The 112779-nt window shown below is 63.8% G+C and carries 108 protein-coding genes, 1 tRNA gene and 2 pseudogenes (2 of these 111 only partly in view); 61 read left to right on the top strand and 50 right to left on the bottom strand.

From position 1 onward, the window contains the following. On the bottom strand, positions 1 to 2377 hold the 5' portion of the coding sequence (locus tag AB4Y97_RS01550) for an AMP-binding protein (RefSeq protein ID WP_441997230.1). It extends 509 nt beyond the left edge of the window; the window shows 2377 of its 2886 coding nt (coding positions 1–2377); it begins with the start codon at positions 2375 to 2377; its stop codon lies off the left edge, out of view. A 244-nt stretch (positions 2378 to 2621) separates the two neighbouring features. On the opposite strand from AB4Y97_RS01550, the gene AB4Y97_RS01555 reads away from it, so the two are divergent. The 4 genes from AB4Y97_RS01555 to AB4Y97_RS01570 all read left to right on the top strand — a co-directional run bounded on the left by AB4Y97_RS01555 (position 2622) and on the right by AB4Y97_RS01570 (position 7527). Beyond that, positions 2622 to 2894, top strand: coding sequence for a metal/formaldehyde-sensitive transcriptional repressor (locus tag AB4Y97_RS01555; RefSeq protein ID WP_441997231.1), 273 nt, complete (start codon positions 2622 to 2624; stop codon positions 2892 to 2894). An 85-nt stretch (positions 2895 to 2979) separates the two neighbouring features. Beyond that, positions 2980 to 3972 carry a CDF family Co(II)/Ni(II) efflux transporter DmeF gene (gene dmeF / locus AB4Y97_RS01560; protein ID WP_441997232.1) on the top strand — a complete coding sequence of 331 codons (993 nt, stop codon included), beginning with the start codon at positions 2980 to 2982 and terminating at the stop codon, positions 3970 to 3972. Positions 3973 to 4179: 207 nt separating this feature from the next. Next, entirely contained in the window at positions 4180 to 6240 is a 2061-nt protein-coding gene (locus AB4Y97_RS01565; RefSeq protein ID WP_441997404.1) for a catalase, read from the top strand. Between the two features lie 213 nt (positions 6241 to 6453). Further along, entirely contained in the window at positions 6454 to 7527 is a 1074-nt protein-coding gene (locus tag AB4Y97_RS01570; RefSeq protein ID WP_441997233.1) for an LLM class flavin-dependent oxidoreductase, read from the top strand. A gap of 38 nt (positions 7528 to 7565) precedes the next feature. On the opposite strand, the gene AB4Y97_RS01575 is transcribed toward AB4Y97_RS01570, so the two are convergent. After that, positions 7566 to 8966 (bottom strand): PQQ-dependent sugar dehydrogenase, encoded by a 1401-nt coding sequence (locus AB4Y97_RS01575; protein WP_441997234.1) that lies wholly within the window; start codon positions 8964 to 8966, stop codon positions 7566 to 7568. 206 nt (positions 8967 to 9172) lie between these two features. Between AB4Y97_RS01575 and AB4Y97_RS01580 the strand changes: the two genes are divergently transcribed. The 5 genes from AB4Y97_RS01580 to AB4Y97_RS01600 all read left to right on the top strand — a co-directional run bounded on the left by AB4Y97_RS01580 (position 9173) and on the right by AB4Y97_RS01600 (position 14712). Next, positions 9173 to 10594 (top strand): NAD-dependent succinate-semialdehyde dehydrogenase, encoded by a 1422-nt coding sequence (locus AB4Y97_RS01580; RefSeq protein ID WP_441997235.1) that lies wholly within the window; start codon positions 9173 to 9175, stop codon positions 10592 to 10594. Positions 10595 to 10965: 371 nt separating this feature from the next. After that, positions 10966 to 11613 carry a TetR/AcrR family transcriptional regulator gene (locus AB4Y97_RS01585; RefSeq protein ID WP_441997236.1) on the top strand — a complete coding sequence of 216 codons (648 nt, stop codon included), beginning with the start codon at positions 10966 to 10968 and terminating at the stop codon, positions 11611 to 11613. Beyond that, complete coding sequence (locus tag AB4Y97_RS01590) at positions 11610 to 12596, top strand: HlyD family secretion protein (protein ID WP_441997237.1); 987 nt, start codon at positions 11610 to 11612, stop codon at positions 12594 to 12596. Before AB4Y97_RS01585 ends, AB4Y97_RS01590 begins: the two co-directional genes overlap by 4 nt. Continuing rightward, positions 12593 to 13546, top strand: a complete 954-nt coding sequence (locus AB4Y97_RS01595) for an ABC transporter ATP-binding protein (protein WP_441997238.1) — start codon at positions 12593 to 12595, stop codon at positions 13544 to 13546. The genes AB4Y97_RS01590 and AB4Y97_RS01595 overlap by 4 nt, the downstream gene beginning before the upstream one ends. Continuing rightward, a complete protein-coding gene (locus AB4Y97_RS01600; protein ID WP_441997239.1) occupies positions 13543 to 14712 on the top strand; it encodes an ABC transporter permease in 1170 nt (389 codons plus the stop codon). Before AB4Y97_RS01595 ends, AB4Y97_RS01600 begins: the two co-directional genes overlap by 4 nt. Before the next feature lie 6 nt (positions 14713 to 14718). Here AB4Y97_RS01600 and AB4Y97_RS01605 read toward each other — a convergent pair whose 3' ends face one another. Then, positions 14719 to 16230, bottom strand: coding sequence for an MDR family MFS transporter (locus tag AB4Y97_RS01605; protein ID WP_441997240.1), 1512 nt, complete (start codon positions 16228 to 16230; stop codon positions 14719 to 14721). A 344-nt stretch (positions 16231 to 16574) separates the two neighbouring features. Here AB4Y97_RS01605 and AB4Y97_RS01610 point away from each other — a divergent pair, with 344 nt between their 5' ends. Further along, positions 16575 to 17783, top strand: coding sequence for a winged helix-turn-helix domain-containing protein (locus tag AB4Y97_RS01610; protein ID WP_441997241.1), 1209 nt, complete (start codon positions 16575 to 16577; stop codon positions 17781 to 17783). Between the two features lie 262 nt (positions 17784 to 18045). Here AB4Y97_RS01610 and AB4Y97_RS01615 read toward each other — a convergent pair whose 3' ends face one another. Further along, the gene (locus tag AB4Y97_RS01615; protein WP_441997405.1) at positions 18046 to 18468 is read right to left on the bottom strand and encodes an OsmC family protein; all 423 of its coding nucleotides are present in this window, start codon (positions 18466 to 18468) and stop codon (positions 18046 to 18048) included. 268 nt (positions 18469 to 18736) lie between these two features. On the opposite strand from AB4Y97_RS01615, the gene AB4Y97_RS01620 reads away from it, so the two are divergent. Continuing rightward, positions 18737 to 19372 (top strand): DUF1345 domain-containing protein, encoded by a 636-nt coding sequence (locus tag AB4Y97_RS01620; protein ID WP_441997242.1) that lies wholly within the window; start codon positions 18737 to 18739, stop codon positions 19370 to 19372. Between the two features lie 60 nt (positions 19373 to 19432). Here the strand turns inward: AB4Y97_RS01620 and AB4Y97_RS01625 are convergent, their stop codons facing one another. Then, the gene (locus AB4Y97_RS01625) at positions 19433 to 19978 is read right to left on the bottom strand and encodes a regulatory protein RecX (protein WP_441997243.1); all 546 of its coding nucleotides are present in this window, start codon (positions 19976 to 19978) and stop codon (positions 19433 to 19435) included. Further along, complete coding sequence (locus AB4Y97_RS01630; RefSeq protein ID WP_441997406.1) at positions 19975 to 20712, bottom strand: phosphatase PAP2 family protein; 738 nt, start codon at positions 20710 to 20712, stop codon at positions 19975 to 19977. The genes AB4Y97_RS01625 and AB4Y97_RS01630 overlap by 4 nt, the downstream gene beginning before the upstream one ends. A gap of 287 nt (positions 20713 to 20999) precedes the next feature. On the opposite strand from AB4Y97_RS01630, the gene AB4Y97_RS01635 reads away from it, so the two are divergent. Then, on the top strand, positions 21000 to 22112 hold the full coding sequence (locus AB4Y97_RS01635; RefSeq protein ID WP_441997244.1) for a UdgX family uracil-DNA binding protein: 1113 nt from the start codon (positions 21000 to 21002) through the stop codon (positions 22110 to 22112). Here the strand turns inward: AB4Y97_RS01635 and AB4Y97_RS01640 are convergent. Beyond that, positions 22078 to 23385 (bottom strand): cation:proton antiporter, encoded by a 1308-nt coding sequence (locus AB4Y97_RS01640; protein ID WP_441997245.1) that lies wholly within the window; start codon positions 23383 to 23385, stop codon positions 22078 to 22080. The genes AB4Y97_RS01635 and AB4Y97_RS01640 overlap by 35 nt on opposite strands. A gap of 119 nt (positions 23386 to 23504) precedes the next feature. Between AB4Y97_RS01640 and AB4Y97_RS01645 the strand changes: the two genes are divergently transcribed. Continuing rightward, entirely contained in the window at positions 23505 to 25625 is a 2121-nt protein-coding gene (locus tag AB4Y97_RS01645; RefSeq protein ID WP_441997246.1) for a transglycosylase domain-containing protein, read from the top strand. A 111-nt stretch (positions 25626 to 25736) separates the two neighbouring features. Beyond that, positions 25737 to 26882 carry a hypothetical protein gene (locus AB4Y97_RS01650; RefSeq protein ID WP_441997247.1) on the top strand — a complete coding sequence of 382 codons (1146 nt, stop codon included), beginning with the start codon at positions 25737 to 25739 and terminating at the stop codon, positions 26880 to 26882. A gap of 81 nt (positions 26883 to 26963) precedes the next feature. On the opposite strand, the gene AB4Y97_RS01655 is transcribed toward AB4Y97_RS01650, so the two are convergent. The 4 genes from AB4Y97_RS01655 to AB4Y97_RS01670 all read right to left on the bottom strand — a co-directional run bounded on the left by AB4Y97_RS01655 (position 26964) and on the right by AB4Y97_RS01670 (position 30993). Next, positions 26964 to 27416, bottom strand: coding sequence for a GNAT family N-acetyltransferase (locus tag AB4Y97_RS01655; protein ID WP_441997248.1), 453 nt, complete (start codon positions 27414 to 27416; stop codon positions 26964 to 26966). A gap of 119 nt (positions 27417 to 27535) precedes the next feature. Then, positions 27536 to 28723, bottom strand: a complete 1188-nt coding sequence (locus AB4Y97_RS01660) for a multidrug effflux MFS transporter (RefSeq protein WP_441997249.1) — start codon at positions 28721 to 28723, stop codon at positions 27536 to 27538. A 187-nt stretch (positions 28724 to 28910) separates the two neighbouring features. Further along, positions 28911 to 29654 (bottom strand): M48 family metallopeptidase, encoded by a 744-nt coding sequence (locus AB4Y97_RS01665; RefSeq protein ID WP_441997250.1) that lies wholly within the window; start codon positions 29652 to 29654, stop codon positions 28911 to 28913. A gap of 76 nt (positions 29655 to 29730) precedes the next feature. Next, on the bottom strand, positions 29731 to 30993 hold the full coding sequence (locus AB4Y97_RS01670) for a polyhydroxyalkanoate depolymerase (protein WP_441997251.1): 1263 nt from the start codon (positions 30991 to 30993) through the stop codon (positions 29731 to 29733). Between the two features lie 232 nt (positions 30994 to 31225). Here AB4Y97_RS01670 and AB4Y97_RS01675 point away from each other — a divergent pair, with 232 nt between their 5' ends. Continuing rightward, positions 31226 to 32584 (top strand): ActS/PrrB/RegB family redox-sensitive histidine kinase, encoded by a 1359-nt coding sequence (locus tag AB4Y97_RS01675; protein WP_441997252.1) that lies wholly within the window; start codon positions 31226 to 31228, stop codon positions 32582 to 32584. 81 nt (positions 32585 to 32665) lie between these two features. After that, positions 32666 to 33223, top strand: coding sequence for an ActR/PrrA/RegA family redox response regulator transcription factor (locus AB4Y97_RS01680; RefSeq protein ID WP_441997253.1), 558 nt, complete (start codon positions 32666 to 32668; stop codon positions 33221 to 33223). A 218-nt stretch (positions 33224 to 33441) separates the two neighbouring features. Here AB4Y97_RS01680 and AB4Y97_RS01685 read toward each other — a convergent pair whose 3' ends face one another. The 3 genes from AB4Y97_RS01685 to AB4Y97_RS01695 all read right to left on the bottom strand — a co-directional run bounded on the left by AB4Y97_RS01685 (position 33442) and on the right by AB4Y97_RS01695 (position 36116). Continuing rightward, a complete protein-coding gene (locus AB4Y97_RS01685; RefSeq protein ID WP_441997254.1) occupies positions 33442 to 34842 on the bottom strand; it encodes a calcium-binding protein in 1401 nt (466 codons plus the stop codon). 150 nt (positions 34843 to 34992) lie between these two features. Beyond that, positions 34993 to 35490, bottom strand: a complete 498-nt coding sequence (locus tag AB4Y97_RS01690; protein ID WP_441997255.1) for an MmcB family DNA repair protein — start codon at positions 35488 to 35490, stop codon at positions 34993 to 34995. 71 nt (positions 35491 to 35561) lie between these two features. Continuing rightward, a complete protein-coding gene (locus AB4Y97_RS01695) occupies positions 35562 to 36116 on the bottom strand; it encodes a hypothetical protein (protein ID WP_441997256.1) in 555 nt (184 codons plus the stop codon). Between the two features lie 299 nt (positions 36117 to 36415). Here AB4Y97_RS01695 and AB4Y97_RS01700 point away from each other — a divergent pair, with 299 nt between their 5' ends. From AB4Y97_RS01700 to AB4Y97_RS01720, 5 genes are all read left to right on the top strand, one after another. Continuing rightward, the gene (locus tag AB4Y97_RS01700; RefSeq protein ID WP_441997257.1) at positions 36416 to 38941 is read left to right on the top strand and encodes an ABC transporter ATP-binding protein; all 2526 of its coding nucleotides are present in this window, start codon (positions 36416 to 36418) and stop codon (positions 38939 to 38941) included. Between the two features lie 85 nt (positions 38942 to 39026). Beyond that, positions 39027 to 39932: an MBL fold metallo-hydrolase gene (locus AB4Y97_RS01705; RefSeq protein ID WP_441997258.1), complete on the top strand. Its 906-nt coding sequence runs from the start codon at positions 39027 to 39029 to the stop codon at positions 39930 to 39932. Between the two features lie 20 nt (positions 39933 to 39952). Next, positions 39953 to 40960: an NAD-dependent epimerase/dehydratase family protein gene (locus tag AB4Y97_RS01710; RefSeq protein WP_441997259.1), complete on the top strand. Its 1008-nt coding sequence runs from the start codon at positions 39953 to 39955 to the stop codon at positions 40958 to 40960. A gap of 1 nt (position 40961) precedes the next feature. After that, positions 40962 to 41963: a glycosyl transferase gene (locus tag AB4Y97_RS01715; protein ID WP_441997260.1), complete on the top strand. Its 1002-nt coding sequence runs from the start codon at positions 40962 to 40964 to the stop codon at positions 41961 to 41963. Beyond that, complete coding sequence (locus AB4Y97_RS01720) at positions 41960 to 42895, top strand: NAD-dependent epimerase/dehydratase family protein (protein ID WP_441997261.1); 936 nt, start codon at positions 41960 to 41962, stop codon at positions 42893 to 42895. The genes AB4Y97_RS01715 and AB4Y97_RS01720 overlap by 4 nt, the downstream gene beginning before the upstream one ends. Here AB4Y97_RS01720 and AB4Y97_RS01725 read toward each other — a convergent pair. From AB4Y97_RS01725 to AB4Y97_RS01735, 3 genes are all read right to left on the bottom strand, one after another. Then, on the bottom strand, positions 42834 to 44795 hold the full coding sequence (locus tag AB4Y97_RS01725; RefSeq protein ID WP_441997262.1) for an SDR family NAD(P)-dependent oxidoreductase: 1962 nt from the start codon (positions 44793 to 44795) through the stop codon (positions 42834 to 42836). The genes AB4Y97_RS01720 and AB4Y97_RS01725 overlap by 62 nt on opposite strands. 92 nt (positions 44796 to 44887) lie before the next feature. Then, positions 44888 to 45670 (bottom strand): ABC transporter ATP-binding protein, encoded by a 783-nt coding sequence (locus tag AB4Y97_RS01730; protein ID WP_441997263.1) that lies wholly within the window; start codon positions 45668 to 45670, stop codon positions 44888 to 44890. Continuing rightward, positions 45667 to 46671, bottom strand: coding sequence for a FecCD family ABC transporter permease (locus AB4Y97_RS01735; protein WP_441997407.1), 1005 nt, complete (start codon positions 46669 to 46671; stop codon positions 45667 to 45669). The genes AB4Y97_RS01730 and AB4Y97_RS01735 overlap by 4 nt, the downstream gene beginning before the upstream one ends. 372 nt (positions 46672 to 47043) lie before the next feature. Here AB4Y97_RS01735 and AB4Y97_RS01740 point away from each other — a divergent pair, with 372 nt between their 5' ends. The 3 genes from AB4Y97_RS01740 (at position 47044) to AB4Y97_RS01750 (ending at position 50212) form a co-directional block, all read left to right on the top strand. Then, entirely contained in the window at positions 47044 to 48198 is a 1155-nt protein-coding gene (locus tag AB4Y97_RS01740) for an aminotransferase (protein WP_441997264.1), read from the top strand. 109 nt (positions 48199 to 48307) lie between these two features. Then, complete coding sequence (locus tag AB4Y97_RS01745; protein WP_441997265.1) at positions 48308 to 49393, top strand: polyamine ABC transporter substrate-binding protein; 1086 nt, start codon at positions 48308 to 48310, stop codon at positions 49391 to 49393. A gap of 27 nt (positions 49394 to 49420) precedes the next feature. Further along, complete coding sequence (locus tag AB4Y97_RS01750; RefSeq protein WP_441997266.1) at positions 49421 to 50212, top strand: SIMPL domain-containing protein; 792 nt, start codon at positions 49421 to 49423, stop codon at positions 50210 to 50212. A gap of 218 nt (positions 50213 to 50430) precedes the next feature. Here the strand turns inward: AB4Y97_RS01750 and ptsN are convergent, their stop codons facing one another. From ptsN to AB4Y97_RS01785, 7 genes are all read right to left on the bottom strand, one after another. Then, positions 50431 to 50889 carry a PTS IIA-like nitrogen regulatory protein PtsN gene (gene ptsN, locus AB4Y97_RS01755; RefSeq protein WP_441997267.1) on the bottom strand — a complete coding sequence of 153 codons (459 nt, stop codon included), beginning with the start codon at positions 50887 to 50889 and terminating at the stop codon, positions 50431 to 50433. An 81-nt stretch (positions 50890 to 50970) separates the two neighbouring features. Beyond that, positions 50971 to 51543, bottom strand: coding sequence for a ribosome hibernation-promoting factor, HPF/YfiA family (gene hpf / locus AB4Y97_RS01760; RefSeq protein WP_441997268.1), 573 nt, complete (start codon positions 51541 to 51543; stop codon positions 50971 to 50973). Between the two features lie 106 nt (positions 51544 to 51649). Beyond that, positions 51650 to 53080 (bottom strand): RNA polymerase factor sigma-54, encoded by a 1431-nt coding sequence (rpoN, locus tag AB4Y97_RS01765; RefSeq protein ID WP_441997269.1) that lies wholly within the window; start codon positions 53078 to 53080, stop codon positions 51650 to 51652. A 243-nt stretch (positions 53081 to 53323) separates the two neighbouring features. After that, positions 53324 to 54181: an LPS export ABC transporter ATP-binding protein gene (lptB, locus tag AB4Y97_RS01770; RefSeq protein WP_441997270.1), complete on the bottom strand. Its 858-nt coding sequence runs from the start codon at positions 54179 to 54181 to the stop codon at positions 53324 to 53326. A gap of 36 nt (positions 54182 to 54217) precedes the next feature. After that, positions 54218 to 54868, bottom strand: a complete 651-nt coding sequence (locus AB4Y97_RS01775; RefSeq protein ID WP_441997271.1) for an LptA/OstA family protein — start codon at positions 54866 to 54868, stop codon at positions 54218 to 54220. After that, complete coding sequence (lptC, locus tag AB4Y97_RS01780) at positions 54865 to 55590, bottom strand: LPS export ABC transporter periplasmic protein LptC (protein WP_441997272.1); 726 nt, start codon at positions 55588 to 55590, stop codon at positions 54865 to 54867. Before lptC ends, AB4Y97_RS01775 begins: the two co-directional genes overlap by 4 nt. Before the next feature lie 125 nt (positions 55591 to 55715). Further along, entirely contained in the window at positions 55716 to 56330 is a 615-nt protein-coding gene (locus tag AB4Y97_RS01785; RefSeq protein WP_441997273.1) for a ribonuclease D, read from the bottom strand. Between the two features lie 251 nt (positions 56331 to 56581). On the opposite strand from AB4Y97_RS01785, the gene AB4Y97_RS01790 reads away from it, so the two are divergent. Then, positions 56582 to 56917, top strand: coding sequence for a hypothetical protein (locus tag AB4Y97_RS01790; RefSeq protein ID WP_441997274.1), 336 nt, complete (start codon positions 56582 to 56584; stop codon positions 56915 to 56917). A gap of 254 nt (positions 56918 to 57171) precedes the next feature. On the opposite strand, the gene AB4Y97_RS01795 is transcribed toward AB4Y97_RS01790, so the two are convergent. Next, complete coding sequence (locus tag AB4Y97_RS01795; RefSeq protein WP_441997275.1) at positions 57172 to 58065, bottom strand: LysR family transcriptional regulator; 894 nt, start codon at positions 58063 to 58065, stop codon at positions 57172 to 57174. A gap of 136 nt (positions 58066 to 58201) precedes the next feature. Between AB4Y97_RS01795 and AB4Y97_RS01800 the strand changes: the two genes are divergently transcribed. The 4 genes from AB4Y97_RS01800 (at position 58202) to AB4Y97_RS01815 (ending at position 61711) form a co-directional block, all read left to right on the top strand. After that, positions 58202 to 58600, top strand: a complete 399-nt coding sequence (locus AB4Y97_RS01800; RefSeq protein ID WP_441997276.1) for a (R)-mandelonitrile lyase — start codon at positions 58202 to 58204, stop codon at positions 58598 to 58600. 21 nt (positions 58601 to 58621) lie between these two features. Further along, entirely contained in the window at positions 58622 to 59611 is a 990-nt protein-coding gene (locus AB4Y97_RS01805) for an aldo/keto reductase (protein ID WP_441997277.1), read from the top strand. A gap of 126 nt (positions 59612 to 59737) precedes the next feature. Further along, positions 59738 to 60847 (top strand): NAD(P)-dependent alcohol dehydrogenase, encoded by a 1110-nt coding sequence (locus AB4Y97_RS01810; RefSeq protein WP_441997278.1) that lies wholly within the window; start codon positions 59738 to 59740, stop codon positions 60845 to 60847. A 126-nt stretch (positions 60848 to 60973) separates the two neighbouring features. Then, a complete protein-coding gene (locus AB4Y97_RS01815) occupies positions 60974 to 61711 on the top strand; it encodes an SDR family oxidoreductase (protein ID WP_441997279.1) in 738 nt (245 codons plus the stop codon). Between the two features lie 193 nt (positions 61712 to 61904). On the opposite strand, the pseudogene AB4Y97_RS01820 reads toward AB4Y97_RS01815, so the two are convergent. Continuing rightward, a pseudogene (locus AB4Y97_RS01820) lies at positions 61905 to 62435 on the bottom strand (alkylhydroperoxidase domain protein); the annotation flags it as partial. Positions 62436 to 62795: 360 nt separating this feature from the next. Further along, entirely contained in the window at positions 62796 to 62930 is a 135-nt protein-coding gene (locus AB4Y97_RS01825) for a hypothetical protein (protein ID WP_441997280.1), read from the bottom strand. A gap of 592 nt (positions 62931 to 63522) precedes the next feature. On the opposite strand from AB4Y97_RS01825, the gene AB4Y97_RS01830 reads away from it, so the two are divergent. Next, a complete protein-coding gene (locus AB4Y97_RS01830) occupies positions 63523 to 63660 on the top strand; it encodes a hypothetical protein (RefSeq protein ID WP_441997281.1) in 138 nt (45 codons plus the stop codon). A 295-nt stretch (positions 63661 to 63955) separates the two neighbouring features. On the opposite strand, the gene AB4Y97_RS01835 is transcribed toward AB4Y97_RS01830, so the two are convergent. The 17 genes from AB4Y97_RS01835 to AB4Y97_RS01915 form a co-directional block, all read right to left on the bottom strand. Next, positions 63956 to 64537 (bottom strand): c-type cytochrome, encoded by a 582-nt coding sequence (locus AB4Y97_RS01835; RefSeq protein WP_441997282.1) that lies wholly within the window; start codon positions 64535 to 64537, stop codon positions 63956 to 63958. Beyond that, positions 64518 to 65432: a cytochrome c oxidase assembly protein gene (locus AB4Y97_RS01840; RefSeq protein WP_441997283.1), complete on the bottom strand. Its 915-nt coding sequence runs from the start codon at positions 65430 to 65432 to the stop codon at positions 64518 to 64520. Before AB4Y97_RS01840 ends, AB4Y97_RS01835 begins: the two co-directional genes overlap by 20 nt. Beyond that, a complete protein-coding gene (locus AB4Y97_RS01845; protein ID WP_441997284.1) occupies positions 65429 to 65779 on the bottom strand; it encodes a hypothetical protein in 351 nt (116 codons plus the stop codon). The genes AB4Y97_RS01840 and AB4Y97_RS01845 overlap by 4 nt, the downstream gene beginning before the upstream one ends. Positions 65780 to 65783: 4 nt before the next feature. Then, positions 65784 to 66425, bottom strand: a complete 642-nt coding sequence (locus tag AB4Y97_RS01850; RefSeq protein ID WP_441997285.1) for a cytochrome c oxidase subunit 3 — start codon at positions 66423 to 66425, stop codon at positions 65784 to 65786. Then, positions 66422 to 68308, bottom strand: coding sequence for a cytochrome c oxidase subunit I (ctaD, locus tag AB4Y97_RS01855; RefSeq protein WP_441997408.1), 1887 nt, complete (start codon positions 68306 to 68308; stop codon positions 66422 to 66424). The genes AB4Y97_RS01850 and ctaD overlap by 4 nt, the downstream gene beginning before the upstream one ends. A gap of 122 nt (positions 68309 to 68430) precedes the next feature. Then, complete coding sequence (gene coxB, locus AB4Y97_RS01860) at positions 68431 to 69432, bottom strand: cytochrome c oxidase subunit II (protein ID WP_441997286.1); 1002 nt, start codon at positions 69430 to 69432, stop codon at positions 68431 to 68433. A 7-nt stretch (positions 69433 to 69439) separates the two neighbouring features. Then, positions 69440 to 70000 (bottom strand): c-type cytochrome, encoded by a 561-nt coding sequence (locus AB4Y97_RS01865; RefSeq protein WP_441997287.1) that lies wholly within the window; start codon positions 69998 to 70000, stop codon positions 69440 to 69442. After that, a complete protein-coding gene (locus AB4Y97_RS01870) occupies positions 69997 to 70821 on the bottom strand; it encodes a substrate-binding domain-containing protein (RefSeq protein WP_441997288.1) in 825 nt (274 codons plus the stop codon). Before AB4Y97_RS01870 ends, AB4Y97_RS01865 begins: the two co-directional genes overlap by 4 nt. Beyond that, positions 70802 to 72607 carry a methanol/ethanol family PQQ-dependent dehydrogenase gene (locus AB4Y97_RS01875; RefSeq protein WP_441997289.1) on the bottom strand — a complete coding sequence of 602 codons (1806 nt, stop codon included), beginning with the start codon at positions 72605 to 72607 and terminating at the stop codon, positions 70802 to 70804. Before AB4Y97_RS01875 ends, AB4Y97_RS01870 begins: the two co-directional genes overlap by 20 nt. Before the next feature lie 127 nt (positions 72608 to 72734). Further along, positions 72735 to 72902 (bottom strand): hypothetical protein, encoded by a 168-nt coding sequence (locus AB4Y97_RS01880; RefSeq protein WP_441997290.1) that lies wholly within the window; start codon positions 72900 to 72902, stop codon positions 72735 to 72737. Positions 72903 to 72944: 42 nt separating this feature from the next. Next, a complete protein-coding gene (locus AB4Y97_RS01885; RefSeq protein WP_441997291.1) occupies positions 72945 to 73748 on the bottom strand; it encodes an ABC transporter permease in 804 nt (267 codons plus the stop codon). Further along, on the bottom strand, positions 73745 to 74461 hold the full coding sequence (locus AB4Y97_RS01890; RefSeq protein ID WP_441997292.1) for an ABC transporter ATP-binding protein: 717 nt from the start codon (positions 74459 to 74461) through the stop codon (positions 73745 to 73747). Before AB4Y97_RS01890 ends, AB4Y97_RS01885 begins: the two co-directional genes overlap by 4 nt. Next, positions 74458 to 75420, bottom strand: a complete 963-nt coding sequence (locus AB4Y97_RS01895) for a PQQ-dependent catabolism-associated beta-propeller protein (protein ID WP_441997293.1) — start codon at positions 75418 to 75420, stop codon at positions 74458 to 74460. Before AB4Y97_RS01895 ends, AB4Y97_RS01890 begins: the two co-directional genes overlap by 4 nt. Beyond that, positions 75408 to 76580 (bottom strand): ABC transporter substrate-binding protein, encoded by a 1173-nt coding sequence (locus AB4Y97_RS01900; RefSeq protein WP_441997294.1) that lies wholly within the window; start codon positions 76578 to 76580, stop codon positions 75408 to 75410. The genes AB4Y97_RS01895 and AB4Y97_RS01900 overlap by 13 nt, the downstream gene beginning before the upstream one ends. After that, a complete protein-coding gene (locus AB4Y97_RS01905; RefSeq protein ID WP_441997295.1) occupies positions 76577 to 77224 on the bottom strand; it encodes an ABC transporter ATP-binding protein in 648 nt (215 codons plus the stop codon). The genes AB4Y97_RS01900 and AB4Y97_RS01905 overlap by 4 nt, the downstream gene beginning before the upstream one ends. Continuing rightward, a complete protein-coding gene (locus tag AB4Y97_RS01910) occupies positions 77221 to 77982 on the bottom strand; it encodes an ABC transporter permease (protein WP_441997296.1) in 762 nt (253 codons plus the stop codon). Before AB4Y97_RS01910 ends, AB4Y97_RS01905 begins: the two co-directional genes overlap by 4 nt. Positions 77983 to 77990: 8 nt before the next feature. Beyond that, entirely contained in the window at positions 77991 to 78965 is a 975-nt protein-coding gene (locus tag AB4Y97_RS01915; RefSeq protein ID WP_441997297.1) for an ABC transporter substrate-binding protein, read from the bottom strand. Positions 78966 to 79373: 408 nt separating this feature from the next. On the opposite strand from AB4Y97_RS01915, the gene AB4Y97_RS01920 reads away from it, so the two are divergent. Further along, positions 79374 to 80663 carry an HNH endonuclease family protein gene (locus AB4Y97_RS01920; RefSeq protein WP_441997298.1) on the top strand — a complete coding sequence of 430 codons (1290 nt, stop codon included), beginning with the start codon at positions 79374 to 79376 and terminating at the stop codon, positions 80661 to 80663. Positions 80664 to 80853: 190 nt separating this feature from the next. After that, positions 80854 to 81090 (top strand): annotated as a pseudogene (locus AB4Y97_RS01925) (DUF5131 family protein); the annotation flags it as partial. 125 nt (positions 81091 to 81215) lie between these two features. On the opposite strand, the gene AB4Y97_RS01930 reads toward AB4Y97_RS01925, so the two are convergent. Both AB4Y97_RS01930 and AB4Y97_RS01935 read right to left on the bottom strand, forming a co-directional pair. After that, complete coding sequence (locus tag AB4Y97_RS01930; protein WP_441997299.1) at positions 81216 to 82769, bottom strand: DUF6538 domain-containing protein; 1554 nt, start codon at positions 82767 to 82769, stop codon at positions 81216 to 81218. A gap of 86 nt (positions 82770 to 82855) precedes the next feature. Beyond that, a tRNA-Leu gene (locus AB4Y97_RS01935) sits at positions 82856 to 82940 on the bottom strand. 313 nt (positions 82941 to 83253) lie between these two features. Between AB4Y97_RS01935 and AB4Y97_RS01940 the strand changes: the two genes are divergently transcribed. After that, entirely contained in the window at positions 83254 to 84339 is a 1086-nt protein-coding gene (locus AB4Y97_RS01940; RefSeq protein WP_441997300.1) for a complex I NDUFA9 subunit family protein, read from the top strand. Positions 84340 to 84490: 151 nt separating this feature from the next. On the opposite strand, the gene AB4Y97_RS01945 is transcribed toward AB4Y97_RS01940, so the two are convergent. Then, positions 84491 to 85195: a sulfate transporter family protein gene (locus tag AB4Y97_RS01945; RefSeq protein WP_441997301.1), complete on the bottom strand. Its 705-nt coding sequence runs from the start codon at positions 85193 to 85195 to the stop codon at positions 84491 to 84493. Positions 85196 to 85317: 122 nt separating this feature from the next. Here AB4Y97_RS01945 and AB4Y97_RS01950 point away from each other — a divergent pair, with 122 nt between their 5' ends. Together AB4Y97_RS01950 and AB4Y97_RS01955 are read left to right on the top strand one after the other, a co-directional pair. Then, positions 85318 to 86592, top strand: coding sequence for a flavin monoamine oxidase family protein (locus tag AB4Y97_RS01950; protein ID WP_441997302.1), 1275 nt, complete (start codon positions 85318 to 85320; stop codon positions 86590 to 86592). Between the two features lie 138 nt (positions 86593 to 86730). After that, entirely contained in the window at positions 86731 to 87792 is a 1062-nt protein-coding gene (locus AB4Y97_RS01955) for an HAD family hydrolase (protein ID WP_441997303.1), read from the top strand. Between the two features lie 127 nt (positions 87793 to 87919). Here the strand turns inward: AB4Y97_RS01955 and AB4Y97_RS01960 are convergent, their stop codons facing one another. Further along, entirely contained in the window at positions 87920 to 88912 is a 993-nt protein-coding gene (locus tag AB4Y97_RS01960; protein ID WP_441997304.1) for a 2-hydroxyacid dehydrogenase, read from the bottom strand. A 167-nt stretch (positions 88913 to 89079) separates the two neighbouring features. On the opposite strand from AB4Y97_RS01960, the gene AB4Y97_RS01965 reads away from it, so the two are divergent. Both AB4Y97_RS01965 and AB4Y97_RS01970 read left to right on the top strand, forming a co-directional pair. Continuing rightward, positions 89080 to 89625 (top strand): SH3 domain-containing protein, encoded by a 546-nt coding sequence (locus AB4Y97_RS01965; RefSeq protein ID WP_441997305.1) that lies wholly within the window; start codon positions 89080 to 89082, stop codon positions 89623 to 89625. A gap of 57 nt (positions 89626 to 89682) precedes the next feature. After that, complete coding sequence (locus AB4Y97_RS01970) at positions 89683 to 89832, top strand: DUF3096 domain-containing protein (RefSeq protein ID WP_441997306.1); 150 nt, start codon at positions 89683 to 89685, stop codon at positions 89830 to 89832. A gap of 147 nt (positions 89833 to 89979) precedes the next feature. Here the strand turns inward: AB4Y97_RS01970 and AB4Y97_RS01975 are convergent, their stop codons facing one another. Continuing rightward, a complete protein-coding gene (locus AB4Y97_RS01975) occupies positions 89980 to 90858 on the bottom strand; it encodes an EamA family transporter (RefSeq protein ID WP_441997307.1) in 879 nt (292 codons plus the stop codon). Between the two features lie 46 nt (positions 90859 to 90904). After that, positions 90905 to 91375, bottom strand: coding sequence for a Fur family transcriptional regulator Irr (gene irr / locus AB4Y97_RS01980; protein ID WP_441997308.1), 471 nt, complete (start codon positions 91373 to 91375; stop codon positions 90905 to 90907). A gap of 235 nt (positions 91376 to 91610) precedes the next feature. Here irr and fabA point away from each other — a divergent pair, with 235 nt between their 5' ends. The 24 genes from fabA to rimP all read left to right on the top strand — a co-directional run. Then, on the top strand, positions 91611 to 92135 hold the full coding sequence (fabA, locus tag AB4Y97_RS01985) for a 3-hydroxyacyl-[acyl-carrier-protein] dehydratase FabA (RefSeq protein ID WP_441997309.1): 525 nt from the start codon (positions 91611 to 91613) through the stop codon (positions 92133 to 92135). Between the two features lie 92 nt (positions 92136 to 92227). Then, positions 92228 to 93451: a beta-ketoacyl-ACP synthase I gene (gene fabB, locus AB4Y97_RS01990; RefSeq protein ID WP_441997310.1), complete on the top strand. Its 1224-nt coding sequence runs from the start codon at positions 92228 to 92230 to the stop codon at positions 93449 to 93451. A gap of 159 nt (positions 93452 to 93610) precedes the next feature. After that, a complete protein-coding gene (gene fabI, locus AB4Y97_RS01995; protein ID WP_441997311.1) occupies positions 93611 to 94441 on the top strand; it encodes an enoyl-ACP reductase FabI in 831 nt (276 codons plus the stop codon). 36 nt (positions 94442 to 94477) lie between these two features. Continuing rightward, positions 94478 to 95098: a LysE family translocator gene (locus tag AB4Y97_RS02000; protein ID WP_441997312.1), complete on the top strand. Its 621-nt coding sequence runs from the start codon at positions 94478 to 94480 to the stop codon at positions 95096 to 95098. Positions 95099 to 95422: 324 nt separating this feature from the next. Then, positions 95423 to 96049, top strand: a complete 627-nt coding sequence (locus tag AB4Y97_RS02005) for a thioredoxin domain-containing protein (RefSeq protein ID WP_441997313.1) — start codon at positions 95423 to 95425, stop codon at positions 96047 to 96049. 100 nt (positions 96050 to 96149) lie between these two features. Further along, positions 96150 to 97673 (top strand): murein biosynthesis integral membrane protein MurJ, encoded by a 1524-nt coding sequence (gene murJ, locus AB4Y97_RS02010; RefSeq protein WP_441997314.1) that lies wholly within the window; start codon positions 96150 to 96152, stop codon positions 97671 to 97673. Between the two features lie 67 nt (positions 97674 to 97740). Beyond that, complete coding sequence (trpS, locus tag AB4Y97_RS02015) at positions 97741 to 98781, top strand: tryptophan--tRNA ligase (protein WP_441997315.1); 1041 nt, start codon at positions 97741 to 97743, stop codon at positions 98779 to 98781. Between the two features lie 289 nt (positions 98782 to 99070). After that, positions 99071 to 99568, top strand: coding sequence for a universal stress protein (locus AB4Y97_RS02020; protein ID WP_441997316.1), 498 nt, complete (start codon positions 99071 to 99073; stop codon positions 99566 to 99568). Between the two features lie 241 nt (positions 99569 to 99809). Continuing rightward, positions 99810 to 100370 (top strand): NifU family protein, encoded by a 561-nt coding sequence (locus AB4Y97_RS02025; protein ID WP_441997317.1) that lies wholly within the window; start codon positions 99810 to 99812, stop codon positions 100368 to 100370. 67 nt (positions 100371 to 100437) lie between these two features. After that, on the top strand, positions 100438 to 101028 hold the full coding sequence (locus AB4Y97_RS02030; RefSeq protein ID WP_441997318.1) for a malonic semialdehyde reductase: 591 nt from the start codon (positions 100438 to 100440) through the stop codon (positions 101026 to 101028). A 180-nt stretch (positions 101029 to 101208) separates the two neighbouring features. Beyond that, on the top strand, positions 101209 to 101589 hold the full coding sequence (locus AB4Y97_RS02035; protein ID WP_441997319.1) for a hypothetical protein: 381 nt from the start codon (positions 101209 to 101211) through the stop codon (positions 101587 to 101589). Positions 101590 to 101733: 144 nt separating this feature from the next. After that, positions 101734 to 102417 carry a tRNA (adenosine(37)-N6)-threonylcarbamoyltransferase complex dimerization subunit type 1 TsaB gene (tsaB, locus tag AB4Y97_RS02040; RefSeq protein ID WP_441997409.1) on the top strand — a complete coding sequence of 228 codons (684 nt, stop codon included), beginning with the start codon at positions 101734 to 101736 and terminating at the stop codon, positions 102415 to 102417. Then, entirely contained in the window at positions 102414 to 102899 is a 486-nt protein-coding gene (locus AB4Y97_RS02045; RefSeq protein WP_441997320.1) for a GNAT family N-acetyltransferase, read from the top strand. The genes tsaB and AB4Y97_RS02045 overlap by 4 nt, the downstream gene beginning before the upstream one ends. A 148-nt stretch (positions 102900 to 103047) precedes the next feature. Further along, on the top strand, positions 103048 to 103503 hold the full coding sequence (locus AB4Y97_RS02050; RefSeq protein WP_441997321.1) for a Fur family transcriptional regulator: 456 nt from the start codon (positions 103048 to 103050) through the stop codon (positions 103501 to 103503). Beyond that, positions 103500 to 104267 (top strand): lysophospholipid acyltransferase family protein, encoded by a 768-nt coding sequence (locus tag AB4Y97_RS02055; protein WP_441997322.1) that lies wholly within the window; start codon positions 103500 to 103502, stop codon positions 104265 to 104267. Before AB4Y97_RS02050 ends, AB4Y97_RS02055 begins: the two co-directional genes overlap by 4 nt. Positions 104268 to 104395: 128 nt before the next feature. Then, complete coding sequence (miaB, locus tag AB4Y97_RS02060) at positions 104396 to 105754, top strand: tRNA (N6-isopentenyl adenosine(37)-C2)-methylthiotransferase MiaB (protein WP_441997323.1); 1359 nt, start codon at positions 104396 to 104398, stop codon at positions 105752 to 105754. A 69-nt stretch (positions 105755 to 105823) separates the two neighbouring features. Beyond that, entirely contained in the window at positions 105824 to 106894 is a 1071-nt protein-coding gene (locus tag AB4Y97_RS02065; protein ID WP_441997324.1) for a PhoH family protein, read from the top strand. A 2-nt stretch (positions 106895 to 106896) separates the two neighbouring features. Then, positions 106897 to 107367, top strand: a complete 471-nt coding sequence (ybeY, locus tag AB4Y97_RS02070; protein ID WP_441997410.1) for an rRNA maturation RNase YbeY — start codon at positions 106897 to 106899, stop codon at positions 107365 to 107367. A 32-nt stretch (positions 107368 to 107399) separates the two neighbouring features. Continuing rightward, positions 107400 to 108428, top strand: coding sequence for a hemolysin family protein (locus AB4Y97_RS02075; RefSeq protein WP_441997325.1), 1029 nt, complete (start codon positions 107400 to 107402; stop codon positions 108426 to 108428). Then, positions 108425 to 110029 (top strand): apolipoprotein N-acyltransferase, encoded by a 1605-nt coding sequence (gene lnt / locus AB4Y97_RS02080; RefSeq protein WP_441997326.1) that lies wholly within the window; start codon positions 108425 to 108427, stop codon positions 110027 to 110029. The genes AB4Y97_RS02075 and lnt overlap by 4 nt, the downstream gene beginning before the upstream one ends. 49 nt (positions 110030 to 110078) lie before the next feature. Continuing rightward, positions 110079 to 110480 (top strand): helix-turn-helix domain-containing protein, encoded by a 402-nt coding sequence (locus AB4Y97_RS02085; RefSeq protein ID WP_441997327.1) that lies wholly within the window; start codon positions 110079 to 110081, stop codon positions 110478 to 110480. Between the two features lie 115 nt (positions 110481 to 110595). After that, complete coding sequence (gene metK / locus AB4Y97_RS02090) at positions 110596 to 111774, top strand: methionine adenosyltransferase (protein WP_441997328.1); 1179 nt, start codon at positions 110596 to 110598, stop codon at positions 111772 to 111774. 5 nt (positions 111775 to 111779) lie between these two features. After that, positions 111780 to 112469, top strand: coding sequence for a tRNA (guanine(46)-N(7))-methyltransferase TrmB (gene trmB, locus AB4Y97_RS02095; protein ID WP_441997329.1), 690 nt, complete (start codon positions 111780 to 111782; stop codon positions 112467 to 112469). A gap of 178 nt (positions 112470 to 112647) precedes the next feature. Continuing rightward, positions 112648 to 112779: the 5' end (the start) of a ribosome maturation factor RimP gene (gene rimP / locus AB4Y97_RS02100; protein WP_441997330.1), read on the top strand. It continues 513 nt past the right edge of the window; the window shows 132 of its 645 coding nt (coding positions 1–132); its start codon is at positions 112648 to 112650; the stop codon falls past the right edge of the window.

The following is a 112779-nucleotide window of genomic DNA, read 5'->3' on the forward strand; positions in this document are numbered from 1 at the left end:
TCGCATGGTTGGCGATGAGGATGGCCGGCCCATCGGGGATGGGGGCCAGTGTCTCGACCGAAACCGGGGTTCCGGTCAATCGGAAGAAAAGGCGGGCGCCGGCGCCGAGCGCAGCATATCGCCAGGAAAGGCGCGGGAGCAGAACAACCGCCGGCCATATGACCAGGGCCGTGACGGCCAGCAGGATCCACCACCACGCCCCATAGGCCCAACCGCCGAGCCTCCGCCGGGTGCGGCGCAGCCGCGGCGAGACGCTGGCGAGGACCAGCCGGGTCAACTGCCAGAATATGCCATAGGCTCCGCTGCGCATCCCGCCGGTTTCGTAGACCGCGCGCGCTGCCGAGCGCCGGAGCTTCCCGCTCGAGGTCTTGGGAACCGTATGCGGCGGCGTGAGCACCACATCGTCGGGAGGAAGATCGAGGATGGTTTGCGAGGCGTCGATGATGATGCGGCGCAGACGATCAAGCGCGGGCGGATCGGTCAGCCGGGTTTCGGCCATCACGATGAGGCGCTCGGTGCCGGTATGCGGGTCGGGGCTGGCGAAGACCGCGACGCATCCCCTGCGCACACCGTCGAGCCCGCCGATGAAATCCTCAAGCTCATGCGGATAGATGTTTCTCCCGGCACGCTTGATCATGTCCTTGATGCGGCCCGTGATGAAGATATCGCCGCCCGCGATATAGGCGCGGTCGCCGCTTTCGAGCCATTCTCCGTCGAAGAGCGCGCGCGTCTTGTCGGGATTATGGAAATACCTCGACGTCGCGGATGGGCCCTTGAACTGGAGGCGCCCTTCCTGCCGTTCGGGAAGTTCGCGCCCGGCCTCGTCGACGATACGGATCTGGTGCCCGGGCAATGGCTGCCCGCAGGCGACGAGTTCGAGGGCCGCCGCATCCCCGGGCGCGGCCGGGCGTGCCGCGCCGTCGTTCGTGAGGGCCCGGCGGCCGATTCTGTCCACGATAGGGGGCCGCCCCATCGGGGGAAACGCGAGCCCGACGGAGCTTTCGGCGAGACCGTAGACCGGCACCATCGCCTCGGCCCGCAGGCCGTATGGAGAGAACCGCTCCCGGAAGCGCCGGATCGTCTCCGGGCTCACGGGCTCGGCACCATTCATGACGGCCCTGAGAGACCCGAGATCCAGATGATCGAGCGCATCGCCGGTAGCTATCTTGAGGCACAACTCATACGCGAAGTTGGGAGCTGCCGTGATCGTCGCCCGGTGCCTGTGTATCGTCCAGAGCCAGCACATGGGATCGGCCAAAAACGAAAGCGGCGGCATGATGACCGCAAGCGCTCCATAATAGAGACAGCCGAGCCAGCAGCCGATCAGCCCCATATCGTGATAGAGAGGAAGCCAGCTGACCAGCACGTCGGCCGAGGAGGCGTTCAGGCCGGTCCCGACGGCTCGGATATTGGCCAGGAGATTTGCATGGGAAAGCACGACGCCTTTCGGGTCGCCCGTGCTCCCGGACGTGTACTGGATGAGTGCCGTCGTCTCGGCCGTTGCCGGTACCGGGGCCTTGAGAGGCTCCGTCCTGCCAAGGTCGCCGGCCGAGACGATGTGGCCGAGACTCGAGACGAGCCCATAAAGCAGCGCTGCGGCGAGGCGGATTTCCTCGTTCGTGATCAGAACGGATGCTTCCGCATTGCGAAGTATCCCCGCTTGCCTCCGCAAGTGCTCTTCCAGCGTCGCTCGCCGGAAGGGTGGATAGATCGGAACCGGAATCCCACCGGCGAAGAGAATGCCGAAGAAGCTGGCGAAGAACGACCTTTCGGTCGGCAGCATGATCCCGACGCGTTCACCCTGTCTCAGGCCGAGTTCTAGAAGACCGGCGGCGACGGCGCGCGCCTCACGATCCAGTTCCGCGTAGGTTATCGGCTCTTCCGAGACGTCGCTTTGCCGGAGACGCACATGGATCCGGTCCGGATGGGCACGGACATGAACTGCCAGAACCTCGATCAGGGTGGCGGCTTCGACGGGTTCCGTCACGGGCGGCCGAGGCGGGGCAGGAGCGCCGTCCGGCTGGAGGGCGGCTTCGGGGCGAGGGGCAGCCCGCATGATCGCGGCAACCAGGTCCGCCGGAGTGTTGGCTTCCCCGAGGAGATTGTCGGGCAATCGGACCTTGAAGGCCCTGTTCAGGCGAAGCAGTAATTCCGTCCGTGCCAGACTGTCCAGCGCGAGGTCGCGGTCGAGGCTGCTGTACAGCCTTGCGGCCCGTGTCGCAGCAAACGAAGGATGCACTTCGTCGACAAGTTGAGCGACGATGTCCAGGACTCGGGCAGCGACCGCTTCGTCGCGGGAGCCAGCCTCGGGCTTCGTCTCCGGTTTTCCGACCGGAGAACCTTCCGGGAGTGCTTCCTTCGACTCATTGCCGATCATGCGCGGCGGAACACGCGGTCGGCCAGCTTCATCCCCATCAGCATTACCTTCCAACGAAGAAACTATCATCGTGCGGATGCGCCCGGTTGATGATTGTCAAACCGTGGAGAGGGTTCGGCGGCTGTGCCGTATCGAGGAGAGGCGGAACGGGCACCGCCCCAAATCCATCGCCCCCGCTCGACATATATAGGGTACCCCCCTATATTACATCGCGGAAACTGCAAGAAAGCCGCAAGGAAGCCGTATGTCCCATACCATCAAGGAGAAGGCGAAGCTTCTCGCTCGGATCCGCCGCATCAAAGGCCAGGTCGAAGCTGTCGAGCGAGCCCTTGAAAACGAATTGGGCTGTGCCGACGTGCTCCAGCTGGTCGCCTCCATGCGTGGGGCGATGAACGGCCTGACGGCGGAACTGATCGAGGATCACATCCACAATCACGTCCTGCATGCCGCCGACGATGCCGACCGGGCACGCGGAGCCGGGGAACTTGTCGAAGTGGTGCGCACCTACCTCAAATAGCCGGATCGCCTGACCGGAACGGCGAGAACCGCAGGCATGCCGTTACCGATCAGGCGATGAGCCTCCATCAATGCGAGAAAATCCAATGCATACCGAATCCATAACCGCCTGGCAGCATGAGCACGTATTCCTGGGCGAGAAGCATGACCGGCACGAGCGCCGGACATGGTTTGTGGTCGCCCTGACGGCGGCCATGATGGTCGCCGAGATCATCGCCGGAACCATCTTCGGCTCGATGGCCCTGGTGGCCGATGGATGGCATATGTCCACCCATGCCGCCGCGCTGGCGATTGCCGCGCTGGCCTATCGGTTTGCCCGCAAGCATGCCCGCGATTCGCGCTTCTCTTTCGGCACCGGGAAGATGGGCGAGCTTGCAGCCTTCTCCAGCGCCATCATCCTTGCCCTGATCGCCCTGTTCATCGGTTACGAGAGCGTGTCCCGATTGCTCACCCCGGTGACGATCCAGTTCGGTGAGGCAACCACGGTCGCGGCCGTCGGCCTGGCCGTGAACCTTGTCAGCGCGTGGCTGCTCTTCGACAGCGATCACCACCATCACCATGGTCACGATCATCACCATGTTCATGGAAGCGATGAGGAGCACCACCACGACCACGACGGTCACCACCATGGCCACGACACCAATATCCGGGCGGCCTACATGCACGTCCTGGCCGACGCTCTGACCTCTGTGCTGGCGATCGTCGCTTTGCTGTCAGGCTGGATCTACGGCTGGACCTGGCTCGATCCGGTAATGGGAATCGTCGGCGCGCTCGTCATCGCGCATTGGTCATTGGGCCTGATCCGCTCGGCCGGAGCCGTGCTGCTCGATACGGTGCCGAGCCAGAAGCTCGCGAGCACGATCCGGCACCGCCTCGAAATCGAGGGCGACCGGGTGGCGGACCTTCACCTGTGGCGCCTCGGGCCGGGTCATATGGGACTGATCGCAGCGATCGCTTCCGTCCGCCCTCAATCGCCAGCGGCGTATAAGGAAAGACTGGCGGGGATCGAGGGTCTGTCGCATGTGACGATCGAGGTTCATGCCTGCCCGGATCCCGCGTTGCAGCCGAAGGCGGCCTGACCATCCTCGGCCTCCTCTCTCACCTACTCATCCCGGGGCATAGGTGCCCCGGCCCAAAGATTCTCGGGAACAAGTCTCGACAGCGTCCTGTTTCGCCCCTGTGACCATCTGGAAGGCACCAAAGCCGCCAAGGGACAGGAGACAGACATGGCCAGCAAGGCAGGCGCCGGCGAACGCAAGACGGCTCAGCTCGACGATCGGGAAGTCATGCGGGGCGAGGGCGGCGAAACCCACCAGGTGGCCGGTGGGGACGTGCCGGTCCTGACGACTCAGCAGGGCACGCCGGTCGCCGACGATCAGAACTCCTTGAGGATCGGGGAGCGCGGGCCGACGATTCTGGAAGATGCGCACTTCCGCGAGAAGATCTTCCATTTCGACCACGAGCGTATTCCCGAACGCGTGGTCCATGCCCGCGGCTTCGGCGCACATGGCTTCTTCGAAACCTACGAGTCGCTCAACGACATCACCAAGGCCGACATCTTCCAACGCAAGGGGGAAAAGACGCCTGCCTTCGTGCGCTTCTCGACGGTTGCCGGCAACAAGGGCTCGGCCGACCTTGCCCGCGACGTGCGCGGCTTCGCGGTGAAGCTCTATACCAAGGAGGGCAACTGGGACATCGTCGGCAACAACATTCCGGTCTTCTTCATCCAGGACGCCATCAAATTCCCCGACCTCATCCACGCCGCCAAACAGGAGCCCGACAGGGGCTTCCCACAGGCGCAGACGGCGCACGACAATTTCTGGGATTTTATTTCGCTCACGCCCGAGAGCATGCACATGGTGATGTGGATCATGTCCGACCGGGCGATCCCGCGCTCCTTCCGCTTCATGGAAGGCTTCGGCGTGCATACTTTCCGTTTCGTGAATGCGGAAGGACGATCGACCTTCGTCAAGTTTCACTGGAAACCGAAACTCGGCCTGCAATCGGTCGTCTGGAACGAGGCGGTGAAGCTCAACGGCGCCGATCCGGACTTTCACCGCCGCGATCTCTGGAATGCGATCCAGAAGGGCGACTTCCCGGAATGGGAGCTTGGGCTTCAGCTTTTCGACGACAAGTTCGCCGACGACTTCGCCTTCGACATCCTCGATCCCACCAAGATCGTCCCGGAGGAAGACGTACCGATCCGTCCGGTGGGGCGTCTGGTGCTCGACCGCTGCGTCGACAATTTCTTCGCCGAGACCGAGCAGGTCGCGTTCATGACGCAGAACATCGTACCGGGCATCGATTTCACGAACGACCCGCTGCTCCAGGGCAGGAATTTCTCCTATCTCGATACACAGCTGAAGCGCCTTGGCAGTCCGAACTTCACCTATCTGCCGGTCAACGCGCCGAAATGTCCGTTCCACACCTTCCAGCAGGACGGGCACATGGCTTTCATCAATCCGAAGGGCCGTGCGAATTACGAGCCGAATTCCTGGGACGGCGCGATGGGCGGCCCGCGGGAATCGCCCGAGCGTGGCTTCCAGTCCTTCCCCGCAGAGGAGCAGGGGCAGAAGCGGCGGATCCGCTCGGAAACCTTCGCGGATCACTACAGTCAGGCCCGTCAGTTCTACATCAGCCAGACCGAGACCGAGCAGGGCCATATCGCGGCGGCTCTCACCTTCGAACTGAGCAAGGTCGCAACGCCCGCGATCCGCGCCCGCGTGGTATCGCATCTCCTGAATATCGACGAGAAACTCGCCCGGCAGGTGGCGCACGGATTGCGCCTGCAGGACATGCCTAAGCCCGCCGACGCCGCACGGCCGACGCGGCAGGACCTGAGAAAATCCCCCGCGCTCAGCATCCTTCTCAACGGCCCCGGCAACTTCAAGGGACGCAAGATCGGGGTGCTCGTCACGGATGGCGTCGACATCGCCCTCGTGAAAGCCTTGGAGACAGCGGCCGAACAGGAAGGCGCCCAGGTCGAATTCGTGGCACCGATGGTCGGTGGCGTCGAAGCCAGCGACCGTTCCTGGATCGAGGCCCAGCAGAAGATCGATGGCGGCCCCTCGGTGCTCTACGATGCCGTCGCCCTTCTCCCGTCGGAGGATGGAGCCGATCGCCTGTCGAACGATCCTGCCGCGAAGGATTTCATCAGCGATGCCTTCGCGCATCTGAAATATATCGCCTATGTCTCCGCCGCTTCGCCTCTGCTGGAAAAAGCGGGCATCGCCGATATGGATGAGGGCTTCATCAGGCTCGATGCGGCCAATGACGCGACGACCTTCATCAACACATGCCGCAAGCTGCGCTTCTGGAAACGCGAGGAGACATTGAAACAGGCCTGATCCGGCCTCCTTCGCGGCGCGAAAACCTGTTCGCGCCACGACTGGTCTCCACACTCCGCATCCGAAATACGGGCCGGCGTTTCAGCCAGGAACACCGGCCCGCAATGTTTGACGCCGGCTTCCATCCCTCAAAGCCGGATCGACGCTTCCTTGCGTAAGCGCTATTGCTGCCGATCCCTTTCCGGGAACGATCCATCATGAAGGCGGCGACACATGGAACTTGGCATCTATACCTTCGCTGAGACGACACCCGATCCCCGGACCGGCCGCATCGTCAGCCCGGCACAACGGCTGCGTGATCTCATGGAGGAAATCGAGCTCGCCGATCAGGTCGGGCTGGATGTGTTCGGAGTCGGCGAGCATCACCGGCCCGATTATGCGGTCTCGGCGCCGGCCGTCGTTCTCGCGGCAGCGGCCGAGCGCACCAGGAATATCCGTTTGACCAGCGCGGTGACCGTGCTGAGTTCAGACGATCCCGTGCGGGTGTTTCAGAACTTCGCCACCCTGGACCTACTCTCCGGCGGCCGTGCCGAGATCATGGCCGGGCGGGGATCCTTCATCGAATCCTTTCCGCTCTTCGGTTACGACCTCGACGATTACGACGCCCTGTTCGCGGAGAAGCTCGAACTCCTGCTGAAGATCCGCGACGGCGAGCGCGTCACCTGGTCGGGCCGGCTCCGCCCGCCGCTCGATGATCGCGGAGTCTATCCGCGCCCGTTGCAGGACCGTCTGCCGATCTGGATCGCCGTCGGCGGCACGCCGCAATCGGTGGCGCGCAGGCATGCTGGGGCTCCCCTGGCACTCGCCATCATCGGAGGCGAGCCGGAGCGCTTCGCGCCGCTGTTGTCGCTCTATCGCGAGGCCGCGCGGCGGGCCGGACACGATCCCGCGCGGCTTCCGGTGAGCATCAACTCCCATGGCTATGTGGCGGATACGTCGCAGCAGGCCGCCGACGAATTCTTTCCGCCCTATGCGGACGTGATGACCAAGCTCGGGCGCGAGCAGGGCTGGCCGCCCACGACCCGGCAGCAATTCGACATGCTGCGCTCGCCGCGCGGCGCGCTGGCGGTCGGCAGCCCGCAAGAGGTGATCGAGAAGATTCTCTTCCAGCATGAGATTTTCGGCCATCAGCGCTATCTCATGCAGATGAGCGTCGGCACCATGCCGCATGATGGGATCATGCACCCTATCGAACTTTTCGGCACGAAGGTCGCGCCTGTCGTCCGCAAGGAGATCGCGCGGCGCCCCCTGACGAAAGCGGATGAGGACCAACGCACGGGAGCTTGAGCCCATGCCTCTGTGCCGCGACGAAAGCGAGTTCTCTTCTATGGCTGGGGAGGGTTGTTCCTGCGCGGCGCGACCGATCCGGTCGCCGGCGTCGTACCGGTATAGGAGATGCGCCAGATCGTGCCGCCCGTGTCGTCGCCGACGAGCAGCGAGCCGTCCTTCGCGATGGCCAAGGCGGCAGGACGTCCCCAGACCTCGGCGCGATTCCTGCCCGCGGCCCAGAAGCCCGTCGCGAAATTCTCGTACCAGCCAACGGGACGCCCGTCCTTGAACGGCACGCGCACGATCTTGTAGCCCGTGGGCTCCGAGCGGTTCCACGATCCCTTCAGCGCGACGAAGGCGCTGCCGCGATATTCGGGAGGAAACTGATCGGCGGTATAGAAAACGATGTCCAGCAACGAGGAATGGGACCGGAAGAGCATGTCGGGCTTGACCGTGGCCTTCACCTTGTCGGGTGCGCGCTGCGCGAAGCCCGGCTGCGGATGGGGCCCGATATAGGCGTAGGGCCAGCCGTAGAAGGCGCCCTTCTCGACACGGGTCAGGTAATCGGGCACGAGGTCGTCGCCCATGCCGTCCCGCTCCTGCACGATGGCATAAAGGCCTCCCGTTCCAGGCTCGAAGGCGAGGCTCGTGGGATTGCGCATTCCGGACGCCACGGTGCTCTGGTTAGAACCGTCGGGATCGAAACGCTGGATAGTGGCTTTGACCGGCGAATCGACCTTGATATTCCCGGATGAGCCGACGCCAACGAACAATGCACCGGTCTTCGGGTCGATTTTCAGGTCGCGGTTGATGTGATCCTGCGCGGAGCCGAACACACCCCTCTGTGTGATAAGCTCTTTCCCATCGACGTTGGGATTCCGTCTGCGCCGATCCGAAGGGGTCTGGGAGATGGGCTTGGGTTCTTCATCACCCGGCCGGACGGCGCCAAGCTTATGCGGAACGCGCCAGATCCCATCCTGGTCCGCGACCAGAATTTCTCCGTCCCGCCAGGCGAGGCCATAGGGCAGGTTGAAGCCATCCGCATAGCGCTCGACCTGATCGGCACGGCCCTCACCCTTGCTGTCGCGCAGGAGAATGAGGGAACCGGGCCGTTGCTCGGCGACGATCACGTCGCCATTGGGCAGGACGAGAAGGCGGCGCGGATTCTCGAGCCTGGTGGCGAAGGGAGTTGCCGTAAAGCCTTCGAGGACATGGAGCGTTTGTCCCCGATAGGGCACGACAAGAGGCGCATTGGCCACGATCGGCCCGGCTTTCGGCGGTGGAAGCCGATCGGCATCGATCTGGATATGCCGGCCCAGCTCCTGATCCGCCGTCATCGCATCGGTCGTCCTGGCATCCGGCTGAGGAGGGGCCTTCTGCGCCGGGACTTGGGAGACGGAAAGAATCGCCAGGATGACGGCACTGCCGCCGAGCGCCAGGAGCCGTTTCGCGTCCATTGCACCCTCCATTGCCAGGTCGCATCCCAGGCTCGGGGCAGGATACGGTGATGGAGGGCGGATCTCCTTGATCTGCGTCAACCGCTCCGGATGCCGCAGGACGGCGCGTAAAGGGAACCGGGCTCCGGCAGCCGGCTTATCGAGCAGAGAGATGCTCGGACCATTTCAACCGGGACTGGGCCGCCTGCCATTGAAAGGACGCTGTCATGGACGAGAGCACCCTGGCCGATCGCCGCACGTCACAAACGTCCGACAGGCCCCGCTTCGACACCTTCTATCCCGCGACCGGGCAACCGGGACACAGCTATGAGGGGCATACGGTCGAGGAGGCCCTGAAGATCGCCCGCGATGCGCACGCCGCCTTCAACGCGTGGCGACGCACCTCCTTCACCGAACGGGCCAAGCTGATGAGGGAAGCAGCCCAGGTGCTCCGCCGCCGCCGGGACGAATTCGCCGAGATCATGACGGCCGAGATGGGCAAGCTCCTGAAGGATGGCCAAGCCGAAGCCGAGAAATGCGCCTTCAACTGCGATTACTTTTCCGAGAATGCCGAGAGATTCCTGAGCCGGGAGCCTGTCGATCTCGGCGGACCCAAGGCGTTCGTCACCTTCAATCCCATCGGCACCGTGCTCGCCGTTATGCCGTGGAATTTCCCGTTCTGGCAGGTCTTCCGCTTCGCCGCGCCGACCCTGATGGCCGGAAACACGGCGGTGCTGAAACATGCCAGCAACGTGCCGGGCTGCGCGCTCGCCATCGAGAGCGTCTTCCGCGATGCCGGCTTTCCGGAAAATGTCTTCCGCACGGCTCTCATCCCGAGCCGGAGTGTCAAAGCCCTCATCGAGGACCCCAGCATTGCCGCCGTCACCCTGACCGGCAGTGTCGATGCGGGCCGTCAGGTCGCCGGTACGGCAGGCGCGGCGCTCAAGAAAAGCGTGCTCGAGCTCGGCAGCTCGGATGCCTATCTCGTGCTCGATGATGCCGATATGGCGCAGGCCGCCAAGGTCTGTGCGGCGGCGCGCATGGTCAATGGCGGGCAAAGCTGCATCGCCGGCAAGCGCTTCATCGTCATGGAGCAGATACGGGAAGCGTTCGAATATGCGCTCATTTCCGAAATGCAGACCTACAGGATGGGAGACCCGCGCGATCCGAACACGAAGCTCGGCCCGATGGAGAGCGTGAAGGCGCGCGACCATATCCATGAGCAGGTCCAAAGGAGCATCGCCAACGGCGCGCGTCTGCTCGTGGGCGGCGAGGTTCCCGACGGTCCCGGCGCCTGGTATCCGCCGACGGTGCTGGCCGATGTGCGTCCCGGAATGCCGGCCTATGACGAGGAGGTTTTCGGACCGGTCGCCGCCATCATCGCGGCGAAGGACGAGAGCGACGCGATCCGCATCGCCAACGAATCGCATTTCGGCCTCGGCTCCGGCGTCATCACCCGCAACCTCGCGCGGGGCGAGCGGATCGCCGCAGAGGAACTGGAATCCGGGATGAGCTTCGTCAACGCCAATGTGCGTTCCGACCCGCGCATGCCCTTCGGCGGCGTCAAGGAGAGCGGCTATGGCCGCGAATGCTCCCATTTCGGCATCCACGAATTCGTCAACATCAAGAGCGTCCTCGTGCAGGGATAGGGCAGGATGTGAAATTCCGGAGCGCAGATCCGATTGCAACGCCCCATGGGCAACGTCCGCCGATGCAAGCGCGCCGTCCATGCGATCCGCACGAACCGCACCGATCATCGGATTGCAGCCGACAGCAGATTTCCGGCATCTCGCTTCCGAAGGACATATTCCCCGAGGATGAGAATCGAGGGCTCGACGGCTGCGAATGACCGAACTGTCCGCGAGACCAACAAGGATCCCGAGATCCCCGGGATAGGGGGCAGCCCCTTCCTTTGCCTGTAGATCATGGATCTAGCGGTCACCTAGGCGTGATTCGACTTCCCGGTTGCCTGCTCCATACTGACTGACTAGTCAGTCAGTATGGTCGAAAGGCGGCTCCCTTGTCGGCGAAACGGCGTGTCACGCGGCGGAATCCCGCCCGGAGCGAGGAAGATCGTCAGGCCAAGCTCCAGATCATTCTGGATGCGGCGCTCGACATTTTTCTGGAGAAAGGTTTTGCGGAAGCGCGGCTTGAGGATGTAGCGGCGCGGGCAGGCGTCGCGAAGGGCACCGTCTATCTCTACGTGCCGTCGAAACAGGCCCTGTTCGAGGCCCTGATCCATTCCGGCATCGGCGAACCGATCGGAGCGATCAGGCAGAAGGTGCTGAATCTCGACGCCTCCGCCGAGGACAAGCTGCGGGCGCTTTTCGCGTTTCTGCGCAAGGAGGTTCTCGGTACCCGCCGCGTCGATATCGTGCGGCTGATCCTATCCGAGGCGGGCCGGTTCCCCGAACTCGCGGAAGTCTATCATCGCGAGGTCATCAGCAAGGGCGTGCGGCTTTTGCGAAACATCGCCGAGCAAGGTGTCGCGACCGGCGAGTTCGGATCGGACGCGCTGGTCCGTTTCCCGCAGCTTGCCATCGCGCCCGGTCTCGTCGCGCTGCTGTGGACGAGCTTCTTTCAGAAATTCGATCCGCTCGATATCGATACCATGCTGGAGACGCATCTCGCGCTTCTGATGAGGGCTATGAAAGGATCCCCGTCATGATGCGGAGGCGGGTCAGGAACATCGTGCTGATCACGCTTCTGCTTCTCACTGGCGCCGGCGTGTGGTTCTACTTGAACCCGCGGGAGAATGCCGACCGCTTCCAGGGCTATGTGGAAGGCTATTTCGTCTATGCCGCGCCGGAGACGGGGGGGCGTATTCAGAATCTGACCGTCGATTCCGGCAGCCAGGTCAAGGCCGGCCAGTTTCTGTTTCAGATCGAGGGATCGATGGAGCTCGCGCAACGCGATCAGGCGGCAGCGCAGTTGCAGCAGGCGCAATCGCAGCTGGCCAATCTCCGCGCCTTCCTGCAGCGTCCGGAAGAGATCGCCGTGCTGCAGGCGCAGGAGCGACAGGCCGAAGCGCAGCTCACCTTGTCCACCGCCGAACTCGCCCGGCAGCAGAATCTGTTCGAGAAGGGAATTTCGGCGAAGGCGCAATACGATCAGGCCAAGGCGACCAATGACCGGGACAAGGCGGCGCTCGAAGCCGTGCAGCGCCAGATCCAGGCCGGGCGCATTCCCGCCCGAATCGGCGAGATCGATGCCTCGGAGGCGGCGGTGAAGGCGGCGCAGGCCAATCTCGATCAGGCCGAGACGCGTCTGGCGAAACTGAAGGTCTACGCCCCCGCCGATGCCCAGGTGCAGGACGTCTTCTTCCGCACCGGCGAGGTGGCCAATGCCGGCCAGCCGGTGCTTTCGCTTCTGCCTCCCGGCAACCGGCGCATCCGCTTCTACTTACCGGAACCCAAGCTCTCGACCATCGCCCTCGGCGACGTGGTCGGCGTGACCTGCGACAATTGCCCGAAGGGACTCAACGCCAGGATCACGTTCATCTCCCGCGATGCGGAATTCACGCCGCCGGTGATCTTCAGCCTTGAGGAGCGGGCGAAGCTCGTATTCCGCATCGAGGCGACGCCCATCGGCGATTATGTCTTGCCAGTCGGCCAGCCGGTGAGCGTTGTCCCGTCGGAGCGGTCCTCATGAGCATGCAGGCGATCCAGGCGGCATCGGAGCCCGACATCGTCATCGATGTCGAAGGGCTGACGAAATCCTTCGGCGGCCCGCCGGTCGTCAAGAATCTGACCATGCGCGTGCACAAGGGCCTGATCTACGGCTTTCTCGGCCCCAACGGCAGCGGCAAGACCACCACCTTGCGCATGCTCTGCGGGCTTCTGACCCCCGATAGCGGACATGGCACCTGCCTCGGTTACGACATCCGCACGCAGACAGCGGACATCAAGCGTCATGTGGGCTACATGACACAACGCTTCTCGCTCTATCAGGACCTGTCGATCCGCGAGAACCTGGAATTCGTGGCGCGCATCTACAACCTCGAGAACCCGCGTCGCGCCGCGCAGAACGCGATCGCGCGGCTCGGGCTCGAGAACCGCGCCGACCAGCTCGCGGGCGCGCTCTCGGGCGGCTGGAAGCAGCGGCTTTCCCTCGGCGCCTGCATCCTGCCTGCGCCCGAGCTTCTGCTCCTCGACGAGCCGACGGCGGGCGTCGACCCGAAAGCGCGGCGCGACTTCTGGGACGAGATCCACAAGCTCGCCCATGAGGGCATGACCGTCCTGGTCTCGACCCATTACATGGACGAGGCGGAGCGCTGCCACGAGATCGCCTATATCGCTTACGGCGAATTGCTCACCCACGGCACGGTGGAGCAGGTCGTCGCCGATGCGCATCTCTCCACCTACAACGTCACGGGGCCGGACCTTGCCGATCTGGCGGACCGTTTGAAAACCCTCGACGGGGTCGACATGGTGGCGCCCTTCGGCGTCGAGCTGCATGTCAGCGGGCGCGATGGGGAAAAGCTCGATGCGGCGACCGCGGCGTTGCGCGCGCAAGGCCCGCAGATCTGGACGCGGGGCGAGCCGACGCTCGAAGACGTGTTCATCGACCTGATGAGCCGGACGAAGGACAATTACGCATGAGCGCGGGAAGCGACATCGACCGGCGCACGCGCGGTTTTCGCGCCTCGCTCGGACGCCTGCGCGCGACCTTCATCAAGGAATTCCTGCAACTGCGCCGCGACCGGCTGACCTTTGCGACGATGATCTTCATTCCGCTCATGCAGCTTTTGTTGTTCGGCACGGCGATCAACGCCAATCCGCGCCATCTGCCGACGGCGGTCCTGATCCAGGACGACAGCTCCTTCGCGCGCTCCTACCTCGCGGCCATGCGCGCGACCGACTATTTCGACATCAGCATGACGGCCTCCAGCGAGGACGAGCTCGACCATCTCATTCTTTCCGGCAAGGCGCTGTTCGGCGTGCAAATTCCCGCCCATTTCGGGCGCGCCCTGATCCGCGGCGACAGGCCCGAGATTCTCGTCGTCGCGGACGCCACCGATCCCACGGCGACGGGACAGGCCGTCGCCGCCCTCAACGGCCTGTCCCAGAACGTCTTCTCCCGCGAACTCATCGGCCCCGCCGCCTCGCTCGCGCCCAAGCCGCCGCCTTTCGACCTGCGCGTCCACCTGCGCTACAACCCGGCCATCGAGACGCGGCTCAACATCGTTCCCGGCCTGATGGGCACGATCCTGACGCTGACCATGCTGATCTTCACCGGCCTGTCCGTGACCCGCGAGATCGAGCGCGGCACCATGGAAAGCCTGCTCGCCATGCCGATCCGGCCGGTCGAGATCATGCTCGGCAAGATCGCGCCCTATGTGGTGGTCGGCGGCCTGCAGATGACGCTGATCTTGAGCGCGGCGTGGCTTCTGTTCGGCGTGCCCATCGAAGGCAGCCTCATGCTTCTCCTGGCGCTGACCATGCTCTTCATCATCGCCAATCTCTCGGTCGGCTACACCTTCTCGACCATCGCCACGAGCCAGCTGCAGGCGATGCAGATGTCGTTCTTCTTCTTTCTGCCGAACATGCTCCTGTCGGGTTTCATGTTCCCCTACAGAGGCATGCCGCAATGGGCACAGCAGGTCGGCGAATTTCTGCCCCTGACCCACTACTTACGCATCGTGCGCGGCATCATGCTGAAAGGTGCGACCTTCGTCGATCTGCAATTCGATGTCCTGGCGCTTGCTCTCTTTACGCTCGCCGTGATGGTGCTGGCCGTAGCGCGTTTCCGGCAGACGCTGGACTGATCGGAATCAATCCGCGATGGCCGCCTCGGCCGCCTTGACTGCGCTGCCACGCAGGGGCCGCTCCTCCATGGCGATGAGGAAGGCGAGCGCAAGAGCGAAGCCGGCCACCGCTGCCATGAAGACATAGGAGAACACAACGGCGAGGTCGATGCCGCTTCTCGCTGCCGAAGCGGCGAGGGTCTCGAAACTGGCGGCTCCGCCCATGCCCGTGCCGCCGAGCACGATGGCGCCGAAGATCGCGACGATGAAGGCGCCGCCGAGAGAGCGGAAGAAATTGGCGGTGCCCGTCGCGGTGCCCAGTTCATGCAAGGCGACCGCGTTCTGGATCGACACCGTCGAGACCGGCAGGAGCGTTCCGAGCCCGATGCTGATGACGGCGAGCATGATCTCGATGCCGGACAGGGGAAGCCTGTCGCCGAACAGGGCGAGACTTGCGGTCGCAATGGTCGCGATGGCGAGGCCCGCCATGGGCAACCGCTTGTAGTGCTTCACCTTCGCCATGGTCCGGCCCGACAGGGTGGCGCCGACCACCGTGCCGACCATGAGGGGGATGAGCGCGAGACCCGAGAGGCTGGCCGAAAGGCCACGCACGGTCTCGAAATAGACCGGCAGATAGATGGTGAGGCCAATATAGGTGCCCATGCCGAAACAGGCCGCGAGCGTGCCCATGCGCACCACCGGATTGTGCAGCACGCCCGGTGGAATGAGCGGCTCGGGCGCAACCCGCATCCGGATCGCGAACAGCACCCAGAGGAGGGCAGAGGCGGCGACGAGGCCGAGAATGGGCATGGAGCCCCACGGAAAGCGCAGGCCGCCCCAGCTCAAAGCCAGCAGCAGGGAGACGGTGGCGGAAACCAGGAGAAGCGCGCCCAAAACGTCGAGCTTGTGCGGCCGGTCGAAGCGCGGCAGTTTTTTAAGGCCGTGATAGGCGATGAGAAGGGCGATGAGGCCGAGCGGCAGGTTGATCCAGAAGATCACCGACCAGTGTAGATGCTCCGCGAAAAAACCGCCGAGCACCGGCCCGATGAGGCTCGAGGTCATGAACACGCTGGCGAAATAGACCTGATACTTCGCCCGCTCCTTCGGCGCGACGAGATCGGCCACGATGGTCTGGCCGAGCGCGATCAACCCGCCGCCGCCCAATCCCTGCACGCCGCGCGCAAGAATCAGCGCGAGCATGCTCGGCGCCATCGCGCAGGCAATGGAGCCCAGGATGAAAATGACGATGCCGATCAGCATGGTGATGCGCCGCCCGTGGCTGTCGCTGAACTTGCCGTAGAGCGGCGTCACGGCGGTCGCGGTCAAAAGATAGACCGTCACCACCCAGGGCAGATGCTCCAGATCGCCGAGTTCGCGGCCGATGGTCGGCAGGGCGGTGGCGATGATGGTCTGGTCGAGAGCGGCAAGCAGCATCGCCAGCATGAGACCGATGATGATCGTGCGGATCTCAGCCGGGCTGAGGGCTTGTCCCTGCGCGTGCCGCAGGGTCTTGGATGTCGGTTGATCCATCTCTTCCATCGCGTTGCTACGGCCTCTTTAGGGGACAAGAGGGTCTTTGTCTCGAATCCCGGGCCGCAGGGCAGATATGCGCGCAGACTTGAAGAAGATTTAAGCATCGGCACGCGGTCGGGTTCCAGAGCCCGGCCCAGCCGGGCTGTGGATTGTCGCTGCCCTGCCATCCTTGGCGGCCGTCAGGCAGGGAAGGGTATCCATAGCGCCACGGGTGAGATGGACACCCCTCCCCTCCGCTTTCGCTTCGTTCCGGGAACCACAGAGATACGGGCGGAGTGGATATCGCGCGAAGCGGGTTGCGGGATACCGCGACATGGCGCTAGCTGTGCGAAGTTCTTCAAATGTTCGCCATGGCTCCCCGCACCCGCTTCTCCCTCGCCCAAGTTTCCCTCGCCCAGGCCCGCCGTATCGCGCTCGCCGCCCAAGGTTTTTCCGACGGGCGCCCCGATGCGCCCACATCCCGCCATTTCGCCCGGGTGCTCGCCCGGTCGAACCTGCTTCAGATCGATTCGGTCAACGTGCTGGTGCGCGCCCATTACATGCCGCTCTTTTCGCGGATCGGCGCCTATGACCGGGACCTGCTCGAAAAGGCCTCCTATCATCCGAAGAAGCGCAGCACCTTCGAATATTGGGGGCACGAGGCGTCCCTGATTCGCCTCGACCTGCATCCCCTGTTCCGCTGGCGCATGGCCCGCGCCGCGCGGGGCGAGAGCATCTATGGCGGACTTGCCCGGTTCGGACGCGAGAAGCGTGCCTTCATCGAGGAGGTGAGACGCGAAATCGCCACGCGAGGACCGATGGGCGCGGGCGAACTCTCCGGCGGCGGCAAGGGCCAAGGGTCCTGGTGGGGCTGGAGCGACGGCAAGCGAGCGCTCGAATGGCTGTTCTGGGCCGGTGAAGTCACCACGGCGACCCGGCGCGGCTTCGAGCGCATCTACGATCTGCCGGAGCGCGTGCTGCCCTCCGCCGTGATCAACGCACCGACGCCATCGGACGAGGAGGCGCAGCGGGAATTGCTGCGCCTGTCGATCCGTGCTCTCGGCATCGCCAGCGAGCGCTGCCTGCGCGACTATTTCCGCCTCGAGGCGGCGGATGCCAAGGCCCGCATTCCCGAACTGATCGAGGCGGGCGATCTTGTTCCCGTCACCGTCGAGGGCTGGAACGGGCCGGTCTATCTCGATCCCGCGGCGCGCATCCCGCGCCGGGTCGAGGCGCGGGCCCTCGTCTCGCCTTTCGATCCCATTGTCTGGGAGCGCACGCGGACCGAGCGCCTGTTCGATTTCCGCTACCGCATCGAGATCTACACGCCCGCCGAGAAGCGCGAATTCGGCTATTACTGCCTGCCCTTCCTGCTCGGCGAAAGGATTGTCGCCCGGCTCGACCTGAAGGCCGACCGCGCCACGGGACGGCTCCTCGTCCATTCGATCCACCCGGAAACCTCCGTCCATCCGGCCGAGATCGCCCCCGCCTTGAGCGATGAACTGCGCCTCATGGCAGAATGGCTGGGGCTTGATGCCATCGCCGTGCCGAAGGATTGGGCGAAGCGGCTGGGGGTTTAGCGGGTTCTACTCTTCCCTCTCCCGGATCTCGGGTGTTCCCGAGATCCGCTTCATCCTGCGCCAGTCGGGAACACCCAACTTGCGGCGGGGAGGGATCGAGGATGGGGGTGGAACGACCAGGTGAGCAGGGTGGAGGGAGAGCTGTAGCGGCCTTGAGCCCTCACGCATTTAACACAGCGCTTCGACTTTCCGCCCCCCACCCCTGCCCCTCCCCGCAAGGGGGAGGGGAGGTGCGCCCGGAACGACGAAGGATCCCCAACCCTCAAGCCAGGGTGAAATCCATCGTGATGTCGGCGTTGAGGACCTTGGAGACCGGGCAGTTCTTCTCGGCGGCGCGGGCGAGCTCCTCGAACTTGGCGCGGTCGATGCCGGGCACCTTGGCCTGAAGCGTCAGGGCCGATTTCGAGATCTTGAACCCGTCGCCTTCCTTGTCGAGGGACACGGTGGCTTCGGTGGCGAGTTCGGTGGGAGTGAAGCCCGCGCTCTGGAGCTGGAAGGCCAGGGCCATGGTGAAGCAGCCCGCATGCGCCGCGGCGATCAGCTCCTCCGGGTTGGTGCCCTTCTCGTTCTCGAACCGGGTCTTGAACGAATAGGGCGTGTTCGACAGAACGCCGGAATCCGTGCTGAGTTGGCCGCTGCCATCCTTGCCGGTGCCCTGCCATACGGCCTTCCCCTTGCGATTCATCATGATCTCCTTCGCCAGTTGCGTTCGGTCATCTAGAGCATCGTGCGCAAAAGTGGACCCGGTTTTGCGCTTAGAACGATGCTCTCATCAGGGGAAAAAGTATCGGATGATCCTAAAAGTGGAATCCACTTTTGGGTCTGATGCTTTAGGACAGTTTGCTGAAGCCTCCAGTCCGGCATGCCTTGCCATCTTGGCGAATGTGTCCGGCGCATCATCTTGAGGACGGTTTCGGCCTGGGCGAATCCTCCCGGGCCGAAGGATGTGAACCATGACCCAGCTTGCTCGCCTGCATTCGCGGCTTCTCGGCGCCACGCTCGTGGCCGTCGCCATCTTCATGCTTCTTCCGGGCAACTGGCAGCCCAATTCACGGGCGCTGGTGGGATGGGATGCCGGCGTTGTGACCTATCTGGCCCTCGCCGGATTCATGGCTAGCCGCTCATCCATCGGCCAGATGCAGGAGCGGGCCAAGCTGGAGGACGAGGGAGCCACCATCATCCTCATCCTGATCCTCGTGGCCGCCATTGCCAGCCTCGGCGCCATCGCAATAGAGCTGCACGGCATTCACGACGATCCTGCGGGCCAGCCTTTCCGGGTCACCATCGGCGTCGTCACCATTTTCTGCTCGTGGTTCTTCGTGCACACGATCTTCGCCATCCACTACACTCACGAATATTACGGCGACCAGGGCGAGCGCGGCGGCCTGACCTTTCCCCACAGGTTGAAGCCGGATTATTGGGACTTCATGTATTTTTCCTTCAACTTCGGCGCTGCCGCCCAGACCTCGGACGTGGTCATCGTCTCCAAGCGCATGCGCCGCCTCGCGCTGGGGCACGCCATTCTGTCGTTTCTCTTCAACACGACGATTCTCGCGCTCGCGGTCAATGTGGGGGCGAGCCTGATCTAGAGTATCGTGCGCAAAAGTGGACCCGGTTTTGCGCTCAGAACGATGCTCTCATCCGATGCTTTAGCCTGCGTTATCCTCGCGTTCGCCGTCGACGATGCGCCGGGCGATGTCGAAGGAAAAGCCGGCCCGCGCCAGGGCCGCGAGATCCTTGTCCCGATAGGGCGCGCGTTCGCCGGGCCGGTAGGGCCCGAGCTTGCGGCGGCGGGCCAGGGCGCGGGCGGCCTGTTCCTCGTCGCCCTCCTCGCCCTCGAGCGCCGTTGCGATAGTCGCCCGGTCGATACCCTTGAGCGAGAGCTTGGCGCGAATGGCGCGGGCCGAACCGCCCCGGCGGCGCAAGGTCGCGACGCGCGCCTCCGCATAGCGGGTGTCGTCGACAAGTCCGCTGCGCAGGCTTTTTTCCACCACCTCGTCGATGGCCTCGTAAAACTCAGCCGGCTCCTCGCCGCGCAGGCGGCAGCGCTTGTCCACCTTGCGCTTCAGCACACGGCGCAGATTCTCGGCCGAGGAGGCATAGCGCTCGAGATAGGCCATGGCCGCCCGCTGCAGATAGGCGGGCGTGACCTTGCGCGGCGGTTTGCGGGTGGGCTTGATCGCGTCATCCATCATGATGGCGACGAGGTCTCGCCCGGCTTCTCGACCTGACCGCGCCGTTGCAATTGCAGCGCCACGAACCAGCACAAGGACGCCCAGGCCGCGCCGACGGCCCAGCCGCCCAGCACGTCGCTCGGCCAGTGCACGCCGAGATAGATGCGGCTTACCCCCACCAGCAAGGTGATGGCGACGGCAAGGCCCATGATGAAGGCCTGCATCCGCCGGCGTTCCTGCACCCGGGACAGCAGCGCCCCGAGCGTCAGATAGGTCACGGCGGAAAGCATGGCGTGGCCGCTCGGGAAACTCGCCGTGTAGACGCGGGCCGCATGCGGCACGAGATCGGGACGCGGCCGCTCGAAGCCGAGCTTGAGCCCCGTCGAGAGCAACGTGCCGCCGATCACCGCCACGGCCACGAGAAGGGCCGCGCCCCGTTTTCCCGCCATCAGCAGATAGACGAAGGCCGAGACCGTCACGATGGTCAGGATGGCGTAGCCGCCAAGCCCCGTGATATCCCGCGCCGATTCTTCCAGCCAGCTGGGTCCGATCGGGTCGGCGAGATTCTGCGGATTGCGCAAGGAGAGCAGGATGGCGCTGTCGAAGGCATGCGTCTCGCCCTCAAAGACTTCTCCCGCAATAGCGACAAAGGCCCAGGCGAAGAAAGCGCAGCCCGCCAAGGAAACCAGGGGGCCGATTTCGTTGAGATGCAGGCGGACCCAGAGGCGCGTGGCGGGAGTCAGCAAAACGTTCATCGGATAAGAATAGGGTTGTCCGTCCGCGCTGGCGAGAGTGTCGGACGTTTCAGCCCGACGGAAAGCTTCGCGGCCCGGGATTCTGATGGCCGCCTCGATCCGCTGCAATCCGATCTGGCCGTTCAACGATCCCATGCGACCTCACGCCCCGCCTGAACCTCTCGTCCCGAGGTCCTTCCTTTGATAGAACAAACAGCGAACATATAGACGGCTATGAGCTTGCAACGCAACCATCCTTCCGAGGTTGTGCAAGTGGAGCCCGGCCCGGAACGGCAGAGGGAGCGCCTATGACACTCCATCGCATCACCCTGAATTGCGGCGCGGATCTCGATGGATTCCGCCGGGCGGTGCGCCGGCTGATCGGCGAGGAGCTGGCACCTCAGCATGTGCTCTGGACCATCTCCGATGAGCCCGATCTGTTCGGCGAGGCCGGCGAGGGCGAGGCGCCGCCGGTCTCGCTGCCCCGCGCCGTCGGCGAACTGATCGGCCTTGTCGTGCATCATCGGGATCCAGAACGCTACGCCCTGCTTTATCAGCTCATCTGGCGGGTCCTGAACGGCGAGCGCGAACTCCTCGACATCACGAGCGACCCGCTCGTCCACCGGCTCGACCTGATGGCGCGGGAAATCCGGCGCAACCTGCCGCAGGCCGCGTCGATGGCGAGCCCGATCCAAACCGCGCGCCCAGGCGTTGAAAGCATGATCGAGCAGGAGCCCGCCATGCCCGCCAAACGCAAACAGGACCACACCTCCGAGGCCGCAGGGGATCACATGTGGGATCGGGAGCCGAAGACCCTTGAAGAACTCAACGCCGCCATCGCCAAGGCGGGTCCGCTGGTGCCCGGCGCGACGCAGGCAGTGTTCGGCGAAGGCCCGGATCATGCGGATATCGTGTTCGTCGGCGAGCAGCCGGGCGATCAGGAGGATTTGCAGGGCCGCCCCTTCGTGGGGCCCGCAGGCAGGCTGTTCGACAAGATCATGAAGGAGGCGGGGATCGACCGCGACAAGGTCTATCTCACCAATGCGGTAAAGCATTTCAAATTCGAGCAGCGCGGCCACCGACGCATCCATTCCAAGCCGACGGCGGGCGAGGTGAAGCATTACCGGCCCTGGCTGATGAAGGAGCTGGAACTGATCAAACCGAAGCTCGTGGTCGCGCTCGGCGGCACGGCCCTTCTCGCGCTCACAGGCAAGCAGACGCCGATTTCCCGCTCGCGCGGGCGGGCGAAATTCGGGAATTGGGACGGCTACATCACCGTGCACCCATCCTATCTGCTGCGCCTGCCCGACGAAGAGACGAAAAAGCAGGCCCACGACGTCTTCCTCAAGGACCTCGTCCATATCCGCGATCTCGCCAAGGCCGATCTCAAGACAGGCGAGCTTCCCCTCGCGGCGGAGTAGGACGCGCCTCGGCCTTCCGGGCCATGACGCTCCGGTGCCGGTCGAGCCGGTTCATGGCAGGCGTCACCGTGACCCCGTGCAGGACGATGGAGACGAGGATGATGAGGCCGGTCGTGCTCCAGAGCAGATCGGGCTTTTCGAACGCGCCCCTCTGCAACCCGTAGGCCAGGTAATAGATCGAGCCGATGCCGCGGATGCCGAAGAAGCTGATCGCCCATTTTTCCGGGGCGGGCCGGCTGACGCCGAGAAGCCCGATCCAGCCTGCGAGAGGCCGCACCAGGAAAATCGCCAGGATCGCGAAGGCTGCGGATCCCCAGGTCAGGCTCTCGAACAATCCGCCGCCCGTGATCACGCCGCCCGTGAGCACGAGCAGCACCATCATGGTGAGACGCTCCAGCTCCTCGGCGAAATCGTGCAGGCGCCGGTGGTAATGATGCTCGTGCTGGGTGGAGCGGAGAGCGAGCGCCGCCACGAAGACCCCTAAGAAGCCATAGCCCTTCACGATCTCGCAGAGGCCGTAGACGAGACAGGTGATGCCGAGCGCCACGAAGCCGACGCCGGTGCGGGAGAGGCGGGCGCGATTGGGCAGGTGAAAGGTCAGCCAGCCTAAGATCCGGCCGGCGAGATAGCCGATGCCGGTACCGGCCGCGACCTTCCAGACGACCGCATAGGCCAGCCACTCCGCGAAAGTCCTCAGACTCGTCTCGTGGACGAAGAAAATCGCCAGAAGCACGAAGGGAAAGGCGAGGCCGTCGTTCAGCCCGGCTTCGGAGGTCAGCGAGAAACGGACCTCGTCCTCCTCCCCACCCCCGGGCGGCCCCACCTGCACGTCGCTGGCGAGCACCGGATCCGTCGGTGCGAGCGTGGCGGCCAGGAGCATGGCGGTGGCGAAGCCCAATCCTAGCAGAGTCTGGCCAAGGAGGACGAGGGCGAGAATGGTCAGGGGCATGGAGATGCCGAGAAGACGCCAGGTCAGCTTCCAGCGCCGCCAGCTGAAGGGACGGTCGATCTTCAGTCCCGCGCCCATGAGCGCGATGATGACCACGAACTCGCTCAGGTGCTCGACGAGCTTGATCTGCTCTCTCGGATGGGGAATCACCCCGGGAATATGCGGAATGGCGAAGATCGCCGCGCCCAGGGCGACGCAGAAGATCGGCAGCGTCAGGGGCAGCTCCTTCAGCACCATGGGCAGCCAGGCGGTGAGCAGAACCACCATCCCAAAGACCGTGAGGACGACGACATAAGGATCCATGAGGAAGCGAACGCCCTGCAAACTCGGCAGTTCCGCTGTGGATTCCCAGTTTAACCGCCCCTTAAACCGCCACAATTACAGTGCCTCAGAGCATGCTATGGAAGCCGGAGAATGCCGGCAGCATGATGACGGGGTAAGACGTGGCGAACGGACGTGACCGGCGCGAGCCGGTCTTCGAGACGCCGGCCACCGATGCGGAGGCGTTGGATTTTCGCCTTTCGCCTGAGGATCGGGCAGGGGGCAGAATGGCGCAGAAGCGCGCTTCTCAGGGCGGCGGGAATCCATCGCCACGGCGCACGACGCGTCCGAAAAAGGCGAAGCGCAGGCGCGGCGGCTCTTTCCTGAGCAAGCTCGTCTATGGCGGAATCGTCCTGTGCCTGTGGGGAATCATCGCCGTCGGCGGCATCGTCGCCTATTACGCCGCGCAGCTCCCCCCCATCGACCAGCTCACCGTGCCGAAACGGCCGCCGAACATCGCCATCATGGCGAGCGACGGCACGCTTCTCGCCAACAAAGGCGAGATGGGCGGGCGCACCGTGTCGATCAAGGAGCTGCCGCCCTATCTGCCCAAGGCTTTCGTCGCCATCGAGGACCGGCGCTTCTACGACCATTGGGGCATCGACCCCGTCGGCATCGCCCGTGCGATTTTCCGCAATCTCAGCCGTCGCGGCGTGGCCCAGGGCGGCTCGACCCTGACGCAGCAGCTCGCCAAGAACCTGTTCCTGACCCAGGAGCGCACGGCCTCGCGCAAGATCCAGGAGGCGATCCTCTCGCTCTGGCTCGAGCGCAACTACACCAAGGACCAGATCCTCGAACTCTATCTCAACCGGGTCTATTTCGGCGCCGGCGCCTATGGCGTCGAGGCGGCCGCCCAGCGCTATTACGGCAAGTCGGCGCGCAACGTTTCGCTGTCAGAAGCAGCGGTTCTCGCCGGTCTCGTCCAAGCCCCGTCGCGACTCGCCCCCAACCGTAATCCGGAGGCCGCGCAGGCCCGCGCCGAACTTGTGATCGCGGCCATGAACGAGCTCGGCTTCATCACGCCGGGCATGACGAAGACGGCCCTCGGCGCCCCCGCCCAGCCCACGCGTCCGCAAGGGGCGGGCTCGGTCAACTATGCTGCTGACTACGTGATGGACGTGCTCGACGATTTCGTCGGCACGATCGAATCGGACATCGTGGTCTCGACCACCATCGACCCAGCGATGCAGGCCGCGGCCGAGCGCGCACTCGTCGACGAGCTGAACGCCAAGGGCCAGAAATTCAACGTCAACCAGGGCGCATTCGTGGCCCTGCAGCCGGACGGGGCGCTGAAAGCCCTCGTCGGCGGCCGGAATTACGAGACGAGCCAGTTCAACCGGGCGACCGTCGCCCGCCGCCAGCCGGGCTCGTCCTTCAAGCCCTTCGTCTATCTCACCGCCATCGAGAAGGGCCTGACGCCCAATACGGTGCGGGAGGATTCGCCCGTCAACTACAAGGGCTGGACGCCGGAAAACTACGACCGCGGCTATCGCGGCGCGATCACCTTGCGGGATGCGCTGGCGCTGTCCCTGAACACCATCGCCGTCAAGCTCAACCTCGAAGTCGGGCCGAAGGCAGTGGTGCAGACCGCGCAACGCCTCGGTATTTCCTCGCCGCTCCAGGCCAATCCCTCGCTCGCGCTCGGCACATCCGAGGTCACGCCGCTCGAACTGGTGAGCGCCTATGCCGCCTTCGCCAATGGCGGCACCGGGGTGACTCCCTATGTCATCGCCCAAGTGAAGACGACGGACGGCAAGGTCATCTACAAGCGTCCCTCCGGGGGCGGCCTCGGCCGAGTCATGGATCCGGGCGCGGTCGCCATGATGAACGACATGATGCACAACACCTTCGTCATCGGCACGGCGAAGAAGGCGCAGATCCCCGGCTGGGTCATGGCCGGCAAGACCGGAACGACGCAGGACTACAAGGATGCATGGTTCGTCGGCTTCACGGGGTCGCTGGTGGCGGGCGTCTGGCTCGGCAACGACGACGGCGCGCTGACGAAGCGGGTGACCGGCGGCAACCTGCCGACCGAGGTGTGGCACAGCTTCATGAAGGTTGCGCTGAAGGATCAGCAGCCCGTGCCCCTGCCCGGCGGCGAAACCTTCCAGCCGGGAGGCACACCCGTCGCCGATGCGGGAGCCAGCCGCGGCTACCCCGCCCCCCAGAATCAGGACGGCTGGATCGCCCCGGCACACAATCCGCGCCAGAAGAACCTGCTGGAGCGGCTGTTCGGATTGTGAGGATTGCTTACAGCTTGCAGCTTGCAGCTTGCAGCTTGCAGCTTGCAGCCTCCAGTATAGTTATACTATAGCACAAGAGCTAGAAATCGCTTTACTGGAAAGACTGGCTGCATGCGGGCATTTATCTGGGGAGCACTCGCCGTTCTAGGAGCGTTTCCCGCATTGGCCGACTGTCGCGATGACGCGTGGGCCGCCCGCAGCAGGATCGAAGCGTCGGGCCCCTATCGTTATGAGAGGCATGTCTGGAATCAGAATTTCAGGCGCCAGGAATGCGGCGTTATTGATCCGGGCCGAGCTGAACACGAATATCCTTGTTCGGACCGGGCCTACGGGCAGTACGAAGTCATCGTCATCGACAGCAAGGTTTGGGAGAATGACGGTCTCGGATGGTTTCCGTCAGGAGAGCGGTTGAATTCGTTTTCGCTTCCCGAGCTCTTCGCGCGCTTCAAGGAAGAGGCAAGCTGCCTTGGCGTGGTAACGGAGGATGGACGCACATTCGAAAAATACCTATTCGCGAGCAAAGAAGGCAAAGCCTCAATCGCACGGCTTTTCGTCGATCCATCGAGTGGTTTGCCGGTCCGAATGGAGTGGGATGGATCGGTCAATAGCGTCACCACCTATACCTATGATCCTGCACTTCGAATCGAGATCCCGGCAGTCGACCTCGAACAGCGGCGCGCAACGTCCCTCGCACGCTTCGACGCGGCGGTGAGCGCATCCGATCCCGCCTGTCGCGCGAGATTTTTTGAAACTGTTGAACGGGGACGCAAAGCTTCGTTTCGCTTCTCACGCCAAGGTTTCATGTCGCACGATGGCGGCACTATGGGAGCGTTCTCGCCTCCTTTCTCGTTTCGTTTTCATCACCTCGATCTCAGTCAACATTATCCCCCTAGGGATGCCACATACATCGCTGACGATCCTTGGGCGGGGCCGAACGGGTATGATGAGACGAAGGTCTATGCTGACCTCAAGTATCTCAGGTGGGAGTTGATGCCCCTTCCGGACGAGGTCGGCGGTACGCGCTGCATGGGAAAGGACCTGGTCGAGGGGCACGAGTACGATGTGATCGACTATGATATCTATGGAGATGATCATTCTGCGAAACGTCTGATCCAGACTCGACGGATGCAGATCGATCCGATCAGCCGATTGCCCATCCGCATCCAAATCCAGCGCCCGGATTGGCACGACCCATCTCAGCAAAGGTTTATCGACATCCAAACCCGCCATTACGAGCCATTTGTCGTAACCCGCTGAGATGATGATGCCGTTTCGCAACCCTTCACATTTCTAACAGGCACAGAGGCAAGGCGCAGGTAGGGCGGCGTCGCTTCACGCTCACGGCCGCAGCAGCTTCGTCATGTAGACGCGCCTGAATCCCTTCTCCTCGGCGCGATGCGTCTCGGCAAAACCCATCCGCGCATAGAGCGCCAGGTTCTCGGTCATCGCTTCGTTCGTGTAGAGGCGGATGGCCGCGCAGCCCGCTTCGCGCGCGGCTTTTTCGGCGAAGGTCAACAGCATCCGGCCATAGCCGCGCCCCTGCGCATGCGGATCGACGGCGATGTTGTCGAGCAGCATCGCGGTCTCGTCCGGGATCAGGACGAGGATACCGCGAATCTCATCCTCGTCGACGAGAACATGAACCCGCCTGTCCGCAATGAGGGCGGCATAATCGTCCAGCATCGGGCCGGGCTTGCGTCCGATGCGGGACACGTAACGCGCGTAAGCGGATTGGACGATGGCTTCGATCGCTTCGCGATCATCCGGGCCGGCGATGCGGATGTGGCTCATGCCTCATGCTAAGGCCTCGGATTCAAAAGTGGAATCCACTTTTGGGATCATCCGATGCGTTCTTGAAAGGAGAACATCGGATGATCGGAAGCCCCGTGGAAAGACCATTTCCGTATACCTCAGCCCCGCCGCGCCCGTCCGGTCGAGAGGAAGACCGTCAGCGCCAGGGTGCCCGTCGCTGCGATGGTGAGCGGAAGCGGCAATGCGGAGGCGCCGAGATTCTGGCCCAGCACGATGCCGAGGATGGCGGCGAAGGTCATCTGGCAGATGCCGAGCAGGGAGGAGGCGGCGCCCGCCCGTTCCGGGAAGGGCATCAGCGCCGAGGCCATGGATTGTGGCATGGTGAGGCCGACGCCCAGCGCATAGATCGTCATGGGGCCGGTAATCGCCATGAACGAAGCAACCCCGCCCGCGACCAGTGCGAGCATCGTCACGCCGCCGATGGCGAGGCAGGTCACTCCGAGCCTGATCGTCCCGTCGAGGCCGCGCGGCCCGACCAGACGCTGCGCCAGGAAGGTGCCGGTAATATAGCCGATCACCATGAAGCCGAAGGAGAAGCCGTAGGCGAGCTGGCCGAGGCCGTAGATGCCTTGAAGCACGAAGGACGAGCCGGAGATGAAGGCGAAGAGGCCGCCATAGGTCAGCATGGAGAGGCACACATAGACCCGGTAGCCGCGATGCCTCAGCAGGGTGCGAAAGCCCCTGATGATGGTAAAGAACGACACCGGCATCTCGGACCTCTTCCGGATCGACTCGGGCAGGCGCCAGGCCACGATGGCGGCGATGGCGCCGCCGCCCAGGATCGTGACGATGAAGGTCATGCGCCATCCGCCCCCTTGCGCGATGAGGCCGCCGATGACCGGCGCGATGGCCGGAACGACGCCCATGATCGTGCCCATGCGCGACAATTCCCGTCCGGCGCGCGGACCCTCGTAGAAATCGCGCACGATGGCGCGGGCCAGCACGATGGGGCCGGAGGCGCCGAGCGCCTGCACGAACCGGGCCAGGATCAGGGTCTCGATGGTGGGCGCGACGGCGCAGACGAGGCTCGCCAGGGTGAAGAGCCCGAGGCCGAACAGCAGCACCGGCTTGCGGCCGATCCGGTCGGAGACGGGACCGTAGACGAATTGCCCCGCGGCAAAGCCGAGAAGAAAGGCCGAGAGGGTGAGCTGGGTCTGGCCGGTGCTTGCGCCCAGATCCGCCGCGATGGACGGCAAAGAGGGCAGATACATGTCCGTCGAGAGCGGCCCCAGCGATGTGAGAAGCGCCAGGACGACGGTCAGGGCGAGCGTATCGGGCTTGAGCATGGCACCAGCGGATGAGAGGCGGGACGGATTGGCCTAGAGCGTGATCAGGACAAGTGGAATCCGGTTGTCCGTATAGATCATGCGAAGACAAAAACTTAGAGCTTGGTCATGCCCCTTGAAACATGACCAAGCTCTAAGCCGAAATCCTTCGTCTGTCATCTCATACAATCTGGCGAGGAGATCCGCTTCAACCGAACCGGTGCAGGGCGCTGCCATAGGTTTTCAGCCAGGCTTCGGCCTCTTCCGTGCGCGGGCAGAGATCGTGCACGAGCTTCCAGAACCGGTGGGAATGGTTCAGTTCGCGCAGATGCGCGACCTCGTGGGCGGCGAGATAATCGAGCACGAAGGATGGCGCCATGATCAGCCGCCAGGAGAAGCTCAACGCTCCCGTCGCCGAGCAGGAACCCCACCGGCTCTTGGTGTCGCGCACCGTGATCCGCTTCGCCTTCGCGCCGAGCGCGGCGGTGTGGCGCTTCACGGCCTCGGCGAAGTCGCGCTTGGCCTCGGTCTCGAGGAAATCCTGCACCCGGCGCGCCACATGGGGCCGCTCGCCCGAGACGGCCAGGATCGGGGCACCGTCGCTGCCCTTGGTCGCCTGGGTCGCTCCCCTAACGTTCGACCAATGGACGATCCTATGCGGCACGCCGCGAAGGGGCACGAGAGAGCCGGGCTCGAACAGCACCCGCATCGGCACCTTGGCGAGCCTTGTCGCGATCCAGCTGCCGTGACTGTCGGCGAAACGCTGGGCAATGCCGATATCCGTCCGCTCCGGAATCGTCAGCACGACTTCACCCGTCGCGTTGGAGACGCGCAAGGTGATCCGCTTGGCGGTCGGACGGCGTTTCAAGGCCACCTTAAAGGCTTGGCCTTCATGGGAAACTTTGAGATGAGGGGGGTCCGCAGGGATGCGGCGGAACAGGGCGAATCTCATGTCCGCAATCTGCCCCGCCGGGGATTCTTTGTCAGCGCAGCCGTTTGCCGCTGCCGTGAACCGATCCAGAACGAAATTAGGGGGTTGACGGCTTTTTTCGTGGCGTTCCTTTGTCGTGATTCTCAGTGAATTCAACGATTCGAGGAGCGATTTCAGCCCGGAAACGAGATCCGTTGAAGACGCCATAATGGCCGACACCCTTTTGCAGATGGTAGACCTTCTTGTCAGTCGGCAGGTTCGGCGTCAGATCGAGCGCCGCCATGGTCTGACCGATGCCGGAAATATCGTCCCGCTCGCCCTCGATCGCCATGATGGCGCAGGTGCGGATCGACATCAGGTCGACCGGCTTGTCACGGTGCATCATCTCGCCCTTCGGCAGCTCGTGCCGCACGAAGACCTTGTCGACCGTCTGGAGATAGAATTCGGCGGTCAGGTCCATGACGGCGAGATATTCGTCATAGAAGTCCCGGTGCTTCTCGGCCGAATCGCCGTCGCCGTCGACCAGGTGATCGAACATGTCCCAATGGGCGTTGACGTGCCGGTCGAAATTCATGGCCATGAAGCCCGAAAGCTGCAGGAAGCCCGGATAGACGCTGCGCCAGAAGCCCGGTTGGGACGGCGGCACCTTGGTGATGCAATGCTGCTTGAACCACGCGGTGCCACGCTCCTCCGCCAGCTGGTTGACGGCGGTCGGCGAGCGGCGCGTGTCGATGGGGCCGCCCATGAGAATCATCGAGCGGGGGGTGCAGGGGTCGTTCTCGGCCTCCATGCGGGCGATGGCGGCGATCACTGGCACTGCGGGCTGGCATACCGCCATCACGTGAAGATCCGGCCCGAAGGACCGGAACATGGCGATCATGTAATCGATGTAGTCGTCGAGATCGAAGGAGCCCTCCGCCAGGGGCACCATGCGCGCGTCGGCCCAATCGGTGATCATCACCTGATGGGTGGGCAGGAAGGTCTCGACAGTGCCGCGCAGGAGCGTCGCATAATGCCCGGACATGGGCGCGACGATGAGCAGCTTCGGCTGCGCCTTGGCGCCGCTGAAGGCCCTGTCGAAGGAAATCACGTCGCAGAAGGGACGTTCCCAGACGATGCGCTCGTTAACGGGGACCGTCTTTCCGTCAATCTGCGTCGCCGCAAGGCCGAAGGCGGGCTTTTCGTAGCGCCGGGTCGTACGCTCGAACAATTCGCAGGCCGCGGAGACGGTGCGGCCATAGGTGGTATTCGTCAGAGGATTATCCGGATTTTCAAACAAAGACTTCGTAACGTCGGACGCGGCACGGGCCGGCCCAAGCAGCCAATGGGCCGTCTCATACCAATAATAGGAAAGGTTCATCTAAAATCCCCAAACGGTCGGACGTCCTGTTTCCTTGAAAAGCCAAGCCGGACTTGTTCTCAACCATAGCCTTAAGATGAAAGTTCCTGATTCCAAATGCAAGGGCACGCGACATTCAGGCGAATTCTTAGGATTTTTAGGCGGATTGGAACCCTTAAGTATCGGAAAACAGGAAAATTTATGCTGATTTTCTTGCTTGGCGAATGAAGCGGCGGCCCTATCCTGTTGGGCTATGGTCGACACCCAACCGATGCGCCTTTCCCACAATGCCCGCCAGCTGCGACTGGACACCCTGGTGCGCCTGCGATGGCTTGCCATCGCAGGTCAGGCGGCAGCCGTGGCGATCGTGCGGTTCGGGCTGGGGTTCGACCTCCCCTTCGGCCCATGCTTCGTGGTGATCGCCGCCTCGGCCATCGTCAATCTGATGCTGCGCATCGAATATCCGGCCAGCCATCGTCTGAGCGACAATGCCGCCACGATCCTGCTCGCCTTCGATACCCTGCAGCTCGCTGCGCTGCTCTATCTGACCGGGGGCCTCGAAAATCCCTTCGCGATCCTGTTCCTGGCCCCCGTCCTGATCTCCGCCACCGCCCTGACGCCGGAGCGGACGCTGGGGCTCGGGCTCCTGGCGGTCGGGCTGGCCACGCTGCTGGTGCTGACGCACCGGCCCCTGCCCTGGTTTCCGGGACAGTCCCTGTCCTTGCCCTTCCTCTACGTCACCGGCATCTGGACGGCGATTCTGCTCGGCACGGTCTTCATCGGCATCTATGCCTGGCGCGTGGCCGAGGAGGCACGCCAGCTCGCCCAGGCGCTCGCGTCAACGGAACTGGTGCTCGCCCGCGAGCAGCATCTCTCGCAGCTCGATGGATTGGCGGCGGCGGCAGCCCATGAGCTCGGCACGCCGCTGGCCACCATTGCCCTCGTGGCGAAGGAGCTCGACAACGCCACGCCCGCGGACAGCCCCTTCGCAGAGGATCTCAAGCTCCTGCGGGAGCAGGTCGAGCGCTGCCGGACGATCCTGACCAAGCTGACCTCCATGGGCCAGGAGGAAGGCGACTTTCTGGAAACGATCTCGCTCGGCCATCTGGTGGAGGAGATCGTCGCGCCGCAACGGGCCCTGGATTTCGATGTCCGGGTCAAATGCCATGGGGAAGGACCCGAGCCCATGGTCCGCCGCAATCCCGGCGTCGTCTACGGCCTGTCCAACATTCTCGACAACGCGACGGATTTCGCCGAGAGCCAGGTCGCCGTCGAAGCCTCATGGACGCCCGAGGAGGTCTCCATCGAGATCCGGGACGACGGGCCGGGCTATGCCCCGGATATCCTGCTCCGGGTCGGAGAGCCTTACGTAACGACCCGCAGCGCGGCGAAGCGCCAGGAGAGGGGCGACGAGGAAGGCGGATCGGGCCTCGGGCTGGGCCTGTTCATCGCCAAGACGCTCATCGAACGATCCGGGGCCCAATTGATCCTGACCAATGCTCCTCCGCCCACAACCGGAGCCATTGCACGGATCGTTTGGCCGCGTCGCGCGTTTGATCAGGGTGCGGCAATATTGCCGCAGGTCGAGATGGGAGGAAACCTCACGAAATAGAGGAACAATTCCCATATGAAGGAACGGGCCGCATGGGCTCGTCTTTCAAGGAGTCTTCTCAGGATGCAAGGAGATGTTCTGATGGCCGACGCGCCTATGGCGTTCGAAGATCGTGCCGACAAGAGCCTCTTGATCGTGGACGACGATCGTCCCTTCTCGACTCGCCTTGCCCGCGCCATGGAAACCCGCGGCTATCAGGTTCGCGTGGCGGAAAGCGTGGCGGAAGGATTGGCTGCGATCGAAAGCAACGCACCCGCTTTTGCCGTGATCGACATGCGTCTTGGCGACGGCAACGGCCTCGATGTGATCGAGCGTCTGAAAAACCGCCGCCCGGATGCCCGTGGCGTCATTCTCACCGGCTACGGCAACATCGCCACCGCCGTCACCGCCGTGAAGATGGGCGCCTTCGACTACCTCGCCAAACCCGCCGACGCGGATGAAATCCATGCGGCCCTCATGGCAAGCCCCGGCGAACGGGCGACCCCGCCGGAAAACCCCATGTCTGCCGACCGGGTCCGGTGGGAGCACATTCAGCGGGTCTACGAATTGTGCGGCCGCAACGTGTCGGAGACGGCGCGACGGCTCAACATGCATCGCAGGACCCTGCAGCGGATCCTGGCGAAGCGCGCGCCGCGTTAACCGACGAGCGTGACGGGGAGCCGGAACGGACGTTGGAAACGAAATTCCGACCTTCGCTCGGAAGCTGGCGTCATCTTTTTATGTAAGCGCCTGAGTGCTGCTCAGCGCATCGTGCGGAAAAGTGGGCCCCACTTTTCCGCACGATGCGCTCTTGAAGGAAGAGAGCATCGGATGATCCCAAAAGTGGACGCCACATTTGGGCCCGGAACTCTAGCCGCTCAGAGATAGAAGTCGCTGGCGGCAAGCTGTGCGGCTTTGATGCCCGTCAGAGTGATCGTGGCGTTCGTCGCCAGGGCGATTTCAGCATGACCGGCAGCGTTGTCACGGATCGTCACATCGGCAAAGGCTTTGAACCCATAGGCTGTCAGATCGATCTTATCGCCCTGGGCGTGCGAGAAGTCGGTGATCGTGTCCAACCCGTCGCCCTGGGCGAACACGAACCGATCTGCCCCGCCGCCACCGGTGAGCGTGTCGTTGCCCATACCGCCGTTTAGCGTGTCGTTGCCGCCCAAAACGTTGGCGCCCACGATTGCTCGGAAGTCGCCGTAGATTTTATCGTCGCCCGCACCGCCGGAGAGTGAATCGCTGCCGCCGACCGCAAAATCCAATCCGGTAAAGGCATCTCCGGCGATCTCGTCGTTGCGCGCACCGCCAATGATCAGGTCATTTCCGCCGACGGTGTGGTCGGACATGCGGTAAGCATCTCCCGCGAGAGAGCTACTGAACGAGCCGCCTCCTCCGTAGATACGATCGTCGCCACCGCGGGCAGACCCACTCATGACGTAAGCATCGCCATATGAGCGGGCGTCCTCCAAGGCGCTATAGATCACATCATTGCCGCCGCGCGTTTGATCCGTCATGGTCCAGGCGTCGCCTAAGCACCACGCGTTGCCGCTTTTCTCGGCGTGCAGAACATCGGCTCCACCCGTCGCATTTCCGGACATTTTCACCGCATCGCCGTGCAGTTTCTCGATCTGATCAAAGGATGTGCCGGAATGAAGCGTGTCATTGCCGCCGCGTGAAGAGCCATCCATGCTGTAAGCATCGCCACGCAAATCGTCGTCCAGCTCGCCACCGTTCAGATAATCGTTGCCGCCGATGGCCTTGTCATGCATTTGCGTGGCATCGCCGATCAAGATGTCGCGCCCATTGTCGCCGTACAGCTTGTCGGCTCCGCCACGGCTTGAATTCCACATATAGGCCGCGTCGCCGACGACGACATCGTAACCGTTATCGCCATGAATGATGTCGGCACCGCCCTTCGCATAGCCGCGCATGACATATGCGTCGCCATAGAGGGCATCCCATCCCTCGTTCCCGCGGATCGCATCATTGCCGCCCCTCGCATAGCGCAGGAGCGTAAAGGCATCGCCGTAAATGTAATCCTTGCCGGCGCTGCCTGTGCCGGCGTCGCCGTAAATGTAATCGTTGCCGCCGATACCGGACAACGTGATCGTCATCGCATCGCCGAAAATCTTGTCGTTGCCGCCGAAGCCGAAAATCTTGTCGTTGCCGCCATAGCCGACGCTCAGAGTACCCGCGGTATCGCCATATATCGAATCGGTCGACGGAGTGCCCTTTAGGATATTGATGCCTCGTGTGCCGACGATCGTCGCCATGGAATTATCCTCCGTGTATTTCCATGGCGATATAAAGCAATAACATTGCTTATACAACGTCAGGTGCAATGCCGCCAACGCATATTCGAGAACATCGCTTCATTGCCTGGAGACGCTTGTTAGAGCCTTCAAGTCTCTCAGGATAAAGCTTCAGAGCCTCCCATCGAGAACACAATCCGGGTCTGCCAGCGCGTGCAGGGTAAGAGCCGCCGCCCGGGCGAAGCGCAGCGTCACGGCCTTGCGGCGGGCGCCGGCCAGGGGATGGCGCAAGGCCTCCCGCATGATGGCGGCCCCGAAGCTGTCGGCAACGATCAGGCCGCGATCCTCAGGCAGGATGTCGAAGGGCACGGTTTCAGGAATCGCGAAATAGAATCTGTCGCAGAAATCCTCGTAATCCGGCCATTTCAGATCGGCGCGAAAATCCGCCACGCTCGACTTGATCTCGACGATGGTGAGCGAGCCGTCCGGCGCCAGCGCCATGATGTCGGCGCGCCGGCCGTTGCCTAAGGTGAATTCCGGCATCGTCACGTGGCCGAGTTGCGCGAACAGGCGGCGCACGCCGCGCTGCACGCCGGCGGCAACGGGGGACTGGCGGCCGTCAGGAAGAAGGATGGGACGAGACGGATCGAGGGCAGGCGAATCGGACATGCCTCAAGACTATCCGCCGCCGTATCGCCTGCAACATCACGATTGTCGCGCTTGATCCATCGACGCGCCCGTCAATGCAGCATCAGGTTCTGCGGCGCGAGATCCTCAAGAATCTCACGCAGGTCCTCCAGATGCGGATTGATCGACAGGGCGATCTGAAACGCCGCCCGCGCCTCGTTGAGATGGCCGTGGCGGAGGCAGATCTGGCCGAACCCGGAAACGGCCCCGAAATGGCGCGGCTCCAGTTCGAGCGTCTGCGCGATGTCGCGCAGGCTGTCCGCATCGCGGTTTTCGATGAAGGCGAGCGTGGCGCGCTTGTTCCAGGCCTCCGCCCAGTCCGGATGGCGGGAAACCAGATGGTCGAGAAGCGGGCGGGCCTGTTTCAGGGCGCCGGAGGCCAGTGCCTCGATCGCCGCTCCCATGGTCTCCTCCGCCACCCGATCCTCGTGTGAGGCCCAGATCGCCCAGATCAGATCCTCGATATCCTCTGCCGGCCGCTCGGCCTCGTTTTGCGACAATTCCCGGAAAAGCCCGGTCAGGCGGCCGGGCATGCCCGGCGCGGGGGCGCGGTATGGCAGGTCGAGGATCAGCCGGAAGACCGGATCGAGCGGCAGGGACGATATCATGACGGTTCTTTAAGGATCCTCCGTCGCAAATGCGGCAAAGAGTGACAGGTAGAGACAGGTAGAGTCGGACTTCCCACTGTCGAGAGGAAAAGGAGGACTTTGCCGGATCATGCCCCAAGGACATGCGGCAGAGCCGTTACACGGCGGTTCTTTACCGACCCTTGGGCGAAAAGTCCTCTATCGTTTTGATAAGACGCATCTTCTTTCGTAAGACGGAGATCCCCTTTTGCCGAAAAGGCTCTGGTCGTTGCCGCCGGGCTTGGCTAACGTCAGGATAACGACCGAGCCTGGGAGCTGTCATGGAGCGCGATCCGCTGCGCCTTACCTGGAGAACGAGCCCGTTCCGTCACCTGTTGGGTTTTCTTTTCCTGGCAGCGGCGGGGGGACTGCTCGTGCTCGGCTTCGATCTTATCCGCATCGCCGTGGACCGGACCATCGGCACGGGGGGGACGGCAGGCCCGTTCCTGCGGATCGCGTTCAGCCCGCCTGAGATCGTCGCGCGGGAGCCGCTCGTGCTGTTTCCCGGCTTCGACCTGAGCCCGGAGGCCCATATCCAGGCCACTATCGTCGCCGTGGTGATCGCTCCCCTGTTGATCGCCCTCCTCCTGATGGCGGTCAATTGGCTGACGGTCGGGATCGGCACCCGTGCCCTGTCGCGGGTTCTCTCGCGCGTTCTCGACGCGGTCCTCAAGGCGCCCTCCTCGGCGGGGGATGAGATCTCGGCGACCGTCACGCTCGCCAGCGATGCCTTGGCACGCGAGAGCAGCATGCTCGGCTCGGCCCTGCTCTCCTCCCTGCGGCAGGGCGGCATGATCGGCCTGTCCTTCGCCTATGTGCTCGTCACCGACTGGCACATGGGCGTGACCCTGGCCGTCGCGCTCGTTCTCTGCAGCATCCTGAACGCCCGCCGGGTTACCTTGAGGCTCGACGCCGCCAAGGCCCGCCGCCGCGAGGGAGAGGGCATCGAGGCCGCCTGGACCGATCTCACCCATCGCATTCCGGCCCTGCGCGCCCACGGCACCGCCACTTTCGAGCGCGAGCGCATCGGCAGGACCCTGGCGCAACGCCACCACCCGGTCGAAAAGCGCGAGCGCCGCCTGGCCCTGGAGGATGCCTTCGCCGCGGCGCTGCTGCTGCTGGCGCCGATGTCCGTCCTGGCGGTGGCGGCGTGGTTTTCCGGCTCGCGGCCCCTGACGGCGGGAACCCTTGCCGCCTGCACCCTCGCGGCCTCGCTGGCCGCCTTCGGCGTGCGGGAGCTTGTCCAGTGGCAGCGCCTCATCGACCGCACGCGCATGCTGCTCGCCGACCTGGCGCAGAGCCTGATCGGCCTCCAGCCGCGCGACCGGCATCCGGCCACGGTACCGCTGCCGCAGAGCGGAGCCCTCGTGGCGCAGGGCATCTCGGCCTACGATCCCGCCAGCGGCGCCCGCATCACGGGAGTCGATCTTCGCATCGCTTTCCCGTCCCATGTGGCCCTAGTCGGGGACGGCGATGCCGGCCCGCGCGTTCTCGCCGCCCTCATCGGCGGCGAGCTTTCCGCGTCGACAGGGCGCCTGACCTATGGCGGCGTCGATCTTGGCGCGGCCGACCCGGTTTCGCGCGCCCATCGCATCGCGCTGGCCGGCGAAACCGTCCTGATTCCCGGCTCCTTGCGCGACAATCTTCTCTATGGCACCGCGACGCCCTCCGCCGAACTGGACAAGAGGCTCTCGGACGCCATTGTGACTGTAGGCCTCGAACGCCTGACCCATTCCCGCGGCCTCTCGGGCACATTGGATCCCCACCGCGAGCCGCAGCTTGCCGCAGCCCTGGTGGAAACCCGCCGCGACGTGCAGAAGGCGCTGGCGCACGAAGATTTGGACCGCTTCGTGGATCCCTTCAATGCGGAGCGCTACAACCATTATGCCACGATCGGCGAGAACCTTCTGTTCGGCAAGGCGATCGGCGACACGTTCCGGGAGGACCGGCTTGCGGGCCATCCCTTCGTGCGGGCGATCCTGGAGGCGGAAGACCTGACCAAGCCGCTGGCGCGGATCGGCCTGTCGGTCGCGACGAGCATGATCGAGATCTTCGCCGAGATCCCGGACGGACACCCGCTATTCGAACGGTTCTCGTTCTTCTCGGCCTCGGACCGCACCTATTTCGAGGATCTGGTCGAGCGCCGCCGGGAGAACCGGCGCGGCGTCCAGACCGGTCGCGACCAGGAGCGGCTGATCGGGCTTGCCCTGCTCTACAACGAAAGCCGGCACCGCCTCGGTCTCCTCGACGAGGCCATGCAGGCCCGCATCGTGGCCGCGAGGGCCGATTTCGCCCGCATGCTGCCGGTCAGCCTGCAGCCGGCCATCGAGTTCTATGACGAAAGCCGCCTCTGCACGGCGGCGAGCGTGCTGGACAACCTTCTCTTCGGCCGCATCGCCGCCGATCAGGCCGGTGCGGGAGAAGCGGTGCAGAAGGTGATCCGGCGCGTCCTGACCGAGCGCGGTCTCGACGACGACGTCTCGCGCATCGGCCTGAACATGCCGATCGACATTCAGGGCAACGACCTGACCTTGAGCGAGATCGCCGCCATCGATCTGGTGCGATGCCTCGTGCGCCGGCCCGACATCCTCGTGGTCCAGCGGGCGCTCGACGGCCTGCCGGGCCCCGTCGCCGACAGGCTCGTCGCCAATCTCCGCCGCGCGATGATCGGACGGGGTCTCATCCTCGTCACGCCTGAAATCACACCCGCCATGGATCATCCGGCCCTCGATTCGGTTATCCGTTTCGAAAGGGGCGAGCCGGTGGAGGACACCAGCAGGAATCAGCCGGAGGCCTTAAGGGCATGAGAGAAATGACCTCGACGATCGGCCCAGCCCCGCGCATGTGCGCTGGCGCACATGCGGCGCCATACAGATCAGTCATTGTCGTGCCATGATCAGGCGAGTTGCATCCTCCGATCCGCTCCAGATCCGGTTCTGGGGAACCCGCGGTTCGACCTGTGCGTCAGGCCCTCGGTTCGTGGAATTTGGCGGACACACCCCCTGTGTCGAGGTGCGGTGCGGAAAGCGGCTGTTCGTCGTCGATGCCGGAACCGGCCTGTCGGCTCTCGGGGCGGAACTCGGCCAGACCGCACCGGAGGAAATCGACCTTCTCCTGAGCCACCTGCATCTGGATCACATCAGCGGCCTGCCCTTCTTCAAGCCCGCCCTGCTCAGCAGCAACCGGCTGATCCGCACCTATTGCGGCAATCTCGACGGCGAGAGCGCGCAGGCTGCCCTCGAGCGCCTTTATCGACCGCCCCTGTTTCCCATCCGCCTCGGCCAGTTGCCGGCCAATTTCGAGCATCACGGCTTCAAGGCCGGAGACACCCTGACCTTCCCCGACGGCGCGACGGTCGAAACCCATCCCCTCAACCATCCCGGCGGCGCGACCGGCTATCGCTTCCGGCATGAGGGGCGCAGCGCCTGCTACATCAGCGATATCGAGCACAGCGATCCCTGGCCCGACCCAGCCCTGGCGGAATTCGTCCGCGGCGCCGATCTCATGATCTATGACGGCATGTTCTCGGATGCCGAATACGACAACTGCAGGGGCTGGGGCCACTCGACCTGGCAGAAGGGCGTCGAGCTCGCGAAGAGAGCGGGCGTGAAGACGCTGGCGATCTTCCACCTCTATCCCGGCCACGACGACGCCTTTCTGAACGCCGCCGAGGCGGAGATGCAGAAAGTGATGCCATCCTCCTTTTTCGCCCGCGAGCGCCAGTCCGTCTCTTTCGCGCCGGAGAGGGGGCAGGCGGTTGCGGAACAGGCAAAGCCCGCTAAGGTGCCCGCCGTCTGAACAGAGCGGGTTCCCTTTCGATGTCAGCCCCCATCCTCGTCACCGGCGCCGCCGGTTTCATCGGTTTTCATGTCGCCCAGCGGCTGCTCAAGGATGGGCATCACGTGGTCGGGGTCGACAGCTTCACGCCCTATTACGACGTGGGCCTGAAGGAAGCCCGCTTCGCGAACCTGACCCCGCACAACACCTTCACGCCTGAGCGGATCGATCTCGCCGATCAGGAGGCGACGAATGATCTCTTCCGGCGCCATCGCTTCGAGCGCGTGATCCATCTCGCCGCCCAGCCCGGCGTGCGCTTCGTCGACGTTCAACCCTATGCCCGCTCGAATCTGGTGGCCTTCGTCAACATGCTGGAGGCCTGTCGCCATGGCGGCATCGCGCATCTCGTCTATGCCTCGTCGAGCTCCGTCTACGGCGCGAACCGCAAATTGCCGTTTTCCGAACACGACACGGCGGATCACCCGATCAGCGTCTATGCGGCGACGAAGAAGGCGAACGAGATGATGGCGCATTCCTATGCGCATCTCTTCGGCCTTCCTTCCACGGGCCTGCGCTTCTTCACGGTCTACGGCCCCTGGGGACGCCCGGACATGGCGGTCTATACCTTCACCCGCGCCATCGCCGAGGGCCGCGAGATCCAGGTCGCCAATGCGGGCAAGGTCTGGCGCGACTTCACCTACGTGGACGACATCGTGGAGGGCATCGTGCGCCTCGTGGACCGGACCGCCGCCGCCGATCCGTCATGGAACGCGGAACATCCGGATCCCGCCACCAGCGCCGCGCCGCACCGGGTCTACAATATCGGCAACGACAATCCGGAAGAGGTGAACCGCCTCATCGCCATCATCGAGGAGGCGCTCGGCCGAAAGGCGATCCGCGTCGACAAGCCCCTGCCCCCCGGCGACGTACTGGAAACCCGCGCCGACGTGACGGACCTGCGCCGCGACGTGGGCTTCGCGCCTTCGACCTCGCTGGAGGAGGGCGTCCGCCGGTTCGTGGCGTGGTACAAGGATTATCACGGCGCCTGACATGCTGCTCATCCTTGCCCTCATCGTCTCGGCGCTCCTTTCGGCGCTTCTCATCACAACGCTGAAACCCCTGCTCGTCCGCTATGCGCTCGCGCGCCCGAATGCGCGGTCGAGCCACAGGATTCCGACGCCGCAGGGCGGGGGCATCGCCATTCTCGCCGCGACCATCCTCGTCGCGGCCGTCCTTCTGGTCTGGCTGGGAATGCCGCTCGGCACCTTTCTGATCGTCGCCGTCGCTTCGATCCTGCTCGGGCTCGTGGGAGCCGTCGACGACATCCGGCCCCTGCCCGCGGCCCCGCGCCTTCTGCTGCAACTGCTTGCGGTTGCGGCCGTCGTGCTCGTCGCCGACTTTCGGATTTTCCCTGAGATCGTGCCCCTCTCCCTGGAACGCGCCATTCTGATTCTTGGCGGCGTCTGGTTCGTAAATCTCGTCAACTTCATGGATGGGCTCGACTGGATCACCGTCGCCGAAATGGTGCCGATCACGGCCTTCATCGCAATCGCGGGCGCGGCAGGGTTGCTGCCGGTGCCTGCTGCCCTGACCGCGACCGCCCTTTGCGGCGCGCTCCTCGGCTTCGCCCCCTTCAACAAGCCCGTCGCCCGGCTCTTTCTCGGCGATGTGGGTTCTCTCCCCATCGGCCTTCTCGTCGGCTGGATGCTGTTGCAGCTTGCCGGATCGGGCGCGCTCGCCGCCGCGCTGCTGCTGCCGCTCTATTACCTCATGGATGCGACCATCACGCTTCTGCGCCGCCTTGCGCGCGGCGAAAAGGTGTGGGAGGCGCATCGCTCCCATTTCTATCAGAAGGCCACCGATAACGGCTTTTCCGCATTGTCGGTGAGCGGGCGTGTGCTCGCGCTCAACATCGAGCTCGCCATCCTGGCGGCAGTGACGATCCAATGGCCGTCGATTCTCGTGCAGGGCGCGAGCCTGGTTGCGGGCGTGATCCTCGTCGGCTTGATGCTCAGGCGCTTCTCCCGACCCCATCCGGAGATTGTCCGATGAACGCGCCCCTGATTGCCCTGACCGGCGCGACAGGCTTCATCGGCCGCCACCTTCTCACCGAGCTGCCGAAGCGCGGCTACCAGGTCCGCGTGCTGCTGCGCCGCCCCTCCGAGGTGCCGGAAGGCGCGACGAGCGCGGTGATCGGCGACATCGCCAAGCCCTACAACATGTCCGCCGCCTTGCGCGACGTGGATGCGGTGATCCATTCGGCGGGTCTGGCGCATGCCATGTCCGGCATGCCGGAGGATGATTACCGCGCCATCAACACGCAGGGCACGATCGGCCTCGCTCAGGCCGCCGAACGGGCGGGCGTGAAGCGCTTCGTGTTTCTCTCTTCCATCCGCGCCCAGAGCGGGCCGGTGGCGCAGGACGTCCTGACGGAGGATCGCACGCCACTTCCGACGGATCCTTACGGCCGCTCCAAGCTCGAAGCCGAAGAGGGGCTTGGCGCACTTGGCCTCGACTGGGTGGCGTTGCGCCCCGCGCTCGTCTACGGGCCGGGCGTGAAGGGCAACATGGCGGCGCTTCTCAAGCTGGCGCAATCGCCCTGGCCGCTGCCGCTCGGCGGCCTGCGGGCCCGGCGCTCACTTCTCTCCCTCGACAATCTCACGGCGGCAGTGGACGCGGTCCTGAGAGCGCCCGGCCCCTTGAAGCGGCCCTTCATCGTGGCCGATCCCGAGCCGGTGACGGTGCCTGAAATCGTGGCTTCCCTGCGTGCGGGCCTCGGCCGCAAGCCCGGGCTGATCCCGGTTCCGGCCTTCCTGCTGCAGGCGGCCGCAGCGCTTGCCGGACGCGGCGAGGCCTATGAGCGGCTCGCGGGGTCCCTTGTCGCCAGCCCGGAGGCCTTGAAGCGCCTGGGCTGGCAGCCGGTCAGCTCGACGCGAGACGGGCTGGCTCGGCTGGCCGAGACGGCGTCTTCGTCCGGCGCGTGAATTCCGGGATCGCTTCCTCGAAAACCTGCTCCGCCGCCTCGCGGTCGCCCGCCTCGATGGCCCCGGCCAGCCGCTCGAGCCACTGACTGACCCGGGCGCGATCCGCGAAGATCGGCCGCGCCGCCATGACGCCGTCGATGCCGATCTCGGCGCGGGGCTCCTCGCGGGCGAAGAGGATTTCGTGCAGGCGCTCGCCGGGGCGAGTGCCGGTGACGGAAATCTCGATCTCGTCGCCGGGCTCGTAGCCGGCGAGGCGAATCATGCGCTCCGCCAGTTCATAGATGCGGACCGGCTGGCCCATCTTGAGCACATAGATCGAGGTGCGCTCGTCGCTGTTGGCGCCATCCGTCAGGGTGCGGCCTTCCGCATCAGCATGGGAGGCGGAGGTGAGCACGAGATCCGCCGCCTCGCGGGTGGTCATGAAGTAGCGCACCATGTCCGGATGCGTGACGGTGACGGGGCCGCCGCGTGCTATCTGCGCCTTGAATTTCGGCACCACGGAACCGACGGAGCCCAGCACGTTGCCAAAGCGCACGGCTATCAGCCGCGTCGCGCGGTTGCGTCCCATGAATTCGGCATCGAGCGCCTGCCCATACATCTCGGCGAAGCGCTTGGTGGCGCCGAGCATCGAGACCGGGTCGATGGCCTTGTCGGTGGAGATGATGACGATGGCGCCCGTGCCGGCCTCCACCGCCGCGTCGGCCACGTTCACGGAGCCGAACACGTTGGTCTTGATGCCCTCGGTCCAGTTCTTTTCCAGATAGGGAACATGCTTGAGCGCGGCGGCGTGGAAGACCACGTCCGGCTGGAACTCCATCATCACCTCGCGGATGCGTTCGCGGTCGCGCACGTCGGCGATGACGCCATCCACGTTGGTGTCGCTGGAGAGAATGGTAGGATTTTCGAGAATGCCGTGCAGGGAGGGCTCGGAACTCTCCAGAATCAGGAGATCGCTCGCGCCGAAGGCCACGACGCGGGTGCAGATCTCGGACCCGATGGAGCCGCCGCCGCCCGTCACCAGGACCCGCTTGCCGCGAATGAAATGCTCGAGCCGGTTGCGATCGATCTGCACGGTGGGACGCAGGAGCAGATCTTCGATTTCGAGCGGCGCCAGCTCCGCGTCGCGCATGCCTTCGCCGAGGCTCGTCACCCGCACCAGCGGCAGGCCGAGTCGGCGGGCGCGGGCGATCAGCATGTCGGGCTGGGCCTCCGGCGCCAGCGCGCTCGGGGTCGCGACGAGGCGGCGGATGGGGACGCCGCGTTCCTGGAAATCCTGAATCACCTGATTGAGATCGGCGAAGGTGCCGAGCACCGGTACGCCGCGAATCGATTGCCCGAGCTCGTCGGCGCGATGGGACAGAATCCCCTTCGGCTGCAGCTTCTTGAGCGCACCCGATTCGATGGCACGCAGCACCACTTCCGTGTCGCCGCCGCGCCCGAGCAGCAGGGTCGGCGTATTGGCGTCCCGCTCGATGGTGTTGCGGGAGCGGGCGTATTTCACATAGCGGAAGGCAAGGCGCGGGCCGCCCAGCAGGAACATCTGGATCAGCCAGTAGAGGGCGATGGTGATTTTGCCGAAGAAGTAGAAGCCGAAAAGCTGCGGCGAGACGAGAAGGTAATCGATGACGAGCAGCGTCAGGGCAAGGACGCTGGAAGCCCGGAAGATGTTGAACAGATCGGGCAGAGAGGCGAAGCGCCACTTGGAGCGATAGAGCTGGAAGAACCAGTAGACCACGCCGGCGAAGGCCACGAAGGGTGGCAGGAACAGCGGCAATTGGCGCAGACGGTCTTCGAGGAGAAATCCATCGAAGCGCACGAAGAAGGTCGCGAGGATGGCGACCGCCGTCATCACGAGATCATGCACGATGATGAGGGTTTTCTTGAAATCCTGCCTGGTCATGGGCCCTTGTCACATTTTGCAAGGCGGTATCAGCCGGGCCTGAGGCTTTGTCAATGTAAGCCAGCCAGGCCGCCCCCTTCCAGGGAACGGGATCACGACTCGGGCAGGGGGCGGTCGGCGACGACCACGAGGCCGCCCTCCTCGTGGGCGATGTGGGCCGCGATGCCGAAGCTCGCCGCAAGCTGCGCTTCGGTCAGCACCTCCGCGGGCGGGGCATGGGCCCGGACGCGTCCGTGGTCGAGAAGCACGATGTAGTCGGCGAAACGGGCCGCCAGGGTGAGATTGTGCATGATGGCGACGACGAGCGCGCCCGAGCGGGCATGGGCCTTGAGCACGTCGAGCACGATCAGCTCATGGCGCGGATCGAGGGCCGCGATCGGCTCGTCCACCAGGAGCACGGGCGCCTTCGTCGCAAGGGCCCGGGCAAGGAGGACGCGGGCGCGCTCGCCGCCGGAAAGCTCGGTGGCGGGGCGGTCCTCGAACCCCTGCAGGCCGACGGAAGCGATGGCGGCGGCAACCGCCGCGCGGCCTGCGGGCGGCAGGGCATCGGGCGCCTCGCCATGGGGCAGGCGGCCGAGGGCGACCACGCTCGCCACGGCTAAAGGCCATGCGACATTGCCGCTCTGCGGCAGATAGGCGATGGCCCGCGCCCGTTCGGCGGAGCGCATCCGCGCCACCGGTGCGCCGGAGAGCGTCACGCTTCCCTCGGATGGCGCAAGAAGCCCGGCCAATGCCCGCAGCAGGGTCGATTTGCCCGCTCCGTTGGGCCCGAGAATCACCGTGAAGCGCCCGGGCTCCAGGGACAGATCGACCGCGGACAGGGCCTGATTGCGGCCGAGGCGGACCGAGAGGGATTGGGCGGCGAGACGCATCATGCGGGCGTCTCCGCGAGCTCCGCCTTGCGGCGGGCGATGACCCAGAGGAAGAACGGCACGCCCAGGATGGCGGTCAGCACCCCGATCTTGACCTCCGTGCCCGACGGGATGAGGCGCACGGCGCAATCCGCCGCGAGCAGCAGGGCCGCGCCGGCAAGGCCCGCAGGCACCATGGTCCGGGCCGGATCGTACCCGACGAAGGGGCGAACCAGATGCGGCGCGACGAGGCCGACGAAGCCGATCGAGCCCGCCACCGCCACGGACGCGCCCGTGCCGATGGCCGCGCCCCCGACGATGAGAAGCCGCAGGCGGACCACGTTCACTCCGAGGCTCCTTGCCGTCTCTTCGCCCAAGGCCAGCGCCCGCAGACCCGCCGCAGCCGCGAGGAGCGCGATCGTCGCGGCGAGGATGAAGGGCGCGGCGAGCAGGACATGGACCATCGAGCGGTCCTCGAAGGAGCCGAGCAGCCAGAACACGATCTCGGTGACCGCGAAGGGGTTCGGCGACAGGCTGATCGCCAGCGACGTCCCCGCCCCCGCGAGGCCGCCCACGGCCAACCCCGCGAGCACGAGGACCACCACCGTGGTATTGCGCCCCGCCACCGCCACCACCAGGGCAATGGAGACGAGCGCGCCCGCGATGGCGGCAATAGGCAAAGCCCAGGAAAGAGCCCCGACGAGGCCGAAATAGAGCACCAGCACCGCTCCCAGGGCCGAGGCCTGGGGCGCGCCGAACACCGCCGTATCGGCGAGCGGATTGCGCAGCAATCCCTGCAGGCCCGCGCCCGTGAGGCCGAAGATCCAGCCGACCATGAGCGCGAGCAGGGTGCGCGGCAGGCGGATGTCCCGCACCACGATGCTGGCGCTGCCCTGATCCGAGACGAGCGCCTTCACCGCCATCGCGGGCGAGATCGGCGCCGGCCCGATAGCGAGCGAGGCGCAGCTTAAGACCACGATGAGGATCGCGAGGCCGGGAAGGAGGAGCGTCCGGGAGGGGAGCATGGCGGCTTTTTCGTTACGCGCGATGGCGATAGCAACAGGGAGGGGCAGTGTCACCCCATGGATGCGGACAAAGCAGCCTTTTGGCTTGGTCCCTTTGTCATTCCGGGGCGCCGCAGGCGAGCCCGACCCGAAGGGCCACGCGAGGCGGGGAAACCCATAGCCGCTGACATTCACAAATTTATCCGCGACGGCAGCATCTTATCCGAAAACCTCAGCGCTTATGGGTTCCGGACTCCGCTCACGCGGCCCCGGAATGACGGTGGCGGTCCTAGTGACCGGAAAGGGAGCGCACCGCCGAAGCCGGTTCGATCTGTCCCGACTCCGTGCTACGAACGGGTCAGCCCTTGCGTCACCAACGAACGAGACAGCCGCATGAACCCGATCTTCGCCAATATTCCGACCACGATCTTCGAGGTGATGTCGGGCCTTGCGCGGGAAAAAGGCGCGATCAATCTCGGACAAGGCTTTCCAGACGATCCGGGGCCGGAGGACGTGCGCCGCAAGGCGGCGGATGCGGTGCTGAACGGCTACAACCAATATCCCTCGATGATGGGATTGCCTGAGCTGCGCTCAGCCATCGCCGCCCATTACAAGCATTGGCAGGGGCTCGATCTCGATGCCAACACCGAGGTCATGGTGACCTCCGGCGCCACGGAGGCGCTCGCGGGGGCCATTCTCGGCATCGTCGAGCCGGGCGACGAGGTCGTGCTGTTCGAGCCCATGTACGATGCCTATCTCCCGCTCGTGCGGCTCGCCGGCGGCATCCCAAAATTCGTGACGCTTCAGCCGCCCCATTTCCGACTGACCGAGGAGGCTCTCTCCAAGGCGTTCTCGCCGAAGACCAAGGCGGTTCTGTTCAACAATCCCCTCAACCCGACGGCCACGATCTTCTCGCCCGAGGATCTGGCGCTTCTGGCCGATTTTTGCCGCAAGTTCGACGCCATCGCCATCTCGGACGAGGTCTGGGAGCACGTGGTCTTCGACGGTCGCAGGCTCCAGCCGGTTCTCGGGCTCGAAGGCATGCGCGAGCGCTCCGTGAAGATCGGCTCGGCCGGAAAAATCTTCAGCCTCACGGGCTGGAAAGTCGGCTTCGTCTGCGCCGCGCCGCACATCATGAAGGTGCTGGCGAAATCCCACCAGTTCCTGACCTTCACCACGCCGCCCAACCTGCAGACGGCCGTAGCCTACGGGCTTGCCAAGGATGATAGCTATTTCGAGACCATGCGGCGCGATTTCGCCAGAAGCCGCGACCGTTTCACGGCGGGCCTGAAGACGCTGGGCTTCGAGGTCATCCCGAGCCAGGGCACCTACTTCCTCAACATCGACATCACGCCCTTGGGCGAAACCGACGACGTCGCCTTCTGCCGCCGTCTCGTCATGGATCACGGCGTCGCCGCCATCCCGGTCTCGGCCTTCTATGCCGAGGGAGCGGTGAAGAATGTGGTGCGCTTCTGCTTCGCCAAGAAGGACGAGACGCTCGACGCGGGCCTGGAGCGGCTCGCAAAAGTGGCCAAAGAGGCCGCTTGAGCAAAAACCTCTTGGGAAGCTCTGCCTTGGGCCATTCTTCAACATTGTTTCTTGATGCGGAAAATCTTAGCCTCCCGGGGTCAACAACCCTTTGGGAGTTTCGCTTGAGATGATCCGCTTTCTCGTTTCGGCCGTCCTTACTCTCGGCCTTGTCACCGCCGCTGCCGCCCAGCAGCGCACCGTCAACGTCTATAACTGGTCCGATTACATCGACCCCAAGGCGTTGGATGAGTTCACGAAGGCGACCGGCATCAAGGTCGTCTATGACACCTATGACAATAACGAGATCGTCGAGACCAAGCTTCTGGCCGGCAAGTCCGGCTACGACATCGTCGTGCCGTCCGGCCCCTTCCTGCAGCGCCAGATCGGCGCGAAGGTGTTCCAGAAGCTCGACAAGTCGAAGCTGCCGAACCTCGCCAACCTATGGCCGGAAATCTCGAAGCGCCTGGCGGTGTTCGATCCCGGCAACCAGTACGCCGTCAATTACATGTGGGGCACCACGGGTATCGGCATCAACGTGAAGAAGGTGCGCGATATCCTCGGCGACATTCCGCTCAACACCTGGGATCTGGTGATGAAGCCGGAACTGTCCTCCAAGCTGAAGGCCTGCGGCATCTACATGCTCGACTCACCCGAGGATCTCTTCCCCGGCGTCCTCGCCTATCTCGGCCTCAACCCGGATTCGAAGCGCAACGAGGACCTGACCAAGGCGGGGGACGCCCTGTTCCGCGTCCGCGGCAATATCCAGAAATTCCATTCCTCGGAATACATCAACGCGCTCGCCAACGGCGATATCTGCGTGGCGGTCGGCTATTCCGGCGACATGATCCAGGCCAGGAAGCGCGCCGAGGAGGCAAAGAACGGCGTCGAGATCGCCTATATCATCCCGCGCGAGGGCGCGCTGATGTGGTTCGACAGCTTCGCGATCCCGGCCGACGCCAAGAACGTGGCCGAGGCTCATGAATTCATCAACTTCATGCTGAAGCCCGAGATCGCCGCCATGAACACCAACTTCGTGTCCTACGCCTCTGGGAATCTGGCCGCGAAGCAGTTCGTCAAGCCGGAGATCCTGAACGATCCCGGCATCTATCCGGACGAGGCGACCTTCAAGCGCCTGTTCACCAACACGGCCTACGACGACCGCTCGCAACGCACCGTGACCCGGCTCTGGACCCGGGTGAAGACCGGCCGTTAATCCACCGCTCAGGATCCATCCCGGATCATGAAAAGATCTTCCTGCTCCGCCTTAAGGGCGGAGCAGTCATTTCAGGGAGACGTTTCGACCATGCGCCGCGCCATGTTGGCGGCCTTTGCCGCCTCTTTCCTCGCTGCCCCCGCCCTCGCCCAGGACGCCGCCGCGCCGCGCCCCGCCACAATCAGCGTCATGGGCACCGGCGAAGCGCAGCTGAAGCCCGATTTCGCCCGCATATTCGTTGCGGTCGAAACCCAGGGCGACACGGTGGGCAAGGCGGTGGATGCGAACCGCGCCTCCTCGGAGGAGGTGCTGGCGCGCATCCAGTCCCTCGGGATCAAGAAAGAGGATATCCGCACCGAGAATTTCCAGGTTTTCCAGACGCCGCCTCGGATGGACAATACCGGCAAGGAGATCAAGGTGCCGAAATTCACGGCGAATCACCGCCTGCGAATCACGACCCGCGATCTCGACGGCGTCGGGCGGCTGGCGGGCGAGATCCTGGCGAGCCCCAACATGCTGTTTCAGTCGGTCTCGTTCGGGCTCGACCGCCAGGAGGCGGGCGGCGACGAAGCCCGGCGCGCCGCCGTTCGCGATGCCAGGCGGCAGGCCGACCTCTATGCCGATGCGGCGGGCGTGACCCTCGGCCGGCTTATGGAAATCCGCGACGGGTCTGTCCAGCCCTACGAGCCGCAGCGCGACATGCGCATGATGACCATGAAAGCGGCGGCTCCGGCCGAGGAAATCCCGATCGTTCCTCCGGCGACCCTTCGCTACATCTCGAACGTCCAGCTGGTTTGGGAAATCGCCCAGAAACCCTGACGGCGCATGTCCCTCGACCGCCCTCCGTCCTCATCCTGAGGAGCCGCGCAGCGGCGTCTCGAAGGAGGATCCAGGGCGCGCTGGAGATGCCTGATCCTTCGAGACGCTTCGCTCCTCAGGATGAGGCTGTGGGGGTGTTCCCTCCCGCGCCTCGGCGCGCCGGGAATGACAAAAGGCGCCGGCTGTCACGGCACAGGGACGGCCGGAGCGATGGGGCCTCAGGCCGCCTTCGGCATCTCGGTCATGATCGCATAAAGGGCATTGGCGTCCCGCGTGGCGCGGACCCGCTCGACGAGGCCGGGCTCGCGCAGGACGCGGGCAACCCGCGCCAGAGCCTTCAGGTGATCGGCCCCGGCCCCCTCGGGGGCCAGGAGGAGAAAGAGGATATCGACCTGCTGCCCGTCAAGGGCCTCGAAATCGATGGGTTTCTCGAGCCGCGCCACCAGCCCGAAGATGCGTGTGAGCCCAGGCAACTTCCCGTGGGGAATGGCGATGCCCTCCCCGATTCCGGTCGAGCCCAGACGCTCGCGCTGCAGCAGCGCCTCATAGATGGTGCTCTCGCTCAGGCCGACCAGCTTGGCCGCATGAGACGAAATTTCCTGCAAGGCCTGCTTCTTGCCGCTGACGCGCAGGGCAGGCAGGACAGCCTGGGGATCAAGAAAGTCCAGCAAAGGCATCGAACAAGCTACATCCGTTGTGAAGCCGACACGGCCTCGCGCCCTTCCAAGCAAATCTCGGGCCAAAAAAGGAAGGCTGCCTCAAGGCTGGCCTAGCGGCGGATCGACCCAACCGATCGCCCCGTCGCTGCGGCGGTATACGACGTTCACGCGGCCGGTGCTAGCGTGGATGAAGACAAGCGCCGGAACTCCCGTCAGATCGAGCTGCATCACCGCATTGCTCACCGAGAAACGATGCAGCGGCTTCGTCGTCTCGGCAATGACCACAGGGTGGTATGCCTCTTCCTCGACGGTTTCGTCGGACGGCGCTTCGAACACCGCGTAGCTCGCTTCGAGCCCGCCGCGCCCGTTGGAGGAAACCGGATGATGCTTGAGCCGCCCGTTATAGCGGCGCAGCCGCTTTTCGATTCGCTGGGCGGTCTGGTCGAAACTGGCATAGGCGTCGTGAGCGGCGCCGGAGGCTTCGAGGGTCATGCCGGTGGGCAGGTGCAGGACGCAATCCGTTCGGAATCCCGTACCGTCGCGGGTGACCGTCACGTGGCCATAATAGCCTCCGTCGAAATATTGCATCAGCGCCGTCGCCATGCGCGCTTCCACCTGCGTCCTCAGGGCTTCACCGATATCGAGATTCTTGCCGGATACCCTCAATGTCATGTTTTTCCCTCCCTCTGCACTCTTGACGGAAAAGCCGCTGTGTGACGCGCGACATTTGTATGATGATGATGCTTCCGGTTCCCAATACAAGACTTGACTAGGCCGATTACGGGCCGCGCCGTTGTTTCTTGATCCGGCGGCGAAGGGCGGATGATGGGATGAGGAGCGCCTCCCTGTATTTAGCGACCGTCCGCCGGGCGATATCGATGCCATCGGCTTTCAGTTTTTGAGCAATTGCATCATCCGAAAGCACGAAGCCGGGCTGTTCGGCCTCCACGAGCTGCCGGATCCTGTGCCGCACGGCCTTGGAGGAATGCCCGCCCCCGGCGCCGGAAAGTGAGCCGCCAAAAAAATACTTCATCGGGAAGGTGCCGCGAATCGTGCCGATCGCCTTGTTGGCGGTAACCCGGGAGATTGTGGATTCGTGCATGCCGATCTCCTCCGCGACGGCCCGCAGGGTCAGCGGGCGCAGATGCGCGACGCCATGCCGGAAGAAGTCTTCCTGCCGCCGCACGATCTCGGTGGCGACTTTCAGGATCGTCGTCGCCCGCTGATCGAGGCTGCGGGTGAGCCAATGGGCGCTCTGCAGGCAATCCGAGAGAAAGCTCTTGTCGGTCTCGCTGCGGGCCGATTGCGCCACCGTCGCATAATACGACTTGTCGAACAGGATGCGGGGGAGCGTATGAGGGTTGAGCTCGACCACGAAGCCACCCTCGGGAGCCGCCCGCACCAGCACATCCGGCACGAGCACATCGACGACAGCCGGTGCGAAGGCGAGGCCGGGTTTCGGCTCCAGGCGGCGGATCTCGGCCAGCATTTCGTCCAGATCCTCGCCGTCGACGCCGCAGAGGCGCTGCAGAGCGGCGAAATCACCCCGCGCCACCAGATCGAGGCGGCCGAGCAGGATCTCCATGGGCCGGTCCAGCCTGTCGCGTTCGCGAAGCTGAAGCGCCAGGCATTCCGCGAGGCTGCGCGCGCCGATTCCGGTGGGCTCGAAACCCTGGATCAGGGCGAGCGCGGCCTCGGCCCTGGCCGGCGGCATGCCGAGCCTGTCGGCGGTCTCCTCCAGATCCTCGGCCAGATAACCCGCCTCATCGAGATTGCGGATGAGATAACGCCCGATTTCGCGCAGGACGGGATCGACGGTGGCAAGGTCGAGCTGGGCTTCCAGGTGCTCGGCGAGGCTTGAAGAGCCGGCGAGGGTGGAGTCCAGATCGGATGCCGCTTCGCTGGAAACCGAACCGCCCCCGCCTCCCCCGCTCCCCGCCATCGTCGCCGCGCGGCGATGGGCCTGGACATGCGGGAAGATCCGGCCGATGACAGCCTCGTTCCTGGCCGTGGCCGCGGCTTTCCCGGCGACGGATCCGGCAGGCTCGCCCTCGACCTGCTGAAGCAGGGGATTGCGCTCGAGTTCCGCCTCCACATAGGCGCACAGCTCGAGATGGGAGAGCTGCAGGAGCTTGATCGATTGCAGCAACTGCGGCGTCATGGTCAGGGATTGGCCCTGCCGAAGTTCCAGCCGTTGCGTTGAACTCATGTCCGCATCCCGGAAACCTCCCGGCATACTTCTTGCATGCCTTGGCTAAGGTTTATCGTGACGCATCGGGACCGTCAAAGACAGGTTGCCGCAGGGTGAGAGCATTTCAGTGATGCTTGACGGGAAATGCCCGGGCGCAGCGTGCGGAAAAGCGGACCCACTTTCTCGCATCATCCGATGCTTTCTCTTTTGGCGAGAGCATCGTGTGGCCGCAAAACCGGGGCCACTTTTGCGCACGATGCTCTAGAGGCGGAAATCCTCGCCGAGATAGAGACGGCGCACATCCTCGTTGGCGACGATGGCATCCGGACGGCCTTCCGTGAGCACGCGGCCCGAATGAATGATGTAGGCGCGGTCGATGAGGCCCAGCGTTTCGCGCACGTTGTGGTCGGTGATGAGCACGCCGATGCCGCGCCGGGTCAGATGGCGCACGAGGTTCTGGATATCGCCGACCGCGATCGGGTCGATGCCCGCGAAAGGCTCGTCGAGCAGCATGAAGGTTGGCTCGCCGGCGAGCGCCCGGGCGATTTCGCAGCGCCGCCGCTCGCCGCCCGAAAGCGCGATGGAGGGCGATTTGCGCAACCGCGTGATGTTGAACTCGTCGAGAAGCGCATCGAGCTTGCGCTCGCGCTCCTTGCGGCTCGGCTCGACGATCTCGAGCACCGCGCGGATGTTGTCTTCCACGTTGAGGCCACGGAAGATCGAGGCCTCCTGCGGCAGATAGCCGATGCCGAGGCGGGCGCGGCGATACATCGGCAGATGGGTCACGTCATGCCCGTCGAGGCTGATGAGGCCGCGATCCGCCGAGACGAGGCCCGTGATCATGTAGAAGATCGTGGTCTTGCCCGCGCCGTTCGGGCCGAGGAGGCCGACGGCCTCGCCTGCGCGCACGTTCAACGCGGCGTCATGCACCACGGTGCGGCCGCGGTAGCTCTTCTGCAGCCCTTTGACGGCCAGGATCCCCGGCCCGCCGAAGGCGGCGGTGCCCTCCTTGGGGTCGAAGGCCGGCAGGCCCCGGCCCTGCTCCGCCTTGAGATAGGGCGGCGCGGCGGAGGATGCGGCGGGGGAGCGGCTGAAAAGGGATTTCAAAGGGGCGATCACTGCGACAGGACAAAGAAAGGACGAAAGCGCGCGACGTCAGTTCGTCGCCGGCTTCTGCGGCTTCGGCTTAGCATTGTTCGCGCCGCCTGCGCCACCCTCGGCCCCATTGTTGCTGCCCGGGACGAACAGGGCCCGCACGCGCCCGCCGGGCTTGGTTTCCACGTTGGCGACGCCCGTGTTGAGGTCATAGACCACCCGCTCGCCGCGGGTCACGTTGGGACCGTCGCTCAGGGCCGCGTTGCCGATGAGATAGATCTTGTTGGCGACCCGGTCGAAGGTGGCGTCGTTGCCGGTGGCGACCTGGGTCTTGGAGACGATGGTGACCGGACCCTTGCAGTCGATCTTCTTGATTGCGCTGTCGTCGGTCCCCTGCGCGCCGGGGGTGCCGCCGCCCTGGCCGCCGCCCCTCTGCTCGTAGAGCACGGTCATCAGGGTGCAGTTCATGGTGCTTTCGCCCTGGACCGCGACCACGTTGCCGGAGAACACCGCGCGGCCTTCCTTGTCGTACACGTCGAGCTTGTCGGCATCGATCTTGATCGGCTCCTTGCTCGATCCGAAATTGCCGAAGCCCGCCGCACGCTCCTTCGCGGGAGCCTGGGCCGATGCCTGAGCGTAGGCCGCCTGGATCCCGACCGGAACCGAGAGGATGAGCGCGCCAAAGAGCGCCGCGTGCTGGAAGATCATCATGGGCGGAAACTTGTCGGTTGCGCGGGCCGGGCGGGCGGGCCTGCGGCAGGGGAGACGGAAGGAGGATTGGAAGAATCGGATGCGGCGTTCTCGAACGTAGTGCGGACGCGGCCCCTGAAGTGCATGACCTTGCCGTTCTCGGTCACCTCAAGGCCCGTGGCCTCGATCAGGCCGTTGCCGAGCGATACGGTGACGGGCTCGTCGGAGACCACCCTTCCGGCCTTGAAATCGACGAAGGCGGAGCGGAGATTCACCTGCTGGCCGGCATCGGTGTGGACACGGACCTCCTGGCGCAGGTTCATCTGCTCCTTCTGGGTGTCGAGAACGCCGATGGCGGCCTCGAGCCGGGCGACGCTGCCCTTCTCATCCGTGACGATACGGGCGCGCAGATCCTTGAGCTCGACGAAATTGGGCTTGCGGACATCCTGGGTGGCCTGGCTCGCGGTCACCTCATAGGGTCGCGAATCGTTCCGGAAGCCGGTGAGCTTGGGGCTTTCCATAGTCACCTGGGTGCCGTTGACGCCGATGGCTTCCACCGAGAGGCCCTTGATGCTCCGGAACGGATCGATATAGGCGACCAGACCGACGATCCCCATGGCGAGCACGGATCCCAGGGGAATGGCGACCTTGGCGAGGCGAACCCAGCGGGAATGGCGGCGCGCCTTGGAGAAGTCGCGCAGGCGCGAGGCCGACCTTGAGGCCGAGCCGCTGCGCATCGCCATGCCGTTTGATCCCGCCACGCTTGAACGATCCCTCTCGCCGCAAAATGGTTATGGCGCCATGACCAGTTCGCCATGGCGAAGTTATGACGGTTTATAGGTTATATCCTCAAAAGTTTAAGGGGTCGTCAACTATGGGCGAAGATGTCCGTCTCGGGCCAGCCCAGAAGGTCGAGCTGCGCCCGGGCCGGCAAAAAGGTGAAGCATTGATGCGCGATGCCGAGCCGGTTCTCCCGCTCCAGCATCCGGTCGAGCTTTTCCTTCAGGGCATGGAGATGCAGAACGTCCGAGGCGGCATAATCGAGCTGCGCCTGGGTGAGCGTCTCCGCGCCCCAATCGGAGGATTGCTGCTGCTTCGAGAGATCCACCCCGAGCAGTTCCCGCACCAGATCCTTCAGGCCGTGCCGGTCGGTATAGGTGCGCACCAGCCGCGAGGCGATCTTGGTGCAGTAGACCGGGCGCGGCATGACACCGAAGGCATGGAAGAGCACCGCCAGATCGAAGCGGGCATAGTGGAAGATCTTGAGCACGCTCTCGTCGGCGAGCACGCGCAGCAGATTCTCCGGGACAGGGCCGTCCTTCAGGATCTGTACCACGTCGGCGGTGCCGTCGCCCTTCGAGATCTGCACCACGCAGAGCCTGTCCCGATGCGGATTGAGGCCGAGCGTCTCGGTGTCGATCGCGATCGCCGGGCCGGGCTGGTAATCGGCGGGCAGGTCGCCGCGATGGAAGCGCGTGGTCATGAGAGGTCCGGTTTTTCGAAAATGTCAGACCTGAGCCTCTACCCTGTTCACGCCGCCGCATCAACGCATGTCAGGCAGCCCACGCTCCCCTTGCAGGCGTGGCCATGGCCCAAACCGGTCCATCGACCTCACCGGAAGCAAGCGGGCCCACACCCGCCACCTCTCAGATTGCGGCGCCTCCGGAAGCATGTCCTGGGGAACTGTTCCCGCGCTCAGATCTTATTCATATCAGAATTTTTCGGAGTATGGGCATGAAGAAACTGGTCATTACGATGGGTGCGGCGCTTGTCGCTGCCACCGCCTTTGCCGGATCCGCGGATGCGCGTCCTGGCAAAGGTCACGCCTATGGTCACTATAAGCACCACAAGGCCTATCGATATGCGGCGCCGTATCGGGGTTACTATGCGGCCCCGCGCTACACCTACCGTCGCTCCAACGCCGCCGTGGCTGCCGGCGTGACCGGCGCCATCGTCGGCGGCATACTCAGCGCGACGTCCCGACCTTCGTATCGTTATTACGACAGGCCATCTTATGGCTATTACGGTGCACCGCGCCGTTACTACCGGGAAGAGTATTACGGGTACTGATGCGTTCGGGAGGACACCGACGGGTGTCCTCCTGTCCAATGGGACGTAAGGTCCGGCTCCATCACCGCTATCCTTTGACGATATCGCGGAAAACACCTTGAGGGTGCCGATGTTCAGAAGAGAATTACGCTGATCCGCTCCGAAACGATGAAAAATCCGTGCCTTAGAGGCTGTCCACCGGTGTTGTTTCCACCATCGAGCCTATGGAGCGGCATAAAGGCTGCAATCCTGTTCCCTCCGGCAGAAGCTTGGCTTCAGCCTCGATAGCGCAATGCTTCGACCAGCAAGGCGAAGGCTGGTGTCGGTTGCCGGCGGCTCGGGTAGTAGAGGTGATAGCCTGAGAACGGCGGACACCAATCCGCGAGCACGTGGATGAGACGGCCATCGGCAATATGCGCCTTCACCTGATCCTCGGGCAGGTATGCCAGGCCGGACCCGGCCAGCGCCGCGTTGAGAATGAGGGCGAGGTCATTGCATGCGAACTGCCCTTCGACCCGTACCCTCAGCTCGCGTCCATCCTTCTCGAACTCCCAGGCGTAGAGACCGCCCAATGTCGGCAGGCGCAGGTTGATGCAGTCATGGCCGACGAGGTCCTGCGGCCTCTTCGGCCTTGGCCGCCTTGCGAAGTAGGACGGCGCACCGGCGACCGCCATGCGCATATCCGGCCCGATGCGCACCGCGATCATGTCTTGCGCGACCTGCTCGCCGAGGCGGATGCCGGCGTCATAACGCTCGGCGACGATATCGGTCAGGCCGGGGTCGACGACGATTTCCACCTTAACATCCGGGTAGTCCGGCAGCAGCTTCTCCAGGACCGGCCAGAGGATCGCGTTGGCGGCATGCTCGCCTGTCGTGATGCGGATGGTGCCGGCGGGCTTCTCACGGAACTCGCTCAGGGCGGCCAGCTCCGCGTCGATGTTGTCGAAGGCCGGACCGAGGGTGCGGAGCAGGCGTTCGCCCGCCTCGGTCGGCGCGACGCTGCGGGTGGTGCGCGTCAACAGTCGAACCCCGAGCCGAGCCTCAAGCCGGCTGATCGTATGGCTGAGCGCCGATTGCGAGGTGCCAAGCTTCGCAGCGGCCCGAGTGAAGCTCCGTTCCTCCGCCACAGAGAGGAAGGCCACTAGGTCACCAAGCTCGTCGCGCTGCATTCATGAATTCCAAATATAAGTCCAAGCGCGTTCTACCATCTAATCGCCCGCGGCTACATCCGCTAAATCACCTCCTGTCGAACTCCTCAGCCGTCCTGAGGCAGCTCGAGATCCCGGTCAGGGAAGGAGAAGGACGATGGAAATCAAGCGAAGCGGTTCACAAGCCTCCGGCAAGGGACCGGCGGAATGGTTCACCGGCACCGTGCGCATCGACCCTCTGTTCCCGGCAAACGCTCCGGCGCGCGCCGCCGGCAACGCGGTCACGTTCGAGCCCGGCGCCCGCACCGCATGGCATACTCATCCCCTCGGCCAAGTTCTGATCGTCACCGCAGGCTACGGCCGGGTTCAGCGCGAGGGTGGGCCGGTCGAGGAAATCGGGCCGGGCGATGTGGTCTGGTTCGAGCCCGGCGAGAAGCATTGGCACGGCGCGGCACCGACTACGGCGATGACCCACATCGCCATTCAGGAGGCGCTCGACGGCAAGGCCGTCGACTGGATGGAGCATGTCACCGACGAACAATACCGGGCCGAATGATCTGTCGAAGGAGAAGGAACAATGCAGAAGCGTAAACTTGGTAACGGTGGTCTTGAGGTCTCAGCCATCGGCCTCGGATGCATGGGACTGAGCTACGGCTACGGCCCGGCAGCGGACACGCAGGACGCGATCAAGCTGATCCGGACGGCATTCGAGCGCGGTGTCACCTTCTTCGATACCGCCGAGGCCTACGGTCCTTACAAGAACGAAGAGCTTTTGGGCGAGGCTCTTGCCCCCTTCCGCGACCGGGTCGTGGTCGCGACGAAGTTCGGCTTCGAATTCGATGCCAATGGCGGGCAGAGCGGCATGAACAGCCGGCCCGAGCACATTCGGGAGGTCGCCGAGGCCGCGCTCAAACGCCTCAAGACCGATGTGATCGACCTGTTCTACCAGCACCGTGTCGATCCGAACGTGCCGATCGAGGATGTGGCGGGAACGGTGAAGGAGCTGATCCAGGAAGGAAAGGTGAAGCATTTCGGCCTGTCCGAGGCAGGCGCGCAGACGATCCGCCGCGCTCACGCGGTGCAGCCGGTCACTGCCCTCCAGAGTGAGTATTCCCTGTGGTGGCGCGAGCCCGAGCGGGAGATCCTGCCGACGCTCGAGGAACTGGGAATCGGTTTCGTGCCGTTCAGCCCCTTGGGCAAAGGCTTTCTTACGGGCGCCATCAGCGAGAACACGACGTTCGACAGCAAGGATTTCCGCAACATCGTTCCCCGCTTCACGCCGGAGGCCCGAAAGGCGAACCAGGCTCTGGTCGATCTCCTCGGCGAAATCGCAAAACGGAAGAAGGCGACGCCTGCCCAGATCGCGCTCGCATGGCTGCTGGCGCAGAAGCCGTGGATCGTGCCGATCCCCGGCACCACGAAGCTGCATCGCCTCGAGGAGAATATCGGAGCGGCGACCATCGAACTGACGTCCGAGGACCTGCGCGACATCGATGACGCCCTCTCCGGAATCACGGTGCAAGGGGACCGATATCCTCCGAACCTTCAGGCAAGGGTCGACCGCTGATCGGCGGATATCGCCTCCAGCATCATCCGTTCGGCATCAGCGCCCGGTGTCCGCGTGACGTCATGCTCGGTGCCAAGCGGCCTGTGGGCCTTTCAACAAACAAACCCGAAGAGTGAAACCAACACCATGGTCAGCTTCCGTTACAAAACCTTCGGCTACGCAGCCCCGTCCATCGGCGCCCGTCTCGCGCCGTTCTCGTTCGAACGGCGGGCTCTGCGTCCGAACGATGTCGCGATGGAGATTCTCTATTGCGGCGTCTGCCACTCGGACCTGCACTGGGCGCGCAACGACTGGGGCTGGTCTGCCTATCCGGTCGTGCCGGGCCACGAGATCGTCGGCCGCGTGATCGAGGTCGGCTCCGAGGTCACGCGCTTCAAGGCCGGCGATCGTGTCGCCGTCGGTTGCATGGTCGATAGTTGCCAGCATTGCGACCAGTGCCGCCGGGGCGAGGAACAGCTCTGCCGGGAAGGCAACACGATGACCTATGGCGGCTTCGACCGCATCACGCAGGAGATGACCCAGGGCGGCTATTCCAAGCATGTCGTTGTCCGGCAGGAATTCGTCCTGCGGGTACCGGAAGGTCTCGACCTCTCCCGTGCTGCCCCGTTGCTCTGCGCGGGCATCACGACCTATTCCCCGCTGCGCACATGGAATGTCGGGCCGGGCAGCCGCGTCGGCGTGATCGGATTGGGCGGCCTCGGCCACATGGCGGTTAAGCTCGCGGCCGGGCTTGGCGCGCATGTGACCGTCATGAGCCGGACACCGGACAAGAAAGCCGATGCCTTAGCTCTCGGCGCCGACCGGCTTCTCGTATCCACCGACCCGGACGCGATGGCTAAAGCCGCCAATGGCTTCGATCTCATCATCGACACCGTTCCGAACAGACACGATCTCACGCCGTATCTGCCGCTGCTCGACGTGGACGGCACGCTGGTGATCGTCGGTCAGGTCGGCCCTCTCGACGAGATGTCGTCGGTGCCCCTCCTGCTCGGGCGGCGGCGCGTCGCCGGCTCGCCCATCGGGGGCATCGCCCAGACCCAAGAGCTGCTGGATTTCTGCGCCCGCAAGAACATCCTGCCCGAATGCGAGTTGATTCACATGGAGCAGATCAACGAGGCCTACGAGCGCATGGAGCGCAGCGACGTGCGGTATCGCTTCGTGATCGACATGGCGTCGCTGACCGACCCTGAGGGCGCCGCACATGCGCAGAGTGTTCCGCCCAATGCGGTTGGTTGACGGGACCGAGAGGCATTGTGCCGAAGGGCGCGTCGCTCTTCGGTTGAGGCCTGAGTGGCGGCACACGATGTCGACACCACGACCGGCGGCTTCGGACAGAAGCGAGATTACTGGGAAAGCTAAACCATGACGCAGGGTATTCAGGACAAGGTGGTGGTCATCACGGGGGCCAGCAGCGGCCTTGGCGAGGCGACGGCGCGCCGTCTCGCGCAGGATGGAGCCAAGCTGGTGCTGGGCGCACGGCGTCTCGACAGGCTCCGGACCATCGCCGAGGAGCTTTCGCTGGGCAAGAATGCCGCCATGCAGACCGACGTCACGCAGTATGACCAGGTCAGGCGCCTGGTGGACCATGCGGTGCACTCCCATGGACGCATCGACGTGATCGTCAACAATGCTGGCCTGATGCCGCACTCGCCGCTTGAACGCGGCAAGGTCGAGGATTGGGACCGCATGATCGATGTGAACATCAAGGGAGTGCTCTATGGCATCGGCGCGGCACTCCCGCACATGAAGGAGCAGAAGAGCGGCCACATCATTAATGTGTCCTCGGTCGCCGGCCACAAGGTGCGGGCAGGAGGCGCTGTCTATTCCGCGACCAAACATGCGGTCCGCATCATCTCCGAGGGACTTCGACAGGAGGTCAAGCCCTATAACATCCGCACCACCATCATCTCGCCGGGCATGGTCGCAACCGAGCTGCCCGACAGCATCACCGAGTCCGACATCGCGGAGGCCATGCGCAAGGCCTATGAAGGTGCCATTCCGGCGGAGTCCTTCGCGAACATGGTGGCCTTTGCCATGAGTCAGCCGGAAGACGTGGACGTGAACGAGATCCTGTTCAGGCCGACGAGCCAGGAATACTGACCAAGCGCCTGTGAGAAGCCGTAGAGCAGACCTTCGAAAGAAGTCTGCTTTGCGCCAAGGGCCGACATCTCATTTGCCCTAAACGCACGCTACTGGAAATTTAAAGAGGAACGGCGCGGTAGCAGGTCATCTACACCGCGCGCATATTTTAGAGTTTGCCAAAAACTCGAATAGATACCTTTTGTTGAAAGATCTAAGGCTGAGCCCTGGCTGTCGGCGCCAGCTCGCCGAGAGACAGCATCAATCGGTTGGCCCAGTTGAAAAAGACGGCTCCGTTGATGACATCCACGATCTCCAGGTCGTCAAGCCCTGCAGCATGCAGGTTTTGAATGTGTTCATCATTGAAGGTCGAGGGCGTTGCCGTGAGCGCGACGGACACTGCGATGGCGGCGTTCCATCGGCTGTCGATATCCGCGTCTGTTCCTTCATCGAGGAGGCGCTGGATATCCTCGCCGCGCTTCGAATGGACCGTCGCGAAGCGCGAATGAACGGAAGCACAGTAGATGCAGCCGTTGAAGCGGGAGGTTGCCGTCGCCGCGAGTTCCCGCTCCGCCCGTGGAAGGCCGCTGCTGACGTTGTAGAAGATGTCCTTATCCGTCTTCGTCCGAGCCTCCAGAACCTCCGGGTCCCGGGCGAGCAGAAGGAAATAGGGTGACTTGGCGCGCGAGGGGTCCACAAGGCCTGCCCAATGCCGATCGGTCAGCTCATCGGCGGATAGCGGATCCCCGCGCCGTCCTTGCTACCGCTGTCATTGACGTGCTTATTTTCCTGGCCGTTCGGATTGGCGGTTACTCAGACCGGATGCCGACATCTGGCGCCGGTAGCTGCCTGTCAGTCCGACAGAGATTGATCGGACGTAGCTGCAGATTGTTGGGGGAAATCGCGCGTGCTCAGGATTGTGTTGGTTTTGATGATGGCTGCGGCAGCCGTTTGGGGCAATGGAGCTGTAGCACAACAGCCACCCAGTACCGTCGCGTTCCACGACTCGACTTTGGGAATATCATTTCGCCATCCACAGGATTGGCGGGTTGAGAGGCTACAGCCACCGGCCGCTAATCATCTCGCGCTCCGGGCGGAGGATGGATCAGGTGCCTCCTGCGTTGTGTTGCTTGGTACGCGGGCCGGGAATGCCCCGACGGACAGCCAGATCCGACAGGGCTTTCTGACGGACCATGAAGGCTTCGTGAGCGACATGGTTGAACACGGGTACAAGCGGCACCGTCCTGGTCTCCTCAAAGGGGGCGCGTCCGAGTATTCTGGCGTGACTAAAGCTGGCCGCCTTCTCGTAAGGGGCACAAGAGGCGCGTTCTTCACCGAAGAACGTTGGATGATAGTCCATTGCTTTCAGCCGGTGCCTGTACGCAACATGAAGCCACCCTCGGCCACGAGAATGTTCAATCTCATCGCCTCGACTATTGCCTTTGGCGGCGCCTAGGCTTGGCCGCAAGAATCGCCCCACCCCCGAGTGGCCGCCCACCGACGACGCTTAGTGCGCCACCGTTGCGCCGTTGATGCCAGTTGTCGGTGAGAATGGCTGAACGCCTTAGGTAGCATGCGTGCCCGACGGGAGGTCAACCCACGGGATTCTGAACGCTTTGTCTGGTTTGAAATAAGGGTTTGCTAGGTGCTACTTGGGGGCCCACCTGGGGCCTCCTCCCCTCCTCTGCCCCTCCTGGACGAGCCGATTGCGAGCCTCGATCTGAAGCACCAGCTCGCGTTAATCCACGTGGCGCGCGACCTCGTGCGAAGCGGGCTTACGGTCGTGGTCCGTGCTGCACGATCTGCAGCTGGCCGCTGGCATAGCCGACGACGTGGTCCTCCTGAACGCCGGACGCCTCGGCGAGGCGGTGCTGACCTCAGCCCGCCTCGCCGAGACCTTCGGCGTGACCCTGATCTCGCCAGATCTCTCGCCCCATCCCTGGCACCTGACGGCGGAGCAGCGCGAGTGAAGAGCTTCAAACCTCCCGCGGAGGCAGAAGAGCTCCATCAGAGCGATCGGTTGCTTCAAAGCAGCAAGCCGTGCCGACGCGCGGTCGCATCGCCGTTCGGCCTGAAAATGAATGAGCTTGCTGGGATACTTAGCGGATCAACACCTTAGGGTGTTGTTGGTGCCCAGGAGAGGATTGTGCCAATCCGCTCCAAACGATAGTAAATTCAATAGCTTACGAGCTGCCAACTGGAAGCGTTTGTACCACTCTTTTGGACCACCGTCGAGCCTATGAAGCGACTTTCATTCCATCGATTTTACCGCAGCGAGTAGAGATAAGCTGCCACATGTCTGGCCTCGCCTCGCGAGATTCCCGTCACTGGCATCGCGGTTTTGGGATCAATGGATTTAGGGTCTTCGATCCATTGAATCAGAGTCTCGGGCGAGTTGGTGGCCACGCCACCGATATAGACGCGGGCGGCGAAGCCTTCGAGCGTCGGCCCTACCTTTCCCTGAGCGCCTGGAATGCCAGGAATGGTGTGGCAGCCTGCGCAGCCGTAGCGCCTCGTGAGATCGCGGCCGAGATCAGGATTGCCCCCCGTGAGGGCGACAGCGCGCAAACGTGCATCCTGCGCGAACTTGATCGCGTATCCGGCATAGATTCCGGCTCCCGTCAGGAGAACGAGAACGAGCCCAATAAGAATGAATCGCCGCCGCACCCGAACCGGCCTTGGAATGTGAATACCCGTGAGATGCGCCTTCGGATCGAAGACCGGGCGAGCTGCCTTCCTGCTTCTGCCTGCAGGTTGATCCTTGCCAAAGCCGAGGAGAGCTCCTGCCACACCAGCGAGCAATGTCACCGCGATGGGGGCCCAACCTCTAGCGCGCCGCATGGGCATGGCGCCCTCCCCTGGAGCGGGACGAACTGGAGCGAGCGATCCAGAACCCTGAGAGGATCAGAGCAGCGCCTGCATAGACGAGGCCGGCCGGAATCCACATGAACAGGCCCGCGAGCTGCTGGTCTTCCAGGGGCGTCAATCCCCACTCGGCTGCTCCTGATGTCTGCGCCGGATAGATGATGTGGCGCGTGAGGGAGAGAAGGATGCCGAGGAAACCCGTGTGGAGGGAGGTGACGAAGAGATAGAACACGGCCACGCCGTAACTGCGCTCACGTTCCGGGCCTTGCAACAGGGCGCGCCAGAACAGGAGGGAGGTTACGAAGAAGCTGAGATGCTGCAGCCAGTGAATCCAGGGATTGGACAAGGCCGCTTCGTAAAGAATCGGTGCGTGCCATAGCCAGACGGCCGTTCCATGGATCAGCGTGGCGACAAGAGGATTGGTGAGCCACGCCCATGAGCGCGCTACTGTTGTCGCCTGTCCGATTCCGCCGATGATGCGCCGCAGATCTGTGGGCAAGGCCCACAGCATAGCGACGGGATTACCCATGACGAGGAGCGGCGCGGCTGCTGCCATGAGGATTTCGTGCTCGATCATATGTGCGAAGAACAGCCGCTCACCGAGCCAGTGAAGCGGTGTGACGAGCGCGAAGATGAGGAGCCCCCAACCGAGCGTGAAGCAAACTGCCTGCCAGACGCGCACGCCCCGCCCCGTTCCAGCCCGGTGCCACAGGCGCAACGTGCCGACGAGATAAAGACCGCCCGACAGCGCGAGGGGCAGCGTGACCTGCGGATCCCATGTCCAAGTCGTGCCGCCCTCAAGCCAGTGCACATGACCCGCATGGGCCCGAGCCTCACCGGCTGCGAGAAATGTGACGATGAAAACCAGCGCTTTCATCGCTCGCACCCATGGAAGACGAGGCCCGCTGCGCCGTGGATCAGGATGACGATGGTGAAGAGCGCTGCGATCGCTATGCCCATCAGGGCCACGAAGCGATGCGGCCGTCCGGCCCCCGTCGAGTCGGGCAAGGGCGTCGGCGCCGACGTGACATAGCCGCGCCAGGAGAGGAAGCCTCCGAAGAGGCTGCACACCGCCATGGCGAGCGCAAAAAGCGGTATGAGCGGCACCTGATGGGCGCAGACCCACGGCACGGCCGCATAGTTGAACTGGGTGTCCAGAAGCCAGGCCGCAGGAGGGACATAGATACCGGCGGACGGAAGACCTCGTGAGAACCATCCTGTCATGGGCTCACCACCATCTCGGGAACCAGTAGATCAGCAAGTAGATCGGCGGCCATGAGGCGATAACGAAATACCAGTAGAAGGCGTTGTCGCCCACATCCGAAAAGCGCTTGCCATGACCGTGGCGCGTGAACATGAGCACCGTGAGAACGATCGTATCTCCGAGATCGGTCAGAAGATGCAGAGTGTGCAGGCCCAGGAGCAGCCACACCGCAGACCCATACGCGTTCTGATCCCAACGCACATGGAGGCCGTTGAACTCCATGATGCGAATTACCAGAAGAGCGATCCCGACGAGGCTTATGATCACGAGGTTGCGGCGTGTTGATCGAAGATCTTCACGCTCACCATCCCGCTTGGCCCGTGCATTCGGCCACGCGCTGGCGAGCAGAACGATGGTGAAAAGACTCGACCAGAGCAGATCCGGCGGCGGTGCGCTGAGCGGCCAATTCCCATTGATGAAAACGAGATAAAAATAGACGCCCGCCGCCATGGCAAAGCCCATGCCTTCGGCGACGGCAAAGGCCACAGTGCCCCACCAGATCGGACTGCGGTGACTATAGGCGTAGCTCGGCATCGAGCGTGCATTGAGAACGATCCGGTGAGGCAAGAGCTCGCCGCTCTGCGGCTGAAAAGGAGCTTTCGTCATCTCTCGTCCTCCGTGCTCGGCTTGGGCCAGAACCAACCTGTCAGCGCCAGGGCCAGTGGCGGAGTGCCCCACACGAGAGCCCAGGGAGTAAACATCGAACCGACGAAGAGAAACGTGATTGCGACCGCCGCCAGGAAGGGCCAGATTGAGGGTTCCGGCGTACTCTCGCGCAGATCAGCGCGACCGGCGGTGACGGTGGAGACGATCTGCTCCCGGTTCTCCACGCTCAAGCCCGCCACGACCGGCAAGCTATCGCGATGGGCCCAGAGCGGCTCCCGGTTGGTCACGACGGGAATGCGGTCGAAATTCTGCGGCATCGGCGGAGATGCGGCGGCCCATTCGAGCGTGCCCGCATTCCAGGGATTGCCACCGGCCAAGGGGCCGCGACGCGCACTCGTGACGATGTTGTAGAGGAATAGCAGGAAGCTTCCGAAGAAGAGAGCCGCGCCGATGGTGGAGATCATGTTGAGATTCCCCCAGCCCATCTCCGGCAGATAGGTATAGACACGCCGCGGCATGCCCATGAGCCCGGTGATGTGCATGGGGAAGAAGGCCACATTGAAACCGATGAAGGCGAGCCAGAAATGCCATTTGCCGAGGCGCTCGCTCATCATCCGCCCGGTGAATTTCGGGAACCAGTAATAGATCGCGCCGATCAGGGGAAAGACGTTTCCGCCGATGAGCACGTAGTGGAAATGCGCCACCACGAAGAACGTATCGTGGACCTGGGTGTCGAGCGGTACGGAGGCCAGCATCACGCCGGAGAGGCCGCCTGCCACGAAGATGAAGAAGAAGCCGATGACGAAGAGCAGCGGCGTGCGGAAGACGGGACGCCCATCCCACAGCGTCGCAATCCAGCAGAAGATCTGAACGCCGTTCGGGATCGCGATCAGCATGCTCGATGCCGTGAAGAAGCTCGCCCCGAGCTGCGGCAGGCCTGTGGTGAACATGTGGTGCACCCAGAGCCCGAAAGAGAGAAAACCCGTCGCGATGAGGGACAGGACGAGCGCGATGTAGCCGAAGGCCTGGCGCCGCGAGAAGGTGACGACGATGGCCGACACCCAGCCTGTTGCCGGAAGAAAGATGATGTAGACCTCCGGGTGGCCGAAGAACCAGAACAGGTGCTGAAAAAGAAGCGCATCCCCGCCTTCGCCCGGATTGAAGAAATGGGTGCCCACGAGCCGGTCCATGATCAGCAGGGCGGAGGCCGTGACAACGGCGGGCAGGGCAAAGACGATGACGAAGGAATTGACCAGTTCGGCCCAGACGAAAAGCGGGATCCGATCGAGCGTCATGCCCGGCGCGCGCAGCTTGAAGACGGTCACGATCACCGAGATCGCGACGGAGATGCCGGAGACCTCCGTGAAGGTGATCATCTGCGCCCACATGTCGGCCCGCTTGCCCGGCGAGAATTCCGGCCCTGAAAGAGGCACATAGGCGAACCATCCGACATCCGGCCCGGTGTTCAGCATGAAGGCCACCCAAATCATGAGGCCGCCGAACAGATAGACGTAATAGGAGAAGGCGTTCAGACGCGGGAAGGCGATGTTGCGCGTGCCCACCATGAGCGGCACCAGATAGACGGCGAAGGCCTCGCCGATGGGCACGCCGAAGAGGAACATCATCGTCGTGCCATGCATGGTGAAGAGCTGGTTGTAGAGATCCGGTCCGATCAGGTTGTTCTCGGGTTTCGCCAGCTGCAGGCGCATGGTGAGAGCGGCTAGCCCGCCGAGGAACAGGAAGAGGATGGCGGTGACGATGTAGCGGCGGCCGATGATCTTGTGATCGACCGTGGAGAGCGCACCGACCAGACCCTTGCGCGTCCCCCAGGTCCTGGCGAGCCGCGCCGTGAGCTCGGGCCCGTCGATCTGATCGTCGCGCAGCTCCTGCGGGCTTGGCGGACGATCCGCCTCGCTCCTCACGCCCGGAATCCCGCCGCACTCGCCCGTGGCCAGGCTCGTGACATCGGAATCCGCATCGAATTTGTGAGAAGTGATGGCCTCCGTCACTTCAACCCCTCCAGATAGGTTGCGAGCGGCTGCACCTCATCGGGCGCAAGCTGGATCATCGGCATGTTCACGCCCGGTTTGACGCCATGCGGATCGACGATCCAGGCGGCGATGTTGCCCCGCGTCGTCTCGAGAGTTCCGGCGCCGATATAGCGGCGGCTTCCCACATGGGTGAGATCCGGCGCGACCTTGCCGCCCGCATCCGTGCCGCGCACCTGATGGCACATGATACAGGGCTTCGAGAGAAAGACCTCCATGCCGCGCTGGCGCTCGGGATCATTGGGCGGAATGGCAGACGTGACCTGATGGTTGCGCCAGCGTTCGAAATCCTCCTTCGATTCCGCAACGACGAGCATGCCCATATGCGCATGCTGAAGACCGCAGAATTCCGCGCATTGGGCGCGGTAGATTCCAGGGCGATCCGCTTGGATCTGGAGCTGGTTCTGCCGTCCGGGGATCGCATCCATCTTTCCCGTCAGGTTGGGAACCCAGAAGGAATGGATCACGTCGGACGATTCGAGTTTGACCAGAACCGGCTCGCCGACGGGAATGTGAATCTCGTTGGCGGTGGTGAAGACAAGGTTCGGTTGCTCATTCTCGTAAGTGATCTTCCACCACCATTGCTGCCCCGTCACCAACAGGGTCAACACACCATCCTTATGTGAGAAGAGCACCTTTTGAGCCGCGTAGCTCAAGCCCGTGAGAGAGATTACGGTGACGAGCGTCAAAGCGGCGGCGACGGATACTGTGATGGTCATGCGTCGTTCCGTGCCGGGATCCGTCGCGAGCGGATCCGCATCGGCCGGCCGTCTTCTGCGCAGCGCCAGGAGAAGTGCTGCCATGGTCAGCACCCAGACGATGCCCAGCACCGCCACGAAGATCCAGAACATCTCTGCGAGAGCCTGGGCCGAGGGCCCCTGCGCATCGAGCGCTGATTGCCAGCCCTGGCATCCCGCCAGGAGCAGGCTCAGAAGAAGGAAGGGAAGAGCCCTCTTCATGATTGCCTCATTGCGGCATCTGCGCGGATGGCGGGACCTGACCGCCATCGATGACCTCGCCTGGCGGACGACGTTGCTCGGCAGGGCCTGGGCTCATGTCATCCTTACGTCCCGGCGCGGCGGCCTTCGGTACGTTGCGGCCCATGGATCGGATGTAAGCCGCGATCTCCCAGATCTGGTCGTCGGGAATTTTTCCGCGAAAGGAGGGCATGCCGTTCGGGCGTCCCTCGCGGATGGTCTGCACGATGTTCTCGATCTGCCCGCCATAGATCCAGCGATCGTCCATCAGAGCGGGGCCGGATCCGCCGCCGCCATTGCCATGGCAGCCGTTGCAGTTGAACCAGGCATAAAGCCTCTGTCCCTGGGAGATGTGATAGGCATTCTCCTCATATTCCTTGCCGAGGCCCGAGCGCTGCTCGGTCGGGCCGCCAGGACCTGGAGAGAGGGGCGCGAGCGCGATCTTTTCCTGCGACTCGGCCGTCACGGGATTGGGCCGGTAATCGCGATCCTCGCGCTCGCAGGCGGCGAGGGTGAATGTGAGGAGCGGCAGGACCAGAAGTACTCTCATGGCATGCGCCCTGCCTGCTTCATGCCGCCATCGAGACGCGGAACGCCATAGGCCGCCAGGATGGCATCGATGTCGGCGCGGCGGCGGGAGAGTGCGGCATCGATCTCCTGGCGCAGCGCCTCGTCCTCCTTGCGCACGGCCATGGAGATGTCGAAGACCATGGGAAGCTGCGGCCCGTCGAAAGCGGGCTTTACCGGCGCCACCTTGAGCGGCACGCTCTCATGCTGCGCGAAATAGCCGCCCATGGCGCCCCAGACGATGGCAATGTCGATCTCGCCTGCGGCGAGCGCATCGAGAATGCGCGCGGGCGGATTCGGCTGATTGTAGTCGCCATAGATCGTGTAGCCGCGCACATTGTCCACGATGCCTCTGCGGGACAGGGCATGAGCCGGCGGCGTGTTGGAACCGTCATCGCCGATGAGATGCACCCCCACCTTGACCTGCCGGAGGATCGGATCGTTGAGCGAGGACACGTCCGGCCCGTCGGCGCGCGTCACGAACACATAGGACGGGCGGTAATAAGGCGCGGTCGTGCGGACGCTTTCGAGATTGGCGGGCAGGCCGGGGACGAGATCGCAAAGCCCGGCGTTCAGCGTGTTCCGCAGGAAGCCGCGCCGCTGTGCCCACCATGTATAGCGGACCTCGGCGTTCAGCTCATGCGCGATCAGATCGACGATCTTGTTCTCGAATCCTTCCCTCGCCTCATTGGAAAACGGCAGGTTGTTGGGATCGGCGCAGACGCGAAGCTCGCGCGCCTGGGCGCCGGAAGCCAGAACGAGAAGAGCCGCGACAGAACAATTTCTAAGGGAGCTTGAAGACATAGAGCGTTCCTCCCTTGGTAGTGACGTTCTTCAGATCCCGCATGGCGTTGACGAAACCCAGGGCGGCCGTTCCATCCCGCGGGTCGAGATCGCCCGACACGATCGCGCCAGCCCATCCGCCGACGCCGGAGAGGATCGCCACATATTGCTTGCCGTCTGGGCCGCGATAGGTGGTCGGCTGTCCGATGATTCCGGATTCTGTCTTGAACTGCCACAGCACTTCACCCGTGCGGGCGTGAACGGCTTTGAACCATCCTTCCATGTTGCCGTAGAAAACCACGTCGCCCGCCGTCGCGAGTGCGCCGCTCCAGACGGGGAAGCGCTCATTGATGGTCCAGAGCTCCTTGCCCTGCCGGATATCCCAAGCCGAGAACTCGCCCATATGCCCACCAGGTCCCGGAAGAACCCGGACCTCGGCGCCGACATAGGGTGTTCCGGCGATGTAGTTCGGCTCCACGCTCTCCCAGTCCATGCACAGATTCTCGTGCGGGATGTAGAGAAGGCCGGTCTTGTGCGAGAAGGCGCTGGGGTTCCAATCCTTCGCGCCCGACGCCGTGGGGCAGATGTCGCGCACGACGCGATTGTTCACCGGCTCCTTCTCGGCATTGTACTGGATCCGTCCCGTCTTCAGATCGACGCCCGTGACCGCCGTCTGCGCCGCGTACGGCTTGGCGGAGAGCACCTCGCCGGTTGTCCGGTCAATGACATAGAGGAAGCCCGTACGCCCGGGATGGACGAGCACCTTGCGCGGCTTCCCCTCCCATTCCATGTCGAGCAGCACCATCTCGTTGATGCCGTCCCAATCGTGCAGATCGTGGGGCGCCGTCTGATAAAACCAGCGGGCCTCGCCCGTATCGGCATCGCGGGCGAAGATGCCGGCCGTCCACTTGTTGTCGCCGGGGCGCTGATTGGCATTCCAGGGACCGGGATTGCCGGTGCCGTAATAGATCAGGTTGAGGTCCGGATCGTAGGAGATCCAGCCCCACACGGAGCCCCCTCCCTGCTGCCAGGCATCCGCCGGCCAGGAGGTAACGCCCAGGTCCTTGCCTTTGTCGCTATCGTAGAAGGGCTTGAAGTTCGGTCCGATCTTCACGTCCTGATCGGGGCCGGTGCTGTAGGCCTTCCAGACGCTTTGTCCCGAATTGGCGTCGAGCGCCTGAATCCAGCCCCTTACGCCGTACTCGCCGCCCGAGATCCCGACGATCACCTTGTCCTTCACCACGAGCGGCGCCATCGTCATGGTCTCGCCCCGATTGATGTCGCCGAGCTTGGTCTTCCAGACCTCTTCACCCGTATCCGCGTTCACCGCCACCACATGAGCGTCGAGCATCGTGAAGAAGACTTTGCCATTGGCGAAGGTGGGGCCACGATTGACCACATCACAGCAGGCAACGCCCTGCGCTGCCGCCGCAGGCTTCGGATTGTACTGCCATTTTAACGGCGCGCCGGGCTGCGTCAGGTCGAGAGCGTAGAGAATGTTCGGATAGGGAGAGAGCACGTACATCGTCGTGCCGACGACGAGCGGCGCCGATTCCTGCCCCCTGTTCACCCCCGTCGAGAAGGTGAAGGCAACCTGAAGGTTCTTCACATTCTCCGTGTTGATCTCGGACAGGTCGCTGTAACGGGTGGAAGCGTAATTCTTCTGCGGGATCGTCCACTGCCCGTCCTCGGGCATCGCGGCGAAGGGCGGCGCCGAGGGCTGCGGCTGAGTCTGGGCGAGAATCGGGGAAGAGGGCTGGACGAGCAGCGAAACAGTCAGAGCGAAGGCAAGGCGGGTGAGACCCACGATGGTTCTCCGGAACGCGAAGACATACCGCCTCACGGGCGGCTCGACTCCAACCGTTCAGCTTCATCTATGTTCCCGAAAATGTGATCACGATTTGCCCCGCCAGGGCGGCGAGGCTCGGAATCCGCTATCGCCAATAGTCGCGGATGGGGATGCCATACGTATTGGCGGCATGAACCAAGATGGCCGCGCCGATGGCGCAGATCGTCCCGATGACCAGAAGGGTTACCAGAAAGCCCGGATCGCCGAAAATCCGAAAATCTTTCCTGAGGGAGCTGATCTGTGGCTTTGCCATGCATCGGTAACGATAAAGAAGGCCGGCATGTTCCCGATCCGCTCACTCGACGGCCCGGCGGGCCCAGAAGCCCCGGCCCGGATCGTAACCCCAGACGGCGAGGCTGAAGAACACCGTGAGGGACAGGATGCAGACGAGAAAGGCAAGCGGCTCCAGCTGCAGATAGAGCGCGAAGCGGATCAGCTCGACCGCGTGCGAGAACGGGTTTGCCCAGGCAAGCCCCGCCAGAAGCGGGCTGACCTCCTCCAGACGCCAGAGAGGGTAGAGTGCCGTGGAGGCGAAGAAGGCCGGAAAGATGACGAAATTCATGACGCCCGCGAAATTCTCGAGCTGGCGGATGAGGGAGGACAGCGCGAGGCCGAAAGCCCCGAGCATCAGTCCCGCGAGCACCAGCGCGGGCAGCGCCGCCACATAGCCGAGAACCGGCGGGCGGACATCCCAGAAGCGAGCCAGCAGCAGGAAGGCATAGACGACGGGCAGGACCGCGATCGTGCCGGCGATGAGACGCGCGCCCAAAAGCCACCATCGCGGCAGGGGTGCGGTGAGGAGAACCCGCATCGATCCCATCTCCCGGTCGTAGACCATGGACAGGGAATTCTGCATGCCGTGAAAGAGCAGCATCATCCCGACCAGTCCCGGGACGATATAGACCTCGTAGAGAATGTAGGTCTTGTAGGGCGGGATGATGGAGAGGCCGAGCACGGAACGGAAGCCCACCGCAAAGATGCCGAGCCAGACGAGCGGGCGCACGATCGAGGCAGCGAAGCGCCCATGCTGCCCCACGAAACGCAACATTTCCCGGCGCATGATTCCGAGGAAGGCGAGAGCGGCGTGGCGCATCCTCATGCGGCTTCTCCCGTCAGGCGCAGGAATGCGTCTTCGATCGCTCCGGACGAGGCCAGCTCGCACGCCCTACCCGTCCAGCGCACCGATCCGCGATGGAGCACCGCGAGCCCGTCCATGGGCTGCACCTCGTCGAGCATGTGCGTGGCCCAGAGCACGCTGATCCCTTCCCTGCACAGGGAGCGAACATGCCCGAGAAGCATGTGCCGTCCGGCCACGTCGAGGCCGGCCGTCGCCTCGTCGACGACGAGAAGGCGCGGAGCGTGCAGGAGCGCGCGGGCGATCTCGACCCGCCGGCGCAACCCTCCCGACAGGGCCCGCACCTTATCGCCGCCTCGTTCGGCCACGCCCAGACGCTCCATTTCGGCGCAGGCCCGCTTCAGGCCCTCTGCGCGTGACAACCCGTGCAGCGCCGCGTGATAGGTAAGATTATCCGCGACGGTGAGGTCGAGATCGAGCGTCGGCATCTGGAAGACGACGCCGAGGCGAGCCAATGCCGGCAGCGGATCGCGGCGAATGGAATGTCCGAAGATGCGGATGTCGCCCTGCTGCGCGTTGTACAATCCCGTGACGAGAGAAACGAGCGTGGTCTTGCCCGCTCCGTTGGGGCCGAGCAGGACCGTGAAGGTGCCCGGTTCCACCGCGAGGTTCACATCGCAGAGAGCCTTGCGCGCTCCGAACCCGTGGCTGAGGTTCTCGATCGTGAGAGCCGTCATGGCGCCACCACGATTCCCCAGGGCGAGCGACCGACGCCGATGGTCTTCACGACCTCCTGCTCGGCAAGCTCGATGACGGAGACGTCGCTTGAATTGCCGTTCGCCGTATAAAGACGCTTGCCGCCCGGTGAGAGCGCAATGTGCCAGACCCTCTGTCCGACCAGATAGAGACGCAGCACCTTGAACGTTTTCGCATCGACCTCGGCGACGCGGTTGGCTGGTCCCAAGGCGACATAGGCCCGCGATCCATCGGCTGAAAGCTGAATGCCGACCGCCTGCACGAGTTCACGCGGAACGCCGGGCACCTCGAAGCCAACCTTCGCCAGAGATTTTCGCGTCTCGGCGTCAAACACCTCCACCGTTCCGCGCAGCTCGGACGACACCCAGATCTGCCTGCTGTCGGCAGAAACCTGCGCCACGCGGGGGCGGGTATCCACCAGGATATTGTCGATGAGTTCAAAGCTCGCTGCATCGATGACGTGGAGCATGCTCGTGGTCTCGGACGTGTTCACCACGATACGGCCATCGGGGCTCGCGCCCATGCCCTCGGGCTCCACGCCGACCTCGACCTCAGTGAGAATGCGCCGCTCCGGAATATCGAGCACGGACACGAGATTGTCGTTCTCATTGGCCACGAACAGCCGGCGACCGTCCGGATGCAGAACGAACAATTCCGGGTCTTCGCCTGAGGGGAGCGAGCCTTCCACCGCCCGGGTCCTCAGATCGACCACATCGATGCGGTTGTCATCGCCGACCGCCACATAGAGCTTCTGTTTGTCAGCACTCAATGCAATCCCGCGCGGCCGCCGCCCGACGGGAATGGTGGCGGCAAGGGCGAGCGTCTTTCCGTCAATGACGGATATCGTGTTGTCCTGTTCGTTGGACACATAGATGGTATCCGCGAGAGCAGGCTGCAAAGCAAAAGCAACTCCGAGGAGGATGGCGATCAGAAGCGGCATCGGCTTTCCTCCTGGTCGAATCCCAGCGTGTCGAGTTCGGAGCCCCGATGCAGATAGCCCGCCTGCGGCGAGACGGAGACGAGAAGCCTCGGGCCTGCGATCAGGATCGGCTGGCGCATCTGCCCGTCCCAGGCGCGGAAGCTCTGCCCCTGTCCCTTGAAGCCGGAAAGAATGAAATCCGGTCCGCGCAGATAGGCGGTGATGGCGGCAGGATCACTGCTTCCGGAACGGATGGCGGCTTCCCCGATGGCGCGCACCGCTGCCCAGGCGGCATAATCGACGGCGGTCATGCGACGGCCTGACAATTTCTCGAAGCGAGATTGCAGCTGCGTTGCGCCCCATTGCTCGGACACGGCGCTCCATCCGGTGGTGACGAGCCCATGCGTGCCGGCCACAGGTCGAGGCCGCGTCGTGCGATAGGATAGGTAGTCTCCGAATTCATTCATCTCGTCCGCGACCATGAGCACGTCATGGTCCGATACCTGAGTCAGAGCCGGAATCTCGCTCTGCAAGGTCACATGGCCCGTATCGGTGCGCGCGTGCCCTGGCTTGAAGGTCCAGTCCTTCTCGGCAATGATCTCGGCACCGAAGCGCGTGGCTGCACGACGGAAGGCTTGTGCCTGCAACTTGTCGCCGGGAGTGCTGCCCGTCACGAGGAGCCAGCGCCGCCAACGCTTCGCCATCAGGTATTGCGCCAAGGCGTCGGCCAGCATGGCGCGGCTCGGGATGGTGTGAAGCAGATTGGCGCGGCAGGCTTCGCTGCGAAGAGCATCGTCAGGCGCGCGGGCGTTGAGAAGAAGCATATCGCGCGCCTCTGGAGCAGAAGCCGCTGCCGTGAGGAGCGCGGCATCGAGATCAGTCACGACGAATCTGATCCCCTCCTTTGTCAGATCGCGGATGGCATTTTCCGGCTTGTCATCCTTCGCAAGAATGCGCTCCACCAGCGTGAAGCGCTGCTTGGTGAAACGGCCGGTGGTAGCATTGTCGGCAATGCCGAGGCGCGTGCCCGCGATGCCTTCATCCCGAATTTCTCTGTCGAGTGGCGAAACGGGTTGAACGGGATCGCGCACCTGCGTCATGAAACCGATGGCGATGGTCTTCTCCTGGGCCGAGGCTGGGTCTGCCAGGATCAAGATAAACAAAGCCAGGAGCAGCTTCATTCCGCAGCCCTCGCGGGTCGGATCGGCCTGTCGTCGACGATCCGCGCGGGCGAGCCGTCGAGCCTGATTACGCGATGCGCAAGCGCAGCGGCTTCGTGCCAGTGATGGGTCACTAGAATCGTCGTCGCGCGAAGCATCTTCAGCTGCATGGCTACGAGATTCTGCATATCCCTCGCGGTTTCCTCGTCCAAAGCGGAGAAGGGTTCATCCAGCAGCAGAAGTTGCGGCTCGACGGCGAGCGCGCGAGCCAGCGACACACGCCGCGCCATGCCGAGGGACAGACGCTGAGGATAGACACCCTCCGTGCCCGCAAGCCCGACTTGGGTCAGCCATGCGTCAGCCTTTTCCGGATGATCGGGGATCACGAGTTCCAGGTTCTCGCGAGCGGTGCGCCAGGGTAGGAGGCGCGGAGACTGAAAGAGATAGCCGATTGTCTCTGGGCGCCCCCCGACCGATCCGGTAAAATCCCGGTCGAGCCCAGCGACGATATGAAGAAGGCTCGATTTGCCGATGCCCGACGGGCCGACAAGGGCGCAGACCTCGCCCTCTGCGAGATCGAGGGAGAAATGATCGAACACGGCGCGCGCAGGCGCATCCGCCCATGCGGGAAAAATCTTCTGCTGAATGCGGATGCGTATCGTCATCGCCGCCACACATCCATGCGGCGGTCGAGCGGCGCGAAGACCAAGAGCTCGATCAACAGGACACAGGCGACGAAGGCCGCCGCATAGGCCATCACACGTGGCACATCGAAAAGCTGGAAATAGCTCTGCAGCTGAAAGCCGACACCATTGGATCGCCCCAGAAGCTCCGCCACGAGCACGATCTTCCAGATCAGCGCGAGACCGTTGCGCGCGGCGCCTAGAAGATAAGGCGCCAGCTGCGGAATGATGATGTCCCGTAATGTCGTCCAGGGGCCGAGCCTATAGACCTGCGCCACTTCCGCATAGTCTCGGTCCAGCGCCCGCGCGCCTTCGCGAAGCGTCACCGCCACATTGGGGATCTTGTTGAGCGCCACCGCTACAAGCAGTGCTGTCTCCACCAGGCCTAGCCAGATATAGGTGAGGATAATGACGACGAGGGCCGGTACGTTGAGCAGGATCACGAGCCAAGGATTGAGCCAGGGGTCGAGCGCGCGCCATAAGCCGAGCGCGATGCCGAGCGCGGCCCCGATCACCATGGCGATGACGAAGCTGACGCCGACGCGTGCAAGCGTTATGCCGAGGTGATGGAACAGGACGCCATTTCGCGCCTCGCCGATCAGGCTTGCCAGAACAGCAGCAGGCCCCGGCAGGAGACGGCTGTCGGCGAAAACCGCTCCGATCTGCCACAGCCCTATGAACAGCAGCACGGAGGCAAATCCCTGCCACCCTCCTCCGCTCCGGATGTCAGCAGCGCGCATCGGCAGCCTCAATAGGATACGAAAGGCCAAAAGGTCTTTGGATCCAAGACCCTGGCTTTTCCGACCAGCCTCTCTCCGCCAATGCTGGCCAAGATAGCATAAAGATCGGCACATGCCTTTCTCTGGGCATCTCCCCAATGCTCCGGGATACCAGCGCGAAAGCCTGCTCTCAGCGATGCCAGGACAGCTGGGTCATCGGTGCCGATCTGAGGCGCCAGACGTGTCCACGCCTCCCCCGAACTCGCAAGCAGCATCTTGGCCTCTCGCGATGCCGCGACGAAGCCTTGCAGTGCAGCTTGTTCATGCTGAGCCCAATCATCGCGAAACGCATAGCCGAGCATCGGTACATCGCCGCCCATGCCGAGACGGTGGATCATATCCTCTACTGTGAGCAATGGGCGCGCTCCTTCAGCCTCAAGCCGGGCGGCATAGTGCCAATAGGTCAGAACAGCATCGATCCGCCCACGTTCCAACTCCTCGTTCAGTAGTGGAGGAGCCCCAAAAACAGGCTCCATTGTTTCCACCGGGTCGATATCAAACTCTTTCTGTGCATAGGCTCTGAGAAGAAGCCAACTTTTGTCGAGAGGGCCGCCAGCAACTCCAATCCGCAAACCTTTGAGATCCGCGAGGCTCTTGATGCCCGAATCCTGAGAAATCATGAGCACACCGACCGCCTTCGAATAGGGAATGAAGCTGAACGAAGCTCCCTCACTTCTTTGACGAGCCACCCAAGGCCAATCCGTCACGATCATATCCACTGCACCGGCCTGCAACGCGACCTTGGCCGCTTCATTGGAGGCGAGTTCGACCGGGACAAGGGCAATCCCATGCTTACGGTCGAGACCTTCGTGACGAAGCGTGTCGATTTCCCAAGCGACGGTCCCGAACCTGAGCACGCCGACTCTGATGGGTTGGCTCTCTTGCGCAAAAGCTGGCCCAAAGGCGACCAGCACAAAAATGAACCAAGCAATCCTGAACAGCATGGTCGGTCCTGGCGGTGACGGCCACCGTTAACCGCCAAGCTTTGATTTTGTTCCGTGCTTCAACCTTTGGCCGAGAGAGCAGGTTGTGCCAGCACGCTCTCCCCGTATCCTACATGCTGTTTTCCATCAGTACATGAAGCAATTTTAGGTTTACTGGAGCCATTCAGAAGTTGGCTTTGGAGTACTTGGATTATTGATCTAGGCAGAAGAATGGCGCCCAGCGGAGGATTGTCTCTTACGGGCCTGAAACCGAGGCGAAATAAGGCTTTTTGGAACTGCCTACTGGAGACGTTTGTACCACCTCCTTGGACCACCGTCGAGAAACTATGTAGCCCTTATGAAGGTTGTATTTCCCTAGCCTCCATCTTCTCTATAAGGTTAGTGCCTGCTGCTGATCAACAAGGCAGCATGTTAAAAATTACCTCTTTGGGGCAGAGGCAAATGCACATTACCAAGAAGGGTTGGCCGATCCTTTCAGTTTGTGGGATCAAGAGCAGAATTGATACCCAACCAGACTATCAGAGACCTGCCGTTTGGACTTTGTCTCAGAAGCAATTGCTGATTGACACAATCCTACGCGGTTATGATGTGCCAAAGTTCTATTGGCGAAAGGTGGCCCTCAATCCTGATCGATACGAGGTTGTTGATGGGCAGCAGCGCATTCGAGCGATCTGGGGCTTTCAGGCAGGTGAATATAGTCTTTCTAGAAAGGCTGACTCGATTGGGGCATACAACATATCAGGACGGCATTATGATCAGCTTCCAGATGATCTACGCCTCCTGTTCGATACCTATAATCTTGATGTCGTAACGGTAGATGAGGCCGATGAAGATGAAGTCCGGGAGATGTTCCTACGGCTTCAAAACGGCACTACCCTGAAAGCTCAGGAAAAGCGCAATGCTATGCCTGGTAGAATGAGAGACTTCATCAAGGAAACATCAAAGCATACATTCTTTCAGAATTGCGGCTTCTCTAACGCTCGCTTCACCTTCGATCTCGTAACAGCACAAATGACATTGATCGAGCTTTCAGGCGGCCCAACCAATGTCAAGAATGCCGATCTCAATAGGATGTATGAGAAGCATGAGGACTTTGACGCATCCGGAGCGAAGGCTAAGAAAATCAAACGAGTTTTGAACTTCTTGTGCGGAGCTTTTCCAGAAAAGACGCCTGAACTTGAGCGTTACAGCACTGTATCTCTTTATATGTTAGCTTCACATCTATTGGAGCGCTATGCTGCAATTGAGCGCCAGAAAGAACTGGCCGATTGGTTTATCGCGTTCGAAGCCTGGAGACGGGACCAGCGGGAACTTCCTGTTGATGAGGCTGATCCAGAAGTCATCGTCTATCACGAAAAGACAAGCCACAGTACCGATGCTGAGGATAGCCTGAGATTTCGCCATGATTATCTACTAAGGAAATTTTTGGAATATGCTCCCGGCATAGAGCTGAAAGACAATCAGCGACTGTTTACGCACGATCAACGCATGGCTATTTACCGTAGAGACAAAGGTCTATGCCAAGTAAGAATCAAGTGCGTCGGCGAAAAATGTGAATGGGATAATTGGGAAGCAGACCATATTATTGCGTGGGCAGCGGGAGGAAAGACGACTGTCGCTAACGGCCAGGTTGCCTGTCTCGCATGCAATGCTTCCAAGGGAGCATTCCCCTCACTTGCCGGGACCAAAAGCGCTTAAGACTCTGCTCAATCTTAAGGTGATTTGGCGCACAGAGAGATAAGGTAGATGAGCCTCGTCTCTCTGTGCAGATACTGAGGAATTTGCTGCCTCCTCGCTGCTGGCTCTCTCACCGGCTGATGGGTGCTCGATGGCTAAACGGATGGTTAACCGTCATTGAATTACCCTTATTACAGCCTAGGAGCGGGGCATGGCTGACACAACGATAGAGTGGACAGATTCGACATGGAATCCGGTGGCTGGGTGCGCTATTGCCACCGCTGGCTGCACGAATTGCTATGCCATGCGGATGGCGGCTCGGCTTGAGGCTATGGGGGTTGAGAAATATGCCGGGCTAACTCGCAAGTCTGGCGGCCGGGCAAAATGGACGGGCAAGATCACGCTGGACCATAGCGCGCTCAGTATTCCAGGGACTTGGAGCAAGCCGCTTTCTTACACTCCGATGCCCTTCGGCTTTTGATCGGCTACCCCCGAACCGCCTGATTAGCGCCGAGGACCGAGTCCATATGGGACTGGCTATATTGCCTAAGCGAGGGACAGGTTCGTTAAAATTCAGTCAGATGATGAGTCGAGTTTGAGTTCCGGCACCTTCTTCAGCTCCCTCAGCAGCGCCTCGACCGGAAACTCCCCATACCCGTCGCCCACGGTCCTGCGCTGATGCCCAACAAGTGCGTCCACGATATCGGGAGCCAGACCGTGCCTGCGGCCTAGGGTCTTGAAGCGGTGGCGCCAGGAATGGTTGGGGGAAATCCTGGTGTCCTTCAGGTCGAGGGAGCGGACCCAGCGGCCGATGACCTTAGTTCCGTTGCCTCCGCGCTTGCCGAACTTGTCCGGAGACAACTTCGGGAAGAGAGGGCCGGATTTGACCGTGCGGACGTAATCGAGGAAGCCGCTCTCGAGGATGGCCGGGTGCAGCGGAACGATGCGCTCGGAACTGAGGGTCTTGAGCGATCCGGCGTCGGGATCGATCTTCATGCAGTCGATGCCCTCGATCTTTACGATATCCTCGGCGCGGAGCTGGCAGATTTCCGAAACGCGGGCTCCCGAATAGGCGCAGAGCCATGGCACCCAACGGCGAACCGGGTTGGTTTCGGCCAGAGCCGCCTTCAGGACGATCTTGGCTTCCTCATCCTGGTAGCTGCGCTTCCGCTCGCCAGCCTTCGTCTTCACGTCGATGACGATCCGCTCGGCGGGGTTCTCCTTGAGATGATGGTTATCGACGGCCCAGCGGAGGATGGCGCGAACGGGGGCGAGCTTCGCGTCTCGGATCGTTTTGGGCCGGAGGTTCGCCGCAATGAGGGTGTTCTTCCAGCTCACGAGATCCTGAGCGGTCATCCGGGCAGCATCGTCGTGCTTGAGGAACGCTTTCAGCTCCTTGAGCACCCGCTTCCATTCATAGACGGTCTTTTCGGCAGGGCGTTTCTCGGCTGACCAGCCTTTCACGAGATCGTCGAAGCTGACAGGCTTATGGGCGATACGAGCCGATGCCGAAGGAACGATGATCGGCGTATTTGAAGCCGGAACGAAAGCGTCCTGCCCATAGTCGCCCCTGGCGAACTGCGCGAGCTTGAGGCAGGCCCTCTGGATAGCTGCACCGATGGCCTTCGCCAGACGTTCCTGGCTCTCCTCATCCAGGATCAGGCCTCGTGTTTGAGCAAGGGCGCTGGCTTCTTCCCGGCACAAAAACTCATGAGCGCGGTGTGAACCACGCGCGGGATCGCCCATCAGGCGCACTTCTAGGGGTGTGCTGAGGTCGAAGGATGAGGGTTTCCAGAGGTCGCCGCCAATGTCGGCGTTCCAGGAGGTCTGCTGGCTCGGGTTGTCCCGGTAGGCGGCCAGCCAGGTATCATGCACCGCCTGGGCCAGCTCATGGGCCTCTCGCTCCGAAAGGGTCTTGGGACCGGCGCGCAGATTCGTCCATTGCGCTTCCAGCTCGGTCAGAGCCTTGAGGTGCTCCTGCTTCGCCTTCTCAGGGTCTTTGGTCTTGAGACTGAGTTTGATTTCCCGCTTGCCGATGACGGCTCGGAGGTCGTCTGGGACGCCTCTGCGAAGCCAGTAAATTCCGGTCTTGGGATGCTTCCAGGGACGCGACATCGAAAGGGCCATTTGTACCACCCGTTTGTACCACTCGGGCAGTCTCTCAGCCTTGATTTACCTGGATTCGTTTGCGGATCAACCACTTAGAGGGTTGTTGGTGCCCAGGAGAGGACTCGAACCTCCACGGTGTTACCCGCTGCTACCTGAAAGCAGTGCGTCTACCAATTCCGCCACCTGGGCATGCCTTGACGGCGAGCTTCGTTTAAGGCCATGCGGGCGGCGCGTCAATCGTCCAAAATGATCCTTTTCGCATTCCGCTGCCTCACGCCCCTTCACAGGGGTGCGGCGTTTGACAGCGCATCGTGCGGAAAAGTGGCCCCGGTTTTTCGCTGACGCGGACCTTCGGTTCGCCCACAACGATGCGCTCTCGATAAAAGAGAGCATCGGATTGATCCCAAAAGTGGATTCCACTTTTGGGTCCGATGCTCTAGAGACGTGGCGAGTTCCACTTCCAAGTCCATACTTCCAAGTCCATGCGGACAGGAGGCTTTTCATGATCGGCGCGATACGTACGCCTTCCCAGCAGCTCGTTACGGTTTTCGGCGGTTCGGGCTTTCTCGGCCGCCATGTGGTGAGCGCGCTGGCCAAGCGCGGCTATCGCGTCCGGGTGGCGACCCGCCGCCCGGCGCTCGCGAATTTCCTCCAGCCCCTCGGCTCCGTCGGCCAGATCCACGCGATCCAGGCGAACCTGCGCGATCGGGCATCGGTCGCCCATGCGGTGGCCAAGGCCGACCATGTCATCAACCTCGTCGGCATCCTGCAGGAGAGCGGCCGTCAGCGCTTCGACGAATTGCAGGCCAAGGGCCCCCGGCTGATCGCGGAGCTTGCCTCGCCCAACGCCACCATCGTGCATGTCTCCGCCATCGGCGCCGATCCGCGCTCCGAATCAGCCTATGCACGCTCCAAGGCCGAAGGCGAGGCCGGCCTGTTCCAAGTGCGGCCCGATGCGATCGTCGTTCGCCCCTCGCTCATGTTCGGGCCGGGCGACAGCTTCTTCAACCGCTTCGCGGCGCTCGCCCGGATCCTTCCCGTGCTGCCGCTCGCCGGCGCCGACAGCCGCATGCAGCCGGTCTATGCGGGCGATGTGGCGGAGGCCATCGCGCGGGCGGTGGATGGCTCGGTACCGGGCGGCCGGGTTTACGAATTCGGCGGCCCCCAGGCCCGCACCTTCCGCGAGCTGGTGCAATACGTCCTCGACGTGACCGAGCGCAAACGCCTGATCGTGCCGCTGCCGGGCCCGGTGGCGCGGGCGCAGGGCTCCGTCCTCGGCTTCCTCGACAACATCACCCTCGGCCTGCTGCCGGACGAGTTCGTGATGACCCGCGACCAGGCGATCCTGCTGGAAAAGGACAACGTGGTCTCGAAAGAGGCGGCGCAGGAGCGCCGCACGCTCGAAGGGCTCGGCATCATCCCCGAATCCTTCGAAGCCATCGTGCCGTCCTACCTGGTCCGCTTCCGCAAGACCGGCCAGTTCGACCTCAGGCGCAACGCACTTCCCGCCCCGCCGCCGGACGTGCTCAAGCCCGATACGCCGGAAGGATCTGCCGTCCCCGGCAACAACCAGACGCCGGGCCACTAAAGCCTTTTCAGGTGAAGGAAATCCGGCTCGCCGTCGAAAATGTGTCCGGGCCAAAGAAAAAAGCCGCTTCCACGTCAATGGAAACGGCTCCAAAACATCGGAGGATCCCGGCTCCACGGAACCGGGATCCCCTTCTTGAAGGGCGCATGCCCTACCGGCGAGCCGGCGCCCACTTCGTCGGGACATATTCCAGCCGCTTGTGCAGGTGAACCATCATCGCTGCGCCGAAGATCGGGGTGAGAAGGTTCAGCACCGGCACGAGGATGAGGCCCGCCAGAATCGCGCCCCCCGCAAGCACCGTGCCCCGGTGCTCGACACGCAGGCGCGCCACCTCCTCCGGCGACCGGAAACGCCCCGCCGCCAGTTCGAAATATTCGCGTCCGAGCAGATAGGCGTTGGCGATGAAGAACACGCCGATATTCACGCCCGGAATGAAGAACAGGAGCAGGGCGATGAGATTCACCAGGAGCGACAGGCCGGCGAAGCGCAGGCCATAGAGGATGGCCCGCCCGAGGGGCAGGCCCCGGCCCGGCGGATCGGCCGGATAGTCCTTCGTCTCCACCACCTCGGCCACGTCGTCGAGGAAATAGCCCGCGACGACGGCGGAAACCGGCGGCAGGAGGTAGGCGAGGCCGATGAAGACCCCGGCTCCGGCCAGGAACGAGGCGATGCCGTCGATGATCGGATAATCGGCGCTCAAAGGATGGCCCTGGAGGAAGAGGCCGAACAGCCGCGTCAGACCGGCCCAGACCAGGGCGAGCAGCGCCACGGTCAGCGCCAGCGACTTCCACAGGATGCGCCGGAGCGGGGGCGAGAACACCTGGCGCGCCGCGGCGAAGACCGACTGGATCAGCATATCCCGCATCCTCCCCGAGTATCCGAGGAGGCAAGATTCGGCTCTGTCATGAACTCTCCTGAAACGATGGGCGGACTTTACTTATGCATGGACCCTTCGCAAGACGAGGGACGGGAGAGTCCATGCCGCCAGCCAGTCCATCCACGCCGAAAGACCCTGTGACGGAAACCGATGTGGCGATTATCGGCGCAGGTGCCGCCGGGATCGGCGCCGCGCGGCAGCTGATCGCGGCGGGGCTTTCGGTGAGGGTGCTGGAGGCGCGAAACCGCATCGGCGGCCGCACCATTACCATCCCTCTCAAGGGCCATCCCATCGATCTCGGAGCCCATTGGCTCCATGCCGGGCCGATCAATCCGCTGGTGAAGCTGGGGCGGGAGCGGGGCGAGCCTTTGCGCCGCGCGCCGGTGGACGGGCATCTCTTCATCAAGGCACGACAGGCGAGCCGCGGTGAGAGCGCCGCCCTCGACCGGGCCTTTGCCGTCGCCGACAGGGCCATGACGCAGGCGGCCCGCGCCCGCGAGGATCAGCCCGCGGCGAAGGCCCTGCCGCCGCTGGGGCGCTACGGCGCGCGCGTCGCCGGAATTCACGGGCTCGTTTCGGGCCGCCCGCTCGACGAGGTCAGCCTGCACGATTTTCCGAGCATGGAATATGCGGACAATCTCTTCATCGCGGGCGGGCTCGGTGCCTATGTGGCCCGGCTCGGCAAGGATCTGCCGGTCCGGCTCGGCACCGCCGTCCACGCCCTCGACTGGTCGGGAGCGGGCGTGCGGGTCGAGACCTCCGCGGGGACGCTCCGGGCCAAGGCCGCCATCGTCACGATCCCGATGGCCCTGCTGCAGCGGGACGCGATCCGCTTCGCGCCGGACCTGCCGCAGCCGGTCGCGGCGGCAATCCACGGCTTCACGCAGGGGGTCTACGAGCATGTCATCCTGCACTGGCCCGATTCGCCGTTCCGGGGTCCCGACCGGCTGGCGAGCCTCGTCGGCCATCATCGCGAGCCGCCGGGCCTCCTGACGCGCATCGACGGTACGCCGTTCCATTTCTTCGAGCTCGACCAACCGGCAGCCGCCCTTCTCGATTCTCGCGACGCCGATGCGCCCGGACGCTATGCGCGCGCCGTGCTGGCGGAGCAATTCGGCTTCAAGGCGATCCGAAACCTGCGCGTCTGCCGGAGCACGGCCTGGCGGCACGATCCCTGGTCGCGCGCCTCATGGGCCGTGGTGCCGCCGGGACGTGCCGCCATCCGCGACACGCTGAAAGAGGCGGTGGGAGAGCGGATCTGGTTTGCCGGCGAAGCGCTCTCACGCGCCCAATGGGGCACCGCCGGGGGCGCGTGGGAAGAAGGCGCCCGGGCGGCGGAGGACATTGCGGAGCGGTTGAAGGCCGGCCTGGCGTAACCCTTCAAAGCCTTTGATCTCTGCCAGCGCCCGCATCACTCTGGGCAGGCATATTTGAACCGTGTTTAAAGCGGCTTATCACATCAACGGTTCCTTCGCCCCGAGTCCTGTCCCTTTAGGTACGAGAGGCCGCAGCTCATGACCAGGACACCGAACTCTTCCTTCTCCGGCGTCAGCCGCCGGGCGCTGCTTCTGGGCTTAGCGGCTCTTCCGGCCCTGTCCGGACCATTCCTCCGCTTTCCGGCATCCGCACAGACCCCCACCGATCCACTGCCCTCATGGAATGACGGCGCGGCGAAGCAGGCGATCCTCGACTTCGTGCGCGCCACCACCGATCGGGCAAGCCGCGGCCATGTCGCGCCGGAGAAGCGCATCGCGGTGTTCGACCAGGACGGCACGCTCTGGGTGGAGCAGCCGATCTACACGCAGGCGGCCTATTGCCTCGCGCGCGTCCCGGCCGTGGCGGCGGAAAAACCGGAACTCAAGGATGTCGAACCCTTCAGGACCGTGCTCTCCGGCAACCGGGAAGCGGTGGCCGGACTGACGACGCCGGATCTCGAAAAGATCCTCGCCGTGACGCTGACCGGCATGAGCGTGGAGGAATTCGAGGACGAGATCGGGATATGGCTCGAGACCGCGCGGCATCCGCGCTGGAACCGCCCCTATACCGAGCTGGTCTATCAGCCGATGCTCGAAGTGCTGCGCTTCTTACGCGACAACGGCTACAAGACCTATATCGTGACCGGCGGCGGCCAGGATTTCGTGCGCGTCTATTCTGAGCAGATCTATGGCATCCCGCCCGAGCAGGTGGTCGGCAGCGCGGGCGGGGCGAAATTCGGCTACGACAAGGATGGCAAACCGTTCCTGACCAAGGAGCCGAAGCTGCTTCTCAACGACGATCATGCCGGCAAGCCCGAAGGGATCCACCTCATGATCGGCCGACGGCCCTACGCGGCCTTCGGCAATTCGGTCGGCGACCGGCAGATGCTGGAATGGACCGCCGCCGGCCCCGGCACGCGGCTGAAGATGCTGGTGCTGCACGACGATTCCGCCCGCGAATACGCCTACGGCCCGGCAGAGGGCTTGCCCGCCAGCAAGATCGGCACCTTCACCCAGGCGCTCTACGACGAGGCGAAGAAGAACGGCTGGACGGTGATCAGCATGAAGAACGATTGGAAGCGGATTTTTCCGTTCGAGTAGGGATCTGTGGAGATTGGGAAGCGCACCTCTTCCCCTTATGGCGAGGCCGGGATGATGAATACGCAAGGCGGAGCCGATCCCCCACCGCCATTCCGGGGCAAGCGACAGCGAGCGCCCAACCATCCCCTCACAGCATGCTCGGCAGCACCCGGTCCGGCGGCTTGTGGCCGTCGATGAAGGACTTGATGTTGACGATGACCTTGTCGCCCATGGCGATGCGGCCCTCATGGGTGGCCGAGCCCATATGCGGCAGCAGCACCACCTTGCCCTGCCTGGCAAGCCTGACGAGGCGCGGATTGACCGCAGGCTCTTCCTCGAACACGTCGAGCCCCGCCCCGCCGATGGCGCCCGCCTCGATGAGGCGCGTCAGCGCCGATTCGTCGACGACCTCGCCGCGGGCCGTGTTCACCAGAATCGAATCCGGCTTCATGAGCTTGAGGCGGCGGGCCGAGAGCAGATGATAGGTCGCGGGCGTGTGCGGGCAGTTGATGGACACGATATCCATGCGCGCCAGCATCTGGTCGAGGGATTCCCAATAGGTCGCCTCGAGTTCCGCCTCGATCTTCGGCGGCACATGGCGGCGGTTGTGGTAGTGGATCGAAAGCCCGAAGGCCTTGGCGCGCCGCGCCAGCGCCTGGCCGATCCGGCCCATGCCGACGATGCCGAGCCGCTTTCCGGTGATGCGCCGCCCGAGCATCCAGGTGGGCGACCAGCCGGCCCATTTGCCCTCCGGGATGATGCGGGCGCCCTCCGGAATGCGGCGCGCCACGGCGAGAATCAGGGCCATGGTCATGTCCGCCGTGTCCTCAGTCAGGACGCCGGGCGTGTTGGTGACGGTGATTCCCCGCGCCAGCGCCGCCTCCACGTCGATATGATCGACGCCGGTGCCGAAATTGGCGATGAGCTTGAGGTTCGGGCCTGCCTGCGACAGGACGGGAGCGTCGATTTCGTCCGTCACGGTGGGGACGAGCACGTCGGCGATTTTCACCGCCTCGACGAGTTCCTCCCGGGAGAGAGGGTGGTCCTCGAGATTGAGCCGCGTGTCGAAAAGTTCGCGCAGGCGCGTCTCGATGACATCGGGCAACCGGCGGGTAACGACGACGACAGGTCTCTTTTTCATCGGTTCGCAAGGCCCCAATGCTTTGGAAAAGCCGCCAGAGATCGGAGAGTTTCACGCTCCCTTAACTCTGTTTCGGCCACTAAGGCGACGAGCCGCCGCGTAGCGGGGTTCGCCTTGCTTCTCTACCAGAGGCTCGACCCGACAGACAAACCCGACGTGAGGAAACCATGCGCAAGATCCTTCTCAGCCTTGCCTTGCTGGCCCTGGGAGCCTCCCTGGACGTCTCCTCGGCCCTCGCGCAGCAGCCTCCGGGCGGGCGCCTCGGCACCGGCCTGCCGGTCCCCCGCTATGTGAGCCTGAAGACGGACCGGGTGAATCTCCGGGAGGGCCCGTCCAAGGACCATAGAACGGCCTGGGTCTTCCAGCGCGCGGGCCTGCCGGTCGAGATCATCGCCGAATACGAGACCTGGCGGCGCATCCGCGATTCGGAAGGCACGGAAGGCTGGGTGCTCCATTCCCTGCTCTCGGGAAGGCGCACGGCGCTCGTCATGCCCTGGGCCAAGGGCAACGCGCCGCCGATCCACCTGCTCGACCGTCCCGACGACAAGGGCGGCATGGTCGCTCAATTGCAGCCGGGTGTGATCGCCAACATCAAGGATTGCAACGGCACCTGGTGCCGGGTGGTGATCGTGATGGACCGCGCCAGGGACATGGACGGCTATGTCCACCAGGACAAGCTGTGGGGCGTCTACCCCAACGAGAAGATCGAATAATTCGGGCCGATTCCCGAGAAACCGGCCATTTTCGAACCAACGGAAAGACCAGACTGCATGACGCTATCCTTCAGCCTCAAGAATATCCTGCCCCTGCTCGCCCTGATCCTCGGCATCGCCTCGATCGTGGCGCCGCGTTTTCTCAATATCTTCGTCGCGATTTTTCTCATCGCCTACGCGGTCGTCGGTTTCGGGCTCTTGCGCTAGCGCATCGTGCGGAAAAGTGGCCCCGGTTTTTCGCTGACGCGGACCTTCGGTTCGCACCCAACGATGCGCTCTCGAGAAAAGAGAGCATCAGATGGATCCCAAAAGTGGATTCCACTTTTGGGTCCGGGGCTCTAAAATCGTCGCCTCCTAAACCGCCCGCAGCCTCCGCACGAGGCGCATCCCAAAGACGTTGATGGCGAGGCCGAGCACGATGACAGCGCCACCGACGGCCTCGATGGGAAGCATGGTCTCGCCCAGGATGAACGCGGACCCGACGATTCCCGCCACCGGCACCAGGAGCGCGAAGGGCGTGACGGTCGCGGCGGGATAGCGGGAGAGCAGATAGCTCCAGACCGCGAAGGCGAAGACCGTGGTGGGATAGGCGAGATAGGTCACGGCGGCGATAGTGCCGCCATTGATATGCGCGAGTGCCGCCATGATGCGCTCCGGGCCGTCGAGCCAGAGCGAGAAGGCAAACAGCGGCAGCGGCGGGATCAGGCTCGCCCAGACCACGAAGCCGAGCATGTCGACCCGGCCCGCCTTCTTGGAAATGATGTTCGCCACGCCCCAGGCGGCGGCGGCCGTCACGGTCATGAGGAACGGCACCGCCCCACCTCCCGCCAGTCGCGGCCAGGCGATGAGGACGAGCCCGAGGCAGGCGATGAAGCCGCCCAGGATCTGATGCGGCCCGGGCCGCTCGCCCATCAGGGCCGCTGCGAACAGGATCGTGAAGAAGACCTGAGCCTGCATGACGACCGAGGCCAGGCTCGCCGGCATGCCCATGGCGATTGCCGCGAACAGCAGGCCGAATTGGGCGATGCCGAGGAAAAACCCGTAACCGACAAGGATTTTCCAGCTCGTTTTCGGCCGGGCCACGAAGAAAACCGCTGGAAGGGCCGCAAAGAGGAAGCGCAAGGCGGCAAGCAGCAGGGGCGGCGTAGCGCCGACGCCGAGCTTGATCACGACGAAACTGAGGCCCCAGATGACGGTGACGACCAGGGCGAGAAGGACATGGACGAGCGGCATGAAAAGCTCTGTGACTGCTCCGCCCGGCAGCCTGGATGGTCGGTTCTTACGCTGATTTGCGCCGCAGCCGGACGATCACCTCGACGCCCGACACTTCCATGCCGGGAGGCGGCGCAGGCAGATCGCCGACGCTGATGCCCATGGAGGGCATGTCGACGAGTTCGCCTTCATCCTCCAGGAAGAAATGGTGGTGTTCGGTCGGGTTGGTGTCGAAATAGGACTTGGCGCCGTCCACCGCGAGCTGGCGCAACAGGCCCGCTTCCGTGAACTGATGCAGGGTGTTGTAGACGGTCGCCAGCGACACCGGCACCCGGGCCCGGGTGGCCTCGTCGAACAGCACTTCAGCCGTGATGTGGCGATCGCCCTTGCCGAACAGGAGCCAGCCCAGCGACACCCGTTGCCGGGTGGGGCGCAAACCCACGCGACGCAGCTTGTCCCGCAGCTCGGACAGGGGGCAGCCCCGTCTCTGCAAGGGAGCGGTCGTGGATTCGATATAGGCGGACAAAGGATCGGTCATCGTCGGAACTGATTGCAAGAATAGATGCTTCTATCCCCATAATCATAGGGAAGCGAGGTCTCTGCCGCAAGGCTGACCTAAGGGAGCCATGGCCGCAGGATATAAAGTTTTCGGGCTTGCGGCCCTGCTCCCTTTGATGGACGGCCAAGCCTGTGCTACCAGAGCCCCGTTCCGATGGCCTTGGGCGCTTTTCTGAGGCCGCTTTTGCAATGCGATGAAAGGATCGGCATCCGGCATGGCGCGCCAGTCGAGCTTTACCTACGAAGAGCTTCTCGCCTGCGGGCGCGGAGAAATGTTCGGTCCCGGCAATGCGCAATTGCCGCTTCCGCCGATGCTGATGTTCGACCGCATCACGTCCATCGGCGAGGATGGCGGCGAGCACGGCAAGGGCCATGTGCGCGCCGAGCTCGATGTGCGGCCGGATCTCTGGTTCTTTCCCTGCCATTTCAAGGGCGATCCGGTGATGCCGGGCTGCCTGGGCGTCGATGCGCTATGGCAATTGGTGGGCTTCTTCCTCGGCTGGAGCGGGTCTCCCGGTCGCGGGCGCGCTCTGGGTGTCGGCGAAGTCAAGTTCTCCGACCAGGTGCTGCCGACCCACAAGAAGGTCGTCTACGGGATCGATCTCAAGCGCGTCTTCCGTTCCAAGCTGGTGCTCGGCATCGCCGATGGCTGGCTCGAGGCGGACGGAAAGCGCATCTATGAGGCCAAGGACCTGCGGGTTGGTCTTTTCCAGCAGGCCGATGCTGCCGTCGGCGGCTGATCCATTTGCAGGCTCACGGTTGAGATTAAGCAGGGCCGATCTTACGTCTTATAGCGTTGGGTCGGCTTGAAGTTTCTATGAAGAGGTAGGCTATGAGGCGCGTCGTCGTCACCGGAATGGGCATCGTTTCGTCCATCGGCAACACCACGCAGGAGGTACTGGCCTCTTTGCGGGAAGCGAAGTCCGGCATCAACAAGGCCGATGATTACGAGAAATACGGCTTCCGTTGCCAGGTTCACGGCGCACCGACGCTGAATGCCGAGGAGATGGTCGACCGCCGCGCCATGCGGTTCCACGGCGGCGGCACCGCATGGAATCACGTGGCCATGGATCAGGCGATCCGCGATTCCGGCCTCGAGGACGGCGACATCTCCAACGACCGCACCGGCATCGTGATGGGCTCGGGCGGTCCTTCCACCCGCACCATCGTGGAAGCAGCCGACATCACCCGCGACAAGGGCCCCAAGCGCATCGGACCCTTCGCCGTGCCGAAGGCCATGTCCTCCACCGCCTCCGCGACGCTCGCCACCTGGTTCAAGATCAAGGGCGTGAACTATTCGATCTCGTCCGCCTGCGCGACCTCCAACCACTGCATCGGCAATGCCTACGAGCTGATCCAGATGGGCAAGCAGGACGTGATGTTCGCCGGCGGTTGCGAGGATCTCGACTGGACGCTTTCGTCCCTGTTCGACGCCATGGGCGCCATGTCCTCCAAGTACAACGATACGCCGGCCAGGGCCTCCCGCGCCTATGACGTGAACCGGGACGGCTTCGTCATCGCCGGCGGCGCGGGCGTTCTCGTGCTGGAGGAACTGGAGCGGGCCAAGGCCCGCGGCGCGCGCATCTACGGCGAAATCGTCGGCTACGGTGCGACCTCCGACGGCTACGACATGGTCGCCCCTTCGGGCGAGGGCGCGGTGCGCTGCATGCGCATGGCGCTCCAGAACGTCAAAACTTCGATCGACTACATCAATCCGCACGCCACCTCGACTCCGGTCGGCGACCTGAAGGAGATCGAGGCGATCCGCGAAGTCTTCGGCGCGGGCGAGAAATGCCCGCCGATCTCGGCCACGAAATCCCTCACGGGCCACTCGCTCGGCGCCACCGGCGTGCAGGAGGCGATCTATTCGCTTTTGATGATGAACAATGGCTTCATCTGCGAGAGCGCCCATATCGAAGAACTCGACCCGGCCTTCGCCGACATGAACATCGTGCGCAAGCGCATCGACAACGCCAAGATCGATACGGTGCTCTCGAACTCGTTCGGTTTCGGCGGCACCAATGCGACGCTGGTGTTCAGCCGTTATAACGCTTGAAAACAGGCGTCACATCAATGAGACATAGCCATGCGAGTCCCCGGTTGAACAAGGGGACCCCGCATGGATATGCTGAATGTTATTGCCATCCCGGCTCGCAATGCACGTTTTGATAAGAATGAGCTGCGAACAATCGAGCCGGTGCACAGGGGGACCCAAGTGAGCGGTCTGATGCACGGAAAGCGCGGCCTCATCATGGGTGTCGCGAACGATCACTCCATTGCCTGGGGCATCGCCAAGACCCTGGCGCAGCACGGCGCGGAACTCGCCTTCACCTATCAGGGCGAAGCGCTCGGCAAGCGCGTGACGCCGCTGGCACAATCGCTCGGCTCCGATCTCGTGGTGCCCTGCGACGTGGAGGACATCGCCTCCGTCGACGCCGCCTTCGAGACTCTCGACAAGCGTTGGGACGGCCTCGATTTCGTCGTCCATGCCATCGGCTTCTCCGACAAGTCGCAGCTCAAGGGGTCCTATGTGGACGTCACCACCCGCGAGAATTTCTCGCGCACCATGGTGATTTCCTGCTTCTCCTTCACGGAGATCGCGCAGCGCGCCGCCAAGCGCATGAAGACCGGCGGCTCTCTTCTCACCCTCACCTATGGCGGCTCGACCCGCGTCATGCCGAACTACAACGTGATGGGCGTGGCCAAAGCCGCTCTCGAAGCGAGCGTGCGCTACATCGCCTCCGATCTCGGCCCTTCCGGCATCCGCTGCAATGCGATTTCCGCAGGCCCCATCCGCACGCTCGCCGGCGCCGGCATTTCGGACGCGCGGCTCATGTTCACCTATCAGAAGGCGCATGCCCCTTTACGCCGCACGGTGACCATCGAGGATGTGGGCGGCTCGGCGCTCTATCTCCTCTCCGACCTCGCCAACGGCGTGACCGGCGAGATCCATTACGTGGATTCCGGCTACAACATCATCTCGATGCCCCGCCCCGAAGTGCTCAAAGCCCAGGACGCGGCGGGCGTGACGGGCGAGGAGGGTTAAAGGCCCGACGCGGCAGCCGAGGAGAGAGGCCGGATCATGACGGAATACACCGTTTTCCTGCTGGCCTTCGCCGCCTCTGCCGCGGCGCCCGGCCCTGAAATCGCAGGGCTGCTGGCACGCGCCCTCTCGAATGGAATGTTCGCGAGCCTGCCTCTCGCCCTCGGCATCATCCTCGGCAAGCTGATCATGCTGACGGCGGCACTCCTCGGGTTGTCCGCGCTGATCACCGTTCTCGGCCCGGTCTTCGTGGCGCTGAAATTCGGCGGCGCGGCCTATCTGATCTGGCTCGGCGTGAAGAAGTGGCGCAATTCCGGACGGGTGCTGGCAGCGACCGAGGCGATGAAGCCTGCCGGTTTCGCGGCCGAGATCGGCCTGGGACTGATGATGACCTTGTCCAACCCGATTGCGATCGTCTTTTACCTGGCGCTCCTGCCCGGCGTGATCGACATGGCGGGCGTCACCGTCACCACCTACGCGGCCTTAAGCGCGATCATCGCCGGCGTCATGGCCGCCGTGACCCTGGGCTATGGCCTGATCGCCGAAATCGCCCGCCGGGTCTTCTCCTCCTCGCGGGCGAAAACCCGGATCGATCGCGCATCCGGCGCGATGATGATCGGCGCAGGCCTGCTGATCGCGTCCCGCTTCGCTGCCACCTAGCGCATCGTGCGGAAAAGTGGACCCGGTTTTTCGCTGACGCGGACCTTCGGTTCGCCCAGAACGATGCGCTCTCGAGAAAAGAGAGCATCGGCTTGATCCCAAAAGTGGAGTCCACTTTTGGGTCCGAGGCTCTAGAGCCTATTTCATGAAATAGGCTCTATCTTTTTGAAAAGACGCATTTTCCGCCGCAAACCCGGTACCCACTTTTGCTGAAAATGCTCGAGGCAGGCAGTCTTCACGAGGATGTGAGAGCGGCGCGTCCGGCCTTGTTATTGCCGCGCTTGGATCGCACGAGGGCGTCGTTCATCAAGAGAATCAATCCCCATGATCCTGTCCCGCCGAACCCTCGTTGCCGGTCTTGCCCTTACGGGTTTGAAGACGCCCGCTTTCGCGCAGAGCGCGCCCGAGCCGCAGCGGGCTCCCATCGAACTCATCGAGGACAGTCTCGACTTGCCTTCCGCCGTGCGCCTCGGCCATGCCCATGGCGATGTGATCATGATCGAGTATTTCGATTACAACTGCCCCTTCTGCAAGCGTTCGGCGAAGGACCTGCCCGCCCTGCTCAAGGCCGAGCCGGACCTGACCTATGTGCTGGTCAATTTCGCGGTGCTCGGCGCGCCCTCCGTCGAGGCGACGCGCGCGGCCCTGGCCTATCTGCAGGTCTATGGCCCCGAAAAATACCTGCCGCTTCATCTGGCCCTGTTCGGCCTGCCAGGCTCCGTGAACGGCGAGCGCGCCATCGCGGCGGCCGAGCGCCTCGGCGGCGACCGCAAGCGCCTGATCGAGGCCGCCGATACGGACCGCACCACGCAATGGATGAAGGACTCCTTCAAGCTCGGCAATTCGCTGGGCTTCGTGGCGACCCCGTCCTTCCTGGTGGGTGCCGAGAGCTATGTGGGCGGCATGACACTCAACCAGAAACGCGCCGCCATCGCACGGGCGCGGGGATAGACCCGCGCCATAGGCCCCCTTGCGAGGCGGGAAGCACGGCGCGGCAATACCCCATCATTTCTTAGACAATTCGGCCGGGAGGGCTTAAGCGCGAGGGAGCATGTCGCTTTTCCGTTCTTCCCTTCTCGTCGGCATCGGCGCCATCGCGTCGCGGGTTCTCGGCTTCGTCCGGGACATCCTGTTCGCGCAGGTGCTGGGGGCGGGGCCCGTGGCGGATGCGTTTCTGGCCGCTTTCCGGCTGCCGAACCTCGTGCGTCGGGTGGTCAGCGAGGGCGGGCTCAACCCGGCCCTGGTGCCGGTCCTGGGGCGGCTGGAGCCGGTGGAATCGGCCAGGGTCGCGGGCGACGTGATCGTCGTTTTCGCGCTCGCGCTCTTAGGTATCACCGGGCTCGTCGAGCTGGGCGCGGGCTTCATCGCCCTCGCGCTCGCGCCCGGTCTCGGCGCTGACGACGAGGTGCTGGCGCTGGTGGCGCTCTATACCCGCCTCGCCTTTCCGGTGGTGGTCTGCGTCACCCTCGCCTCCATCGGCGCCGCCCTGCTCAACATCCATCGCCGCTACGCGGCGGCGACGCTCGCGCCGCTTGCCGTCAATGGCGGCCTGATCGTGGCGCTCGTCGCCCTCGATACCGACTTTTCCCTGCCGCCGGACAGGAAGGCCGCCCTGCTTGCCATGTCATCGAGCCTCGCCGGTCTCGCCCAGCTCGTCTGGGTCGCCGCCGCGCTCCTGCGCGGCGACGGACCGATCGTCCGCTTCCGGCGTCCGGTCTGGTCTCCCGCCCTCAAGGGCCTGCTCCTGGCCGGGTTTCCCGCCCTCGTGGCGAGCGGGGCGGTGCAGATCTTCATCCTGGTCGGCACCCAGATCGCCTCGTTCTGGCCCTCCGGCGTGTCCTGGCTCTATTACGCGGACAGGGTGATGCAGCTGCCCCTCGGGCTGATGGCGGCACTCGGCGCGAGCGTGCTCCTGCCGGAACTCGCCGCCTGGCACCGCGCCGGCCGGCACGATGCCATCGTGGCCGCGCAGAACCGGGCCCTGGAGCTGGCCCTGCTCATGGCCCTGCCGGCGAGCACGGCGCTCCTGATCCTCGCCGAGCCCATGGCCGTCGTGCTGTTCCAGCGGGGCGCCTTCGACGCCGCGGACGCCCATGGCACGGCCCTCGTTCTCATGGGCCTGAGCCTCGGCCTGCCCTTCGCGACCATGGGCAAGGTGCTGAGCCAGACCCTTTTCGCGCAAGGGGCGCTGCGGAGCACGCTGATCACGGCGCTCGCCGGCATCGCCGTAACGGCGGGCGCGTCGCTCCTGCTTGGCGCCTTTTTCGACATGGGCGGCATCGCGCTGGGCATCAGCCTGGGCTGTCTCGCCCATGCGGGCGCAACAATCCTGATACTGCGCCGGTCCCGGCTCTGGTCCCTGGATCGCGCCTTTGCCGGCCGGCTGATCCGAATCGCGCTGGCGACGGGCCTCATGGGCGCAACCCTCCTTGCGGCGCTTCGTCTCGCACCGTTCCCGAGCGTCATGGCGCTTGCCGCGTTATGCCTTGGCGGACTTGCGATCTATGCCCTGGCGGCCTGGCTTTTCGGCGCCGTGACCCGGCAGGACCTCTCTCTCATGACGAAAAAATCTTAAGACCGCTTGCATCGCCGCTTGGCCCTGTCATAACCCCCGCCGCGACAAGCGTGGGAGTTCGATAACGATGGCGCAGTTCAAGGAGCTCGTGTTTTCGGGCGTTCAGCCGACGGGCAATCTCCATCTCGGGAATTATCTCGGTGCCATCAAGCGCTTCGTCACCATGCAGGAGACGCATGCTTGCATCTATTGCGTGGTCGACATGCATGCGATCACCGTGCCGCAGAACCCCAAGGACCTGATCCGCCAGATCCGGGAAGTGACCGCGGCCTTTCTGGCTGCCGGCATCGACCCGAAGCGCCATATCGTCTTCAACCAGAGCCAGGTGTCGCAGCACGCCGAGCTGGCCTGGGTGTTCAACTGCGTCGCCCGTCTCGGCTGGCTCAACCGCATGACCCAGTTCAAGGACAAGGCGGGCAAGGACCGGGAGAACGCCTCTGTCGGCCTCTACGCCTATCCCGACCTGATGGCCGCCGACATTCTCGTCTACCGCGCCACGCACGTGCCGGTGGGCGAGGACCAGAAGCAGCATCTGGAACTGACCCGCGACATTGCCCAGAAATTCAACAACGACTGGGCCGAATCGATTGCCGAGCACGGCTTCGGCGATGCCTTCTTCCCGCTGACGGAGCCGATGATCGCGGGCCCCGCGACCCGCGTCATGTCGCTCCGCGACGGATCGAAGAAGATGTCGAAATCGGACCCGTCCGATTATTCGCGAATCAACCTGACGGACGATGCGGACACCATCGCCCAGAAGATCCGCAAGGCGAAGACCGATCCCGAGCCGCTGCCGACCGAGGTCGAGGGCCTGAAAGGCCGTCCCGAGGCGGAAAACCTCGTCGCGATCTATGCCGCACTGACCGATGCCACCCCGGCGGAGGTGCTGAGCGCCCATGGCGGCTCGCAATTCTCCGGCTTCAAGGCCGCCCTCGTCGATGTGGCGGTGGCGAAGCTCGCCCCCATCGCCGACGAGATGCGCCGCCTGATGGCCGATCCTGGCCATATCGATGCGATCCTGGCGGATGGCTCGGCCCGTGCCCGCGCCATCGCGGAGCCGAATATGAACGCGGTGAAGGACATCGTCGGTTTCGTGCGCGCGCGCTGACTTGCTCCCGCGTGAAGGGCAGGGCAGCATCGGCCTTAGCGCATCGTGCGGAAAAATGGCCCCGGTTTTTCGCTGACGCGGACCTTCGGTTCGCTCAGAACGATGCGCCGCTTGAGACAAGGAGCATCGGATTGATCCCAAAAGTGGACTCCACCTTTGGGTCCGATGCCCTAGCGTTTTTCGCGGAACCGGATCGCGGGTCTACGAAGGAAGCGCGGCGGGGTAAGGCTTTCGAGGGTATTTCCCGATCGATGGATTTGGGGAATGCTCTAAAGCGGGAGACGGGGCTGTGAGCGGCAAGCGTCAATCCTACGAGGCCGGCCATCGGCCGAAATTCATGGTGGTGGTGGATCAGACGCCGGAATGCTCCCGCGCCATCCACTTCGCCGCGCGCCGCGCGGCGCGGACGGGCGCGAGCATGATCATGCTGTCCGTCGTCGAGCCCCCGGACAATTTCGAATGGCTCGGCGTCGGCGAGGCGATGATCGAGGAAGCGCAGGAAGAGGCCCAGAAGCAGCTCGAGAACGCCGCGAGCGAGGCGCGCGGCGCCGCCGGCGTCGAGCCGGAACTGGCGATTCGCATCGGCGACCGGGCGGAACAGATCATCAAGCTCATCCGCGAGGACGAGGACATTTCCTTTCTCGTCCTCGCCGCGGGCTCCAGCAAGGATGGCCCCGGCCCCCTCGTCTCGACGCTCGCCGGCAAAGCCGCCTCGACCTTCCCGGTCCCCATCGTCATCGTGCCGGGCAGCCTGACGGACGAGGAAATCGACGCGCTGGCCGGGTGAGGAATCTCCATGTCCTCCCGGACACCGCAGGTGATCCGGGATCGTCTTCCGGATCGGGCGCTCGTCTTGTCCGACGATCCCTGGGTCTGCTGCGCACCCTGGGACGACAATAATGCCCACCCTTGGAATCGCCCCCAATCCGATCCACATTCGTCGCAGAACCTGTTAGAACGATTCTAAGACCATTCCTTCGCCTAAACCTGCTCGGCCGGCCTTGAACCGGCGCTGAGGACAAGAACCGATGTTCATTCAGACTGAAGCCACCCCCAATCCAGCGACCTTGAAGTTCCTGCCCGGCCGCATCGTCATGCCGGAGGGCACCTTCGAGGCGCGCAGCCCCGAGAGCGCCGGGGCCTCCCCGCTCGCCGAGCGGCTGTTTTCCGTGCCGGACGTGACCGGCGTCTTCTTCGGCTACGACTTCATCACCGTCACCAAGGCGGATGGCGAATGGCAGCACATGAAGCCCGCCATTCTCGGCGCGATCATGGAGCATTTCATGACCGGCGTCCCCCTGTTCAGGGACGGCGCGGCCGTCATGGAAGAGGACGGCGAGGAATTCTTCGACGCCGAGGATGCCTCCACCGTCGCCACCATCAAGGAGCTGCTCGAAACCCGCATCCGCCCGGCGGTGGCGGGGGACGGCGGCGACATCACCTTCCGCGGCTACAAGGACGGCACCGTCTATCTCGTGATGAAGGGCGCCTGCTCGGGCTGCCCATCCTCGACGGCGACGCTTCGGCACGGCATCCAGAACCTGCTGCGCCACTTCCTGCCGGACGTGCGCGAGGTACAGGCTGTTTGATCGGCCCCAAAATGCTCTAGAATAACGGCGCGGCCCCCTTCGGCCGCGCTTTCTTTTGGAGGTTGTCTTGCCCGCCCTGACCGATGCTGCCCTCGACCAGATCTTCCGCGAGGCCCGCACCTTCCGCTGGTGGCAGAATAGGCCCCTCGCGCCGGAGACCCTGCGCGCCATCGCCGATCTGGCGAAGCTCGGGCCGACGAGCGCCAATTCCTCGCCGGGACGCTTCGTCTTCGTGGTCTCGCCCGAGGCGAAGGAGATGCTGCGGCCTCATCTCGACGAGGGCAATGTGCGCCAGACCATGAGCGCGCCGGCAACCGCCATCGTGGCCTACGATACGGAATTCTACGAAAAGCTGGCCTTCCTCGCGCCCCACAGCCCGGATGCGCGGAGCTGGTTTGCGGGCAAGCCCGCCGTGATCGAGGAAACCGGCTTTCGCAACTCCGCCCTGCAGGGCGCCTATCTGATCATGGCTGCCCGCTCCCTCGGGGTCGATTGCGGCCCCATGTCCGGCTTCAGCCGCTCGGGCGTCGATCAGGCCTTTTTCCCCGACGGCAAGATCAAATCGAATTTCCTGATCAATCTCGGCTACGGCGATCCGGACAAGCTCCATCCCCGCCAGCCGCGTTTCGACTTCGACGCGTTCAGCAGGATCGCATAAGCATAAAGACGCACCGGCATTCCCTGTCTTCTACCCCGGATGCGGCAGCGTGGGAGCCGTGTCTCGCCCCGCATTCTGGGATAAAATCGCGCTTCGACCGAGAGCGGGCATTCCGAGGCGCCGGGGCTGTCGCCGAGGGATGCCGAATGGCTCGTCGCCAGCGAGAGGCCTCATCCCGACATGGCCGAGGAAACGCGCAAGGAAACGCCCAAACCTGAGGAGCCCGCTCCCCCGCAGAAGATCGACTCGATCTTCCGGAGCGGCTCGATCACCGCGATCAGCGTCGTGGTCGGCTTCTCGCTCGGCTTCCTCAGCCGCTGGAGCGGGCTTCCGGGAAGCTGGTCCGCGTCCGATTTCTTCGCGGTCGCCGCCATCACGCTGGGCATCGTGGTGCAGATCAAGGCGCTGATCGACCTCCTGTCGATCAGGTCGCTCTTCCTCCAGCACTACAACCGGTCGATCCGCATCTTCGTGGCGGGCCTCATCCTCGTCGCCATCGGCGTCGTCGCCGCAATCTTCGCGGACCTCATCGGCTATGGCGGGATCGCCCTGCACGGTTGAAGATCTGCCGGCGTCCATTCGGTGCGGTTCCGAATTCTCCGCTCTTCCCTGCTCCGCTTGCGCCATTCCGCTCTCCCTGCGGAAAACCGGTTCCCTCTTCTCCGGATCATGCTCTAAAGAGACCGGATCAGACGGAGATGAATGGTGCGCATTCTTGCCATCGATACCGCCCTCGGCGCCTGCTCGGCCTGCATTTTCGAGGTCGGGCAAACCGAGCCGCTCGCCCGCGAGAGCATTCCCATGGAACGGGGGCATGCCGAAGCGCTGCTGCCGCTCGTCGATCGCCTGACCTCCCATGTGGATGGCGGCTTCGGGAGCTTGAGCCGGGTCGCCGTCACGGTCGGGCCGGGCAGCTTCACGGGCCTGCGGGTCGGCATCGCGGCCGCCCGCGCCATCGGGCTTGCCGCCGGCATTCCGGTGGTCGGAGTGGCGACCCTCTCCGCCTATCTCGCCCCGCTCATGGCGGCAGAAAGGCGTGGCCTGTTCACCGCCGCCATCGATGCCAAGCATGGGCAGATGTATATCCAGGCCATCGCGGCGGGCGGGCGCACCGTGATCCCGCCGGGCGTGATGGGCTATCGCGAGGCGGTCCGGCTGCTCGGCTCGGGGCCGCTTCTCATCTCGGGCACGGCAGCCCCGATGCTGACTGCGGAAGCGCGGGCGCAGGGCGTCGAGGTGATCGTCAGCGACGATGCCCCCGGTCCCGACATCGCCTGGGTCGCACGGCTCGGCGCCATCGCCGACCCGGCGCAGGCCCTGCCGAAACCGCTCTACCTGCGCGAGCCCGACGCCAAGCCGCAGGACGGAGCGAAAATCGCGCGCCGATGAGCTTTCTCGACCGGTTCTCCCGGCCGCCCTCGCCCCACATCGCGCCCGTGGGAACGCAGGCCGCCTCGCGACTTGCCGCCATCCACGCCACCGCCTTCGCCAGGCCCTGGAGCACGCTCGAATTCGAGCGCCTGCTCGGTGAGCGCAACATTCTCGGCGACGGCCTGTTCATCGGCCGCGCCGCGCTGCCGGCCGGTTTCATCCTGTCGCGGGTCGTGGTGGACGAGGCGGAAATCCTCACCGTCGCCATCGCGCCGCTCGAGCGTGGGAAAGGCCATTCCCGCCTGCTCCTGACCGCCCATCTCGACGGGCTTTCCCGCCTCGGGATCCGCAAGGTGCATCTGGAGGTGGAGGACGGCAATCTGCCGGCGCTGGCGCTTTACCGACGCCTCGGCTTCCGGGAGGTCGGTCGGCGGGTGGGGTATTACCTCAAAAGCGACGGGTCGCGGGTCGCGGCCCTGACCATGGCGCTCGATCTTTAGAGTCAACCCCAGCCCATGGAACCGGGATTGACTCCTAAGTCATTGAATCATCGCATGTCTTATCGGCAAACTGGTATCCGCTTCGCTCGGGCATGCTCTAGCCCAGGCCCGCGGGCTCCCCTATAAGCATCCCCAGGAGTGGCGAACCTTGGCAGAACGGAACAGCAAAACGGCACGAATCCGGCGGTCCGACGCCATCGAGCGCGCCTGCCGCGAGAAGGGGCTGCGCATGACCGGCCAGCGCCGGATCATCGCGCGCATCCTGGACGATGCCGCCGATCATCCGGACGTGGTCGAACTGCACCGGCGAGCGGCCGCGGTGGACAATCGCATTTCGCTTTCGACCGTCTACCGGACCGTGAAGCTTCTGGAGAATCAGGGCATCATCGAGCGGCTCGATTTCCGAGACGGCCGCTCCCGTTACGAGCAGGCGGCGCGGGAGCACCACGACCATCTCATCAATCTCGAAACCGGCGCCGTGATCGAGTTCCAGTCTGACGAGATCGAGGCGCTGCAGACCGAGATCGCCAAAAGGCTCGGCTACAAGGTGATCTATCACCGGCTCGAGCTTTATGCGGTGCCCATCGACGAGGACGATTCGTGAGTCGAATCGGCATCGCCCTGCGGCTTCTTCCCCTCGGTCTTTATGCCGCCGTCGCGATTCCCCTGCAGTTGCTGGCCCTGCGCTTCGGCTGGCGGATTCAGCACGTCCTGCCGATGTGGTTTCACCGGCTGTTCCTACGCCTCTTCAGCGTCAGGGTGATCGAGCGCGGAGAGCCGCCCCGGGGAGACGCGACGCTGGTCCTGGCGAATCACGTCTCCTGGCTCGACATTCCGGTGATCGGGTCGCTCCACCCGCTCTCCTTCATCGCGAAATCGGAAGTCGAGACCTGGCCGGTGATCGGGCTTTTCGCCCGGCTCCAGCGCTCGGTCTTCATCGACCGCCAGCGCAGGAAGGCCACCGCCGAGGTCAACGAGCACCTCGCCCACCGCCTGGGTAAGGGCGAGGTGATGGTGCTCTTCGCCGAGGGCACTACCGGCGACGGCAACCGGCTCCTGCCCTTCCGTTCCTCCCTCGTCGGCGCGGCCCAGACGGTGATGGCGGACGAGGCGGTGGAGCGCATCCACCTGCACCCGCTCGCCATTGCCTATACGCGCCGCAACGGGCTGCCCGTCACCCGGCGCGAACGACCCGAAATCGCCTGGTACGGAGACATGGAGCTGGCCCCCCATCTCGGCCTGTTCGTACGGGAGGGCCCCCTCGACGTGATCGTGACCTGGGGCGAGCCGATCTCCTTCACCGGCAACCGCAAGACGGCGACCGCGGCGGCGGAGGGCGCGGTGCGCAAGGCGATGAAGGCGGTGTGACGATTGACATCCCCGGAATGACGGGGAGGGTATCATGGGCAAAAGAGCCGCTATTCTCTTGCGACTTCAAAAGGCGTAAGAACGCTTCATCCTCGCCCCATCGATTTCAAGCAGCAGGCTCGTTCAGCGTGAAGAAAGTCTTCGTCAAATCCTACGGTTGCCAGATGAACGTCTATGACGCCGAGCGCATGGCGGATGTTCTGGCGACCGAAGGCTACAGCGAAACCAAGGCCATGGAGGAGGCGGACCTCGTCATCCTCAATACCTGCCATATCCGCGAGAAGGCGGCGGAGAAGGTCTATTCCGAGCTCGGCCGCGTGCGCGAGCTGAAGCAGGAGCGCGAGGCTTTAGGACAGGAGACCAGGATCATCGTCGCCGGCTGCGTCGCGCAGGCCGAGGGCAAGGAGATTTTGCGCCGGGCGCCCGCCGTCGACGTGGTCGTCGGCCCGCAGAACTACCACCGCCTGCCCGACCTTCTGAAGAAGTCCCGCGCCGAGCGCGTTGTCGACACCGAATTCCCGATCGAGGACAAGTTCGACCACCTGCCCGTGCCGTCGAAGGCAAAGACCCGGAGCCGGGGCATCTCGGCCTTCCTGACGATCCAGGAGGGTTGCGACAAGTTCTGCACCTTCTGCGTGGTGCCCTATACCCGCGGCGCCGAGGTTTCGCGGCCGGTGGCCAGGATTCTCGACGAAGCCGTCCGGCTCGCGGAGGCGGGCGTGCGCGAGCTGACCCTGATCGGCCAGAACGTGAACGCCTATCACGGCGAGGGCCCGGACGGGAAAACCTGGTCGCTCGGCCGCCTGCTGCGCCGTCTCGCGGAGATCGAGGGCATCGCGCGCCTGCGCTACATGACCTCTCATCCGCGTGACATGGATGACGAGCTGATCGCCGCCCATGGCGACCTGCCTGCGCTCATGCCCTACCTGCATCTGCCCGTGCAATCCGGCTCCGACCGGATTCTCGATGCCATGAACCGCAAGCATACGGGCGACGAATACCGCCGCCTGATCGAGCGCATCAGGCAGGTCCGGCCCAATCTCGCCCTCTCCTCCGACTTCATCGTCGGCTTCCCCGGCGAGACGGATGCGGATTTCGAGGAGACCATGCGGCTCGTCGCCGATGTGGGCTTCGCAAGCTCGTTCTCGTTCAAGTACAGCCCCCGCCCCGGGACGCCGGCGGCGGAGATCGAGGACCAGATCCCGGAGGCGGTGAAGGTCGAGCGGCTGGCACGTCTGCAAAACCTGTTGGAAACCCAAAGACAGGCTTTCAATCACGGAACCGTCGGCCAGACTCTCGACGTTCTCTTGGAGAAGCCGGGTCGTCATCCGGGCCAGATGGCGGGGAAATCGCCTTATCTGCAACCGGTTCAATTCGAGAGCGATGCTCACCATATCGGTGAGATCGTGACGGTTCGGATCGTGCGGGCAGGCTCGAACAGCCTGTTCGGGGAGTGGGTCAAGGCAGGCGACAGGGTCGCGGCCTAGAGCATGGTCAGGAGAAGCGGGCCCCGCTTTTCCGGGAAGATCGTGCTTCACTGAAGAAGGAGGCGGCATTTGAGGCAAGCGGACAGCGTGACCGCACGAGCACAGAAGGGCCGGGGATCTGGGAATCTGCATCCCGGCGTCGAGGAAGAAGCCGAAATCATCCTTACCTTCGAAGACAACCGCCTCGCCAGCCTTGTTTTCGGGCAATACGACCAGAACCTGGCCCATCTCGAGCGGCGGCTGAACGTGGCCGCCATCGCCAATGGCAACCGCGTCACCGTCAAGGGCACGCCCGAGGGCTCGGAACTCGCAAGGCGGGTGCTGGAAGGCCTCTACGAACGCGCCCGGCAGGGCGTGACGCTCGCCCCCGGCGATGTGGACGGCGCCATCCATGAAAGCACCCTGCAGGGCTCCCTGTTTCCGGCCGCGGCGGAAGCGCCCCTGCCCGGAGTCACGGCCTTCGACCATATCGCCACCCGCAAGCGCGGTCCGGTGCGCGCCCGCAACGCGGCGCAGAACGCCTATATCAAGGCCCTCAAGCAGCATGAGCTGATCTTCGCCGAAGGCCCCGCCGGCACCGGCAAGACCTGGCTCGCGGTGGGCTATGCGGTGTCATTGCTCGAACAGGGACAGGCGGACCGGCTGATCCTGTCCCGCCCCGCCGTGGAGGCGGGCGAGCGGCTCGGCTTCCTGCCCGGAGACATGCGGGAGAAGGTCGATCCCTATCTTCGCCCGATCTACGACGCCCTTTACGATTTCATGGAGGCGCGGCACGTGGACCGTGGCCTTCAGACCGGCATGATCGAGATCGCGCCGCTCGCCTTCATGCGCGGGCGCACGCTCACCAACGCGGTGGTGCTGCTCGACGAGGCCCAGAACACCACGACCATGCAGATGAAGATGTTCCTGACCCGCCTCGGCGAGGGCTCGCGCATGATCATCAACGGCGACCCGACCCAGATCGACCTGCCGCCGGGCCAGAAATCCGGACTGATCGAGGCCGTGCGGATTCTCGACGGGGTCGAGGGCATCGCCCGCGTCACCTTCAAGGAACAGGACGTGGTGCGCCACGATCTCGTCCGCCGCATCGTCACCGCCTATGACGCGGATGCGCGCAAGGAACAGGACCGCAGGCCGTGATCGTGCTCGACATCATGATCGAGGCGGGCGGCTGGGCCGGCCTCGAAGACGCACAGGCCCTGGCGCAGCGCGCCGCGGATGCGGCGGCGGAAGCCGCGGATGCGGCGGATGAGGATTTCGAGATCAGCGTGATGCTGACCGACGATGCCAGCATCCGCACGCTGAACCGGGAATGGCGGGGCAAGGACAAGCCGACGAACGTCCTCTCCTTTCCGGCCCCCGAACAGCCGGGCTTCGAAGGCCCTCGCCATCTAGGCGATATTGCTTTAGCTTATGAGACGCTGGTTCGCGAGGCCGAGGAGGAATCCAAAACTCTCGCTCACCATTTTGCACATTTGATCGTCCATGGCGTCCTGCACCTTCTCGGCTACGACCACGAAGTCGACGAAGAGGCGGAAATCATGGAAGCTTTGGAGGTAAAGGCGCTCGCCACCCTTGGCATCGCCGATCCCTATCGCGATATGGCAGCGTGAACGCGCGACGTTCAGGCTGAAACTCAAAGACAATGAATGAAGATCGAAGTCGTAACGACCGCCCTCTCCGGACCCCTCCGGATCCCGACGGCTTACGCGACCATTGGTACGACCGGGTTCTGACCCGCCTCGGCCTCAAATCCCGCGATTCCATCCGCAACGATCTTGAGGATGCGCTCGCGGAAACCGTCGAAGACACGGACTTCTCGCCCCAGGAAAGGGCGATGCTGAAGAACGTGCTCGGCTTTCACCGCATCCGCGTCGACGACGTCATGGTGCCTCGGGCCGATATCGTGGCCGTGGCCGCCGAGACGAGCCTGGGCGACCTGCTCAACCTCTTCCGGACCGCCGGCCATTCCCGCCTGCCGGTCTATGGAGACACCCTCGACGACCCCAAGGGCATGGTCCATATCCGCGACTTCCTGGATTACATCGCCATGCGCGCGGATACGGGCAACGGTCGCCCGCAGGAAGATCAGGACGGCAATCCGCCGCCCGGACCGAGCCTGGGTCAGGTCGATTTCTCCATGAGCCTGGCCTCCGCCGAGATCCTGCGTCCGGTTCTATTCGTGCCGCGCTCCATGCCCGCCATCGACCTTCTGGTGCGGATGCAGGCGACCCGCACCCATATGGCCCTCGTCATCGACGAATATGGCGGCACCGACGGCCTGGTCTCGATCGAGGATCTGGTCGAGATGGTGGTGGGCGATATCGAGGACGAGCATGACGATGCGGCGGTGCTCGCCGTGGTCGAGAGCACGGACGGCACCTTCATCGCCGACGCCCGCGCCAGCCTCGACGAGGTCAAGGAAACCCTCGGCGTCGATCTCACCGAGGAGGAAGGCGCGGAGGATATCGACACGATCGGCGGCTTCATCGTGACCCTGGCCGGGCGCGTCCCCTCCCGCAACGAGCTGATCCTCGGTCCCGGAAATCTGGAATTCGAGGTGCTCGATGCCGATCCGCGCCGGGTGAAACGGCTGCGCATCCATCGCCGCAACATCGCGCCGGAGGTGGCGGCCAACACTTCGCTGCATCCTGAAAGCACCGCGGCCGAATGAAGACGCTGGCTCATCGTGTCATCCTCGCATCGGGGTGGCGCCGCGGGCTCATGGCCATGGCCGCTGGCGCCATCGGCGCGCTGGCCATGCCGCCTTTCGGCTTCCTGCCGGCCCTCGTCCTTTCCCTGACTCCGGCCGTCTGGCTGCTGGACGGGTCGGCCCGGGACTCGTGGGGGCGGACCCTGAAGGCGGCCGCAATCGTCGGCTGGCTCTGGGGCTTCGGTTATTTCGTCGCCGGGCTCTGGTGGCTCGGGGCCGCCTTTCTCGTCGAGGCGGACCAGTTCGCCTGGGCCCTGCCCTTCGGGGTTTTCGGCCTGCCGGCGCTGCTCGCCCTCTTCCCGGCCTTCGGCTTTGCGCTTTCCCGCAGCCTCTGGGCACCGGATGCCTCGCGGATCCTCGCCCTCGTTTTCGGGCTCACGATCAGCGAAATCCTGCGCGGCCATCTCTTCACGGGCTTTCCCTGGAACAATCTTGGGCTGGCCCTCGGCCAGAATCTCTGGCTGATGCAGAGCGCTTCCCTCGTCGGCCTCTATGGGTTGACCGTACTCGCCATCGGCATCGGCGCCGCCCCTGCCCTTTTCGGCACTGGCCGCAACGGCCGGGAGCGCCGGACAGCACCCGGAACCGCCGCCGCCGTCCTCGTCCTCATGGCCGGTTTCGGCGCCTGGCGCATTCCTTCCGCGCCGCTTCCCCATGTCGAGAACGTACGCCTGCGCCTCATGCAGCCGAACCTTCCGCAGGACGCCAAGTTCAATCCCGGCAACCGGGAAGCGATCATGCGGCGCTATCTGACGCTGAGCGCTGCTGCTGGCAGCGACGGCAAGGGCGCGGAGGCGGCGACCCACATCATCTGGCCGGAATCGGCCTTTCCCTTCCTTCTCCACCGCAACCCGGCCTCGCTTGCCCAGATCGCCGCCCTGCTGGCGCCCGGCACCCATCTGATCACCGGCGCGGCGCGCATGGACGATCCGTTACCGGGAGAGGCGGTCGGCAAGTTCTTCAACGCCATTCAGGTGATCGACGACAAAGGCACGATCCTCGGCTCCTACGACAAGGTGCATCTCGTGCCCTTCGGCGAGTATGTGCCGAAATTCCTCGATGCCCTGATCCGGGCCGTGGGCCTGCGCCAGTTCGTGCATATCCCGGGCGGGTTCGAGCCGAGCGAAAAACGCGCCACGCTCACCGTGCCAGGATTGCCGCCCGTGGCTGCGACAATCTGCTACGAAGCTATCTTTCCGGGCGAGATTCTGCCCGATGGCCCCCGGCCCGACCTGATCCTCAACGTGACCAACGACGCCTGGTTCGGCAACACGCCAGGCCCCTATCAGCACTTCTCCCAGGCCCGGTTGCGGGCTGTGGAAGAGGGTCTGCCGCTTGTACGTGCCGCCAATACGGGAATTTCGGCGGTGGTCGACCCTTATGGCCGGGTCGTGAAGAGTCTGGCGCTCGGGGCCGAAGGAGTTCTCGATTCCGATCTGCCCATGCCGATTCGGGCTCCGTTCCATGTCCGGTACGGAATGTTTGTTTTGACTGCCACGCTCTTGATCTGCTTAATGGCCGGCGCCGCGCGTCGCTCGCGGCAAATGTCTCTTCCTATATAATAAAACAGAGACATTCCTTTGGGCAGATCTGGCAGGGATTCGTGAGCCTATGAAGAAGTCGACCGGCTCCATCGACAAGGAAATTGGAAGCAGGGTACGCATGCGCCGTATTTCGGTCGGCATGAGTCAGGAAAAGCTCGGCGACATGCTTGGGCTTACTTTCCAGCAGGTCCAGAAATACGAAAAGGGCACGAACCGGATCAGCGTGGGACGGCTCGTGGACATCGCCAAGATCCTCGGCGTCGACATCCACTTCTTCTTCAACGGCATCAAGAGCGGCAAGGCGGATGCGGGTTTCGCCGAAGAAGAGGCACCTCCTTATATCTCCGAGGTCATGTCCACTCCGGAAGGCCTCCAGCTCATCCGCACCTTCACGAACATCAAGAGTCCCAAGGTGCGCAAAAGCATTGTCCAGCTCGTCTCGGTGCTCGCCACGCAGGACGACGAGTAACGTTCGTCATAACGAACGCGTTCGCTTGACCTTTCCTCTTGTCTGCGGCATGACCATTTCTTGATGCCTACGGCTGTAGGTCATGCCTCTTCTTTGCCTCAAAGGAACAATAGTCGTGCGGCGGTCAAGCTATCTTTTCACGAGCGAATCGGTATCGGAAGGCCATCCAGACAAGGTCTGCGACCGGATCTCGGATGCCGTGGTCGATGCGTATCTCTCCGCCGAGCCGGAGGCCCGTGTCGCCTGCGAAACGCTCGCCACGACCAACCGGGTCGTCATCGCCGGCGAAGTGCGCGGCCCCGAATCGATCACCAAGGACCGGGTCATCCAGCTCGCCCGCGACGCCATCAAGGACATCGGCTACGAGCAGGAAGGATTTCACTGGCAGAAGGCCGAGGTCGACGTGTATCTGCACGCCCAGTCGGCGCATATCGCCCAGGGCGTCGACGCCGCCGGCAACAAGGACGAGGGCGCGGGCGACCAGGGCATCATGTTCGGTTACGCCTGCAACGAGACGCCGGAGCTGATGCCGGCCCCGATCTTCTATGCCCACAAGATCCTCGAGGACCTGACCCACGCCCGCAAGACCAAGGCCAATGGCGCCGCCGTTCTTGGGCCCGATGCCAAGAGCCAGGTCACCGTCAAATACGAAAACGGCAAGCCTGTCGGCGTGACGCAGATCGTGCTCTCGACCCAGCACCTGGACGAAAATCTCTCCTCCGACGACGTGCGCGAGATCGTCGAGCCCTATATCCGCAAGACCCTGCCGGCCGGCTGGGTGTCGCCGGAGACCATCTGGCACGTGAATCCCACCGGCAAGTTCGTCATCGGCGGTCCCGACGGCGATTGCGGCCTCACCGGCCGCAAGATCATCGTCGACACCTATGGCGGCGCGGCCCCGCATGGCGGCGGCGCCTTCTCCGGCAAGGATCCGACCAAGGTCGACCGCTCGGCCGCCTATGCTGCCCGCTATCTGGCGAAGAACGTGGTCGCGGCCGGTCTCGCCGACCGCTGCACCCTGCAGCTCTCCTACGCCATCGGCGTGGCCAAGCCCCTGTCGATCTATGTCGACCTGCACGACACCGGCAAGGTGGACGAGGGCAAGCTCGAAGCCGCTCTGATGGAAGCCATGGATCTGTCCCCCCGCGGCATCCGCACCCATCTCGGCCTCAACAAGCCGATCTATGCCCGCACCTCGGCCTATGGCCATTTCGGCCGCAAACCCGACGCCGATGGCGGCTTCTCCTGGGAGCGCACCGACCTCGCCGACACGCTCAAGGTCGCGCTCAGCTGATCGCCATGAACGCAGCCTCCGAACGAGCCGGCGCCTTCTTCGGGCGTCGGAAAGGCAAGAGGCTGCGTGCCGGTCAGGACGAACTCGTCCAGAATCTGTTGCCGGCCCTGCGGGTGACGCCGGGCGTCGCGCCCTCGAGTCTGTTTCCGTCGTCGCCCGACAAGGCGCGGGAGACCTGGCTCGAAATCGGCTTCGGGGGCGGCGAACATCTCGCCGCCCAGGCCCACGCCCATCCGGACACCAATTTCATCGGCTGCGAGCCCTTCGTGAACGGCATGGCGAAGCTTCTCGCCGTGGTCGACCAGGAAAAGCTCGGCAATATCCGCGTCTGGGACGAAGACGTCACGGATCTCCTGCCGACCCTGCCCGATGCCTGCCTCGACCGGGTCTATATCCTCTATCCCGATCCCTGGCCCAAGCGCCGCCAGCGCAAGCGACGCCTCGTCTCCGACGAGAATCTCGCGATGCTGGCCCGCGTCATGCGCCCCGGCGCCGAACTGCGCTTCGCCAGCGACATCGACGATTACATCGGCTGGGTCCTCGCCCGGATCCTGCGCTCCTCGGATTTCCGCTGGACCGCCGAACGCCCGGACGATTGGCGCAAACCCTATGAGGGCTGGCCCGGCACCCGCTACGAGGCAAAGGCTCTCCGCGAGGGACGCGTGCCGAGCTATCTGAGGTTCACGAGGCTCTGAATAACCGCGCGACATCTCGGTCCTTGCATCTTAAAGAGGGAATCGCTATGTTTCCCCTGTCAGCTCTGGTTGCAGTGTAAACTGCTGTTCGGGAGTGGGCCCCGCCGGGTCCGCTCTTTTTTATTGCTCGAAGGCCGGGGCGACAGCGAATTTTGCGAAAGAGATCTGCATAAGCGCCATGGCGAACGAACGCGACAAGCGCCTGATGACGGAATCCGGCGTGGCCGCCCGGGTGGCGGCGATCGTCGAGCCCGTGATCGAGGATCTGGGCTTCAATCTCGTGCGGGTACGGGTCACGAACACCAATGGC

Source organism: Microvirga sp. 2TAF3 (genome assembly GCF_052114965.1).
Taxonomy (GTDB): domain Bacteria; phylum Pseudomonadota; class Alphaproteobacteria; order Rhizobiales; family Beijerinckiaceae; genus Microvirga.

Bases quoted from the DNA above. Each gene is read 5' to 3' on its own strand.
- AB4Y97_RS01720 (WP_441997261.1), top strand. From the start codon at position 41,960: ATGAACGCGCCCCTGATTGCCCTGACCGGCGCGACAGGCTTCATCGGC.
- AB4Y97_RS01885 (WP_441997291.1), bottom strand. From the start codon at position 73,748: ATGAGGATGCGCCACGCCGCTCTCGCCTTCCTCGGAATCATGCGCCGG.
- AB4Y97_RS01785 (WP_441997273.1), bottom strand. From the start codon at position 56,330: ATGACCACGCGCTTCCATCGCGGCGACCTGCCCGCCGATTACCAGCCC.
- AB4Y97_RS02035 (WP_441997319.1), top strand. From the start codon at position 101,209: ATGGCCGAGGAAACGCGCAAGGAAACGCCCAAACCTGAGGAGCCCGCT.
- AB4Y97_RS01725 (WP_441997262.1), bottom strand. From the start codon at position 44,795: ATGACCAGGCAGGATTTCAAGAAAACCCTCATCATCGTGCATGATCTC.
- AB4Y97_RS01960 (WP_441997304.1), bottom strand. From the start codon at position 88,912: ATGAAAAAGAGACCTGTCGTCGTCGTTACCCGCCGGTTGCCCGATGTC.
- AB4Y97_RS01910 (WP_441997296.1), bottom strand. From the start codon at position 77,982: ATGCGCGCTGCTGACATCCGGAGCGGAGGAGGGTGGCAGGGATTTGCC.
- AB4Y97_RS01630 (WP_441997406.1), bottom strand. From the start codon at position 20,712: ATGAACGTTTTGCTGACTCCCGCCACGCGCCTCTGGGTCCGCCTGCAT.
- AB4Y97_RS01675 (WP_441997252.1), top strand. From the start codon at position 31,226: ATGGTCGACACCCAACCGATGCGCCTTTCCCACAATGCCCGCCAGCTG.
- irr (WP_441997308.1), bottom strand. From the start codon at position 91,375: ATGACCGATCCTTTGTCCGCCTATATCGAATCCACGACCGCTCCCTTG.
- AB4Y97_RS01660 (WP_441997249.1), bottom strand. From the start codon at position 28,723: ATGCTCAAGCCCGATACGCTCGCCCTGACCGTCGTCCTGGCGCTTCTC.
- AB4Y97_RS01930 (WP_441997299.1), bottom strand. From the start codon at position 82,769: ATGGCCCTTTCGATGTCGCGTCCCTGGAAGCATCCCAAGACCGGAATT.
- AB4Y97_RS01730 (WP_441997263.1), bottom strand. From the start codon at position 45,670: ATGATGCGTCTCGCCGCCCAATCCCTCTCGGTCCGCCTCGGCCGCAAT.
- AB4Y97_RS01900 (WP_441997294.1), bottom strand. From the start codon at position 76,580: ATGAAGCTGCTCCTGGCTTTGTTTATCTTGATCCTGGCAGACCCAGCC.
- AB4Y97_RS01800 (WP_441997276.1), top strand. From the start codon at position 58,202: ATGGAAATCAAGCGAAGCGGTTCACAAGCCTCCGGCAAGGGACCGGCG.
- lnt (WP_441997326.1), top strand. From the start codon at position 108,425: ATGAAGACGCTGGCTCATCGTGTCATCCTCGCATCGGGGTGGCGCCGC.
- AB4Y97_RS01680 (WP_441997253.1), top strand. From the start codon at position 32,666: ATGGCCGACGCGCCTATGGCGTTCGAAGATCGTGCCGACAAGAGCCTC.
- AB4Y97_RS01880 (WP_441997290.1), bottom strand. From the start codon at position 72,902: ATGGCAAAGCCACAGATCAGCTCCCTCAGGAAAGATTTTCGGATTTTC.
- AB4Y97_RS01735 (WP_441997407.1), bottom strand. From the start codon at position 46,671: ATGCTCCCCTCCCGGACGCTCCTCCTTCCCGGCCTCGCGATCCTCATC.
- AB4Y97_RS02045 (WP_441997320.1), top strand. From the start codon at position 102,414: ATGAGCTTTCTCGACCGGTTCTCCCGGCCGCCCTCGCCCCACATCGCG.
- AB4Y97_RS01940 (WP_441997300.1), top strand. From the start codon at position 83,254: ATGATCGGCGCGATACGTACGCCTTCCCAGCAGCTCGTTACGGTTTTC.
- AB4Y97_RS01615 (WP_441997405.1), bottom strand. From the start codon at position 18,468: ATGAATCGCAAGGGGAAGGCCGTATGGCAGGGCACCGGCAAGGATGGC.
- AB4Y97_RS01850 (WP_441997285.1), bottom strand. From the start codon at position 66,425: ATGACGAAAGCTCCTTTTCAGCCGCAGAGCGGCGAGCTCTTGCCTCAC.
- AB4Y97_RS01970 (WP_441997306.1), top strand. From the start codon at position 89,683: ATGACGCTATCCTTCAGCCTCAAGAATATCCTGCCCCTGCTCGCCCTG.
- AB4Y97_RS01575 (WP_441997234.1), bottom strand. From the start codon at position 8,966: ATGGACGCGAAACGGCTCCTGGCGCTCGGCGGCAGTGCCGTCATCCTG.
- AB4Y97_RS01920 (WP_441997298.1), top strand. From the start codon at position 79,374: ATGTTAAAAATTACCTCTTTGGGGCAGAGGCAAATGCACATTACCAAG.
- AB4Y97_RS01815 (WP_441997279.1), top strand. From the start codon at position 60,974: ATGACGCAGGGTATTCAGGACAAGGTGGTGGTCATCACGGGGGCCAGC.
- AB4Y97_RS01710 (WP_441997259.1), top strand. From the start codon at position 39,953: ATGTCAGCCCCCATCCTCGTCACCGGCGCCGCCGGTTTCATCGGTTTT.
- coxB (WP_441997286.1), bottom strand. From the start codon at position 69,432: ATGAAGAGGGCTCTTCCCTTCCTTCTTCTGAGCCTGCTCCTGGCGGGA.
- AB4Y97_RS02075 (WP_441997325.1), top strand. From the start codon at position 107,400: ATGAATGAAGATCGAAGTCGTAACGACCGCCCTCTCCGGACCCCTCCG.
- AB4Y97_RS01965 (WP_441997305.1), top strand. From the start codon at position 89,080: ATGCGCAAGATCCTTCTCAGCCTTGCCTTGCTGGCCCTGGGAGCCTCC.
- AB4Y97_RS01890 (WP_441997292.1), bottom strand. From the start codon at position 74,461: ATGACGGCTCTCACGATCGAGAACCTCAGCCACGGGTTCGGAGCGCGC.
- trpS (WP_441997315.1), top strand. From the start codon at position 97,741: ATGGCGCAGTTCAAGGAGCTCGTGTTTTCGGGCGTTCAGCCGACGGGC.
- AB4Y97_RS01790 (WP_441997274.1), top strand. From the start codon at position 56,582: ATGAAGAAACTGGTCATTACGATGGGTGCGGCGCTTGTCGCTGCCACC.
- AB4Y97_RS01840 (WP_441997283.1), bottom strand. From the start codon at position 65,432: ATGAAAGCGCTGGTTTTCATCGTCACATTTCTCGCAGCCGGTGAGGCT.
- AB4Y97_RS01870 (WP_441997288.1), bottom strand. From the start codon at position 70,821: ATGTCTTCAAGCTCCCTTAGAAATTGTTCTGTCGCGGCTCTTCTCGTT.
- hpf (WP_441997268.1), bottom strand. From the start codon at position 51,543: ATGACATTGAGGGTATCCGGCAAGAATCTCGATATCGGTGAAGCCCTG.
- AB4Y97_RS01600 (WP_441997239.1), top strand. From the start codon at position 13,543: ATGAGCGCGGGAAGCGACATCGACCGGCGCACGCGCGGTTTTCGCGCC.
- AB4Y97_RS01700 (WP_441997257.1), top strand. From the start codon at position 36,416: ATGGAGCGCGATCCGCTGCGCCTTACCTGGAGAACGAGCCCGTTCCGT.
- AB4Y97_RS01590 (WP_441997237.1), top strand. From the start codon at position 11,610: ATGATGCGGAGGCGGGTCAGGAACATCGTGCTGATCACGCTTCTGCTT.
- AB4Y97_RS01835 (WP_441997282.1), bottom strand. From the start codon at position 64,537: ATGCCCATGCGGCGCGCTAGAGGTTGGGCCCCCATCGCGGTGACATTG.
- AB4Y97_RS01915 (WP_441997297.1), bottom strand. From the start codon at position 78,965: ATGCTGTTCAGGATTGCTTGGTTCATTTTTGTGCTGGTCGCCTTTGGG.
- fabB (WP_441997310.1), top strand. From the start codon at position 92,228: ATGAGGCGCGTCGTCGTCACCGGAATGGGCATCGTTTCGTCCATCGGC.
- AB4Y97_RS01655 (WP_441997248.1), bottom strand. From the start codon at position 27,416: ATGAGCCACATCCGCATCGCCGGCCCGGATGATCGCGAAGCGATCGAA.
- AB4Y97_RS01625 (WP_441997243.1), bottom strand. From the start codon at position 19,978: ATGATGGATGACGCGATCAAGCCCACCCGCAAACCGCCGCGCAAGGTC.
- AB4Y97_RS01570 (WP_441997233.1), top strand. From the start codon at position 6,454: ATGGAACTTGGCATCTATACCTTCGCTGAGACGACACCCGATCCCCGG.
- AB4Y97_RS01635 (WP_441997244.1), top strand. From the start codon at position 21,000: ATGACACTCCATCGCATCACCCTGAATTGCGGCGCGGATCTCGATGGA.
- AB4Y97_RS01665 (WP_441997250.1), bottom strand. From the start codon at position 29,654: ATGAGATTCGCCCTGTTCCGCCGCATCCCTGCGGACCCCCCTCATCTC.
- AB4Y97_RS01865 (WP_441997287.1), bottom strand. From the start codon at position 70,000: ATGAGAGTACTTCTGGTCCTGCCGCTCCTCACATTCACCCTCGCCGCC.
- AB4Y97_RS01845 (WP_441997284.1), bottom strand. From the start codon at position 65,779: ATGACAGGATGGTTCTCACGAGGTCTTCCGTCCGCCGGTATCTATGTC.
- AB4Y97_RS02005 (WP_441997313.1), top strand. From the start codon at position 95,423: ATGATCCTGTCCCGCCGAACCCTCGTTGCCGGTCTTGCCCTTACGGGT.
- AB4Y97_RS01670 (WP_441997251.1), bottom strand. From the start codon at position 30,993: ATGAACCTTTCCTATTATTGGTATGAGACGGCCCATTGGCTGCTTGGG.
- AB4Y97_RS01955 (WP_441997303.1), top strand. From the start codon at position 86,731: ATGACCAGGACACCGAACTCTTCCTTCTCCGGCGTCAGCCGCCGGGCG.
- dmeF (WP_441997232.1), top strand. From the start codon at position 2,980: ATGCATACCGAATCCATAACCGCCTGGCAGCATGAGCACGTATTCCTG.
- AB4Y97_RS01950 (WP_441997302.1), top strand. From the start codon at position 85,318: ATGCCGCCAGCCAGTCCATCCACGCCGAAAGACCCTGTGACGGAAACC.
- AB4Y97_RS01580 (WP_441997235.1), top strand. From the start codon at position 9,173: ATGGACGAGAGCACCCTGGCCGATCGCCGCACGTCACAAACGTCCGAC.
- AB4Y97_RS01685 (WP_441997254.1), bottom strand. From the start codon at position 34,842: ATGGCGACGATCGTCGGCACACGAGGCATCAATATCCTAAAGGGCACT.
- ptsN (WP_441997267.1), bottom strand. From the start codon at position 50,889: ATGCCTTTGCTGGACTTTCTTGATCCCCAGGCTGTCCTGCCTGCCCTG.
- AB4Y97_RS01805 (WP_441997277.1), top strand. From the start codon at position 58,622: ATGCAGAAGCGTAAACTTGGTAACGGTGGTCTTGAGGTCTCAGCCATC.
- AB4Y97_RS01650 (WP_441997247.1), top strand. From the start codon at position 25,737: ATGCGGGCATTTATCTGGGGAGCACTCGCCGTTCTAGGAGCGTTTCCC.
- AB4Y97_RS01810 (WP_441997278.1), top strand. From the start codon at position 59,738: ATGGTCAGCTTCCGTTACAAAACCTTCGGCTACGCAGCCCCGTCCATC.
- AB4Y97_RS01715 (WP_441997260.1), top strand. From the start codon at position 40,962: ATGCTGCTCATCCTTGCCCTCATCGTCTCGGCGCTCCTTTCGGCGCTT.
- AB4Y97_RS01595 (WP_441997238.1), top strand. From the start codon at position 12,593: ATGAGCATGCAGGCGATCCAGGCGGCATCGGAGCCCGACATCGTCATC.
- rpoN (WP_441997269.1), bottom strand. From the start codon at position 53,080: ATGAGTTCAACGCAACGGCTGGAACTTCGGCAGGGCCAATCCCTGACC.
- AB4Y97_RS01945 (WP_441997301.1), bottom strand. From the start codon at position 85,195: ATGCTGATCCAGTCGGTCTTCGCCGCGGCGCGCCAGGTGTTCTCGCCC.
- AB4Y97_RS01565 (WP_441997404.1), top strand. From the start codon at position 4,180: ATGCGGGGCGAGGGCGGCGAAACCCACCAGGTGGCCGGTGGGGACGTG.
- AB4Y97_RS01905 (WP_441997295.1), bottom strand. From the start codon at position 77,224: ATGACGATACGCATCCGCATTCAGCAGAAGATTTTTCCCGCATGGGCG.
- AB4Y97_RS02025 (WP_441997317.1), top strand. From the start codon at position 99,810: ATGTTCATTCAGACTGAAGCCACCCCCAATCCAGCGACCTTGAAGTTC.
- trmB (WP_441997329.1), top strand. From the start codon at position 111,780: ATGAACGCAGCCTCCGAACGAGCCGGCGCCTTCTTCGGGCGTCGGAAA.
- AB4Y97_RS01740 (WP_441997264.1), top strand. From the start codon at position 47,044: ATGAACCCGATCTTCGCCAATATTCCGACCACGATCTTCGAGGTGATG.
- fabA (WP_441997309.1), top strand. From the start codon at position 91,611: ATGGCGCGCCAGTCGAGCTTTACCTACGAAGAGCTTCTCGCCTGCGGG.
- AB4Y97_RS01750 (WP_441997266.1), top strand. From the start codon at position 49,421: ATGAAAAGATCTTCCTGCTCCGCCTTAAGGGCGGAGCAGTCATTTCAG.
- AB4Y97_RS01705 (WP_441997258.1), top strand. From the start codon at position 39,027: ATGATCAGGCGAGTTGCATCCTCCGATCCGCTCCAGATCCGGTTCTGG.
- AB4Y97_RS01610 (WP_441997241.1), top strand. From the start codon at position 16,575: ATGGCTCCCCGCACCCGCTTCTCCCTCGCCCAAGTTTCCCTCGCCCAG.
- AB4Y97_RS02000 (WP_441997312.1), top strand. From the start codon at position 94,478: ATGACGGAATACACCGTTTTCCTGCTGGCCTTCGCCGCCTCTGCCGCG.
- AB4Y97_RS01745 (WP_441997265.1), top strand. From the start codon at position 48,308: ATGATCCGCTTTCTCGTTTCGGCCGTCCTTACTCTCGGCCTTGTCACC.
- AB4Y97_RS02085 (WP_441997327.1), top strand. From the start codon at position 110,079: ATGAAGAAGTCGACCGGCTCCATCGACAAGGAAATTGGAAGCAGGGTA.
- murJ (WP_441997314.1), top strand. From the start codon at position 96,150: ATGTCGCTTTTCCGTTCTTCCCTTCTCGTCGGCATCGGCGCCATCGCG.
- AB4Y97_RS01895 (WP_441997293.1), bottom strand. From the start codon at position 75,420: ATGCCGCTTCTGATCGCCATCCTCCTCGGAGTTGCTTTTGCTTTGCAG.
- AB4Y97_RS01620 (WP_441997242.1), top strand. From the start codon at position 18,737: ATGACCCAGCTTGCTCGCCTGCATTCGCGGCTTCTCGGCGCCACGCTC.
- AB4Y97_RS01555 (WP_441997231.1), top strand. From the start codon at position 2,622: ATGTCCCATACCATCAAGGAGAAGGCGAAGCTTCTCGCTCGGATCCGC.
- AB4Y97_RS01775 (WP_441997271.1), bottom strand. From the start codon at position 54,868: ATGATGATCTTCCAGCACGCGGCGCTCTTTGGCGCGCTCATCCTCTCG.
- lptC (WP_441997272.1), bottom strand. From the start codon at position 55,590: ATGGCGATGCGCAGCGGCTCGGCCTCAAGGTCGGCCTCGCGCCTGCGC.
- AB4Y97_RS01795 (WP_441997275.1), bottom strand. From the start codon at position 58,065: ATGCAGCGCGACGAGCTTGGTGACCTAGTGGCCTTCCTCTCTGTGGCG.
- AB4Y97_RS01690 (WP_441997255.1), bottom strand. From the start codon at position 35,490: ATGTCCGATTCGCCTGCCCTCGATCCGTCTCGTCCCATCCTTCTTCCT.
- AB4Y97_RS01695 (WP_441997256.1), bottom strand. From the start codon at position 36,116: ATGATATCGTCCCTGCCGCTCGATCCGGTCTTCCGGCTGATCCTCGAC.
- AB4Y97_RS01605 (WP_441997240.1), bottom strand. From the start codon at position 16,230: ATGGAAGAGATGGATCAACCGACATCCAAGACCCTGCGGCACGCGCAG.
- AB4Y97_RS01975 (WP_441997307.1), bottom strand. From the start codon at position 90,858: ATGCCGCTCGTCCATGTCCTTCTCGCCCTGGTCGTCACCGTCATCTGG.